Origin of the sequence: Pseudofrankia inefficax (assembly GCF_000166135.1) — a bacterium.
Taxonomy (GTDB): Bacteria; Actinomycetota; Actinomycetes; order Frankiales; family Frankiaceae; genus Pseudofrankia; species Pseudofrankia inefficax.
On record NC_014666.1, the window covers coordinates 919,946 to 1,035,288 of the forward strand.

Annotated in this window: 92 protein-coding genes, 2 tRNA genes and 1 pseudogene (2 of these 95 running past the window's edge); 45 read left to right on the forward strand and 50 right to left on the reverse strand. The window is 73.2% G+C overall.

What is annotated here, in order from left to right:
• Positions 1–939 carry the 3' portion of a TerD family protein gene (locus FRAEUI1C_RS03675; protein ID WP_013421933.1) on the forward strand. 744 nt of this gene lie to the left of the window's left edge, so 939 of the gene's 1,683 nt are visible here — the last part of the coding sequence; its start codon lies beyond the left edge, outside the window; its stop codon occupies positions 937–939.
• A gap of 290 nt (positions 940–1,229) precedes the next feature.
• Entirely contained in the window at positions 1,230–2,096 is an 867-nt protein-coding gene (locus FRAEUI1C_RS03680) for a PHP domain-containing protein (protein ID WP_013421934.1), read from the forward strand.
• Between the two features lie 123 nt (positions 2,097–2,219).
• Here FRAEUI1C_RS03680 and FRAEUI1C_RS03685 read toward each other — a convergent pair whose 3' ends face one another.
• Positions 2,220–3,419: an acyl-CoA dehydrogenase family protein gene (locus FRAEUI1C_RS03685; RefSeq protein ID WP_013421935.1), complete on the reverse strand. Its 1,200-nt coding sequence runs from the start codon at positions 3,417–3,419 to the stop codon at positions 2,220–2,222.
• An 89-nt stretch (positions 3,420–3,508) separates the two neighbouring features.
• Positions 3,509–4,459 carry an HpcH/HpaI aldolase/citrate lyase family protein gene (locus FRAEUI1C_RS03690; protein WP_013421936.1) on the reverse strand — a complete coding sequence of 317 codons (951 nt, stop codon included), beginning with the start codon at positions 4,457–4,459 and terminating at the stop codon, positions 3,509–3,511.
• 294 nt (positions 4,460–4,753) lie between these two features.
• On the opposite strand from FRAEUI1C_RS03690, the gene FRAEUI1C_RS03695 reads away from it, so the two are divergent.
• Positions 4,754–6,199: a magnesium transporter MgtE N-terminal domain-containing protein gene (locus FRAEUI1C_RS03695; protein WP_013421937.1), complete on the forward strand. Its 1,446-nt coding sequence runs from the start codon at positions 4,754–4,756 to the stop codon at positions 6,197–6,199.
• A 71-nt stretch (positions 6,200–6,270) separates the two neighbouring features.
• On the opposite strand, the gene FRAEUI1C_RS03700 is transcribed toward FRAEUI1C_RS03695, so the two are convergent.
• Complete coding sequence (locus tag FRAEUI1C_RS03700) at positions 6,271–6,573, reverse strand: chorismate mutase (RefSeq protein ID WP_013421938.1); 303 nt, start codon at positions 6,571–6,573, stop codon at positions 6,271–6,273.
• A gap of 451 nt (positions 6,574–7,024) precedes the next feature.
• Here FRAEUI1C_RS03700 and FRAEUI1C_RS03705 point away from each other — a divergent pair, with 451 nt between their 5' ends.
• From FRAEUI1C_RS03705 to FRAEUI1C_RS03715, 3 genes are all read left to right on the forward strand, one after another.
• A complete protein-coding gene (locus FRAEUI1C_RS03705) occupies positions 7,025–7,891 on the forward strand; it encodes a RecB family exonuclease (protein ID WP_013421939.1) in 867 nt (288 codons plus the stop codon).
• A gap of 48 nt (positions 7,892–7,939) precedes the next feature.
• The gene (locus FRAEUI1C_RS03710; RefSeq protein WP_013421940.1) at positions 7,940–9,154 is read left to right on the forward strand and encodes an aminotransferase class I/II-fold pyridoxal phosphate-dependent enzyme; all 1,215 of its coding nucleotides are present in this window, start codon (positions 7,940–7,942) and stop codon (positions 9,152–9,154) included.
• Between the two features lie 575 nt (positions 9,155–9,729).
• Entirely contained in the window at positions 9,730–11,094 is a 1,365-nt protein-coding gene (locus tag FRAEUI1C_RS03715) for a right-handed parallel beta-helix repeat-containing protein (protein ID WP_013421941.1), read from the forward strand.
• Positions 11,095–11,197: 103 nt separating this feature from the next.
• On the opposite strand, the gene FRAEUI1C_RS35905 is transcribed toward FRAEUI1C_RS03715, so the two are convergent.
• The gene (locus tag FRAEUI1C_RS35905) at positions 11,198–12,010 is read right to left on the reverse strand and encodes a hypothetical protein (protein WP_157734801.1); all 813 of its coding nucleotides are present in this window, start codon (positions 12,008–12,010) and stop codon (positions 11,198–11,200) included.
• Positions 12,011–12,277: 267 nt separating this feature from the next.
• Between FRAEUI1C_RS35905 and FRAEUI1C_RS03725 the strand changes: the two genes are divergently transcribed.
• The gene (locus FRAEUI1C_RS03725; protein ID WP_013421943.1) at positions 12,278–13,369 is read left to right on the forward strand and encodes a ParA family protein; all 1,092 of its coding nucleotides are present in this window, start codon (positions 12,278–12,280) and stop codon (positions 13,367–13,369) included.
• Between the two features lie 263 nt (positions 13,370–13,632).
• Entirely contained in the window at positions 13,633–14,019 is a 387-nt protein-coding gene (locus FRAEUI1C_RS40730) for a hypothetical protein (protein WP_232425287.1), read from the forward strand.
• Positions 14,020–14,082: 63 nt separating this feature from the next.
• Here FRAEUI1C_RS40730 and FRAEUI1C_RS03735 read toward each other — a convergent pair whose 3' ends face one another.
• Positions 14,083–15,714 carry a DEAD/DEAH box helicase gene (locus tag FRAEUI1C_RS03735; RefSeq protein ID WP_013421945.1) on the reverse strand — a complete coding sequence of 544 codons (1,632 nt, stop codon included), beginning with the start codon at positions 15,712–15,714 and terminating at the stop codon, positions 14,083–14,085.
• 511 nt (positions 15,715–16,225) lie between these two features.
• Between FRAEUI1C_RS03735 and FRAEUI1C_RS03745 the strand changes: the two genes are divergently transcribed.
• Positions 16,226–16,981 carry a ferritin-like fold-containing protein gene (locus FRAEUI1C_RS03745; RefSeq protein WP_438270014.1) on the forward strand — a complete coding sequence of 252 codons (756 nt, stop codon included), beginning with the start codon at positions 16,226–16,228 and terminating at the stop codon, positions 16,979–16,981.
• A gap of 119 nt (positions 16,982–17,100) precedes the next feature.
• Here FRAEUI1C_RS03745 and FRAEUI1C_RS03750 read toward each other — a convergent pair whose 3' ends face one another.
• The 4 genes from FRAEUI1C_RS03750 to ligD all read right to left on the reverse strand — a co-directional run bounded on the left by FRAEUI1C_RS03750 (position 17,101) and on the right by ligD (position 19,729).
• The gene (locus FRAEUI1C_RS03750) at positions 17,101–17,328 is read right to left on the reverse strand and encodes a DUF3107 domain-containing protein (RefSeq protein ID WP_013421947.1); all 228 of its coding nucleotides are present in this window, start codon (positions 17,326–17,328) and stop codon (positions 17,101–17,103) included.
• A gap of 234 nt (positions 17,329–17,562) precedes the next feature.
• Positions 17,563–18,186, reverse strand: a complete 624-nt coding sequence (locus tag FRAEUI1C_RS03755; RefSeq protein ID WP_013421948.1) for a TetR/AcrR family transcriptional regulator — start codon at positions 18,184–18,186, stop codon at positions 17,563–17,565.
• Positions 18,187–18,341: 155 nt separating this feature from the next.
• Positions 18,342–18,542 (reverse strand): hypothetical protein, encoded by a 201-nt coding sequence (locus tag FRAEUI1C_RS03760; RefSeq protein ID WP_013421949.1) that lies wholly within the window; start codon positions 18,540–18,542, stop codon positions 18,342–18,344.
• A gap of 146 nt (positions 18,543–18,688) precedes the next feature.
• Positions 18,689–19,729, reverse strand: coding sequence for a non-homologous end-joining DNA ligase (ligD, locus tag FRAEUI1C_RS03765; RefSeq protein WP_013421950.1), 1,041 nt, complete (start codon positions 19,727–19,729; stop codon positions 18,689–18,691).
• A gap of 266 nt (positions 19,730–19,995) precedes the next feature.
• On the opposite strand from ligD, the gene ku reads away from it, so the two are divergent.
• From ku to FRAEUI1C_RS03780, 3 genes are all read left to right on the forward strand, one after another.
• Positions 19,996–21,054 carry a non-homologous end joining protein Ku gene (gene ku, locus FRAEUI1C_RS03770; RefSeq protein ID WP_013421951.1) on the forward strand — a complete coding sequence of 353 codons (1,059 nt, stop codon included), beginning with the start codon at positions 19,996–19,998 and terminating at the stop codon, positions 21,052–21,054.
• 414 nt (positions 21,055–21,468) lie between these two features.
• The gene (gene moeZ / locus FRAEUI1C_RS03775) at positions 21,469–22,644 is read left to right on the forward strand and encodes an adenylyltransferase/sulfurtransferase MoeZ (protein ID WP_013421952.1); all 1,176 of its coding nucleotides are present in this window, start codon (positions 21,469–21,471) and stop codon (positions 22,642–22,644) included.
• 318 nt (positions 22,645–22,962) lie between these two features.
• The gene (locus FRAEUI1C_RS03780) at positions 22,963–23,340 is read left to right on the forward strand and encodes an MGMT family protein (protein WP_232425288.1); all 378 of its coding nucleotides are present in this window, start codon (positions 22,963–22,965) and stop codon (positions 23,338–23,340) included.
• Between the two features lie 544 nt (positions 23,341–23,884).
• Here the strand turns inward: FRAEUI1C_RS03780 and FRAEUI1C_RS03785 are convergent.
• The gene (locus FRAEUI1C_RS03785; protein WP_013421954.1) at positions 23,885–24,634 is read right to left on the reverse strand and encodes an SDR family NAD(P)-dependent oxidoreductase; all 750 of its coding nucleotides are present in this window, start codon (positions 24,632–24,634) and stop codon (positions 23,885–23,887) included.
• 123 nt (positions 24,635–24,757) lie between these two features.
• Between FRAEUI1C_RS03785 and FRAEUI1C_RS03790 the strand changes: the two genes are divergently transcribed.
• Entirely contained in the window at positions 24,758–28,180 is a 3,423-nt protein-coding gene (locus FRAEUI1C_RS03790; protein WP_013421955.1) for an ATP-dependent helicase, read from the forward strand.
• Complete coding sequence (locus FRAEUI1C_RS03795) at positions 28,177–31,908, forward strand: ATP-dependent helicase (RefSeq protein ID WP_013421956.1); 3,732 nt, start codon at positions 28,177–28,179, stop codon at positions 31,906–31,908. Before FRAEUI1C_RS03790 ends, FRAEUI1C_RS03795 begins: the two co-directional genes overlap by 4 nt.
• On the opposite strand, the gene FRAEUI1C_RS03800 is transcribed toward FRAEUI1C_RS03795, so the two are convergent.
• Positions 31,905–32,681 carry an endonuclease/exonuclease/phosphatase family protein gene (locus tag FRAEUI1C_RS03800; protein ID WP_013421957.1) on the reverse strand — a complete coding sequence of 259 codons (777 nt, stop codon included), beginning with the start codon at positions 32,679–32,681 and terminating at the stop codon, positions 31,905–31,907. The genes FRAEUI1C_RS03795 and FRAEUI1C_RS03800 overlap by 4 nt on opposite strands.
• A gap of 59 nt (positions 32,682–32,740) precedes the next feature.
• On the opposite strand from FRAEUI1C_RS03800, the gene FRAEUI1C_RS03805 reads away from it, so the two are divergent.
• Positions 32,741–33,949, forward strand: a complete 1,209-nt coding sequence (locus tag FRAEUI1C_RS03805; protein ID WP_013421958.1) for a PucR-like N-terminal domain-containing protein — start codon at positions 32,741–32,743, stop codon at positions 33,947–33,949.
• A 34-nt stretch (positions 33,950–33,983) separates the two neighbouring features.
• Here FRAEUI1C_RS03805 and FRAEUI1C_RS03810 read toward each other — a convergent pair whose 3' ends face one another.
• Positions 33,984–34,973: a nucleoside hydrolase gene (locus tag FRAEUI1C_RS03810; RefSeq protein ID WP_013421959.1), complete on the reverse strand. Its 990-nt coding sequence runs from the start codon at positions 34,971–34,973 to the stop codon at positions 33,984–33,986.
• A gap of 144 nt (positions 34,974–35,117) precedes the next feature.
• Between FRAEUI1C_RS03810 and FRAEUI1C_RS03815 the strand changes: the two genes are divergently transcribed.
• Positions 35,118–36,419: a M16 family metallopeptidase gene (locus tag FRAEUI1C_RS03815; RefSeq protein ID WP_013421960.1), complete on the forward strand. Its 1,302-nt coding sequence runs from the start codon at positions 35,118–35,120 to the stop codon at positions 36,417–36,419.
• 70 nt (positions 36,420–36,489) lie between these two features.
• Positions 36,490–37,827: a M16 family metallopeptidase gene (locus FRAEUI1C_RS03820; protein ID WP_013421961.1), complete on the forward strand. Its 1,338-nt coding sequence runs from the start codon at positions 36,490–36,492 to the stop codon at positions 37,825–37,827.
• A 60-nt stretch (positions 37,828–37,887) separates the two neighbouring features.
• Here FRAEUI1C_RS03820 and FRAEUI1C_RS40735 read toward each other — a convergent pair whose 3' ends face one another.
• The gene (locus FRAEUI1C_RS40735; RefSeq protein WP_013421962.1) at positions 37,888–39,192 is read right to left on the reverse strand and encodes an ANTAR domain-containing protein; all 1,305 of its coding nucleotides are present in this window, start codon (positions 39,190–39,192) and stop codon (positions 37,888–37,890) included.
• Positions 39,193–39,380: 188 nt separating this feature from the next.
• Positions 39,381–39,623 (reverse strand): annotated as a pseudogene (locus FRAEUI1C_RS03830) (mycoredoxin); the annotation flags it as partial.
• 181 nt (positions 39,624–39,804) lie between these two features.
• Here FRAEUI1C_RS03830 and FRAEUI1C_RS03835 point away from each other — a divergent pair.
• From FRAEUI1C_RS03835 to FRAEUI1C_RS03850, 4 genes are all read left to right on the forward strand, one after another.
• Positions 39,805–42,006, forward strand: coding sequence for an ATP-dependent DNA helicase UvrD2 (locus tag FRAEUI1C_RS03835; RefSeq protein WP_013421964.1), 2,202 nt, complete (start codon positions 39,805–39,807; stop codon positions 42,004–42,006).
• Between the two features lie 289 nt (positions 42,007–42,295).
• On the forward strand, positions 42,296–42,778 hold the full coding sequence (locus FRAEUI1C_RS03840; RefSeq protein ID WP_013421965.1) for a hypothetical protein: 483 nt from the start codon (positions 42,296–42,298) through the stop codon (positions 42,776–42,778).
• 129 nt (positions 42,779–42,907) lie between these two features.
• Positions 42,908–43,183: a WhiB family transcriptional regulator gene (locus tag FRAEUI1C_RS03845; protein WP_013421966.1), complete on the forward strand. Its 276-nt coding sequence runs from the start codon at positions 42,908–42,910 to the stop codon at positions 43,181–43,183.
• A gap of 319 nt (positions 43,184–43,502) precedes the next feature.
• Complete coding sequence (locus tag FRAEUI1C_RS03850) at positions 43,503–45,140, forward strand: alkaline phosphatase family protein (RefSeq protein WP_013421967.1); 1,638 nt, start codon at positions 43,503–43,505, stop codon at positions 45,138–45,140.
• Positions 45,141–45,160: 20 nt separating this feature from the next.
• Here FRAEUI1C_RS03850 and FRAEUI1C_RS03855 read toward each other — a convergent pair whose 3' ends face one another.
• The 4 genes from FRAEUI1C_RS03855 to FRAEUI1C_RS03865 all read right to left on the reverse strand — a co-directional run bounded on the left by FRAEUI1C_RS03855 (position 45,161) and on the right by FRAEUI1C_RS03865 (position 50,479).
• Positions 45,161–46,792, reverse strand: a complete 1,632-nt coding sequence (locus FRAEUI1C_RS03855; RefSeq protein ID WP_013421968.1) for an ABC1 kinase family protein — start codon at positions 46,790–46,792, stop codon at positions 45,161–45,163.
• A gap of 74 nt (positions 46,793–46,866) precedes the next feature.
• A complete protein-coding gene (locus FRAEUI1C_RS03860; protein ID WP_013421969.1) occupies positions 46,867–48,081 on the reverse strand; it encodes a ThiF family adenylyltransferase in 1,215 nt (404 codons plus the stop codon).
• A 234-nt stretch (positions 48,082–48,315) separates the two neighbouring features.
• A complete protein-coding gene (locus FRAEUI1C_RS40070) occupies positions 48,316–48,477 on the reverse strand; it encodes a DUF5679 domain-containing protein (protein ID WP_013421970.1) in 162 nt (53 codons plus the stop codon).
• A gap of 640 nt (positions 48,478–49,117) precedes the next feature.
• Positions 49,118–50,479 (reverse strand): zinc-dependent metalloprotease, encoded by a 1,362-nt coding sequence (locus tag FRAEUI1C_RS03865; protein WP_013421971.1) that lies wholly within the window; start codon positions 50,477–50,479, stop codon positions 49,118–49,120.
• A gap of 158 nt (positions 50,480–50,637) precedes the next feature.
• Between FRAEUI1C_RS03865 and FRAEUI1C_RS03870 the strand changes: the two genes are divergently transcribed.
• The 3 genes from FRAEUI1C_RS03870 (at position 50,638) to FRAEUI1C_RS03880 (ending at position 52,951) form a co-directional block, all read left to right on the forward strand.
• A complete protein-coding gene (locus FRAEUI1C_RS03870; RefSeq protein WP_013421972.1) occupies positions 50,638–51,183 on the forward strand; it encodes a molybdenum cofactor biosynthesis protein MoaE in 546 nt (181 codons plus the stop codon).
• A gap of 101 nt (positions 51,184–51,284) precedes the next feature.
• Entirely contained in the window at positions 51,285–51,830 is a 546-nt protein-coding gene (locus FRAEUI1C_RS03875) for a hypothetical protein (protein ID WP_157734804.1), read from the forward strand.
• An 80-nt stretch (positions 51,831–51,910) separates the two neighbouring features.
• A complete protein-coding gene (locus FRAEUI1C_RS03880) occupies positions 51,911–52,951 on the forward strand; it encodes a YlbL family protein (protein ID WP_013421974.1) in 1,041 nt (346 codons plus the stop codon).
• 4 nt (positions 52,952–52,955) lie between these two features.
• Here the strand turns inward: FRAEUI1C_RS03880 and FRAEUI1C_RS03885 are convergent, their stop codons facing one another.
• Complete coding sequence (locus tag FRAEUI1C_RS03885; protein WP_013421975.1) at positions 52,956–53,465, reverse strand: PPA1309 family protein; 510 nt, start codon at positions 53,463–53,465, stop codon at positions 52,956–52,958.
• A 262-nt stretch (positions 53,466–53,727) separates the two neighbouring features.
• Here FRAEUI1C_RS03885 and FRAEUI1C_RS03890 point away from each other — a divergent pair, with 262 nt between their 5' ends.
• Positions 53,728–56,751: a UPF0182 family protein gene (locus FRAEUI1C_RS03890; RefSeq protein ID WP_041258819.1), complete on the forward strand. Its 3,024-nt coding sequence runs from the start codon at positions 53,728–53,730 to the stop codon at positions 56,749–56,751.
• Positions 56,752–56,840: 89 nt separating this feature from the next.
• A tRNA-Met gene (locus FRAEUI1C_RS03895) sits at positions 56,841–56,917 on the forward strand.
• 74 nt (positions 56,918–56,991) lie between these two features.
• Here the strand turns inward: FRAEUI1C_RS03895 and FRAEUI1C_RS03900 are convergent.
• On the reverse strand, positions 56,992–58,992 hold the full coding sequence (locus FRAEUI1C_RS03900) for a primary-amine oxidase (protein WP_013421977.1): 2,001 nt from the start codon (positions 58,990–58,992) through the stop codon (positions 56,992–56,994).
• A gap of 192 nt (positions 58,993–59,184) precedes the next feature.
• Between FRAEUI1C_RS03900 and FRAEUI1C_RS03905 the strand changes: the two genes are divergently transcribed.
• Positions 59,185–59,261 (forward strand) — tRNA-Met (locus FRAEUI1C_RS03905).
• Between the two features lie 68 nt (positions 59,262–59,329).
• Here the strand turns inward: FRAEUI1C_RS03905 and FRAEUI1C_RS03910 are convergent.
• Positions 59,330–59,929: a TetR/AcrR family transcriptional regulator gene (locus FRAEUI1C_RS03910; protein WP_013421978.1), complete on the reverse strand. Its 600-nt coding sequence runs from the start codon at positions 59,927–59,929 to the stop codon at positions 59,330–59,332.
• A 93-nt stretch (positions 59,930–60,022) separates the two neighbouring features.
• On the opposite strand from FRAEUI1C_RS03910, the gene FRAEUI1C_RS03915 reads away from it, so the two are divergent.
• The gene (locus FRAEUI1C_RS03915; RefSeq protein WP_013421979.1) at positions 60,023–60,346 is read left to right on the forward strand and encodes a DMT family transporter; all 324 of its coding nucleotides are present in this window, start codon (positions 60,023–60,025) and stop codon (positions 60,344–60,346) included.
• A gap of 61 nt (positions 60,347–60,407) precedes the next feature.
• Here FRAEUI1C_RS03915 and FRAEUI1C_RS03920 read toward each other — a convergent pair whose 3' ends face one another.
• The gene (locus FRAEUI1C_RS03920) at positions 60,408–61,823 is read right to left on the reverse strand and encodes an aspartate aminotransferase family protein (RefSeq protein WP_013421980.1); all 1,416 of its coding nucleotides are present in this window, start codon (positions 61,821–61,823) and stop codon (positions 60,408–60,410) included.
• A 240-nt stretch (positions 61,824–62,063) separates the two neighbouring features.
• On the opposite strand from FRAEUI1C_RS03920, the gene FRAEUI1C_RS03925 reads away from it, so the two are divergent.
• A complete protein-coding gene (locus tag FRAEUI1C_RS03925; RefSeq protein WP_013421981.1) occupies positions 62,064–62,552 on the forward strand; it encodes an Lrp/AsnC family transcriptional regulator in 489 nt (162 codons plus the stop codon).
• A gap of 339 nt (positions 62,553–62,891) precedes the next feature.
• Complete coding sequence (locus FRAEUI1C_RS03930) at positions 62,892–63,167, forward strand: hypothetical protein (protein ID WP_013421982.1); 276 nt, start codon at positions 62,892–62,894, stop codon at positions 63,165–63,167.
• 414 nt (positions 63,168–63,581) lie between these two features.
• Here FRAEUI1C_RS03930 and FRAEUI1C_RS03935 read toward each other — a convergent pair whose 3' ends face one another.
• Positions 63,582–64,958 (reverse strand): NAD(P)/FAD-dependent oxidoreductase, encoded by a 1,377-nt coding sequence (locus FRAEUI1C_RS03935; RefSeq protein WP_013421983.1) that lies wholly within the window; start codon positions 64,956–64,958, stop codon positions 63,582–63,584.
• Positions 64,959–65,388: 430 nt separating this feature from the next.
• Here FRAEUI1C_RS03935 and FRAEUI1C_RS03940 point away from each other — a divergent pair, with 430 nt between their 5' ends.
• The 3 genes from FRAEUI1C_RS03940 to FRAEUI1C_RS03950 all read left to right on the forward strand — a co-directional run bounded on the left by FRAEUI1C_RS03940 (position 65,389) and on the right by FRAEUI1C_RS03950 (position 68,790).
• Positions 65,389–66,819, forward strand: a complete 1,431-nt coding sequence (locus FRAEUI1C_RS03940) for a gamma-aminobutyraldehyde dehydrogenase (RefSeq protein WP_013421984.1) — start codon at positions 65,389–65,391, stop codon at positions 66,817–66,819.
• A gap of 116 nt (positions 66,820–66,935) precedes the next feature.
• The gene (locus tag FRAEUI1C_RS03945; protein ID WP_013421985.1) at positions 66,936–68,186 is read left to right on the forward strand and encodes an alpha/beta fold hydrolase; all 1,251 of its coding nucleotides are present in this window, start codon (positions 66,936–66,938) and stop codon (positions 68,184–68,186) included.
• Positions 68,187–68,646: 460 nt separating this feature from the next.
• The gene (locus FRAEUI1C_RS03950) at positions 68,647–68,790 is read left to right on the forward strand and encodes a hypothetical protein (protein ID WP_013421986.1); all 144 of its coding nucleotides are present in this window, start codon (positions 68,647–68,649) and stop codon (positions 68,788–68,790) included.
• A 316-nt stretch (positions 68,791–69,106) separates the two neighbouring features.
• On the opposite strand, the gene FRAEUI1C_RS03955 is transcribed toward FRAEUI1C_RS03950, so the two are convergent.
• The 5 genes from FRAEUI1C_RS03955 to FRAEUI1C_RS03975 form a co-directional block, all read right to left on the reverse strand.
• A complete protein-coding gene (locus FRAEUI1C_RS03955) occupies positions 69,107–69,832 on the reverse strand; it encodes a glycerophosphodiester phosphodiesterase (RefSeq protein ID WP_013421987.1) in 726 nt (241 codons plus the stop codon).
• Positions 69,833–69,846: 14 nt separating this feature from the next.
• Entirely contained in the window at positions 69,847–70,713 is an 867-nt protein-coding gene (gene hisN, locus FRAEUI1C_RS03960; protein WP_013421988.1) for a histidinol-phosphatase, read from the reverse strand.
• Between the two features lie 83 nt (positions 70,714–70,796).
• Positions 70,797–71,879: a ribosome small subunit-dependent GTPase A gene (gene rsgA / locus FRAEUI1C_RS03965; RefSeq protein WP_013421989.1), complete on the reverse strand. Its 1,083-nt coding sequence runs from the start codon at positions 71,877–71,879 to the stop codon at positions 70,797–70,799.
• 84 nt (positions 71,880–71,963) lie between these two features.
• On the reverse strand, positions 71,964–73,280 hold the full coding sequence (gene aroA, locus FRAEUI1C_RS03970) for a 3-phosphoshikimate 1-carboxyvinyltransferase (protein ID WP_013421990.1): 1,317 nt from the start codon (positions 73,278–73,280) through the stop codon (positions 71,964–71,966).
• An 18-nt stretch (positions 73,281–73,298) separates the two neighbouring features.
• The gene (locus FRAEUI1C_RS03975) at positions 73,299–74,147 is read right to left on the reverse strand and encodes a methyltransferase domain-containing protein (RefSeq protein ID WP_013421991.1); all 849 of its coding nucleotides are present in this window, start codon (positions 74,145–74,147) and stop codon (positions 73,299–73,301) included.
• A gap of 324 nt (positions 74,148–74,471) precedes the next feature.
• On the opposite strand from FRAEUI1C_RS03975, the gene FRAEUI1C_RS03980 reads away from it, so the two are divergent.
• The 3 genes from FRAEUI1C_RS03980 to rsrA all read left to right on the forward strand — a co-directional run bounded on the left by FRAEUI1C_RS03980 (position 74,472) and on the right by rsrA (position 76,527).
• Positions 74,472–75,191, forward strand: coding sequence for an alpha/beta hydrolase family protein (locus tag FRAEUI1C_RS03980; RefSeq protein WP_157734805.1), 720 nt, complete (start codon positions 74,472–74,474; stop codon positions 75,189–75,191).
• 431 nt (positions 75,192–75,622) lie between these two features.
• A complete protein-coding gene (locus FRAEUI1C_RS03985; RefSeq protein ID WP_041260097.1) occupies positions 75,623–76,234 on the forward strand; it encodes a sigma-70 family RNA polymerase sigma factor in 612 nt (203 codons plus the stop codon).
• A complete protein-coding gene (rsrA, locus tag FRAEUI1C_RS03990) occupies positions 76,231–76,527 on the forward strand; it encodes a mycothiol system anti-sigma-R factor (RefSeq protein ID WP_013421994.1) in 297 nt (98 codons plus the stop codon). The genes FRAEUI1C_RS03985 and rsrA overlap by 4 nt, the downstream gene beginning before the upstream one ends.
• 201 nt (positions 76,528–76,728) lie before the next feature.
• Here the strand turns inward: rsrA and FRAEUI1C_RS42135 are convergent, their stop codons facing one another.
• Positions 76,729–76,803 (reverse strand): 50S ribosomal protein bL37, encoded by a 75-nt coding sequence (locus FRAEUI1C_RS42135; protein ID WP_374113482.1) that lies wholly within the window; start codon positions 76,801–76,803, stop codon positions 76,729–76,731.
• Positions 76,784–77,557 (reverse strand): DUF5317 family protein, encoded by a 774-nt coding sequence (locus tag FRAEUI1C_RS03995; RefSeq protein WP_013421995.1) that lies wholly within the window; start codon positions 77,555–77,557, stop codon positions 76,784–76,786. The genes FRAEUI1C_RS42135 and FRAEUI1C_RS03995 overlap by 20 nt, the downstream gene beginning before the upstream one ends.
• Positions 77,558–78,803: 1,246 nt before the next feature.
• Here FRAEUI1C_RS03995 and FRAEUI1C_RS04005 point away from each other — a divergent pair.
• The gene (locus FRAEUI1C_RS04005) at positions 78,804–79,031 is read left to right on the forward strand and encodes a biotin/lipoyl-binding carrier protein (RefSeq protein ID WP_041258822.1); all 228 of its coding nucleotides are present in this window, start codon (positions 78,804–78,806) and stop codon (positions 79,029–79,031) included.
• Positions 79,032–79,384: 353 nt separating this feature from the next.
• On the opposite strand, the gene bsaP is transcribed toward FRAEUI1C_RS04005, so the two are convergent.
• The 4 genes from bsaP to FRAEUI1C_RS04025 all read right to left on the reverse strand — a co-directional run bounded on the left by bsaP (position 79,385) and on the right by FRAEUI1C_RS04025 (position 82,792).
• Positions 79,385–79,621 (reverse strand): biotin synthase auxiliary protein BsaP, encoded by a 237-nt coding sequence (gene bsaP / locus FRAEUI1C_RS04010; RefSeq protein WP_013421998.1) that lies wholly within the window; start codon positions 79,619–79,621, stop codon positions 79,385–79,387.
• A gap of 17 nt (positions 79,622–79,638) precedes the next feature.
• Entirely contained in the window at positions 79,639–80,697 is a 1,059-nt protein-coding gene (bioB, locus tag FRAEUI1C_RS04015; protein WP_013421999.1) for a biotin synthase BioB, read from the reverse strand.
• Between the two features lie 176 nt (positions 80,698–80,873).
• A complete protein-coding gene (gene bioD / locus FRAEUI1C_RS04020) occupies positions 80,874–81,614 on the reverse strand; it encodes a dethiobiotin synthase (protein ID WP_013422000.1) in 741 nt (246 codons plus the stop codon).
• Complete coding sequence (locus FRAEUI1C_RS04025; protein WP_013422001.1) at positions 81,611–82,792, reverse strand: 8-amino-7-oxononanoate synthase; 1,182 nt, start codon at positions 82,790–82,792, stop codon at positions 81,611–81,613. The genes bioD and FRAEUI1C_RS04025 overlap by 4 nt, the downstream gene beginning before the upstream one ends.
• 374 nt (positions 82,793–83,166) lie before the next feature.
• Here FRAEUI1C_RS04025 and FRAEUI1C_RS04030 point away from each other — a divergent pair, with 374 nt between their 5' ends.
• Positions 83,167–84,624: a sensor histidine kinase gene (locus FRAEUI1C_RS04030; RefSeq protein WP_013422002.1), complete on the forward strand. Its 1,458-nt coding sequence runs from the start codon at positions 83,167–83,169 to the stop codon at positions 84,622–84,624.
• 592 nt (positions 84,625–85,216) lie between these two features.
• On the opposite strand, the gene FRAEUI1C_RS04040 is transcribed toward FRAEUI1C_RS04030, so the two are convergent.
• Positions 85,217–85,462 (reverse strand): WhiB family transcriptional regulator, encoded by a 246-nt coding sequence (locus tag FRAEUI1C_RS04040; protein ID WP_013422003.1) that lies wholly within the window; start codon positions 85,460–85,462, stop codon positions 85,217–85,219.
• Between the two features lie 766 nt (positions 85,463–86,228).
• Here FRAEUI1C_RS04040 and FRAEUI1C_RS04045 point away from each other — a divergent pair.
• Complete coding sequence (locus FRAEUI1C_RS04045; RefSeq protein ID WP_013422004.1) at positions 86,229–86,969, forward strand: glycerophosphodiester phosphodiesterase; 741 nt, start codon at positions 86,229–86,231, stop codon at positions 86,967–86,969.
• A gap of 112 nt (positions 86,970–87,081) precedes the next feature.
• Here the strand turns inward: FRAEUI1C_RS04045 and FRAEUI1C_RS04050 are convergent, their stop codons facing one another.
• On the reverse strand, positions 87,082–88,056 hold the full coding sequence (locus tag FRAEUI1C_RS04050) for a diacylglycerol/lipid kinase family protein (RefSeq protein WP_013422005.1): 975 nt from the start codon (positions 88,054–88,056) through the stop codon (positions 87,082–87,084).
• 197 nt (positions 88,057–88,253) lie between these two features.
• Here FRAEUI1C_RS04050 and FRAEUI1C_RS04055 point away from each other — a divergent pair, with 197 nt between their 5' ends.
• Positions 88,254–88,772 carry a hypothetical protein gene (locus tag FRAEUI1C_RS04055; RefSeq protein ID WP_013422006.1) on the forward strand — a complete coding sequence of 173 codons (519 nt, stop codon included), beginning with the start codon at positions 88,254–88,256 and terminating at the stop codon, positions 88,770–88,772.
• A gap of 163 nt (positions 88,773–88,935) precedes the next feature.
• Here the strand turns inward: FRAEUI1C_RS04055 and FRAEUI1C_RS38055 are convergent, their stop codons facing one another.
• From FRAEUI1C_RS38055 to sodN, 4 genes are all read right to left on the reverse strand, one after another.
• Positions 88,936–90,117, reverse strand: a complete 1,182-nt coding sequence (locus FRAEUI1C_RS38055) for an RNA polymerase sigma factor SigF (protein WP_013422007.1) — start codon at positions 90,115–90,117, stop codon at positions 88,936–88,938.
• Complete coding sequence (locus FRAEUI1C_RS04065) at positions 90,114–90,641, reverse strand: ATP-binding protein (RefSeq protein ID WP_013422008.1); 528 nt, start codon at positions 90,639–90,641, stop codon at positions 90,114–90,116. The genes FRAEUI1C_RS38055 and FRAEUI1C_RS04065 overlap by 4 nt, the downstream gene beginning before the upstream one ends.
• A gap of 503 nt (positions 90,642–91,144) precedes the next feature.
• On the reverse strand, positions 91,145–91,675 hold the full coding sequence (locus FRAEUI1C_RS04070; RefSeq protein ID WP_013422009.1) for a GNAT family N-acetyltransferase: 531 nt from the start codon (positions 91,673–91,675) through the stop codon (positions 91,145–91,147).
• A gap of 80 nt (positions 91,676–91,755) precedes the next feature.
• Positions 91,756–92,154 (reverse strand): superoxide dismutase, Ni, encoded by a 399-nt coding sequence (gene sodN, locus FRAEUI1C_RS04075; protein ID WP_013422010.1) that lies wholly within the window; start codon positions 92,152–92,154, stop codon positions 91,756–91,758.
• Positions 92,155–92,347: 193 nt separating this feature from the next.
• Here sodN and FRAEUI1C_RS04080 point away from each other — a divergent pair, with 193 nt between their 5' ends.
• Positions 92,348–92,656 carry a S24/S26 family peptidase gene (locus FRAEUI1C_RS04080; RefSeq protein ID WP_269724407.1) on the forward strand — a complete coding sequence of 103 codons (309 nt, stop codon included), beginning with the start codon at positions 92,348–92,350 and terminating at the stop codon, positions 92,654–92,656.
• Here FRAEUI1C_RS04080 and FRAEUI1C_RS04085 read toward each other — a convergent pair.
• The 4 genes from FRAEUI1C_RS04085 to FRAEUI1C_RS04100 form a co-directional block, all read right to left on the reverse strand.
• A complete protein-coding gene (locus FRAEUI1C_RS04085; RefSeq protein ID WP_013422012.1) occupies positions 92,617–93,234 on the reverse strand; it encodes a dTDP-4-dehydrorhamnose 3,5-epimerase family protein in 618 nt (205 codons plus the stop codon). The two genes, FRAEUI1C_RS04080 and FRAEUI1C_RS04085, sit on opposite strands and share 40 nt — an antisense overlap.
• A gap of 90 nt (positions 93,235–93,324) precedes the next feature.
• The gene (locus FRAEUI1C_RS04090; protein ID WP_041260102.1) at positions 93,325–94,077 is read right to left on the reverse strand and encodes an amino acid ABC transporter ATP-binding protein; all 753 of its coding nucleotides are present in this window, start codon (positions 94,075–94,077) and stop codon (positions 93,325–93,327) included.
• Positions 94,078–94,166: 89 nt separating this feature from the next.
• Positions 94,167–95,135: an amino acid ABC transporter permease gene (locus FRAEUI1C_RS04095; RefSeq protein ID WP_232425291.1), complete on the reverse strand. Its 969-nt coding sequence runs from the start codon at positions 95,133–95,135 to the stop codon at positions 94,167–94,169.
• 4 nt (positions 95,136–95,139) lie between these two features.
• The gene (locus FRAEUI1C_RS04100; RefSeq protein WP_013422015.1) at positions 95,140–96,075 is read right to left on the reverse strand and encodes an ABC transporter substrate-binding protein; all 936 of its coding nucleotides are present in this window, start codon (positions 96,073–96,075) and stop codon (positions 95,140–95,142) included.
• A 719-nt stretch (positions 96,076–96,794) separates the two neighbouring features.
• Between FRAEUI1C_RS04100 and FRAEUI1C_RS04105 the strand changes: the two genes are divergently transcribed.
• Positions 96,795–98,033, forward strand: a complete 1,239-nt coding sequence (locus tag FRAEUI1C_RS04105; protein ID WP_013422016.1) for an NAD(P)-dependent malic enzyme — start codon at positions 96,795–96,797, stop codon at positions 98,031–98,033.
• A 138-nt stretch (positions 98,034–98,171) separates the two neighbouring features.
• Here FRAEUI1C_RS04105 and FRAEUI1C_RS04110 read toward each other — a convergent pair whose 3' ends face one another.
• The gene (locus FRAEUI1C_RS04110) at positions 98,172–98,477 is read right to left on the reverse strand and encodes a hypothetical protein (RefSeq protein ID WP_157734807.1); all 306 of its coding nucleotides are present in this window, start codon (positions 98,475–98,477) and stop codon (positions 98,172–98,174) included.
• Positions 98,478–98,712: 235 nt separating this feature from the next.
• Here FRAEUI1C_RS04110 and FRAEUI1C_RS04115 point away from each other — a divergent pair, with 235 nt between their 5' ends.
• Positions 98,713–99,687 carry a zinc-binding dehydrogenase gene (locus FRAEUI1C_RS04115; RefSeq protein ID WP_041258833.1) on the forward strand — a complete coding sequence of 325 codons (975 nt, stop codon included), beginning with the start codon at positions 98,713–98,715 and terminating at the stop codon, positions 99,685–99,687.
• 440 nt (positions 99,688–100,127) lie between these two features.
• Here the strand turns inward: FRAEUI1C_RS04115 and FRAEUI1C_RS39300 are convergent, their stop codons facing one another.
• The 3 genes from FRAEUI1C_RS39300 to FRAEUI1C_RS04125 form a co-directional block, all read right to left on the reverse strand.
• On the reverse strand, positions 100,128–100,325 hold the full coding sequence (locus FRAEUI1C_RS39300) for a hypothetical protein (RefSeq protein ID WP_157734808.1): 198 nt from the start codon (positions 100,323–100,325) through the stop codon (positions 100,128–100,130).
• Positions 100,326–100,378: 53 nt separating this feature from the next.
• Positions 100,379–100,558, reverse strand: a complete 180-nt coding sequence (locus tag FRAEUI1C_RS04120) for a DUF6104 family protein (RefSeq protein ID WP_013422020.1) — start codon at positions 100,556–100,558, stop codon at positions 100,379–100,381.
• Between the two features lie 133 nt (positions 100,559–100,691).
• On the reverse strand, positions 100,692–104,429 hold the full coding sequence (locus tag FRAEUI1C_RS04125; RefSeq protein WP_013422021.1) for a multifunctional oxoglutarate decarboxylase/oxoglutarate dehydrogenase thiamine pyrophosphate-binding subunit/dihydrolipoyllysine-residue succinyltransferase subunit: 3,738 nt from the start codon (positions 104,427–104,429) through the stop codon (positions 100,692–100,694).
• Between the two features lie 477 nt (positions 104,430–104,906).
• Between FRAEUI1C_RS04125 and FRAEUI1C_RS04130 the strand changes: the two genes are divergently transcribed.
• Positions 104,907–107,198 (forward strand): hydantoinase/oxoprolinase family protein, encoded by a 2,292-nt coding sequence (locus tag FRAEUI1C_RS04130; protein ID WP_013422022.1) that lies wholly within the window; start codon positions 104,907–104,909, stop codon positions 107,196–107,198.
• A 232-nt stretch (positions 107,199–107,430) separates the two neighbouring features.
• Here FRAEUI1C_RS04130 and FRAEUI1C_RS04135 read toward each other — a convergent pair whose 3' ends face one another.
• Positions 107,431–108,381, reverse strand: coding sequence for a thiamine-phosphate kinase (locus tag FRAEUI1C_RS04135; RefSeq protein WP_013422023.1), 951 nt, complete (start codon positions 108,379–108,381; stop codon positions 107,431–107,433).
• Between the two features lie 815 nt (positions 108,382–109,196).
• Between FRAEUI1C_RS04135 and FRAEUI1C_RS04140 the strand changes: the two genes are divergently transcribed.
• Positions 109,197–110,864 (forward strand): acetamidase/formamidase family protein, encoded by a 1,668-nt coding sequence (locus FRAEUI1C_RS04140; RefSeq protein ID WP_013422024.1) that lies wholly within the window; start codon positions 109,197–109,199, stop codon positions 110,862–110,864.
• Positions 110,865–110,930: 66 nt separating this feature from the next.
• Here the strand turns inward: FRAEUI1C_RS04140 and FRAEUI1C_RS04145 are convergent, their stop codons facing one another.
• Positions 110,931–115,343 carry the 3' portion of a PDDEXK-like endonuclease domain-containing protein gene (locus FRAEUI1C_RS04145; protein ID WP_013422025.1) on the reverse strand. The gene runs 732 nt beyond the window's last position, so the window shows 4,413 of its 5,145 coding nt (coding positions 733–5,145); its start codon lies off the right edge, out of view; it ends in the stop codon at positions 110,931–110,933.

Genomic DNA, 115,343 nt, shown 5'->3' on the forward strand with positions numbered 1-115,343 from the left:
CAGCCGCCTGCGTCGCCGCAGTGGGGTCCCCCGCCGACCGCCCAGCCGCAGTACGGGCAGCAGCCGCCGCGGGCGCCGCAGCCGCCGCCGGGGGGTCAGCCGCAGCCGCAGGGCCCGCCGCAGTGGGGCCCGCCGCCCGGCCAGCCGGGCCAGTGGGGCGCACCGCCCCCGCCCGGGGCGCAGCCGGGCCAGTGGGCCGGCCAGTCGGGGCAGCAGTGGGCGCCTCCCGCCGGGGCGCCGGTGAACCCGGCCTGGGGCGCGCCGCAGCCCGGGCAGCCGGGGGGACCGCCCGCCGGCGGTCAGTGGGGCCCGCCGCCCGGTCAGCCGCCCATGGACAAGGCCTGGGGACCGCCGGCCGCCGGGGTCAACCTCGACAAGGGGCGCGTGTCGCTGCGCAAGGGCGAGGCTGTCTCGCTGGTCAAGACCGGCGCTCCGCCGCTGACCCGGGTCCGGATGGCGCTTGGCTGGGATCCGGCCGCGCAGGGCAAGGACATCGACCTGGACGCGTCCTGCATCCTCTACGACGCGCACGGCAAGGACGTCGACCGCGTCTGGTTCATGTCCAAGAAGGGCGCGAAGGGCGCCGTGCGGCACTCCGGTGACAACCTCACCGGGGCGGGCGAGGGCGACGACGAGACGATCTTCGTCGACCTCGGGGCGCTGCCGCCGACGGTGATCGCGCTGGTCTTCACCGTGAACAGCTTCGCGGGCCAGCCGTTCACCGACGTCCGGCGGGCCTACTGCCGGCTGATCGACGACCTGACCAGCCAGGAGCTGGTCCGGTTCGACCTGTCGGACTCCAAGCGGTCCACCGGCCTGGTGATGTGCAAGGTCCAGCGGGTGCCGAACACGCCGGTGTGGTCGATGACCGCGATCGGCGAGTTCCACGACGGCAAGACGGTCCGCGCCATGATCGAACCGGCCCGCCGGTATCTCTGAGCCGCCCTTCGACCACGCCGCCTCAACGCGGCGGCGCCTCTGATCGCTGGACCCGTCCAGCGGAGGCGTGATCGCCGTCTCGGCCCTGGCGTGGTCGCGATGGCGGCCGAGGCACGACCGCCCCAGGGCCAAAACGGCGATCACGACGGGACGGCTGACCTCGCCGGCCCCGGTCGGGGCTGGGGCCGGCGGGCGCGGGCCGGTGGGAACAGGGGCCGCGGCCGTGACGCTGGTGGCAGAGCAAGCCGCCGCTGCGCGAGGCCGCGGGGCAGGAGTTCCGGGAGGCCGCGTTGGCGGGCATCGACCTGCACACCCACTCCACCGCGTCCGACGGGCTGTTGGCGCCCGCGGCGCTCGTGGCCGCGGCGGCCGGTGCCGGGGTCGGCGTTCTCGCGCTGACCGACCACGACACGACCGCGGGGGTCGCCGAGGCCGAGGCCGCGCTGCGGCCCGGGATGACCCTGATACCGGGCGCGGAGATCTCGTGCGAGGTGCGGGTCGACGACGGCCGGGTGATCAGCCTGCACGTGCTCGCGTACCTGTTCGACCCCGCGGAGCCGGAGTTCGTCGCGATGCGGCGGCGGGTGCGGGAAAGTCGGGATTCCCGGGCCCGGCGGATGGTGGAGCTGATGGTCGCCGACGGGCTGCCCGTGAGCTGGGAACAGGTCCAGGCCCGGGCGCGGGGAACGGTCGGGCGGCCGCACGTCGCCGGCGCGCTGCTCGAGGCGGGGCTGATCTCCGACCTCGACGAGGCGTTCGGGCCGAAGTGGATCGGCAGCCGGGGCCCCTACCACGCGCGCAAGGACCAGCCGGACGTCGCCGAGGCGCTTCGGTTGATCCATGGCGCCGGCGGGGTGAGCGTCTTCGCGCACCCCTACGCGGCCGCCCGGGGCCCGATCATCGGGCCGGACACGATCGAGTACATGGCGTCGCTGGGCCTCGGCGGCGTGGAGGTCGACCACCCCGACCACGAACCGGCGGCACGGGATCGACTGCGGGACCTCGCGGCCAGCCTCGGCCTGCTGACGACCGGTTCGAGCGACTTCCACGGCACCCGCGAAGGGCCGGGCCGCGGCCTCGGCGCCCACAGCACCGGCCCCGACGTACTCGCCGAGATCATCGACCGCGCCTCCGGTGACACTCCGCGCTCGGCCTGACCGGCGGCGATTGGCCGTGAGCCATACCTGGTGGTCGGCGAGGCGCAGGGCCTTGTCACCGCCAGGTATGAGTCAGGCGAGGTGCCCGCAGGGTGGGAGGTTCCCGCTGGGCGGAGCGTCCCGCTACTGGGCCAGCTTGTAGTCGCGCAGGAGCGCCCGGCTGATGATGCGCTTCTGGACCTCGGAGGTGCCCTCGCCGATCAGCATGAAGGGCGCCTCGCGGAACAGCCGCTCGATCTCGTACTCCTTCGAGTAGCCGTAGCCGCCGTGGATCCGGAACGCCTCGGTGGTGACCTCGTAGCAGTACTCGCTGGCCAGGAACTTCGCCATGCCGGCCTCGACGTCGTTGCGCTCGCCGCGGTCCTTCTTGCGGGCGGCGTTCACCATCATCAGGTGGCCGGCCTCGATCTTCGTCGCCATCTCGGCGAGCTTGAAGGCGATGGCCTGGTGGTCGGCGATCGGGTGGCCGAAGGTCTTGCGCTGCTGCGCGTAGGCGATGGCCAGCTCGAACGCGCGGATCATGATCCCGCAGGCCCGGGCGGCGACGTTGACGCGGCCGACCTCGACGCCGTCCATCATCTGGTAGAAGCCCTTGCCGGTCTTCTCCGGGCCGCCGAGGATCGCGCTGGCCGGCACCCGGTGGTTGTCGAGGACCATCTCGGTGGTCTCGACGCCCTTGTAGCCCATCTTCTCGAGTTTGCCGGGAATGGTCAGGCCGCCCGTGGTGCCGAAACCTGGCTCCTTCTCCAGCAGGAACGTCGTCATGTTCCGGTAGACCGAGTCTGCGCCCTCGTCGGTCTTCACCAGAGTGGCGACGACCCCGGACTGGGCGCCGTTCGTCAGCCACATCTTCTGGCCGTTGATGACGTAGTCCTCGCCGTCCCGGGCGGCCCGGGTCGTGATCGCCGAGACGTCCGAGCCGCAGCCGGGCTCGCTCATCGAGAACGCGCCGCGGACCTCGCCGGTGGCCATCTTCGGCAGCAGCCGGGCCTTCTGTTCGTCAGAGCCGTGCTGGAGCAGCAGGTACGCGACGATGAAGTGCGTGTTGATGACGCCGGAGACGCTCATCCAGCCGCGGGCGATCTCCTCGACCACCAGCGCGTAGGTGAGCAGGGACTCACCGAGGCCGCCGTACTCCTCCGGGATCGTGATCCCGAAGAGGCCCATCTCCTTCATCTGCTCGACGATCTCGGCCGGGTACTCGTCCTTGTGCTCGAGTTCCGTGGCGTGCGGCAGAATCTCCTTGTCCACAAAGGTGCGGACCGCCGCGAGTATGTCGGCCTGAATCTCCGTGAGACCGTCGGTCTGCGCGATCCTGCCCATTTCCTGTGGATCCTTTCCTGGTTCTGCGGCGAGGGCTCGGCTGTGGTCAGGGTGGCGCCCGCCGCGGGTCGCGGGCGGGCGCGTCACCGTTACTGGGCCGGCGGCTCGAACTTCTTGGTGCGCTGCATGCCCGCGGCGCGGCCCTTGCCGGCGATGACCTGAGCCATCTTCGCGCTGGCCTCGTCGATCATCTCGTCGCCGAGCATGACGGCGCCGCGGTGGCCACCGGCCTCCGAGGTGTGCCAGGCGTACGCGTCGAGGATCAGTTCGGCGTGGTCGTAGTCCTCCTGGCGGGGCCGGTAGACCTCGTTCGCCGCGTCGATCTGGCCGGGGTGCAGCACCCACTTGCCGTCGTAGCCGAGCGCGGCGGACTTCTTCGCCACCGACCGGAACGCGTCCACGTCACGGATCTGGAGGAACGGCCCGTCGATGGCCTGCACGCCGCGGGCGCGGGCCGCCTCGACAATCTTGAAGAGCGGGTAGTGGAACGGGTCGCCCGGATAGTCAGGGTTCAGCGCACCCACGACGAGGGACGGCATGTTCATGGACGCCATGAAGTCGGCCGGACCGAAGATGATGGTCTCGATGCGGTCGCTCGCGAATGCGATGTCCTTGACGTTGGACAGGCCGAGCGCGTTCTCGATCTGCGCCTCGATGCCGATACGGCCGACCTCGAACCCCATCACCTGCTCGATCTGGCTGAGCAGCAGGTCCAGCCACTGCACCTGAGCGGCGGTCTGCACCTTCGGCAGCATGATGCAGTCGAGGTTCTGCCCGGCACCCTCGACGACGGTGATGACGTCGCGGTAGGTCCACTTCGTGGTCAGGTCATTGACCCGGACAACTCGGGTCTTGCCGGTCCAGTCGCCCTCGTTCAGCGCGGCCACGACATTGCCGCGGGCCGCCTCCTTCGCGCCCGGAGCAACGGAGTCCTCCAGGTCACAAAAGATCTGGTCCGCGGGCAGGCCCTGAGCCTTGCCGAGCATCTTGGTCGACGAGCCAGGAACCGCTAGGCAGGAGCGGCGGGGACGTAGCGACATGATCGAGATAGTAGCCGCAGCCCGGTGCCGGCGCCCGAGAACGAAGCCGTTGTGGATCATGTTCGAGTGTGGGTTGCCTCACCGCGTTATTCCGCCCACGAAGTAGCCGGTGCTTTCTGGCAATTGGACTGGGCGGTCCGTCCAAAGATGGCGACGGCCGAGGCTTCGTCGGTCGTCCGACCCGGGCTCGCCGGCCGACCGGCGGGGACGGCCGCGGCGGGCCGCGCGATCGCTCCCGCCTTGGCGCCGTCAAATGGGGGCGCGGTAGCTTTGCGCTGTGAGCAGCGAGGCACCGTGACGGCGACCGGGGCACAGCGCACGCCGGCGCCGGTCCGGGTCTACTGCCGGCGGCTGCACGGGCTGCTGGTGCTTGACCCCAACGGCGACCAGGTCGGCCGCGTCCGTGATGTGGTCGTCACGCTACGCCCTGGCCACGCCGCGCCCCGCGTACTCGGCCTGGCCGTGGACGTGCAGCATCGGCCGATCTTCGTGGCGATGGGCCGGGTGACCGGTGTCGAGTCCGGAGCCGTGATCCTGTCGTCGGCGCGGCTGAGCTGGCGGCGGTTCGCCCAGCGCGCCGGCGAGACCCTCGTCCTCGGCGAGCTGCTCGACCGCCGGGTCACCGAGGTCTCCAGCGGCAAGGAGGTCACGGTCGTCGACGCGGCGATCGCGCCGATCCGCAGCGGCGAGTGGATCCTCGATCAGGTGGCCGTCCGGGTCGGCCGCGGCCGGCGCGGCGACATGCGCACCGTCGGCTGGGACGAGGTCAGCGGGTTCTCGCTGCAGGAGGACGGCCAGGGCGCGGCGAACCTGCTCGCCGCGTTCGAGAAGCTGCGCCCGGCCGACCTCGCGTCGATGCTGCACGACCTGTCCCACAAACGGCGGGCGGAGGTCGCGGCGGCACTGGACGACGAGCGGCTCGCCGACGTCCTGGAGGAGTTGCCCGAGGACGAGCAGGTCGAACTGCTCGGCGGGCTGGCCGAGGACCGGGCCGCCGACGTGCTGGAGGCGATGGGCCCGGACGACGCCGCCGACCTGCTCGGCGAGCTGCCCGCCGAGGACGCCGAGCGGCTGCTGCGCCTGATGGATCCGGAGGAGGCAGGGCCGGTCCGCCAGCTCCTGCGCTACGCCGACGACACCGCGGGCGGCCTGATGACCAGCGAGCCGGTGATCCTCGCGCCGAACGCCAGCGTCGCCGAGGCGCTCGCCCGGGTGCGCGCGCCGGAGCTCTCCCCGGCCCTCGCCGCCCAGGTCTACGTGGTCCGGCCGCCGTATGAGACGCCGACCGGGCGCTACCTGGGGCTGGCCCACTTCCAGCGGCTGCTGCGCGAGCCCCCGGCGACGCTGATCGGCGCGGTGATCGACGCGGACGTCCGGCCACTGCGGCCGGACACCCACCTCGCCGAGGTCACCCGGCACCTGGCGTCCTACAACCTGGTCGCGGCGCCCGTGCTCGACGACGCCGGCCGGCTGGTCGGTGTCGTCACCGTCGACGACGTCCTCGACCACCTCCTCCCGCCGGACTGGCGGGAGCGGCAGCTCGACGACGACGTCGAGCACCGCGCGGCCGAGGAGGCCACGACCCTCGACGACGACTTCGACGACTTCGGCCGGAGCGACGATCCGGAGCGGGACAGGGCCCAGCTCGCGGGGGACCCGCCGCCGGACGAGCCGGGCCCGGACGGGCCCGGCGTCGAGCGTGCGGATCTCGAACCGGAGGACGGGGACCCGGGCCGCTAGCCGGCGCGGACCGTCCCGCTCCGCCGGCTCCAGCCGTCAGCCGAAGCAGGCCGTCAGCTGGCGCGGAGGGGTCAGGTCAGCGAGCCGCGGCAGAGGGTGAGGATCGCCAGCGCGATCTCGACACCGCGCGGGCCGAGCTCGTCCGCCCAGGCGGCGATGATCTCGTTCTCCCTGGAGTGCTGGACGCGTGGGCCGCCGTCGGTGGTCCGATGCGTCTGGATCTGCCGGGAGATGTCCCGGCGGACCGCGACGAGGCCGCGCAGCTGGACGTCGAGGTCGTCGATCAGGCGGCGGCCCTCGTCGATCGAGGCGATCGTCGGCGCGACCGGCGCGGGTGATCCGTCCGTGACGGCGTCGTTGAGGCCTGCGTCCATCGTGTTGCTCACGGGAGCACCTTTCGGGTGGAGGCTCGGCGCAGCCCAGGCGCGATGAGGCCCGGGCGTTCCGGGCCTTCGGTCTGGGGCGTTGTGCCGCGAGATCAGCGGCACAGTGGGGACCGAGCCCGGCCCCCATAAAAGGAGTGCAGCGACATACGGAGCGGCGCGTGTACGACCACGGCTTCGCTGCGCTCCATGCGTCGGAGCATGCCAGGCTGCGCCGGGATCGTCCAGTTGCGGTACGTGACTTCGAGCCGGCGAAGCGGGCGCCTGGCCGACGGGCCGACCCGGTTCGTGCTGCGTGGCCAGCGGTCCGGTGACGCGGCAGCAGCCGGTTGTGACGTGGGACGAACCGGAACTGTCGGTGGCGGGTGCGAGGATCTTCGTGTGCCTCGGCTCGTGGCCGAGCGTTCCGCCCCACCCCGCCCCTGAGCCGGAGGAGTCGACCATGGCGCAGCTCGTACTCGACGAGATGCCACGCCGGTTGTTCACCTGTACCCCGACCCGGCTGGCCTCGTTCGAGGACTGCCCGCGCCGCTACCGGATGACCTACGTCGACCGGCCGGCGCCACCCAAGGGCCCGCCGTGGGCGCACACCTCGCTGGGGACCAGCGCGCACAACGCGCTGCGGCTCTGGTGGGACGAGCCCGCGCGGCGTCGCACGCCGGAGCGGGCCGCCGCGCTGGTCCGCTCCGGCTGGGTCGCGGAGGGCTGGCGGGACGACCAGCAGTCCGCCGACGCCCGGGACCGGGTCGCCGCGATGTGCGAGCGCTACACCGCCGGTCTCGACCCGACGGACGAGCCGCGGGCGGTCGAGCGCCAGGTGGCGACCCGCACCGACCTGCTCGCGCTGCACGGCCGGGTCGACCGGCTGGACGAGCGGGACGGCGAGCTGGTCGTCGTCGACTACAAGACCGGCCGGCGGGCGCCGCAGGACGGCGACGCCCGCACGTCGCCCGCGCTGGCGCTCTACGCGTTCGCGGCCGAGCGGATGCTGCGCCAGCGCTGCCGACGGGTCGAGCTGCACCATCTGCCGAGCGGTCGGATCGTCGAGGCCGAGCACACCGACGAGAGCCTGGCCCGCCACCTGCGCCGGGCCGAGTCCATCGCGACCGACGCCGTCGCGGCGACCGAGCGGCTGGCCGCGGGGCAGCCGGCCGACGTCGCGTTCCCGCCGCGCCCGGGCCCCCTCTGCTCCTGGTGCGACTATCGCCGCCACTGCCCCGAGGGACGGGCCGCCGGCCCCGAGCTGGCTCCCTGGGCCGGCGTCGAGTACCTGGCCGAGCAGGAGCCGGCGGCGAGCCAGGGGACATGACCACCAGGCCGGTGGGAAACGCTGCATGATGGGGCCGTGGCCTCGCAGATGCTGCCCTCGCTCGCCGGCTCCAGGCCCGGGACCGGTCAGGTTCCCGGCCCCGCCCGGTTGTCGGCGAAGGCGTCGACGTTCACCGAGTCGGTCATCCGGGACATGACCCGGCTGGCGGTCGCGCACGACGCCGTCAACCTGGCCCAGGGCTTCCCGGACTTCTCCTGCCCGGTTGAGCTCAAGGACGCCGCCAAGGCGGCGATCGACGCCGACGTCAACCAGTACGCGATCACCTGGGGCGCGCCCGCCTTCCGCGCAGCCATCGCGGCGAAGGTGGCCGGCGCCTACCCGGGCTGGACGGTCGACCCGGACACCGAGATCTGCGTGACGTGCGGCGCCACCGAGGCCATGATCGCGACCATGCTCGGCCTGGTCGACCCGGGCGAGGAGGTGATCTTCTTCGAGCCGTTCTACGAGAACTACGGCCCGGACGCGATCCTCTCCGGCGCGACGCCCCGGCTGGTGAAGCTGCGCGCTCCCGACTGGAGCTTCGACGAGGCCGAGCTGCGCGCCGCCTTCACCGACCGGACCCGCGCGATCGTCATCAACACCCCGCACAACCCGACCGGCAAGATGTTCGGCCGCGCCGAGCTCGACCTCATCGCGGAGCTCTGCCAGCGATACGACGCCCTGGTCGTCACCGACGAGATCTACGAGCACATCCAGTATCTCGGCCCCGGCGGGCACATCCCGCCGGCCACGGTCCCCGGCCTGGAAGATCGCACGGTCACCGTCAACGCGCTGTCGAAGACCTACGCCGTCACCGGCTGGCGGGTCGGCTGGACGATCGCCCCGGCGGCGCTGACGGAGGGCATCCGCAAGACCCACGACTTCCTGACCGTCGGCGCCGCGGCTCCGCTGCAGGCCGCCGGCATCGCCGCGATGGGCCTGCCCGCCGCGTACTACGCCGAGCTTGCCGAGTCCTATCAGGCCCGCCGGGATCTGCTCTGCGCCGCGCTGGCCGACGTCGGCTTCGGGGTCAGCCGGCCCGACGGCGCCTACTACGTCATGTGCGACACCCGGGCGCTCGACCCGGCCGGCGACGACGTCGCCTTCGCTCGCCACCTGGTCGCCGACATCGGCGTCGCGTGCGTCCCGGGCTCGTCGTTCTTCGCCGACCCTGCCGACGGCCGGCACATCATCCGGTTCGCCTTCCCCAAGCGTGAGGCGACCCTGCTGGAGGCCGCCGCCCGCCTGCGCACGCTGTCCTGACCGCGCCCGGCCTCGGCACCTCGGATCCCGCCGGGCCGACCTTCGCGGTGACGGCCTAGATCGCTTGGCGGGCTCTGGCCGCCGGTTCGGTCGGGTGAGGCCTGGAACCGGCGCGAGTGCGGCTGAGTCATACCCGATGGTCGGGACGGGCGAGAATCCGTGGCCACCAGGTATGACTGCATACTGCGAGGCGTCGCATTGTCTGGCCTGATTCCACCGGAGCCAGCTCGATCGACGCTCCTGCCGACAGCAGGACCCGGGCGGTCCTGGACATTCGGGGACGATACAAGGCCGCGGTGGGAATCCGGCTGTTCGGCGATGCGAACTGGGTCCTTGTTCCGCCGCTATCCGTATGACGCTCCGGGGTCCCGGAGGATTGCCGCCACGAAATAGCCCGATGTTATCTTGACGACCCCGGCGAGCTTGAAAGCCAAGGCAAGACCTGTCGCGGTATCCGCGGCACGGGAACATGCCCATCCGACAGCCGAGGAGAACGCTGGCCCGGCCATGCCGTTTCTGGGCGGTCGTGCGTCAGATCGTCGAACCCTCGCGGCAGCTGACTTTGGATCTCAAGAATGCCTCTCTCGAATTCTTCCTCGGCCTTCCCCGAGGCCAGTCCCGACACCCCCGAGGCGAGCTCTCGCACTCTCGCCCGCGCGCGTGCGACGCCGCGTGTCGCCTCGCCCGCGGACCGCCGCCCTGGAAAGTCCCCGCGATCGTGGCGACGGGGGCAGTGGCTGCTCGCGCTGTCCGGCGTCGCGCTGGCCACGGCGATGCTGCCGACCGGTGGCGCCAGCGCCGCCACCAGCACCGCCACCCCGGCCCACCACTCGGGGATACTGCGCGGCGGCACGACGAACCTGAACAACACCAATGCCTATCCGAACAAACCGATCATCCCGGGCCCGGCCAAAATCCCGGCCGGCGGCGTGCCGGTCCCGGCGGGCGCCAACATCCAGTCCTACATCGACAGCCACCCGGCCGGAACCCAGTTCAACCTCGCCGCCGGCACCTACAAGGGCCCCGGCGTCCTGCTGCCCAAGGCCGGCGACAAGTTCTACGGCGTCAAGGCCGGGCCCGGGGGGACCCTGCTGTCCGGCCTCGGCATCCACCGGCCGAACGGCAGCGCGACCAACGTCGAGGTCCACAACATCTCCATAACGGGCTACTCCGACGGTGGGAAGAACGGCGCGATCGACTCCGACATTCACGAGTCCGACCCCGCCTCCGGTTGGGTGATCAGCAACTCGGAGATCTACGGGAACTATCTGGGTGCGTCCGTCGGGTCCAACTCGCTGGTCGAGAACAACACCTTCCATGACAACTCCTGCAAGGGTGCCGCCGGCGGCATGACCGGCACCATCTGGCGCTACAACCAGTTCATCCACAACAATCTGCCCGGAGTCAGCGACCCCAGCGGTGACTGCGCCGGAATCAAGGTCACGGTCGAGACGAACAACCAGTTCATCGGGAACCTGATCTCGGACAGCGGCCATCCGGCCGGCGGCTGGATGGATGTGTCCTGCCACGGCAACACCTTCACCGACAATATTTCCTACAACAACAACGGCTCCGGCTTCACGGACGAGACCGGCTACAACAACACCTTCACCAACAACATCGCCGCCGGCAATGGCATCAACACCCCCGACCCCTGGCGGCGCACCGGCATCGTCTTCCAGTCCGCCGCGGGCGACACCGCGACCGGGAACTATGCGTGGCGGAACAACGGCCCCGGCATCACGATCTTCGAGCAGGACCGCCACGACGCCCCCGGCCAGGCGCGCAACTCCAACAACACCGTCCAGGGCAACTACCTCGACATCGCGCCGGCCGTCATCAAGGTGAACATCGACGCCCCGCAGCACGTGGGCACCAACCCGCTCAGCCACGGCAACGGCATCCAGGTCCCGCAGATCGTCGCCGGGCCTCAGATGTGATCCGATGGCCGGCGCCGAGCCGCCCCGCGGTCCCGGCGCCGGCCACCAGCCGGCAAGCGCCAGTGGGCAAGCCCCGGCCGGCGAGCGTCGTCAGCGGGTTTCGTCAGTGTGCCGCGGGCGTCGCGGGTTCGGCGGCCGGCAGAGGCAGGGGATAGCCGGCCGCCGCGGCCCGGGCCCGACCGGCCCGCAGTTCACGGTCCAGCGCGCGCAGATAGCCGGCGGTACCGCGGCGCAGGCCGGTCCGGCGCAGGCCGGGACGGTCGAGCATCGCTGGACCGGCGGGCAGCCGGTAGCGGCCGCGGAGGTATTCGCCGACCCAGCCCGCCTGCGCCTTCGTCACGGCCAGGTCGCGCTCGCCGTCCGGGCGGACGACCTGCCCGCTGTCGGGAACGCCCAGCAGGAAGACGCCGCCGGCGACCGGGTGGAAGACGCCGCCGTACCAGGGCGCGGCCGTGAGCACGCCGGCGGCCACCGCGAGGTCGCGCGCGGTGACGACGAGGGCGTCCCAACGCCCGGCCGGCCGGCCAGCGATGCTGATCGCGAAACCGCCGTCCGGGCCGGTCCCGGTCTCGGCGCCGGAGCGGGTCACAGCAAGCACCGGGTCCCCGCCGGCCGCGGAACCCGCACCGACCGTGAGGCCCGCACCGACCGTGAGGCCCCCGCCGACCGTGGGGTCCCCGCCGACCGGGGGACCCCCGCCACCCGCCAGGCCCTCAGCCACGTCGACCGGATCGGTCGTACCGGCCTGAAAGATCCAACGATCCGCGAGGGCGTGCGCGGCGAGGAGCTCGACGGCGGGCCGGGTCAGCCGGCCGCCGACCCCGGTCGCGTCCAGCCCGGCGTCGACGAGCGTGACGAGCGCGGTCGCGCCGGCCAGGTCAGGACCGAGCACGGCCACGTGGGGAAGCTGAGGCACGCCGCAGAACTGTAGGCGCCCACGGGTCTGACCCGTCGGGCGGGACGCCAGGAAGGCCCGACGCCCGGCCACCGACGGCCACCCGACCACGTCGCTGGCGCCACCCGACCACGCCTGGTCGCCACCCGCGCGACCCCGGCCGTGGCCCGCCCGGTGCCGCCGCGGCGGCGACTCAGGTGGCTACGAGCAGGACTTAAGTAGGCTGCGCGACACTCGCGGGACCGGAAAGGTTGTGACCACACGGTTACGCTTGACACACTCTCCGCTGTGGCCCGCGTTCTCGCTGTCGCGAATCAGAAGGGTGGCGTCGCCAAGACGACCTCCGTGTCGAGCCTCGGCGCCGCCCTCACCGAGCTCGGCCAGCGGGTCCTGCTGGTCGACCTGGACCCGCAGGCCTGTCTGACGTTCTCGCTTGGCCTCGACCCGGACGCCCTCGAGCTGTCCGTGCACGACGTGCTGCTCGGGCGGCTGTCCGCGGGGCTCGTCGTGCTGCGCACGGCTGACGGGTCCGATCTGCTGCCGGCGACGATCGAGCTGGCCGGCTGCGAGGCGGTGCTGCTGTCGCGGACCGGCCGGGAGCACGTGCTGCGGCTCGCGCTCGCCGAGATCGTCGACGACTACGACTTCGTCCTGGTGGACTGCCCGCCGTCGCTCGGCGTGCTCACCATCAACGGCCTGACGGCCGCCGACGAGGTCGTCATCCCGCTGCAGTGCGAGACGCTGTCGCACCGGGGCGTCGGCCAGTTGCTGGACACCGTGCACGACGTCCGGCGCCTGACCAACCCCCGGCTGCGGGTGCGTGGCGTGCTGCCGACCCTCTTCGACGGCCGGACGGCGCACAGCCGCGCGGTGCTCGCCGACGTGGCCGCCCGCTACCAGATCCGGGTCCTGGAGCCGCCGGTCGCCCGCTCCGTGCGGTTCGCCGAGGCTCCGGGCATCGGTCGCTCGATCCTGACGACCGCTGCCCGTTCGAAGGGCGCGCACGCCTACCGGGAGCACGCCAGGGCGATCGCGGGCCTCGGCCCGACCGCGCTGTCTGGCGCCGCCGCGCCGGCGCTGCTGGCGGGCCGCCGTTCCCGGGCCCGGCTGATCGGCGAGGGCGAACTCGTCGGACCTGGCCGCGCGGGTGAACGTCTCGTCGCGGCCGGCCTTGACGACCTCGCGCTGGATGACGTCGGCCTTGATGAGGTCGTGCTCGACGAAGGAGATCTCGCCGACGACCTGGACGACGGCCTGGTCGTCGACGACCTCGTGGACGGCGGGCTGGCGGTCGACCGTGGTGGGGCCACCGGGGTCGCCACCGGATCCGCGAAGGCGATCCGGCAGGTCCGGGCCGCGCTGTCGCGCTCGGGCCGATGAGCGCCCGCCTGCCTGGCCCCCCGGCCGCGCGAGCCAGGCCGGCCCCGGCCGCGAAGAAGCCGAAGACCGCGACAGTGGCGCCCGCGAAACCGAAGACCGCCACGGCAACGGCCGAGCGGCCGAAGGCGCCCACCGTGCCGCCCGCGAAGCCGAGGGACGCCGCGGCAACGGCCGCGCGGCCGCAGGCCCCCGCGGCGCCGACAGCGAGGCCCGATGCCGTCGGGGTGGCGCCGGCAAGGCCCACGGCCGTCCCAGCGGCGTCGGTGGCCGCACAGCGGGACGGCGGGGCGAGCCGGCGGGAGCGGGCCGCGGCGGCCGGCTTCGACCGGCTGCGGCCCCGGGCCGGGCGCCCGGCCGGCGCCGGGACCGGCTCGACGACGCACCGGCCGGGCGCGATCGGCCGGGACATGCACGGCAAGCGTGCCCTCTACAGCGGTGAGCGCCCGCCCGACCCGCGCACCAACGGCGTGACGGTGCACTGCTCGCGCTGCGCCCAGGCCACGACCGTCGGCGCCAAGCGAGCCCTGCTGCTGCTCGCGCCCAGCCTTCACCTACCGGTGATCCGGCCCCGCTACCCGTCCCTGCTGCGCTGCCCGGCCTGCCACCGGATCTCCTGGGTCCGCCTCGCGCTCACCGGCGCGGGCGCCTGAACGCACGAACGCCGCCGCCTGGCCCCGATGAGACGGGGAACCTGGCAGCGGCGTTCGGTCGGGTCAGGCGGACTCGGCGTGCTCCGCGTCGTCGTCCGCCTCGATCAGGTCGAGTCCCTCGACGGCGGCCCCGGCGCGGGAGCGCCCCCGGCCACCACGGCGGCGCCGGCGACGGCGTGCGGGCGTACCGTCCGCGTCCAGCTCCTGGTCGGGCAGGTCGGCCACGTCGATGCCGTCCACGGCGCCGTCCAGGGCGGTGGTGGCCACCGTGTCGAGCGCCGTGACGTCGCCGGTCTCGAGCGCGAGCTCGCTGGTCTCGCTCTCGCTTGCCTCCTCGGCGAGCCCGGCCGCCGCCGCGGCGGCACCGGCTCCCCGGGTACGGCGCCGGCTCCTGCTGCGGGCGGCCGTGGCGCGGGCCGCGGGCCGGTCGGCATCGCGTTCCGGCGCCGCGGCAGCGGTCCCGCGGCCACGCCGGGCCCGGTTCCCGCCGCCCAGGTCCTCGATCTCCTCGGCCGCGAGCCCCGCCCGGGTGCGCGCGGCGCGCGGCAGTACACCGGTGGACCCGCTCGGGATGCCCAGCGCCTCGAACAGGTGCGGGGACGTGGAGTACGTCTCCAGCGGCTCGTCGAACGGCAGCGCCAGCGCCCGGTTCACCAGCTGCCAGCGGGCCAGGTCGTCCCAGTCGACGAAGGTGACCGCGACGCCGCTGCCGCCGGCCCGGCCGGTCCGGCCGATCCGGTGCAGGTAGACGCTCTCGTCCTCCGGGCACTGGTAGTTGATGACGTGCGTGACGCCACCGACGTCGATGCCCCGCGCCGCGACGTCCGTCGCGACCAGCACGTCGACCTTGCCCGCGCGGAACGCGCGCAGCGCCTGCTCGCGCTGGCCCTGACCGAGGTCACCGTGCACCGGCGCGGCCGCGAAGCCACGACGGGCCAGGTCCTCGGCCACCTTGTCGGCGGTGCGGCGGGTCCGGACGAAGACGATCGACAGGCTGCGTCCCTCGGCCTGCAGGACCCGGGACAGCACCTCCATCTTGTCCATCGCGTGCGCACGGAAGACGTGCTGGCTGGTGGTCGGGACGGTGCGGCCCTCGTCGGGCTGCTCGGCCGTCACGTGCACCGGCCGGATCATGAACCGGCGGGCGAGCGCGATGACCGGCCCGGGCATCGTCGCGGAGAACAACATGGTCTGGCGACCGGCCGGCAGCAGGGCGACGATGCGCTCCACGTCCGGCAGGAAGCCGAGGTCGAGCATCTCGTCGGCCTCGTCGAGCACCAGGGTGGCGACATTGCCCAGGTTCAGCGTGCGCTGGCGGGCGAGGTCGAGCAGGCGGCCCGGAGTGCCGACGACGACATCGACGCCGGACTTCAGCGCGCTGGTCTGCGGCTCGTAGGCCCGGCCGCCGTAGACGGACAGGACGCGGATGCGTCGGCCCTTGCCGGCCCGGTCGAGGTCGTTGGTGACCTGGACGCACAGCTCGCGGGTGGGAACGACGATCAGGGCCTGCGGACGACCGTCCGCGCCCTCGTCGGGGCCGAGGACCTTCTGGATGACGGGAATGCCGAAGCCCAGGGTCTTGCCGGTGCCGGTGCGCGCCTGGCCGATGATGTCGGTGCCGGCCAGCGCGAGGGGGAGCGTCAGCTCCTGGATGGCGAAGGGATGAACGATGCCCGCCGCGGCGAGCGTGTCCACCGTCTCCTTGCGGACCCCGAGGTCGGCGAAGGTGAGCTTGGGCTCGGCCGGCCCGGCCTGCTGGGGCGGGGTCGGCGCGGCGGTGGTGTCGGTGGTACCGGTGTCGGTGTCAGTGGTGGTCAGGGAAGTGGCTGTGACGGACAGCGGATCGCTCCTGGTCTGCTCCTGAGCGGTGTCCGACGTTGAGGCGCCGCTCGCTATGTGCCAGACAGCGCCAGCGACCCAGTCGGTGACGGGGGACCAGCGGCTCGAACCCGGCAGCTTGGCCCAGCGGCCCTCCGAACGGGGCGACGCGAGTGCCTTAGGCGGCCAGCTGGCCTGTGATGACCAGCGGCTACGACAAGGATAACCTGTGTGACCGCTTGGTGGGCGCGCTCGGCGACGATCGTGGCCTGTCGGACGTTGGCCAGACTGGAGCCCGATCTGTCGGCTGGCCCGAGCGGGCCACCGGAGTTCGTGAGGGCCAGTGGGTCGAGCCCGACCACGCGTACACCGATCCACCACCTGGGAGATGAAACACGTGACGGACAGCACAGTGCTTCCGGGGGCCCAGGTCGCTGGTGGTGGCCCTGACCCGGCGGCGCAGGTCGCTGACGTCGATGCCACGCAGCGGCAGGCGGGTCTCGAGGGTGCCGACCAGGCCGTCGTCGACCTGCTGGGGCTCATCGCCTACGGCGAGCTGACCGCGTTCGAGCGGCTGGCGACCGACGCCCGGATGGCGCCGACCCTGACGGACAAGATCGCGCTGGCCGCGATGGCGGCCGCGGAGTTCGCGCACTTCGAGGCGATCAGCCGGGCGCTGGCCGGCCGGGGCATCGACCCGGAGGCCGCGATGGCGCCGTTCATCGGCCCGCTGACCGCCTTCCACGGGGGCACCGCGCCGGCGGACTGGCTGGAGAGCCTGGTCAAGGCCTATGTCGGCGACAGCATCGCCGCCGACTTCTACCGCGCGATCGCCCATCGGCTCGACGATGACGCCCGTGCGCTCGTCCTCGACGTGCTCGCGGACACCGGGCACGCGGCGTTCGTCGTCGACCGGGTGCGCGCGGCGATCGTGGCGAATCCTGTGGTGGCCGGGCGCCTCGCGCTGTGGGCGCGCCGGCTCGTGGGGGAGGCGCTCAACCAGGCGAAGCAGGTCGCGGTCGAGCGGGACGCGCTCACCGGCCTGCTCGTCGGCGTCGGCGACCTGGAGGCCGTCGCCGCTATCTTCGACAGCATCATGAAGGCCCACACCGACCGCATGGCCGCCCTGGGCCTGTCTGCCTGACGCGAGTTGATCGGCGGTTCGGCCCTCCGGTGGTCGTTGTCGGGGCCTGCTGACAACCACCGGAGGGCCAAAACAGCGATCAGTACGTCCGGGCGCGCTCCCGGGGTCGGGCTTTTTGGTTAGGACGCGCCGAAGCCGACGCGGCGGGACTCCGCTTCCGCGATCTCGACGTAGGCCAGCTTCGCGACCGGTACGACCACGCGGCGGCCCTTCTCGTCGAGCAGCGAGAGCAGCCCGTTGTCCGCGGCGAGGGCGGCGGCGACCGCCTCGGCGACCTGGTCCGGCGTCTGAGCGCTTTCGAGCACCAGCTCTCGGCCGACGTTCTGCACGCCGATCTTGACCTCCACCGGGATGACCTCGCCTTCGTTAGCACCGCGGGAGGGTGTCCCCCCGGGACGGGCCTGGTCCGACGGCGTGACGGCCGACGGACGTTCACAGGTAACACCGACGATCACAGGACACACTATGGCCCCGAAGCCGTGTGTGACCGGGCTGGGTCGCCGTGTTCGCCGCTGGCAGAGCGGTCGGGCCGCGTCGTGGCCCGAGGACAGGTGGCGGCCGGCCCGGTCGCCTGGCGTGCGTCAGGCCCGGGGGTAGCCGCCGATGCCGTGCCAGGCCAGCTCGCTCATCGTCTCGATCGCTCGTTCGGAGGAGACGGTCCCGCCCCGGACCAGCCACCACCGCGAGCAGGTCTCGGCGAGCCCGACCAGGCCGACGGCCAGCAGGTCGGCCTCGTCCTGGGTGAGACCGGTGTCCGAGGCGATGGTCGCGGCGATCGCCCGGACGCACTGGGCGAACGCGTCCTCGATCCGCTTCCGGACGGCCGGCTCGCTGCGCAGGTCGCTCTCCAGCACCAGCTGGTGGGCGCCGCTGGGGTCGTTCACGAAGTCGAAGTACGCGCGGATCGACCGCTCGACCCGCAGGTGGTTGTCCGCGGTCGAGTCGAGCGCCTCGCGGACGCTGGTGACCAGCTTCGCCGCGTGCTCGTCGACCAACGCCAGGTAGAGCTCGAGCTTTCCGGGAAAGTGCTGGTACAGCACCGGTTTGCTGACGCCGGCCCGTTCCGCGATCTCGTCCATCGCGGCGGCGTGGTAACCCTGCGCCACGAATACCTCGCGGGCGGCTCCGAGCAGCTGGAAGCGCCGGGCCGTGCGGGGGAGCCTGGGCGTTCTGCCTGGGCGTGGCGCGGCCGGATCGGCGGTCACCAGCGCACCTCCTGTTGCTCGATCCCGACAACACTACAGACCCGGGTGCTGCGTGCGGCCCCCAGAGCCGGGGGTGCGAGGCCTGCAACAGGTTATCGGCGGAACCGGCCAGGCCGCCGGTTCCGCCGAATCCATGTCCATTCGAGCTGGATCGCCTAGCGGTAGGCGTCCTCGTCGTCCTGGACCTCGACGGCCTGCTCGACGGCGTCGTACTCGTCGGCCTCCGAACCGTCATGAACGTGCGTCGGCCGCGGCAGGTCGTCGGGAACCACCTGGCGGGCCTGGTCGACGGCGTCCGCGGCAGGGACGTCGACGGGAACCTGCATCTCGGTCGGGAGCTCGGTCGGTGCGGTCATGAGGCCCTCCCCGTCGTGACGGGATCTCTCGCCGGCTGGTGTCGCGATCATCGAGCTGCCGAAGCACGGCATACCCACGCGGAACCTCGGCATACCCAGGTCACGTTCGGCCTGAACGTGCCGTTTCACCGGGACGAGGCTGACGATCAGGGCGCCGCCGACAGCGGCCCGAGCAGCGGGGTGAAAAGGTCGCCGTGGGCGGCGACCCGGTCGAGCACCTGGGTCGCGGTGAAGACGAGGTCCGCGGGCTCGCGCGCCGCGGCGACCTCGTCCCAGGTGACCGGCGTCGAGACGGTCGGCGCCGCCCGGGCCCGCAGCGAGTACACGGAGACCGTCGTCTTCGCCGGGTTGTTCTGCGACCAGTCCAGCAGCACCCGCCCTGGGCGCAGGTCCTTGCGCATGTTGGACACGACGAGGTCCGGGTGGTCCCGGGCCAGCTTCTCGGCGACGACGTGCATCTCGTCGCGCACCTTCATGCTCTCGCGCCCGTCGTCGACCCTGCCGTAGACCTGGAGCCCCTTCGAGCCGCTGGTCTTGACGCACAGCGGCTCGGGCAGGACGTCGCGCAGCAGCAGCGCGACCCGGGCGCAGTCCAGCACGGTCGTCCCCGGGCCGGGGTCGAGGTCGGCGACCACGAGGTCCGGTAGCCGGGTGGAGACCCGCCACATCGGGGTGTGCATCTCGATCGCGGCCAGATTCGCCAGCCAGACCAGCGTCGGGCGTTCCTCGGCGACCAGGTAGTCGATCGTTCCCCGGTTCTTGCTGGAGCCGGGGGACGGCAGCGTCGCGGTGCGCACCCACTCCGGACGGTGTGACGGGGCGTTCTTGCTGAAGAAGCCCGCGGCGCCGACTCCCTCGGGGAAGCGGACGACGGTCAGGGGACGGTCGGTCAGGTGCGGCAGCAGGACCGAGGCGATCTCGGTGTAGTAGTGGATCACCTCGGCCTTGGTGGTGCCGGCCTCCGGGTAGAGCACCTTGTCGAGGTTGGTGACCTTGAGCCGGCGCCCGTCCACCTCGACGGCTCCCGCCGCGGACTTCTTAGCCGCACCCCCGCCGGCAGTCGCCGCGCCCCCGCCGGCCGTCGCGGTGCCGCCGGCTCCCTTGGGGTCGCTCGCGGACTCGTCCTTGGTCCCGCGTGCGGACTTGTCGCTTGGTCCCGGTCCGCTCGCGCGGCTTGCCTCGCCCATCCGCGCCTCCCGCGTACTGACCTCGCGTGGTGGTTGGTTGTGACGGCCAGCTGGCGGTTCCCACGTTCCCACGTCGGACCGGCCCGATCCACGGTCTGCCTCGCGATCCTTCGGGGCGTCCCGACGAATGGTCTACGCAGCGGCGATGAGTGGGACGGGTTGGCTGCGTCTACCCAAACAACCAATTCTCGTCCCTCTTCGCCGGTCAGGCGGACAGGACGCGCCGGGTGGCTCACGATGGGGTTGGAGCGACGTTAGGGGCGAACATGCGTTCGATCTGGAAGGGTGTGATCAGCTTCGGGCTCGTCTCGATCCCCGTGAAGCTGTACTCGGCCACGGAGGAGCGGGATGTCGCCTTTCACCAGGTCAGACGTTCCGACGGGTCCCGGATTCGCTACAAGCGGGTCGCGGCGGCCGACGGCGATGAGGTGCCGTACTCCGAGATCGCCAAGGGCTACGAGCTGCCGGACGGCGAGACGGTGGTGCTCACCGACGAGGACTTCGCGAACCTCCCGCTGTCGACGTCGCGGGCGATCGACGTGCTGGAGTTCGTGCCCCTGGACCAGGTCGACCCGATCTACTTCGCGAAGAGCTACTACCTGGAGCCGGACAAGACCGGCGCCAAGCCGTATGTCCTGCTGCGGGACGCGCTGGAGTCCTCCGGCCGGGTCGCGCTCGTGAAGATCGCGCTGCGCCAGCGCGAGCAGCTCGCGACGTTGCGGGTGCGTGACGGCGTCTTCGTGCTGGAGACCATGCTGTGGCCGGACGAGGTCCGCGCTCCCGACTTCGGGTTCCTCGACGAGGAGATCAAGGTCCGGCCGCAGGAGCTGGCGATGGCCAGCTCGCTGATCGAGACGCTGGCCGGCGACTTCGACCCGACGCGGTTCACCGACGAGTACCGCGCCGCGCTCACCGAGATGATCGACGCCAAGATCGCCGGCCGGGAGATCGTGACGGCCCCGGCGGCGGAGGCGGCCGAGCCCGCCGGTGACCTGATGGCCGCGCTGCGCGCCAGCATCGAGGCGGCCAGGGCCGGGCGCCCAGGCGGCGCCGCCGCGGACGAGGCGGAGCCGACCGAGCCCGCGCAGGCGAAGAAGCGAGCGTCGCGGGCCCGGGCCGACCAGCCTGACGACGAGGGCCCGGCCGAGGACGCAGAGACGGACGCCGAGACCACGTCGGCGGCGGGGAAGGCGAAGCCCGGCGGCAGGAAGTCCCCACCGAAGAGCGCGCCCGCCAAGATCGCGCCGAAGACGGCCGCGAACGGCGCCAAGGCCCCCGCCTCGGCCAAGACGGCCGCCAAGACCCCGACCCGTCGCTCCGCCTGACCTCGGCTGCAGCCGCCTCCGGTCTGATCTCCAGCGGTCGTCGGTGAGCTAGTCCGCTGGCCCGGCCGGCCCGGCTGGCCCACGACCGACCACCCCGGCGAGATCGCCGGCCGGGCCAGTCCGGCAAGATTGCCGTTTCAGCCCTCTCGTGGTTGCGAATCGTCCGCTCGGACGACCACGCCAGGGCGCAAACGGCAATCTTGCCCGCTGCGCGCTCCGGCCCACCCGGCGGTCGGGAACATGTGACCGGCGGTGGGCGCTGCACCGGAGTGGATCGCCGGGCCCACGGGGTCGGCGGCCCGTTGCCCAGCGGTTTTGCCGGCCCGTGATCTCAGGACGGGCCAGCGGCCGTCAGACGTATGGCATCGTCGTGGGGACGCCTCAGCCGGCGATGCCGAACCGCAAGGAGCACGCGTGTCCCTTCCGCCTCTGGTGGCACCCGCCGACGGGCTATCCGTCGACGAGGTCCGCCGTTACTCCCGGCACCTCATCATTCCGGATGTCGCGATGGACGGGCAGAAGCGCCTGAAGAACGCCAAGGTGCTGGCGGTCGGCGCGGGCGGCCTGGGATCTCCGACGCTCATGTACCTGGCCGCCGCCGGCGTCGGCACGCTCGGCATCGTCGAGTTCGACACGGTCGACGAGTCCAACCTCCAGCGCCAGATCATCCACGGCCAGTCCGACGTCGGCCGGTCCAAGGCCGAGTCCGCGCGGGACTCCGTCCTGGAGATCAACCCGTACGTCAACGTCGTGCTGCACGAGACCCGCCTCGACGTCGACAACGTCATGGAGATCTTCAGCCAGTACGACCTGATCGTCGACGGCACCGACAACTTCGCGACGCGTTACCTGGTCAATGACGCGGCGGTGCTGCTTGGCAAGCCCTACGTCTGGGGCTCGATCTACCGCTTCGACGGCCAGGCCAGCGTCTTCTGGGCGGATCACGGGCCGTGCTACCGCTGCCTGTACCCGGAGCCGCCCCCGCCGGGCATGGTGCCGTCCTGCGCCGAGGGCGGCGTGCTCGGCGTGCTGTGCGCGTCGATCGGCTCGATCCAGGTTACGGAGGCCATCAAGCTGCTGACGGGCATCGGCGACCCGCTGGTCGGGCGGCTCATGGTCTACGACGCCCTGGAGATGAGCTACCGCACGATCAAGGTCCGCAAGGACCCTGAGTGCCCGCTCTGCGGCAAGAACCCGTCGATCACCTCACTGCTCGAGGACTACGAGGCGTTCTGCGGCGTCGTCTCCGAGGAGGCGCAGCTGGCCGCGGCGGGCTCGACCATCACGGCCGGTGAGCTCAAGGACTGGATCGACGAGGGCACCGCGATCGAGCTGATCGACGTGCGTGAGCCCGCGGAGTGGGAGATCGTCCGGATTCCGGGCGCCAGGCTGATCCCGAAGGGGGATCTGCCGGCCCATCTCTCCGAGCTGCCGCAGGACAAGCGGGTCGTCGTCTACTGCAAGTCGGGCGTCCGGTCGGCGGATGCGCTGGCCACCCTGAAGAACGCCGGCTTCTCGTCGGCCGTGCACGTTCAGGGCGGCGTCACCGCGTGGGCGACCCAGGTCGACAAGTCCCTCCCCGTCTACTGACCCCGCGTTTCCGAAAGGGGCCCCGGCATCTCGCCGGGGCTCCTTTCGCGTCTCCAGCCCCCTCGGCCCTGTCCCGGCGCGACCCCACACAGCGGTTCGCCCCGCCGGACGGGGCCTTCGTCCGGGGCGTGGGCCGGGCTCGGAGCGGGCGTTCGCCTAGGTGGGTGATGGCGCGTTCGGGAGCTGTCGGACGTCGCTGGCATGCTGACCGGTATGAGCGAGCGCCGGGCAGATCGGCCTGAACGGGACCGGCACCGGTCGGACACGTACCGGTCGAGCGAGCCCGCGCCGGACCGGCGCCGGTCGGAACTGGCCGCGGTGAGAGCGCCTGCGAGCGTGTCGGCCGGGCTGGGCACCCGGGTGCGGGTGCACGAGGGCGGCCGGCCGGGGGAGTACGCGGTGGCGGTGCTCGACACGGTCGCGCGGATCCCGCCCGGCAAGGTGATGACCTACGGCGATGTGGCCGAGTACGTCGGCGGCGGTACCGGCCGCCACGTCGGCGCGGTGCTCGCCAGGTTCGGCTACCAGGAGGACGTTCCCTGGCACCGCGTCATCCGGTCCACGGGCGAGCCGAATCCCACCTCTCCCACCGAAGCGCTCGCACTGCTGACCGCGGACGGCACCCCGCTGCGCCCCAACGGCGAACGCGTCGACCTCCAGGCGGCCCGTTGGGACGGCATGTCCACCAGCGAATGAGCGCCAGGCTGAGTCCTACGTGGTGGTCGGACTCGGTCGGGCTTCGCGGCCATTAGGTAGGACTCGATCCAATGCCCCCTCCGGCAAGACTCGCCCGTTCCGGCCTCCCCTTGTCGGGAGGCCTGGCGGTTGCCCGGGTCCTACGCGGTGTGGCCCATCTCGCCCGCGGTCGGGCGGCAGGTAGGAATGGAGCCTGATCCGGGCCTTCTCCCGAAACGGGCGCTGGGCGGTTCGGGGTCCGCCGCGCCTCCCGCCGATCTGCAGGTCGGACGGGGGTCCGGTTTCCATACCCGGTCGCGGATCTTCGGGGGAATCTGGCCGGCCCAGGAGGCAAGATCGCGAACCTGGTATGGATAAAAGGCGCATAGCGGGCGTGGGGCGACCGTTTCGATACCAGACTGGCGATCACCGCGGGTGAGCACGCCACCCAGGGCCGATGATCGCTGGTTTGGTATGGAAATCGGTGTGGAGCCGATCCGCGAGTAGCCCGACCGCATGCGTGCCGCGCAATCGAAGGCCTGTCGTGGATGGGAGCCGGCCGGGATCAGCGGGCGGTGTAGCCGCCGTCGGCGAGGTAGACGCTGCCGGTCACGACCGAGGAACGGTCGGAGAGCAGGAACAGGACGACCTCGGCGACCTCGTCCACCGTGGCGAACCGCGCCATCGGGGCGAGCAGGGCCGCGCCGCGCATCTTGCGGCCTTCGCCCTGGCTGAGCATGGCCGTGTCGACGAAGCTGGGCGCCACAGCGTTGATCCGGACATTGCGGGTCGCGTACTCCAGGGCGGCGGTCTTGGTCAGCCCGATGACGCCGTGCTTGGCCGCGACGTAGGCCGCGGTGTCGGCGAAACCGACCAGACCGAGCACGGAGGCCATGTTCACGATCGAGCCGCCACCGGCCGCGAGCATCGCCGGGAGCTCGGCCCGCATGCAGTAGAAGACGCCGTTGAGGTTGGTCTCGACGACGCGGCGCCAGTCGTCGACGGGAATCTTCTCGATCGGGTGGCGGGGCAGCGAGATCCCGGCGTTGTTCACGGCCAGGTCCAGCTTCCCGAACGTCCGGACGGCCGCCGCGACGACGTCCGTGGCGGCGTCCGGGTCGGTCACGTCCAGCCCGAGCGCCAGCACCGGCGTGCCCGAGCTCGCGAGCTCGTCGGCCACGGCCTTGGCGGCGGCCTCGTCGACATCGGTGACGACCACGCGTGCGCCGGCCGCGGCCAGCTTGCGGGCGCACGCAGCGCCGATGCCGCCGCCCGCTCCGGTCACCAGTACGACCTTGTCCGCGCACTCTTCCATGCGCAGCAGACTCCCACAGTCACCCGTTGCGATGTCCGGTCGGCCGTGCCACCTGCCCCGCCGCCCGACCTCGGCGGCCGAGGCGGTCGGAAAACTGTCGGTGGCCCGTGGTCTCCTTGATTCGTGACCAGCTCGCCCAGCGCCGTCCAGCCGGCCCGGCCCGTCGTCCTGACGCGGCCGGTCGCCGGCGCGCGGGCGCCGCGCTACCGGCTCGACCGGTCCGCGCCGGCCCGCTGGCCAGGGCGTCCGGCGGCCCTGGACGACGCGCAGCGAGCGGTCGTGGAGCACCGGGGCGGGCCGCTGCTGGTGCTCGCCGGACCGGGCACGGGCAAGACCACGACGCTGGTGGAGGCGGTCGCCCGCCGCGTCGAGGCCGGGCAGGAGCTCGGGTCGATCCTCGTGCTCACGTTCAGCAGGCGGGCGGCGCGGGAGCTGTCCGAGCGGATCACGGCCCGGGTCGGTGCCGCGTTCGGTGGCCCGGTGGCTTGGACGTTCCACTCCTGGTGTTACGCCCAGCTTCGGGCCTATCCGATGGCGGGCGACCCGGCGCCCCGGCTGCTGACCGGGCCGGAGCGGTTCACCCGGCTGCGCGAGCTGATCGACGGCTCCCGCGAGCTCGGGCGGCCGGGCTGGCCCGCGCCGCTGGAGGTCTGCCTGCGGACCCGGGGGTTCGCCGAGGAGGTGGAGGCGCTGCTGGCCCGGGTCCGCGAGGTCGGGCTCGACCCGGCGAGCCTCGAGGAGCTGGCCGCCCGCGCGCGCCGGCCTGACTGGGCCGCGCTCGCGCGGTTCTACACGGACTACCTGGACAACCTCGGCTACGACGGCGCGCTGGACTACCCGGAGCTGGGCCACCGGGCGGCGCGCCTGGTCGAGGACCCGGAACGCGGTCAGCCGATTCGGGACCGGTACCGGGCGGTCTTCGTCGACGAGTACCAGGACACCGACCCGGCGCAGGAGCGGCTGCTCGCGGCGCTGACTGCCGGCGGCGGCGACCTGGTCGCCTTCGGTGACCCGGATCAGTCGATCTACGCGTTCCGCGGTGCGCGAGTGCGCGGCCTGCTCGACTTCCCCGCCAGGTTCCGCCGGGCCGACCGGTCACCCGCCGACGTGCTGGCGCTGGGGGTGTCGAGGCGGATGTCCCCGCCGGTGCTGGCCGCGAGCCGGGAGGTCGCCAGCCGGCTGCCGGTCTCCGGGCTGCCCGTGTGGGCTCTGCGGGCGCATCGTCGGCTCGCTCCGGCGGAACCCGACCACGCCGGCGAGGTCGAGGCGCTGTCGTTCCCGTCGGAGGGCGCCGAGACGGAGGCGATCGCCGACCTGCTGCGCCGCGAGCACCTCACCCGGGCGGTGCCCTGGCACGAGATGGCAGTGCTGACCCGCTCGGCCGAGGCACTGCCCGCGGTCGCGCGGGCCCTCACCGCGGCCGGCGTGCCGGTCGACCTCGCCGGCGACGAGCCTCCGCTGGCCGAGCGGCCGGCCGCCGCGTTGCTGCTCACCGCGCTGCGCTGCGCCGACGACCCGGGTTCGCTGACCACGGCGGACGCCCGCTCGCTGCTGCTCTCCCCGCTCGGCGGCGCGGATCCGGCCGGCCTGCGTGCCCTCGGCCGCGCGCTGCGCGACCATGCCCGTTCCGCGCCCGGCGAAGCGGTCGCCGCCGCGGACGGCGCCGACTCCGACCAGGCTCCCGGTTCGTCGGTGGGCTGGCCGGCGGGGCTGGTGTCGTCGGCTGAGCTGATCCGGGACCTGGTCGCCGATCCGGGGTCGCTGCCAGGCCCGGTGCCCGCCGAGCTGGCCCGGCCGGCCGTCCAGGTGGGGAGCCTGCTGGCCCTGGTCGGGCGGCGGCTGCGGGCCGGCGTGACCCCGCAGGACGCGCTCTGGGCGCTGTGGGAGGGCACCGCCTGGCCGGCGCGGCTTCGCCGGGTGTCGGCGAGTGGCTACGGGGCCGCCCGGCGCGCCGCCGAGGCCGACCTGGACGCCGTCGTCGCCCTGTTCGACGCCGCCGGCCGGCTCGGCGAGCGGCGCGGGCCCGGCGGCGGCGCCCAAGGGCTGATCGCGGACCTGACCAGCCAGGACTTCGCCGCCGACGACCGGGCCGGCGCCGAGGTCCGCCCGGACGCGGTGCGGCTGCTCACCGCGCACCGCGCCAAGGGCCTCGAATGGGACGTCGTGGTGATCCGCGGCGTCCAGGACGGCGCCTGGCCGGACCTGCGCGCGCAGCATTCCCTGCTGGGCACCGAGCAGCTCGACGCACCCCAGCGCGGGGGTCTGCGCCCACCGGAGACCCCACGCGACCGTTGGGCCGAGGAACGCCGGCTGTTCTACGTCGCGGTGACGCGGGCTCGCCACCGGCTGGTCGTCACCGCCGTCGACGCGGTCGGCGCGGACGGCGCGCGGCGCAGCGAGCTCCTCGCCGAGCTTGGTGTCCGGATCACGTCCGGCGCGTCCTGGACGCCACGGCCGTTGACCCTGCCCAGCCTGGTCGCCACGCTGCGCCGGCTCGCCGCCGACCCCGGGGCGACCCCCGCGCTGCGCCAGGCCGCCCGCCGCCGGCTGGCGACGCTCGCGGCCGTCACCGACCATGCGGATCGGCCACTCGTCCTCTCGGCGCATCCCGACCGGTGGTGGGGTGCCCGCGACGAGACCGCCTCCGACGTGCCGGTGGCCGCGCCGACCGCGCCGATCCCGCTGTCCGGGTCGTCGCTGTCGAGCCTGCGGGACTGCTCGCTGCGCTGGTTCCTGGAGCACGAGGCGCACGCCGGCCAGCCGGCCACGACCGCGCAGAGCTTCGGCCGGGTCGTCCACGCGCTCGCCGACGAGGTCACCGCGGGGCGCACTCCCGCCGACCTCGCGGCCCTGGACGCCCGGCTGGACCTGGTCTGGCGGCAGCTCGCCTTCGAGGCGCAGTGGCGTTCGGACCAGGAGCGGACCGCCGCCCGCCAGGCGCTCGCCCGGTTCCTCGACTGGCACGCTGCCGAGCGTGGCCGGGCCGTATTGGGCTCCGAGGCGCGGTTCGGCATCGATCTGACCGTCGACGGCCGTCCGGTCCGGCTGCGTGGCTCGATGGACCGGATCGAGCTTGACGACGGCGGCCAGGTGCACGTGGTCGACTTCAAGACGGGCCGGTCCGCCGTCAGCCCCCGGGAGATCGCCGAGCACGTCCAGCTCGGCACCTATCAGCTCGCGGTGCGAGAAGGCGCCGTCGACGACCGGGTCACCACGCGGGACGCTCCCAGTCCCGAGACGACGCCTCAGCCTGAGGAGGCCGGCGAGTCCGCTGTTCCCGGCGGGGCCGAACTGGTCTACCTGCGCCGGGAGGCCAACGAGGACAGAGCCGGCCCCGGCGCGCCGGGCGGCCCGACCGGTCTGCCCCAGGTCCAGCGCCAGGACGCGTTGCCACCCGGCCGGTCCTGGATCGACGAGCTGGTCGGCGACGCGGTGCGCACGATCACCACCGAGGCGTTCGTCCCGACACCCGGACCGGGCTGCGACTACTGCTCCTTCCGGCGCGCCTGCCCGGCGTTCGTCGAGGGCCGGCAGGTGGTCACATGACCGAGCAGCCCCACGTCGGGGTGCGGCCGGTGCCGCCGGACCCGGCCAGGCCGGGACTGCCCGGCGGCGCCCGCCCGCTCGCACTCCTGGGCCGGTCGGCGCGTGCGCAGGAGACCGGCCTGCCCGTGCAGCTGACCCTGACCGGCGAGGCGGAACCGCTCGACCCGGGGCCGGCCGCCGGCGACGGAGACGCGCTGCCGGTGGACGTCGCCCCCCGGCCCCGCCTCACCCGCGAGGGGCTGCGCGATCTGCTCGGCGTCCCGTACACCGAGGAGCAGCTCGCGGCGATCTGTGCGCCGGCCGATCCGGGAGTCATCGTCGCGGGTGCGGGCTCAGGCAAGACCTCGGTGATGGCGGCCCGCGTGGTGTGGCTGGTCGGGCACGAGCAGGTGCCGGCCGAGTCGATCCTCGGCCTGACCTTCACCCGCAAGGCCGCCGCCGAGCTGAACGAGCGGATCGGCGCGGCGCTGGCGAGGCTGCGCCGCTCGGGCGCAGACCTGCCCGTCACGGCGCCGGACCTGTACGGCGCGCCGGACCTGTACAGCGAGCCAGGCCTGGCAGGTGGGCCAGGCCTGGCAGGTGGGCCGGGCCTGGCAGGTGGGCCTGGCAGCGAGGGCGTGCCCGACCTGGGCGGCCTGCCCGACCGGGGCGGCGCGGTGACTCCGGTGGGCGGCGGGTACGCGGACGCCGTGGGCGAGCCGGCCGTCTCGACCTACAACTCCTTCGCCAGCCGGCTCGTCGCCGACCACGCCCTGCGCCTGGGCCTGGAGCCCGACTGCGCGCTACTGCCGGCCGCCGCCCGCTACCAGCTCGCCGCGAACGTCGCCCGTGGCTACCCCGGGCGGATCGAGGCGTTCACGGGCTCGCTGGCGGCGCTCGTCTCGGCCGTCGTCGCGCTCGACGGCCAGTGCGGGGAGCACCTCGTAGACCCGGCCGAGCTGATCGCGTTCGACCGGCGCTGGCTGGCCGACGTGCTGGCCGCGCTCGACGAGGCGGCGGCCCGGCCGAGGACGGCGACCCTGACCGCCGACCTGCGCCGGCTGGCCCGCACGGCCCGGCGGCGGATCGAGCTGGCCGGCCTGGTCGTCGAGTACCGCGAGGCGCGGCGCCGACGCGAGCTGCTCGACTACGGCGACCAGATCCGGCTCGCCGCCGAGCTGGCCGAGCGGGTGCCCGAGGTCGGGGACCTGCTGCGCCGCCAGTTCCAGGTCGTGCTGCTGGACGAGTATCAGGACACCTCGGTGGCCCAGCGCAGGCTGCTCGCCGGCCTGTTCGGCGGCGGCCACCCCGTCACGGCCGTCGGCGACCCGGCGCAGGCCATCTACGGCTGGCGGGGTGCCTCGGTGGGCAACCTCAGGCGCTTCCCCGAGCACTTCCGCCGCCTGGGCGGCGATCCGGCCCAGGTCCACCAGCTGACCGTCAACCAGCGCAGCGGCGGACGGCTGCTCACCCTCGCCAACGCCGTGGCCGCGGGCCTGCCCGTCGACGCCCGCAGCGTCACGCTGCGCCCGCGCCCGGCCGTCGCCCTGGCCGGCGAGACGATCGTCGCCCTGCACACCAGCTGGGCCGAGGAGGCCGCCTGGCTCGCCGGGCAGCTGGCGGCGAGGCTGCGCGCCGCGTCGCCGGGCGACCCGCGGGAGCCAGGGCCCAGCTGCGCGGTGCTGGCCAGATCCTGGGCCGACGTCCCCGCGCTGGTCGACGCGCTCGGCGCCGCCGGACTGCCGGTGGAGGTGCTCGGCCTCGGCGGCCTGCTGACCAAGCCCGAGATCGCCGACATCCGGGCCATGCTGGAGGTGCTGGACGATCCGACCGCGAATCCGGCCATGACGCGGCTGCTCAGTGGGCCGCGGCTGCGGCTTGGCCCGCGTGACCTAGCCGCGCTCGGTCGGCGCGCGGCCGAGCTGGCCCGGTCGGGACTGCCCGGCAGGCCGCGGGCGGTGACGGCGCCGGCCGATCCGTTGGCCGAGGCGGTCGCCGACGTAGACCCGAGCGACGTGGTCTCGCTCGCCGACGCCCTGGCCGAGCCCGGTGACGAGGTCTCCGCCGAGGCGACGCGACGGCTGAGAGCCTTCGCCGACGAGCTGGCCGAGCTGCGCGGGCACCTCGGCGCCGGCCTGGTCGAGCTGGTCCATCGGGTGGTCGAGACGACCGGCCTCGACGTCGAGCTGGAGCTGGCGGCGCCCCGGGGCGGCCGGGGCCGCGAGAACCTCGCGGCGTTCCTGCGGGTCGCGGCCGACTTCGAGCGGTCCGCCGCCGGCTTCGACGACGCGAGCGGCCGGGCGTCGCTGACCTCGTTCCTCGGCTTCCTGAGCGCCGGCGAACGGTACGAACGGGGCCTCGACGCGGACGTCCCCGGCACCGGCCGGGCCGTGCAGGTACTCACCATGCACGGCTCGAAGGGCCTGGAATGGGACGTCGTCGCCGTCCCGAACATCAGCCGGACCGCCTTCCCCGACGTGCAACCCGGTGACCGGTGGATCACCACGCCGGAGATCCTCCCGACGCCGCTGCGCGGGGACGCCGCCGAACTACCGGTGTTCGAGGTCGCCGCCGACCGGGCCGCCTTCGACCGGTTCGCCGGGGAGTGCCGGGAGCAGGCCGAGCAGGAGGAACGCCGGCTCGCCTATGTCGCGTTCACCCGGGCCCGCTGGACGCTGGTCGCCAGCGGCCACTGGTGGGGCCCGACGCAGAAGATGCCCCGCGGACCGTCGCCCTTCCTGCTCGAGCTCGCCGAGCACGCGGCCGGCGACGGCAACGGGCGGGTGGACCACTGGGCGGACACCCCACTGGCCAAGACCAACCCGTCGCTGGAGACCCCGCCGGTCTTCACCTGGCCCGCCCCGCTGAACCCCGTCGAGCACGCGGCCCGCCGGGACGCGGCCGACGCCGTCCGCGGCCTGCTGGCGAGCGCCCCGGCCGCGGCCCGCACCGCCGCCGCGAGGGCAGCCGGTGCCCCCCCGGCCGGCGGTGCAGGTATCACCGCCGGTGACGTCGACGGCGCGTCCGAGGAGCCGTCGGCCCGGGACGACCGGGCGGGGATGACGGCGCAGGAGCGCGCGCTGCTCGCCGAGCTGGACCAGGAGACCCGGCTGCTGCTGGACGAGCAGCTGACAGCTCGCGCCCCCGCCCGGCTGGTGGCGCTGCCCACCGGCCTGACGGCCACCCAGGTGATGAAGCTGCGCGCGGACCCGGACGGCCTGGCCCGCGAGCTGGTCCGCCCGATGCCGCGCCGGCCCGTCCCGGCCGCGAGCCGGGGCATCCGCTTCCACGCCTGGGTCGAGGAGGTCTTCGAACGTCGCCCCCTGCTGGATCACGAGGACCTGCCCGGCGCCGAGGACGACTACCTCGACGACGCCGAGCTGCGGGCCCTCAAGGACGCCTTCCTGGCCGGCCCCTACGGCGCCCGGCGGCCCTACGCCGTCGAGGCGCCCTTCGAGCTGCCCCTCGGCGGCCGGGTCGTGCGGGGCCGGATCGACGCCGTCTACGACCTCGGCGCCGGCCGCTACGAGGTGGTCGACTGGAAGACCGGCAGCACCCCGGCCGATCCGGTCCAGCTCGCCCTCTACCGCCTCGCCTGGTCGCGCCTGCGCGCGATCCCGCCGCGGGAGGTCGACGCGGCGTTCTACTACGTCCTGACCAGCCGGGTGGTCCGTCCCGAGCTGTTGACCGAGGGCCAGCTCGTCGAGCTGCTCGGCGGCGGTGGCGCCGAAGCGGGCCCGGCTCGCTAGGCGAGGTCCACCAGCAGCGCCCGGTGGTCGGAGACCGGCGTGTGACGGACCCCCGCGGCCACGACCGGCGGGACCGGGCCGTGCGCGAGAACGTGGTCGAACTGGATCCGGGGTGCGTGCGCCGGATAGGTCGGGGCGGCGGCCAGCCGGCGCCATCCGGTCAGGGCCCGGGGGAGCGGGCCGGGCAGGTTCAGGTCGCCGAGGATGACCGCGGGTGAGCCGTGCCGGCCCAGGACGCGGACCAGACGGCGTAGCTGGCGGGCGTTCCACCCCGGAACGAAGGACAGGTGCGTGGCGGCGACGGTCAGCGGGCCGGCGGGCGTCGCCAGCTCGGCGATGATCGCGGCCCGGGGCTCGTCGTCGAGCAGGATCAGCCGTGGCCGCCCGTCCGGGCCCGGCACGGCGACCGGCGCGCGCACCGGCGCCCGCCCGAGCTCCACCACCCGCCAACCGAGCACCGGCAGGCGGCTGACCAGCGCGACGCCGTAGGCCCCTTCGCCGTCCCGGCGCGGCCCGGCCGCGGGCCGCCAGGACTCCCCGGGCGTGCCGTAGACCGTCGCGGCGAAGCGTCGTCCCCCCGGTTCGACCCCGAGCGCCTCGGCGGCCAGCGCGCACAGGTCGGCCCCGCCGGACCGGGGCTGGTCGACGTCGACCTCCTGCAGCGCCAGCACGTCGCAGTCCAGCGAGGCGACGGCAGAGCGGAGCCGGGCCGGGTCGACGGTGGCGTCGGTCATCGACCGGCCGTGCATCAGGTTGAACGTCCCGAGCCGCATGAGCCGCGACCGTACCCGATCAGCCCGGGAGCGCCCGGCCGGGTGGCTACTGTGGCGGTGTGGATGCCGCTGTTCCGCCAGGACAGTTTCCGGCCGGTCTGGGGACCCTGCTGAGCTCGGAACTGGCCTCGGTGGGTGAGGACATCATCGACGCGATCGCCGCCGAGGTGCCGGCCTATGCCCGGCCGCTGGAGGGGCGGTTCGGGCTGGGGGTACGGGCCGGGGTCGCCGAGGCGCTGCGCCGCTTCCTGTCGATCGTCGACGGCGGGCCCGGTGACGCGGCGGACGTGGCGGCCAGCCGGGAGATCTACGTCCGGCTCGGGCACGGCGAGTTCCACTCCGGCCGGTCGCTGGACAACCTGCTCGCCGCCTACCGGATCGGCACCCGGGTCGCCTGGCGGCGGTTCGCCGAGGCGGCTCGGCTGCGCGGTGGGCTGGACGCCGTCGGCCTGGTGTCCCTGGGCGAGACGCTGTTCGGCTATATCGACAGCGTCTGCGCCGCGTCGGCCGAGGGCTACGCGCTGGCCCAGTCGGCGGACGCCGGCGCCCGGGACCGGCTGTGGGACCGGATCGGCGATCTGCTGCTGTCCGGCGCGGACCCGGCGACCGTCGAGGACGTCGCCCAGGCCGGCTCGCTGCGCCTTCCGGAGACCGTCGCGGCGGTGCTGATCCCCGCGCGGGCCGGGTCAGGCGGCCGCCGGCAGCTTGGCCTGCCGACCGGCTGCCCGAGCACGACACACGGCGCCGACCTGTGGCTGTTCGTCGCCGGCGACGACGTGCGCGGGCCACGGCTCGCCGGCCAGCTCGCCGGCCAGTCGGCCGTCGTCGGCCCGACGGTGGCCTGGGCGCACGCGGCGGCGAGCGCCGAACGGGTCCGCTGCGCCCACGCCGCGCGCGCGGAGGGGCTGCTTCCCACGGATCCGCGCGACGGCCCGCTCTTCACCGACGACCACCTGGCCGTGCTGCTGCTGAGCCGCGACCCGGACCTGCTCGCCGACCTGACCCGCAGCCGGCTCGCGCCGCTGGATCGCCTGCCGGAGCGCAGTCGGCGCCGGCTGGCCGTCACCCTGCTGTACTGGCTCGCGCTGCAGGGCCAGCGTGGGCTGATCGCCCAGCGTCTGCACATCCATCCGCAGACGGTCCGGTACCGCGTCCTGCAGTTGCGCGAGCTGTTCGGCGACGCTCTCGACGACCCGGACGCACGCTTCGAGCTGGAGCTGGTCCTGCGGGCCGGCGCGGCGAAGGCCTCGAACGGGGACGAGGAGTGACTCCGCGCCGGGCCCGTGGGCGCGACGGCCGGGCCTACTCGCCCGCGAGCTGGCGGATGGCCGCGCGGAAGTAGTCGACGTCGACCGTCAGGCCGACCGCGACCGCGGCGCCGGTGCCCCCGGCGTTCCCGTCGGGCCCGCTCCCGGCGGGCGTCGGACGTGGCGGCGGCGAGAACCGGCGCCAGGCCAGCTGGCGCAGGTCGACGACGGTCTGGCCCCAGGCCGCGCTGCCACCGGTGTCGACCTCGACGGGCAGCACCTCCACCCCGAGGACGTCCGGCCGGACGGCCGCCATCGCGGCCAGCAGGTCGTGGCACGGCGTCTCGCCCTCGGCGCACAGCGTGCCGGCGTTGCGGCGGTAGAACGACAGCGGGCCGTAGAGAAAGGCGGCGGCCGCGGTCTGCCGGCGGGCGAGTGAGTCGAACTCGGTCTCGCGCAGCGTCGCCCGATGGGTCACGTTGAGGCCGACCATCACGGGCGGGGTCGCCCATTCGGCGGCCAACGAGGTCGCGGCGGCCAGCGGGTCGTTCGCGACGTTGGCCTCGGCGCTCGGCCGGGCGTTGCCCTCCGCGCGGGCACTGCCACCCATCAAGGTCAGGCGGCTCGACCTGGCGGCTCCCGCGTCGGCCCGGACGGCCGCCGCGAGGTTCGTCATCGGGCCCAGCGTCAGCACCGACGCGCCTCGGCGCATCTCCCGGACCAGCACCTCGACGGCCGGGGTGTCCGCGTCGGCCCCGCGGCGCGGGTCGGGGAGGCCGACGTCGCCCAGCCCGTCCTCGCCGTGAATGAAGGTTGGCCGGGGGATGTGCGGCGCCGGGTCGGTCGGATCGGACCCGATATGGACCGGCACGTCCGGCCGACCGGCCGCCTCAAGGATGATCCGCAGATTGCGCGCGGCCTGCCGGACCTCGACGTTCCCGCCGACCGCCGTGACGGCGGCGATCTCGACGTCCGGTCGTCCGCACAGCCACACGATCGCCGCGGCGTCGTCGATCCCGCCGTCACTGTCAACGACCAGCCTCATCCGGCTCACCCCTCCCGCCATCCGTCCTGAGTCTGGCGGGGCCACACCGCAGGCCGCTAACCGGTGCCTTCGGACCCCCTCGGCGCAGTAGCGTGGCCAGATGTGTCCTCACGTACCGGCACCGGCCCGACGGCGTCAGCCACGATGACCTCTTCTTTGCCCTCGCCCGCGTACCCGCTGGAGAAGTCCCGGCTCGACAACGGGCTGCGGGTCGTGCTCGCTCCGGACTCGACGGCGCCGGTGGTGGCCGTCGCGGTCCACTACGACGTCGGTTTCCGGTCGGAGCCCGAGGGCCGCACCGGCTTCGCGCACCTGTTCGAACACATGATGTTCCAGGGCAGCGAGCATGTCGGGAAGGCCGAGCATCCGAAGTACGTGCAGGCGGCCGGCGGCATTTTTAACGGTTCGACGCACCCGGACCACACGGACTACTACGAGCTGCTTCCGGCCGGCGCTCTCGAACTGGCGCTGTTCCTCGAAGCCGACCGGATGCGCGCGCCGAAGATCACCCGGGAGAACCTGGACAACCAGATCGCGGTCGTTCAGGAAGAAATCCGGGTAAACGTGATGAATCGCCCTTATGGCGGCTTCCCGTGGATCAGCCTGCCGCCGGTCGCGTTCGACACTTTCCCCAACGCGCACAACGGCTACGGCGACTTCAGCGAGCTTGAGGCGTCCAGCCTCGACGACGCCGAGGACTTCTTCGACAAGTTCTACGCGCCGGGCAACGCCGTCCTCACGGTCGCCGGTGACTTCGCGGTCGCCGAGGTGGCGAAGCTCGTCGAGCGGTACTTCGGCGACATCGCGGCCCGCGCGGTCCCCGAGCGGCGCAGCTTCACCGAGCCGGTCCGGGCCGAGGAACGGCGCAGCCAGTTCGTCGACAAGCTCGCGCCCCGACCGGCGCTCGCGATCGGCTACCGGACGCCGGACCCGGACACCGACCTCACCGCCTTCCTCGCCCACTACCTGCTCACCGACGTGCTGACCAGCGGTGACGCCAGCCGCCTGGAGCGGCGCCTGGTGCAGCACGACCGGTCGGTCATCGGGATCAGCAGCTACGTCGGCACCTTCGGCGACCCGTTCGACCAGCGTGACCCGCTGCTGCTGACGATCGAGGCCCGCCACCCCGCGGAGTCCTCGGCCGACACGATCCTGGGCGCGATCGACGAGGAGCTCGACAAGATCGCTACCGATGGGCTCGACGCGGGTGAGCTGGCGCGCGTGCGGGCCCGGGTGGCCTCCGGCCTGCTGCGGGAGGCTGACGACGCGCTCGGGCGGGCACTGGCCTTCGGCGCGTTCGAGCTGCATCGCGGCCGCCCGGAGACGCTCAACGAGCTGCCCGCCCTGCTGTCCGAGGTGACCGCGGACGCGGTCGCCGCGGCGGCCGCCGGGCTGCGCGCGCAGGGTCGTTCGGTGCTGGAGCTGCAGGCGGGAGCGACGGCGTGACGGGCCACCAGCGCGGCCAGGACCAGGACCGGCCGACGGCGGGGGCCATGACGACAGGGCGGGGAAGCCGATGACGACGACGACCGAGCGGCCGAGCGTCATCCCGGCCGTCCGCCCGACCCTGCCGGCCGAGCTGCCGACGGTGGTGGAGCGGACGCTGCCCAACGGGCTGCGGGTCCTGGTGGTCGCGCGCACCAGCGTGCCGCTGGTCGAGCTACGGCTGCGGATCCCGTTCGCCGGCCTGGGCGCCGACCACGCCGCCCGCGCCGAGCTGCTCACCGAGACGATCTTCACCGGGACCGCCGGGCGGGACCGGGTCGAGATCGCCACCGCCGTGCAGGCACTGGGTGGTGCGCTGTCGGTCGGCGTCGACGCCGACCGGCTGGCGATCGTCGGCTCGGCGCTGGCCACGAACCTGAACCCGCTGCTGGGCATCCTCGCCGAGGTGCTCACGGAGCCGACCTACCCGGACGACGAGTTCGTCGGCGAGCGCGACCGGGTGGTCGAGGACGCCACGATGGCGCTCAGCCAGCCGGCGGTGATCGCCCGGGAGGCGCTGCTCGGCCGGATGTTCCCCGGGCACCCCTACGGCACCGCGATCGTCGGGCCCACGGTGCTCGCCGGCGTCGAGGTCGGCGCGGTCCGGGACCTGCACGCCACCCGGATCTCGCCGCGCGGCGCGATCCTCACGCTGGTCGGCGACGTCGAGCCGGAGGCGGCGCTGGACGCCGTCGGCGCGGCGCTCGGCGGCTGGACCGGTGGTGAGCCCGAGAAGATGCCGACCGTGCCGACGCTGGCCGCCGGCCCCATCATCATCGTCAACCGGCCCGGCGCGGTGCAGACCAACATCCGGCTCGGGGGAGTCGCCCTCGACCGGACCGCGCCCGGTTACCCCGCGCAACGGCTGGCGAACACCATCTTCGGCGGCTACTTCAGCTCCCGGCTGGTGGACAACATCCGCGAGGACAAGGGCTACACCTACTCGCCGCGCAGCTCGGTCGACCACTACCTCGCCGGCTCCCGGTTCACCGTCGCCGCCGACGTGGCGACCGACGTGACCGGCCCGGCCATGGTCGAGATCCTCTACGAGCTCGGCCGGCTGGCGGTGCTCGCGCCGTCGGCCGACGAGCTCGAGGCCGCGCGGCAGTACTCGGTCGGGACGATGGCGCTCGGCAGCGCGACGGCCGCCGGCCTCGCCTCGACCCTGTCGGGGCTCGCCGGTGCCGGCATCGGGGTCGAGTACCTGCGCGACCACCCGGCGGCGCTGACGAAGGTCACCGCCGAGGAGGTGCTCGCCGTCTCGGCCGGTCTGCTCGCGCCGACGAGGCTGGTCACCGTCCTCGTCGGTGACGCCGAGAAGATCACCAGCGCGGTCGCGGCCCTCGGCGCGGTCACCGCGGCCGACTGACCGAGCGCGGGCATCCGACGCCCAGGCCTTCCCCGCGGGCGACCACGGGGATGGCCTGGGTCAGTGCTGGCTCGGGGTGGTCCGTGGCGGCATCGACCGCGGGCTCGGACCGCCTGGGCCGGGCCCGCCGGCGGAGGCGGGCCCTGGGCGGCCGCCCAGCTCACCGGGCAGGGTGATCCGCGGGTCGCTGACCGAGTCCACGACCTGGCGGGCCAGGTCGTGGACCCGCCGTCCCATGCCGCGTGCCGTGCGCCGCAGTCGCTCGAAGGCGTCCCGCGGCTTGATGTGGTGGCGTTCGGCCAGCACGCCGATGGCCTGCTCCACGATGACCCGGGACGCGAGGGCGTGCTCCAGCTGCACCACGGACAGCCGTAGCTTCTCGATCTCGCCGAGCTCGCGGTCGGCGCGACGAGGGCGGCCGGGCGGGTTCAGGTCCTCCGCCAGCAGGTCGGCGAGCACCATCGCGGAGATCAGGTCCCCGACCGGCCGGACGTCCGTGCCCGGCCCCTCCACGATCCAGCCCGCGCTGGTGCGGCGCAGCCGCAGTTCGGCGCCGGGCCCGGGCGCCGGGGCCGGCGGTGCGGCCGGCGGCTGCGCGGGCCGGGCGGGTGTCGTTCGCGGTGGCGGGCTTGGCCGAGGTCCCGGCCTGGGTGGCGGGGCCGGCCGAGGCGCCCGCCCCGCCCCAACGTGCAGGGGCGAGCCCACGGCGGTCGGCGCGGGAGGCGAGCCAGCGGCGCCGGGCGGGGGTGGCGGTGGCGAGCCGGCGGCCCCCGGTGGGACCGCGACGGGGGATTCGCGCCCGGGTCCGGGCGGCGGCGCGGGGGTGGTGCTGGTGGGTGGCATCGGCATCGGTCCCGTCGACGCGGGCGGCGTCGGCGCCGCCGGCGGTGTCCTAGCCGGGAGCGCCAGATCGGCCGGCGTCGGCGCCGGGCCGGGGGCCAGGCCAGTGGGCGCTTCCGACGCTTTCGCTTCCGGCGCCGCCGCGGCCGGCTCGGGGACGGCGCCGGACGGCCAGGCCGCGCCCAGCCCGTCGGCGATGCCGCGCAGCAACGGCAGCGCGGTGGGCGCGATGTCGACGCCACCCCGGTCCAGCCCGACCAGAAGGCCGGCGAGCTCCCCCGCGTCCGTCAGCACCGGGACGACGACATGGCTGCGCACCCCGAGGCGCTCGTGCTCGTCCGTGTCCACCAGGCTCGCCTCGGCCGCCGCGCCGGTGCCGATGGCCGGGGCACCGTCGAGGACGCGGGCGACCAGGCTCGCCGCGCGTGGAACCTGCGTGCCCGGTTCAAGGCCGGGCAGCGTCCCAGCGACCTGCAGGTAGGTGGCCGTCGTCGCGGAAATCTCCACGAACGCGGTCGCCTCCATGTGGTGGAGGGCCTGCGCGGCCCGCGCTGCAGCGTCCACTGTGCTGCGCGCCTGTCCTGAGGGTGGTGACGACACAGGCCGAACTCTCCCACAAACTTCACGGGCAGTGACGGACACCGTCCCATGAGCCGGCCGTGTATGCGTCCGGAGGGCGTCGAGCGCCGATTTCTCGTTGCTCTGCGTATCCGTTATGCGGCAGAAGTGACTTTCTCGGTGACCTGACGGATGGAGGGATTCGTCATCACCGTCCCATCCGGGAAGACCACTGTGGGTACGGTCGCGTTGCCGTTGTTCGCTTCGCGGACAAGTTGCTCCGCCGTCGGGTCGGACTCGATGTCGATGACCTGATAGCCGATGCCTGCGTCGTCCAGCTGCCGCTTTAGCCGCTTGCAGTAGCCGCACCAGCTGGTGCTGTACATCGTGAGCACTGTCGTCCTCTCGCCGTCCGCGAAGGCAACACCGTACGCCGCGCACTACGCCCCGCCCGCCGGCTATTGCCGGCCGGCGCCGCGGCCCGGTGCCCTGACCGCCCGGGAACGGGCAGCCCGTCAGCCCAAACCCGTTCCCGGGCCCGCAGCTTCCCGTCAGTGGCGGTGACTACCGTGTGAACGCATGTCCGGTGAGCTGTCTGCCTCGTCCCGCCCCAGCCCCCAGGCCCCGGCGCCGAGGCCGGCCGACGGCGGCGCGGCGGGGGAGCCCGACGGCTGGGGGCTGGACCCGGAGCAGCGGGCCGCGGTGTTCGCCCCGGTGGGGCCGGTGTGCATTCTCGCCGGCGCCGGCACCGGCAAGACCAGGACCATCACGCGCCGGATCGCGCACCTGACCGGCCAGGGCGTGCCCGGCGGCCAGGTCCTCGCCGTCACCTTCACCACCCGGGCCGCCGGCGAGCTGCGGGCCCGGCTGCGTGGCATGGACGTCGAGGGCGTGCAGGCGAGAACGTTCCACGCCGCCGCGCTGCGCCAGCTGTCCTACTTCTGGCCCAAGGTCGCCGGCACCGCTCTCCCGTCGCTCGTCGACAGCCGGATTCCCCTGATCGCGAAGGCGGCCGGTGGGCGCCGGCTGGACCGCTCCGAGCTGCGCGACCTCGCCTCCGAGGTCGAGTGGGCCAAGGCCACCCTGGTGACCCCCGAGGACTACCCGGTCGCCGCCGAGAAGGCCGGCCGCGACACCGTCTGGCCGCCGGACGCCGTGGCCGGGCTCTACGCCGGCTACGAGAAGGCGAAACGCGCGGCGGGGGTGCTCGACTTCGACGACCTGCTGCTGCTGACCGCCGCCGTCATCGAGGAGCACTCCTGGGTCGCCACCGAGCTGCGCACCCAGTACCGCCACTTCGTCGTCGACGAGTACCAGGACGTCAACCCGTTGCAGCAGCGGGTGCTGGACGCCTGGCTCGGCGACCGGGACAGCCTGTGCGTCGTCGGCGACCCGAACCAGACCATCTATTCGTTCAGCGGTGCCTCGCCGCGCTACCTGGTCGAGTTCCCGCGCCGTTTTCCGGAGGCGACGGTCGTCTCGCTGGTCCGGGACTACCGCTCCACGCCCCAGGTGGTCGCGCTCGCCAACGCCCTGCTCGACGGCGCCGGCACCGCGGAGCCGCCGACCGGCGGACTCGGCGCTCAGGCCGCCCCCCGCGGACTCGCCGAGGTGCCCGCCCGACGGCCGGCGCTGGTCGCGATGCGTCCCCCGGGCCCCGAGCCGACGCTGCTGGAGTGCGCGGACGAGGCGGCCGAGGCGAAGGCGGTGGTCGCCCGGATCGGCGCGCTGATCGCCCTCGGCGTGCCGGCGAGCGAGATAGCCGTGCTCTACCGGATCAACGCGGCTTCCGAGGCCTATGAAGAGGCCATCGGCGCAGCCGGCCTGCCATACCTGGTGAAAGGCGGAGACCGGTTCTTCGACCGGCCCGAGGTCCGGGACGCCATCCGGCTGCTGCGGGCCGCGGTGCGCTCGGCCGAGGCCGACCGTCCCGCCGGGCTCGCCGACGTGGTCGCCGACGTGCTGCGCGCGGGTGGCTGGCGGGCCACGGCGCCGAGCGTCGGCGCCGAGCGGGAGCGTTGGGAGAACCTGGCCGCGCTGCACCGGCTCGCCGTCGCGCTCGCCGCGGCCGAGCCCGAGGCCGGCCTGGAGCGCTTCGTCGCCGAGCTCGCCGACCGGGCCGCCCACCAGCACGTGCCCACCGTCGAGGGCGTCACGCTGGCGTCCCTGCACGCGGCGAAGGGCCTCGAGTGGGACGCCGTGTTCCTGGTCGGTCTCGCCGACGGGATGGTGCCGCTCGTGCATGCCCAGAGCGACGAGGAGATCGAGGAGGAGCGCCGGCTGCTCTACGTCGGGATCACCAGGGCGCGGGCGCACCTGACGCTGTCGTGGGCGCTGGCCCGGACCGAGGGCGGCCGGCCCCGGCGGCGGTCCCGGTTCCTCGACGGGTTGCGCCCCACCCGGGCGCGGTCGACGCCGGCCCGGGCCGCGCGGGACGAGCGCGGCGAGCGAGGTGGCGACACCCGGGCCCGGGTCAGGGCCGCGGTGCGCTGCCGGGTGTGCGGGCAGGCGCTCAGCGGGGCCGCGGCGCGCACCGGCCGGTGCGAGACCTGCCCGAGCCGGGTCGACCGGGCGCTGCTGAACCGGCTGCGGGCCTGGCGGGCGGCGAAGGCGGAGGAACTGCGTCAGCCGGCGTTCGTCATCCTGACCGACGCGACGCTGGAGGCGATCGCCGAGAGCCGGCCCGCCAGCCCCGCCGATCTCGTCGCCCTGCCCGGCATCGGCCAGGTGAAGCTCGACCGCTACGGCGCCGAGGTGCTCGCCCTGGTAGCCGGGGTCTAGGCACCTCGGTGACGCCGCGCAGGTGTCTGCTCGCGGATCGTCGATCACCGAGGTTCCACGGCGGGGTCTGATCGCGAGTCGTGTCGGCCGCGCGACTCGAAAAATAAGTTGTCGCGATGCGGGTGGCCCCCTACCGTTACCCGTGAACGCCGCAGCGGGTGACGCTGAGCGCTGGGACTGGACGATCGTGGTCCGATTGTCCAGAGCGCGCGTCCCGGCTCCGGGTCGAAGGAAGAGCTGACTGATGTCGGCCGCGGAAGCGGTCCGGCCACGCGAAAGGAGAGGCCCCGTGCTGAACATGCCTATGGCTGTCTCCGGCGTCGGCTGTGACCACGACGGCAAAGCCCTCATGCGACTGGGCGGTCTGCTGACCGGGCCCACGACTGGGCTGCTCGGTGCCGACCGGGTGCCCGCCCCGCTCGCCATGACCGCTGGTTCCGACTCCACGCTCGCCGGTTGGCGGGACGAGCCGGGCCTGGAGGTCAGCCCGTGGGCCGTCGGCGCCGCTGAGACCTCGGCCGAAGACTTCATGCACCCCGCGATGGCGGACCTGCCGGCGGCGGACGCGTGGACGGGCGAGGACCGGCGTGCCGCCGTGTCGGCCCGCGAGCTCGCGGCCATGCCGGCCATCGCTCGGGCAGCGCGCCTGTGGGGGAGCGCAGCCCTCATCGCGCAGGACACGTATGCCGCCCACCAGACGGCCAAGCCCGCCCACATCGACCAGGCCAAGGCGTCCTTCCGACGCAACGTACGCAGCAGGGGTCCGTCCTAGACGGATCGCCGGCCCAACGCCGGCACCAGGCCCGAAACCCAAGGCCGCGGACCCCAGCTGGGGACCGCGGCCTTTGTGTTTTGCCCTTCTGACCGCACCGAAGAAATTCCCGTGTCGGAGGTGACACCGGTGTTCGACCCCTCGATCATGGCCCGGATCGAGCTGGAGCGTATTTCGCTGCCCTGCTGGGACGCTGATCCCGATCTCTTCTTCGCTGAGTCCCCGACGGATGTCGAGACCGCGAAGGCCATCTGCGTCGACTGCCCCGTCCGGCTGGCCTGCCTGTCGACCGCGCTCGACCGGCACGAGCCGTGGGGCGTGTGGGGCGGTGAGCTCGTGGTCACCGGAGTGGTGGTCCCGCGCAAGCGCCCCCGTGGCCGCCCCCGCAAGGTGGTTGCCGCCTGAGTGCCAGCCCATCCCTACGGACTCCATCCCTACTGATCCAGTTCCTTCGAGCCGCCCGATCGGGCATTCACCAGCTGGCCGTCGGCCACCCCAGTCCGGGGCGGCCGGCGGCCAGCGCCGTCTCCGCCGGATTGGCCCTGACCCCGTGCGACCGGGTGAGCCCGGGCAGGGTGGTTCGGTGGCCGCGCCACCCGGTGACCGCGGCGAGGACGTGCCACAAACGGACGGTTCGCGCGGCCCCAGTTGTTCGGTGTTTCGCCCTTTGCGGGCGATGGTCAGGTCGCCTGTTGGTGCAGTGGGTAACGGTAGTGTTTCGCTCGTGCCAAGCAGCGAGCGGACCTACGCCGTCCGGACCGGTGCCGTCCAGCCCAGCGCGGCGCCCAGCCCGTCCGATGGGCTCGGGCTGTCCCATACGCCCAGCCCGTCCCGCGCGCTCGGCCTGGCTGGTTCGGACCGCGCCGCGCTCGCGGCGGCGGTCGCCACGCTGACCGCCCCCGGCCTGGCCCACGTCGTCGACCTGGTCGCCTGGGTGGCGGACGGCTGGCTGAACGTCGCGAACGCCGCCGGTTCCGCCCGACTGCCGGTGACGGCCCCCGCGGGCGCCTGGCAGGTGCTGGCCGGGCGCAACCCGGTCGAGCGGCAGGACCCGATGCACGGCGTCCCGCGCGCGTCGGCCCTCGCCGACCCGTCGCCGCCGAACGAGCGCAACTCCTACCCGCTGGCCGGCCCGCGGCTGCTGTCGGTGTTCGCCGACCCGACCCGCTCGCCCGACCTGGTCGTCGTCCACACCGCCGGCCACTACTGGCCCGACCGGGGCGGCCACCGCGGCGAGCACGGCTCGCTGGACGCCGGGCAGTCCCGCGCGCCACTCCTGCTGTCCGGTGCCGGCGTGCGTGCCCGCGGCCTGCTGGCCCGGCACGCCCGGGTCATCGACCTCGCCCCGACGCTCGCCGCGCTCGCCGGCGCCCCGATGCCGGACGTCGAGGGAACGTCCCTCGCCGAACTGCTGGAGGCGGATCTGGCGGCCTCGCCGCCGCGCCACGTGGTCGGGCTGCTCTGGGACGGCACCAACTGCAACGACCTGCTTGAGCTGGTCCGCGAGGGCAAGCTGCCCAACGTCGCCCGGCTGCTCGGGCGTGGCTGCGCGCTGACCGGCGGCGCCATCGCCGAGTTCCCCAGCGTCACACTGACCAACCACACCTCGGCGCTGACCGGCGTCGGGCCCGGCCGGCACGGCATCCTGAACAACGTCTACTTCGACCGGGCCGCCGGCGAGCAGGTCGTCACCAACGAGGTGCGGGTCTGGCACAAGGCCTGCGACCACCTTCGGCCCGGGGTCCGGACCGTGTTCGAGGCGATCGGGGCCGCCAGGCCCGGCGTGATGACCGCCTGCGTCAACGAGCCGATCGACCGCGGCGCGACCTACTCGACCTTCGAGCTGGTCCGCGCGATGGAGAGCCTCGACGGCCCCGGTGGCATCGCCGACCATCTGCCGTCCGACGACAACGACCCGCACACCAGCCACGACTGGACCGCCGCGGATTCGGACTACGCCTGGTCGAGCCGGGTCGACGCGCTCGGGCTGCGCCAGATGCTGGACCTGTGGGCGAACGGCGAGCCGCCCGCCTTCACCTGGTGGAACACCACCGCGACGGACACCGGCCACCACGGGGGCGGGCCCTACTCGCCGCAGTCGCGGGCGTCGATGCTGGACGCGGACCGACGCCTCGGCGCCTTCCTGGACCTGGTCGAGGCCCGCGGGCTGACGGAGCAGACGACGGTGGTGCTGACGGCCGACCACGGCAGCGAGGCGGCCCGGCCGAACTGTCTCGGCGACTGGGACGAGGCCCTGCGCGCCGCCGGCATCGACTTCAGGGACGAGGGCTACGGCTTCCTCTACCTGGGGGACCTGGGCGGTCAGCTGCCGCCCGAGCCACGCCGCTCGACCGAGGGCTGAGGGGCCCGTCCTGTCGGCCGTCAGGCGTCGCGGCCGCGGGCTGTCTCGGGAGGCTCGGGCTCTCGCTGGCGTGGCGCCTTGGCGGTCCGGCTGGCCCGCCGAGGCCGGGGCGGGCTGAACAGCGAAGGACCCTGCTCGGGCAACTCGGCGCCGGCGACCGTGCCCGGCGCCGCCAGGGGGAGCTTGCGGCCCGGCCGGTTCGCCCGGGCCGCGTGCCGAGCGTTGGCCGAGCCCGGCGGCGCGAAGCCGGGCTGCCACCGTTCCATCTCCTGGCGCAGCCCGGCCGTCGCCTCCAGCTGGCACAGCAGGCCGATCCCGCTCATCGTGACCCGGTGGATCAGCAGGTACGACGCCGGCAGGTTGAGCTGACGGGAGACCTGGGCGGCCGGGGAACGCCAGTCGGCGAGCCGCATCGCCTGCTCGCGCAGCCAGGCTCGGGAGAAGGTGAACTCCTCCACGGCGAGGGCGTCGAGCAGCGGGCCGAGGCTGGCGAGGAACTCGTGCGCGTCGATGGTCGCGTTCGGTGGGATGAAGCCCTCGCGGCGCAGCCCGTCGAGTACCGCGGCGGTCGTCTCGTCGTCGGCGGACGACTCCGCCTCGGCGGGGGAGCCGGCGCGGTTCGCGCCATCGGCACGGTCCGCGCCATCGGCACGGTCCTCTGCGGCGACCGCGGCGCGGTGGGCGTCCAGGGCGAGCCTGGTCAGCCGGCCGATCACCTCGGGCATCCCGTCCGGCAGCTGCTTGACCGCGCCGAAGTCCAGCACGCCGAGCCGGCCGTCGGCCAGTAGCCGGAAGTTGCCCGGGTGCGGGTCGGCGTGCAGCAGCCCGGCCCGCGCCGGGCCAGACCACAGGAAGCGGCACAGCAGCGCCCCGGCCCGGTCACGCCGGTCCTGCTCACCATGGGCGATGACGTCGGCCAACGGGGTGCCGTCGAGCCACTCGCTGACCAGGATGTGGTCGCCGGCGGCGACCGGCCACGGGATGGCGATGTCGGGGTCGCCCCGGAAGGCCTCGGCGAAGGCCTGCTGCCAACGGCCCTCCAACCGGTAGTCCAGCTCCTCGGCGACGCGCGCGCGCAGCTCCTCGATCAGCGGCTTCACGTCCAGGCCGGGGGCGAGTACACCGAACAGCCGGGCGACCCGCCCGAGCTGGGTGAGGTCCGACAGCAGCGCCGGCCCGGCCCCCGGGTACTGCACCTTGACGGCGACGTCGCGTCCGTCGGACCAGACGGCCCGGTGCACCTGGCCGATGCTGGCCGCGGCGACCGGGCTGTCGTCGAACGAGCGGAACAGCGTGCGCCAGTCCGGGCCGAGCTCGGCGGCCAGCACCTTGTGGATGGTCGCCGCCGGCAGTGGCGGCGCCGCCTCCTGCAGCTTCGTCAGCGCGGCCCGGTAGGGGCCGGCGACCTCGTCGGGCAGGGCCGCCTCGAAGACGGACAGCGCTTGGCCGAGCTTCATCGCTCCGCCCTTGAGCTCGCCGAGGACGCGGAAGACCTGCTCGGCCGTGCGTCGCTGGACCTCGGTCGCCACGGCCTCGGCCGGCCGGCCGCCAAGCCGGCGGCCGACGCCGAGCGTGGCCCGGCCGGCGTAGCCGATGGGCAGGGTGGCGAGCCGGGCGGTGCGGACCACGGCGCGGCGCGGTATGTCGGACACCGCTCTATCGTCGCTGCCGGCGGCCGAATCCGCGCGAGCTCGGCCGGAACGGTCATCCCGGAGAGTGCGATTGGTCACTCGGTGGTCGCGGAGGCGGGCGGCGCGGTGGCGCTGCGCGCTGCCCGGCAGGGGCAGTCCGGATGCAGGGGCCAGGTGCGCCGACGGATCCGCCAGTCCGGGGTGGCGATCTCCAATGTGCCGTCGGCGGTGGCCGGAACAGGCCGACCGACGGCCTCACCGGAACCTGGAGCCGCCGCCCCCGGCCCGGCGAAACGCCCCGCTATGGCCGGGCCGGCGTCGAGGAAGGCGAGCGCCTGGGCGGCGGCCAGCGCGCCGACCAGGGTGGCAAGTGTCACCTCACAGGCGTCCGGCCCCGGCTCGGCGCGCCGGGCCAGCTGGAGCGCGAGCAGCGGCCAGGCCGCGTCGGCCGCGAACCGGTGCAGATGTTGGCAGTGCAGGCACGCCGTCAGCCCCGGCACGACGAGGGGGCCGACCACGCCGGTCGTCTCCCGGACGCCGGCCAGCAGGTGCGGGACCGCTCGGCGCTCCAGCCCCAGCGACTCGTCCGGCCGCAGCACGGGCAGTCCGACCGGCGCGAGCACGAGCAGGTCCGGCCGGAAGGGCGCGGCCGCTCCCGTCAGCACCGACGGGCGGGCCACCCGGGCGAGCGCGGCCATCGTCGCGACCGCGCGCGGCCGGCCGACGTCGTCGAGACCGAGGCCGCCGGGCGCGACGTCGGCCGGGCCCGTGAGGCCCGCGTCGTCGACGACGACGTGACCGACGCCGGCGGCCGCGAGCAGGGTGGCGACCTGGGCGCCGACCCGGCCCGCGCCCTGGACGCTGACCCTGGCGAGCCGGCGGCGGGCGAGCACCCGGCGGGCACCGTTCGGGTCGGCGGTGGCCAGTGAGAGGGCGGCCAGGTCGGGCCGCAGCCGGTCTCGTTCGGTGGCGCTCAGCGGCGGGAGCGCGGCCTCCCGCGCGCCGGTGCGGTCCGCGCCGGTGAGATCACGGCCGGGCCCGCCTGGGGCTTCGAGTCCGTCGGGACCGTCCGCCGTGGCGTCGTCGAGCAGGCCCGCCTCGCCGAGCAGGTGGACCAGGGCGACGGTGGCGGGGTCCTCGTCCTGGGCGAGCCGGGCGTGGGTACGGGAGCCGTCCAGCGCCGCCAACGCGGTGGCGTGCGCGGGCGTCACCTCCGGGAGCACGAGCGCGCGGGACGGGTCGACCCCGAGCTGCAGGGTCGACCCGTCCCGCCACAGGCGGCGCAGGCCGGGCTTGAGTACCGGGCGCACGGGCACCTCCTCGCCCGACCGGCGCCGCCCGGTCCATGGCCGGGCAGGCCCAGCGGGACCGCCGACGGGGACCGGCGACGGCCGGCGACCCGGGCGGGTCGCCGGCCGTGCGCGGCTGGGAGCCGCACGTTCGCACACGGCGCCAGCCCTGGCACCTGGCGTGGCCACGGTGCCGCGCGGCGGCCACTTGACACCCGTCCGGCCTGGCCCGCTGCCCCCGCCGCGGTGCCGGAATCAGGCCTTGCCGAGAATCCGGTTGATCGTCGAGCCGCAGACCGGGCAGGTGCCCCGGGCCATCCGGCGGCCGGACTCGCTGATCCGGACTTCGCCCTCGTAGTTGCGCTTCTCCTTGCACTTCACGCAGTAGCCCTCGTAGCTGGCGAGGCTGTCGGCCACGCGGTCTCCCTTCCCAGGTCCGCACCCGGCCGCATCGGCGGGTGCGGACGCCCAAGTGATGCTCTGGACAGATGCTCGAGACGGTCGTGCCCCAGGCCGTGGTGCGCTTGCCGCCAGGCCGGTTGATGAGCGTCGGCCGGCGGCCGGGCCGGGCGGGCTCCCGGTCAGCTGGCCGGGCCGTCTCCAGCGACGCGGGCCGAGGTCGGCCACGCGCGCGCCGCCCCGAATCCGGAACCCGTCAGCGCGGGTCGGTGTCGGTGCGGCTGCGGAATTGATCCTGCCCAGCCGGGGTTTGGCGGCGGTCGGCGGGCCAGCCCGGGGGGTCTCGGTCAACCGTGTGTTCGGACGGCGGTGACCGCCCGGCGCGTGCGCCTAGGGTGCGCTGTTCCCTCGCGGCGCTCGGGCCGCGGCCACCGCGACGGCGGAGATCGAGGGTGCGCCGACCACGCAGCGCGTGAAAGGGAAACCCCCGGTAGATCCGACCTCTCCCAGCTTCCCCTTCCGAGAGAGATCGACTACCGGGGGTTTCTCGATGGTGACGCTAAGGCGATGAGGCCGTGACGTCAACGTCCCGAAAGCCCGCCTGAAACCGGGTGCCCGACCAGTTGAAGCTGGTTGGCGCCCGTTGACCCCCAGGTGTCTACTCGGCGGACCGGGGGCCCTGCTCCTCCGGAGGTGCCTCGCCGAGCTTCTCGATCTCCGCGATCGGGTCGAGGGTGCTCGCCGACGATCCGGAGACGAAGCCATCCGGGTCGCTCAGGTCGTCAGCCGACGGAAGCAGGTCCGGGTGGCCCCAGACGGCGTCCCGCCCGTCGGCGCCGCGCGCGGCCCGCAGGGCCTCCCAGAGCGCCGCGGCCTCGCGCAGCCGGCGTGGCCGCAGCGAGAGACCGACCAGCGTGGCGAAGGTCTGCTCCGCCGGGCCGCCCTCGGCCCGCCGGCGGCGGACCATCTCGCGCAGCCGGGGCGCGGACGGCAGGTGCTCGGCGGCCGCGGTGTCCGTCACGTGGTCGATCCAGCCCTCGACGAGCGCGAGGGCGACCTCCAGCCGCCCGAGGGCGGCCTCCTGCTCCGGGGTGGTCGCATCGGCGAAGACGTCCTCGCCGAGCGCCTCCGAGAGCTTCTCCGGATCGGTCAGCATGCTCGGGTCGACCATCCGCATCATCTGGCCGAGTGCCTCCTGGTCGACCGTGATGCCGCGGGCGTACTCCTCGACGGTGCCGAGCAGGTGCGCGCGCAGCCACGAGACGTGGGCGAACAGCCGGGTCGCGGCCGCCTCCCGCAGCGCCAGGTAGATGCGGATCTCCTCGGCGTCGACGCCGAGCCCCTCGCCGAAGGCGGCGACGTTCGCCGGCAGCAGCGCCGCCGTCCCGGCCGGCGCCAGCGGCAGGCCGATCTCGGTGGACGAGACGACCTCCCCGGCCAGCGTGCCGATCGCCTGGCCGACCTGGGCGCCGAACAGCATCCCGCCGACCCGGTTCATCATCTCGACGACCGGGCCGCCGGCCGCCATCAGCGCGCCGAGGTCCAGGCCCGGCGGCAGCCCGGCCGCGAGCTCCGGCGGCAGCCCGCCCGCGTCGCCCAGCTGCGCCAGCCCACCGGACAGGCCGGTCCGCATCGCCTCGACGACCCTGGCCGCGACCGGGTCGCACAGCTTCTGCCAGATCGGCAACGTGGCCTCGATCCAGCGTGCCCGCGTCCAGGCCTGCGCCCGCGCGCCGCCGGCCGGCAGCGTGGTGACCGGGTCGATCCAGACGTCCGCGATCCGCAGCGCGCCGGCGACGGCCTCCTCGTCAGCCGAGGTGAGCTTCGGGTCGTCGGCGCCGACGGACCGCACCGCGATCTGTTTGGCGAGCTCCCAGTTGACCGGGCCGCCCTGCCAGGACAACAGCTTTTCCAGCTCAGCGAAGAACGGCGCGGCGCCGCCAAACGGGCCGAACGGCCCTTGGCCGCCGTCGCCGCCCCCGCCGCCGGGGGTGAAGCCGAACGGAAACTGGCTACTCATCAGACCCGGAACCTCGCTACACGCTGTGCGATCTACAGGCTGTGATCTACAGGCTGTGCTGACTACGAACTGTCTTGACAACGAACGGCTGCCCGGACATGTGTCCACGGTAGTCCGATCAGAAGCGGACGGCCCGGCGCGGCGGATACCGTCAGTAGATGGACCTCTCCCTGGCGGCCCCGGTGGCGCGCGCGGACCGCCGGCCGCTCGTCGTGGCAGCCCTGCGGGACGCGCCGCTGTCGGTGGATGAATGCCTTGCTGCGGTCGCGCTGCCCGAGGCAGGCGGAACCGCCCTGTTCATCGGGACTGTCCGGGACCATGACGGCGGGAAGTCCGTGGTGGAGCTGGAGTACTCGGCCCATCCGTCGGCCGAGCAGACGATGGCGGCCGTCGCCCGCGAGGTCGCGGACGGCCTTGTTCCCGAGACCGCGGCGTGGGCCGGCTCGCCCGCCCAGCCACACCGCCACGAGGGCGCCCACGCCCACGGGGCCGCCCCGCTCGGACTGTTGGCCGTGGCAGTGCACCACCGCACCGGATTGCTCACGATCGGGGACATCGCGGTCGTCGCCGCGGCGTCCGCCGCGCACCGGGCTGAGGCGTTCGTGGCCTGTCGGCAGCTCATCGACCAGATCAAGACACGGGTACCGATCTGGAAGCGGCAGATGTTCGCCGACGGCACGTCGGAATGGGTAGGCGCCTGCTGACGGGGCACTTAGGATGCAGGTGGGGCTAGGACAGAGATCCCCGTCTTTCCTACTCCCGGATCGATGGCGAGGCCGCCATGTGGGTGTTGCTCATTCCGGTCGTGACGTTGCTGGTGGCGCTGCTGTGGGGCGCGTCGCGCGGCCGTCCGAGGCGCGCCCGGGAAGCCGCGACGATCGAGGGCTACCGCCGGATGGTCACGGCGCTCGAACGCCCGGTCGGTACCCCCGGTGACGCACCGGACGCGGCCAGGCCCGCCGACGCCCCGCGGGACGCGGGCGAGGACCCGGACAACCGACACCTGCGGGTTCCAGACGTGCTGCGCGGTCTGCGCCGGTCTCCGAAGCAGCCGCGGCAGCAGACCGGCCAGGCATCGGCCCGTCCGGCACCGGCCCGCGCGGCCGAGAGCCTGGACGTGGACCTGCTGGCGGACGGCGACCCCGTGTACCCAACGGACCGGGACACCCCGTTGACCGCTGTCCCCGCGGCGGCGTCCGTCCCGCCGTCAACCCCGGTCACACAGCCGGACGCGGTCATCCCGGCCACCCGCGCGGTCGTCGACGCCCCGGTCGCGGACGAGCCCGAGCGGCCTGCCACCGCGGCACGTGAGGTGTCGGCCGCGGCCGAGGCGCCCGCCGACAGCGGCTGAGCGCCGACCGGTCGTCGGGCCCTTCGCCGAGAAGCGACCGGAATCGGTAGCGAGCCGGTGCCGTACATAGGATGCGGGGCATGGCGCGCCGGACTCAGACCCTGCTCGTCGCGGCCGTGCTCGCGCTGGTGCTGGGGATCGCGGGGCTGTGGCTTCCGGTGCCCTTCGTCACGCTCGCGCCCGGGCCGGTCACCGACACCCTTGGCAGCGTCAAGGGCGTGTCGTTGATCGACGTGGAGGGCCGCGCGACCTACCCGACGAGCGGCCGCCTCGAGCTCACCACGGTCGAGGAGACGCCCCGGCTGAACCTGCTCGGCGCGCTGGAGGACTGGCTCGACGGCGACCGCGCGGTCGTCCCGCGTGAGCTGATCGAGCCGCCCGGCGCCAGCCAGGCGGAGATCCAGCAGGAGAACACCCAGGCGATGCTGGACTCGCAGACCGAGGCCACCGTCGCCGCGCTCACCCAGCTCGGGATCAAACCGACCGGTACCGCCGTCGTCGTGTACGCGATCCCGTCCGGGTCACCGGCCGCCGGCAAGCTGAACTCCGGTGACGTGATCACCGAGGTCGACGGGGTGGCCGTGCACTCCCAGGACGAACTCAAGACCCAGATCGCCAAGGTCAAACCGGGCGAGGACGTGAAGATCGGCTATCAGCGCGGCTCCGGCGCGACCGCGCTCACCGCCGTCACGACGAAGCCGTCCCCGGATGACGCGACCAAGCCGATCATCGGCATCACGACGACCGAGCGGCAGCTCTACCCGTTCACGGTCCGCATCCGCCTCTCGGACGTCGGCGGCCCGAGCGCCGGGCTCATGTTCGCCCTCGGCATCGTCGACAAGCTCACCCCCGGGCAGCTCACCGGCGGCCGGACCATCGCCGGCACCGGCACCATCGACCAGACCGGCAAGGTCGGCCCGATCGGCGGCATCCAGCAGAAGATCCTCGGAGCCCGCGGCTCCGGCGCCTCGGTGTTCCTGGTCCCGTCCGGCAACTGCGCCGACGCCAAGCGGATGGCCCCGCGCGGCCTCACCCTGATCAAGGTGGACACCCTGTCCGGCGCCCTCGACGCCGTCAAGAAGCTCGGCACCCCCCAGCAGGCCTCGATCCCAGCTTGTTAGCGCCTTACAGGAACGTGGCGAAGAGGCCGTCGACGAGGGCGTCGGCTACGTCGGGGTCTACGACCACTTCGGTGGCGTCGACGCGGCGGCGCAGGCAGGACGAGTAGGCGCCCGAACGGGTCACCGCGACGGCGACCCGGACGTCCTGGCGCTCCGGATGGGTGGTCGCCCAGACGTCGATCTCGTAGTCCTCGTACGGGATCTCCTCCTCGGCGCTCGGCGGCAGCAACACCAGTTCGGTGACCAGCACGCAGCCCTCCACCTCGGCCGGCCAGCCAATCGTGGAGAGCACCTGCTCCAGCGGCCCCTCGGGCAGGTCCTCCTGCTCGATCGGGGTCAGCGGCCGGGAGGCCGCGTCGCCGAGATGCTCGGACAGGCTGGGGTCATAGGCGAGCAGGTCCGTGGTGTGCGCGAGCGCGTAGAGCCGGCGTGGCTGGTTCCAGCCGGCCGCGGCGACATATTCCTCGAGCTCGAGCACGACCTCGGTCAGCTCCGGGAGTTTGGGGCTCGTCACGGGCCTCATCCTCTCTGATCGCCCCAGACGGCTCACCGGGCGCCCCGGCTGCTGGCGTAGGTTGCCCTTAGCGGGCCAAAGCCGCACCGCCCGTAGAGACCTGGGTGAGGCGGGCGTGGGCCCGGACACTGGGATCGCCGGACACAAGGGATCACCGAACGCACGGGGGGCACAGCGGGCATCAGCCCGCCAGCCCACAGCCGCACGGAGGAAGCACGTGTCAGCAGAGCCGTCCGCGCGAGGAGCCTCGGCACCGGGGGGAATGGCCCGTCGGCTGATCGTGGGGCGCCTTCGCGTGATCGTGCCGCTGCTCGTGCTGGTGGCCGTGGTGGTCCTGTTCGTCGTGCTGACCCCCATCTACACGGATCTGTTGTTCTACCGGTCGGTGAACTTCAGCAAGGTGTTCACCACCGTCCTGTGGACCCGGGTGCTGCTGTTCGTGCTGTTCGGCGTGGTGATGGCCGTCGTGATCGGCACGAACCTGGTGCTCGCGTACCGGCTACGGCCCCCGTTGCGGCCGCTCTCGGTGGAGCAGCAGAACCTTGAGCGCTACCGGACGGCACTGGAGCCGTACCTGCTCGCGGTGCTGTTCGGGGTGACCGCGCTGTTCGGCCTGGCCGCTGGCCTCTCGGCGTCCGGCCGGTGGCGGACGTGGCTGCAGTGGGTCAACGGGCAGAAGTTCGGCGTCAGCGACCCGCAGTTCCACCGGGACGTCAGCTACTACGCGTTCACGTACCCGTTCCAGCGGTTCCTGCTCGGATTCCTGCTCTCGGCCGTGGTGCTCTCGCTGGTGGTCACGACGATCACCCACTACCTGTTCGGCGGCATCCGGATCCAGTCGCCGCGCCACGGTGACGTCCGCATCGAGACCGAACGGGTCAGCCCGGCGGCGAAGGCCCATCTGTCCGTGCTGCTGGGCCTGCTCGCGCTGCTGAAGGCCTGGGCGTACTACCTGGACCGGTTCGGGCTGGTCTTCTCCTCGCGCGGCGTGGTCTCCACCGGCGCCGGCTACACCGACGTGCACGCCGTGCTGCCGGCCAAGCTGATCCTGCTGTTCATCTCGTTGGCCTGCGCCGGCCTGTTCATCTACAACATCTTCCAGCGCGGCTGGACGCTGCCCCTGCTCGGCGCAGGCATCCTGGTGCTGTCCGCCGTGGTGATCGGCGGGATCTACCCGGCGATCGTCCAGCAGCTGCAGGTGAAGCCGAACGAGGCGTCGCGGGAGTCGCCCTACATCGCGCGCAACATCGCGGCGACCAGGGACGCCTACGGCATCTCCAGCGTCATGCCGCAGAACTATCCGGTGGCGACCCAGCTGAGCGCGACGGCGGTCCAGAACGACGTCGGCACCGTGTCCAACGTGCGGCTGCTCGACCCGAACAAGCTGTCCAAGACGTTCAAGCAGCTTCAGCAGTTCAAGGGCTACTACGGCTTCCCGGACACCCTGGACATCGACCGGTACACCGTCGGCTCCACCACCCAGGACTACGTCGTCTCGGTGCGCGAGCTGGACCAGAGCGGACTGGCTCCGACGCAGAAGAACTGGATCAACGAGCACCTCACCTACACCCACGGCAAGGGCTTCGTCGCGGCTCCGGCGAACAAGGTCGAAGGCGGCAAGCCGGACTTCGAGGTCGGGAACCTGCCTCAGCTGGGCCCGTTCGACATCACCGAGAACCAGGTCTACTTCGGGGAGATGTCACCGAACTACTCGATCGTCGGCACGAAGCAGCAGGAGATCGACGGGCCCGGCGCCGCGCAGGGCAGCACCACGACCACCAGCTACACGGGCGACGGCGGCGTCTCGATCGGCTCCTGGTTCAACCGCGCGGTCTTCGCGGCCCGGTTCGGCGAGAAGAACATCCTGTTCTCGTCGGACATCACCCCGCAGTCGCGGATCCTGTACGAACGCAACCCACGCGACCGGGTCGCCAAGGTCGCGCCGTGGCTCACCCTCGACGGGGACCCGTACCCGGCGGTGGTCAACGGGCGGATCACCTGGATCCTCGACGGCTACACCACCTCCGACGGCTACCCGTACTCCGAGCGCAACGCGCTCGGTCAGGTCACCGCCGACGCGGTCACCGGGCAGAACCGCGTGAAACAGGGCACGAACGACGTCAACTACATCCGCAACTCGGTGAAGGCGACCGTCGACGCGTATGACGGAACCGTCACCCTCTACGCGTTCGACGAGTCCGATCCCGTACTGCGGACCTGGATGCGGGCGTTCCCGGGCACGGTCAAGCCGGCCAAGGACATTCCGGCCGAGCTGCGGGCACATTTCCGCTACCCCGAGGACCTGTTCAAGGCCCAGCGGGACGTGCTCGCCGACTATCACGTGACCGACCCGGCGGCGTTCTACTCGCAGGAGGACTTCTGGGACGTCTCTCCGGCTCCGGACGACCAGAACACCGATCAGCCGCCGTTCTACGTCTACAGCCAGCTTCCCGGCCACAAGACGCCGTCGTTCAACCTGACGTCTCCGCTGATCTCACGAAGATCCTCCAAGCTCGCCGCGTACGTCGCCGTCTCGAGCGATCCGAACGACTACGGCAAGTTCACCGTGCTGCGGCTGCCCCAGGGCGTCACGATCAGCGGCCCCTCGCAGATGCAGAACCAGATCGAGACGAACAGTGAGGCCGCGTCGAAGCTCACGCTCTGGCGCGGCGGCCTGTCGAACACCACGATCCAGACGATCGAGGGGAACCTGCTGACCCTGCCGGTCGCCGGTGGACTGGTGTACATCGAGCCGTACTACGTGCAGGCCAGGGGGTCGGCCGGGTATCCGACGCTGCAGGGGGTCGCCGTGGCCTTCGGTGACAAGATCGCGTTGGAGGACTCGCTCGAACAGGCGCTGGACGTCGTGTTCGGTCCGGGGGCGGGTAAGCCGGCGGCCGCCGCCGGGAGTGGGACCGGGGCCGCGGGGGCTGATACGAGCGGCACGCAGCCGCCAGGCGGCTCGGCGAGCCCGAGCCCGTCGCTCACCCCAGCGCCGGGGGAGACGCTGAGCCCCGACCTCCTGGCGGCGATCGGCGCGGCCCAGGCCGCCAACAAGGCCGGCCAGCAGGCTCTCGCGAAGAACCCGCCGGACTGGTCCGCCTTCGGGGCCGCGCAGAGCGACCTGGCCAAGGCGCTGGCCAGCATCTCGGCGCTGAGCGGATCGAGCACGCCCAGCCCCAGCGCGACGCCAGCACCGTCCGCGGCGCCCTACGGCACCGCGTCGCCATCCGCGACCGCGGTGCCGCCCACCACGGCCAGTCCCACGACCGGTCCGTCGGGCTAGCCCTCGTCAGGTGACGGCCACGTAACGGTCGGCTCACCGCCCGCGTTTTGACACCTCCCCAACCGCGTCTGATACGGTGTCCTTACCGACGCGGGGTGGAGCAGCTCGGTAGCTCGCTGGGCTCATAACCCAGAGGTCACAGGTTCAAATCCTGTCCCCGCTACCACTTGGCGAATGGCCGGTTCCTTCGGGAACCGGCCATTCGCATTTCTGCGTCCTGAATCGTCGCGGTGTCGCTCCTTAGTGGCAGGCGCACTGCCCGTCGGCGCAGTGGGAGCAGCCGCCGGTGCCGGCGGGGTGGCCGACCTGCTTCTCCGGCGGGAGGTCGAGCATCGGATTGCCGTCGAAGAAGCCGAACGGCTTGAGATGAAAGCCGACCCTGGTCACGGGCATGACCGGCCAGTCCTCCGGCCGTACGACATGGTGGGCGCCGGCCGTGTACCAGAGCACGACGTCGGTGTCGGTCAACGGCCGGTCGGCCTCGACATACCGGCTCACGCCGTCGCCGCTGACGTTCTGGGCGACGTAGTCACCGGCGGCGTACCGCTGGGCCGGGTCGTACGCGGTGACCCACAGCTGCTTGGTGGCGAACCCGCCGCGCCGCGACTGCTGGGAGCCGTCGACCCACAGCGGCGCCGTGTACGCCCCGGGCTCCAGCTTGTACGCCGTCGGGGCGCCCAGCAGGGAGGTCCGGTCGGCGCTGGTGATCAGCCATGAGCGGCCGTTGAGGGGGTTGCCGTCCCGGCCGCCCGCCGCCTCCGACGTGATCGCGGTCCGGACGGTCCGCCAGGCGTTCCCGTGCGGGTTCGCGGGGCCCATCGGGCCGGCCGAGCGGGAGTCGACCTCGAAGACGCTGTTCCGGTCGCCGTCGACGCGCATGTCGAGCCGGATGCTGAAGTAGTGCTCGTGGTTGGGCGCGTAGAGCCCCGGCGCGATCAGCGTGCCGTGCTCGGGGTCCGAGCCCGGCTCACAGGCACCGGTCGACAGGACGCCCGTGAGCTTGATCTCCAGCTCGATCGAGCCGTCCAGGTAGAGGTTCCAGTAGAAGCCGTACTCGTAGTTCCCCACCGTGGCGAAGAACGAGATGACGAGCCGGCGGTTGCGGCGCACCTCGCCGCGCAGGGTCCGGAAGTCGGTGTGCTTCCAGCCGACGGAGGCGTCCTCCTCGTGCATGCAGATCGCGTTCGGGATCGTCGTCGGGCCGCCGTCCTGGTCGTTCACCACGCCGTCGAAGTAGAAGATCTCGCCGAGGCAGTCGCAGCCGAGGGTGAGCGAGTTGGCCAACCAGCCGAGGCCGTACTCGCCCATGTCGAAGACGTTCTTGTTCCAGTGCGTCGGTCCCGGGTCGCCGTACGGCACGTACATCTCGGCGACCGACGCCCGGTAGAGGACCGGGCGGGTGACCCCGGCCTCGACGTAGCCGACGTCGTGCAGCACCAGGCCCTCGCGCGGCGTGAACCCGATCCGCAGCCGCCAGTTGGCCCACTCGACGTGGTGCCCGCTGACGGTGAAGCTCGGGCCGTCCGGCTGTGTGATCACTATTGGCCGCAGCGGTTCGCGCAGCCGGGTGAAGCCGGTTACGTTGCCCGGCTCGACCAGGAGGTCGGGCTCGTAGTTGCCGGCGAGCGGGGGCAGCGGGACGACGCCGTGGTCGATGACGTCGATGACCTCCATGGCGTCGAGGTCGACGACCGCGATCAGCCCCTCGACCGGACGGGCGTACCCGTTGTCATGCGGCGAGGTGCGCACGAACGTGAGCGGGCGCAGGATCCGGCGCAGCGCTGGATCGTCCTCGGGCCCGGTGTGGCCGGCCGCCCACGGGTCGACCATGCAGAGGCCGAAGTCGCTGACCCCGCGCCGGCGCATCGCCGCCTGCCAGCGCGGGTCGGCCCGCACGATCTCCTCGCACGCCATGAACTCCGCGGCCGTGGTCGGGGCCTGCAGGCCCTCGGCGACCCGCCACGAGACGACCAGGCCCCGGGTGAGCGAGACGACCGCCTCATAGGTGCTGCGCGTCTTCGGGTTGCGCAGCAGCAGCGCTACCTGTCGGTCCCACGGGGTTCCGGGCACCCAGGCGACGACGTCCGCCTTCGGCGGCTCGGCCAGCTCGATGAAGACAAACCGCGAGCCTTCGACGAAGACCTCGGACGCGGTCAGGATCGCGGAGGCCGCGGCCACCTCGTCGGCGTCGAGTGGCTCGAGCGGATGGCCCGAGATCGCGACCGTGTCGGTGCTGGTCATGGGGTCGGGTCCCTTCGGACGGGTGGCCCACGCTAGGACACGCCTGTTTGCCGGCGGCACTCGTCGCGTTTCGAGCAGGGAAAACAGGTCCGGCCGCGGAGCGTCCGGCATCGAGGCCGGCGTCGCCAGAAGTCCCGGGCGATGATCAAGGTTGACAGCCTGATCCATCGGGTACAGTGACACCAACACCGACGCGGGGTGGAGCAGCTCGGTAGCTCGCTGGGCTCATAACCCAGAGGTCACAGGTTCAAATCCTGTCCCCGCTACCATCTGATCAAGGGCGTCCGTCTCATCGAGGCGGGCGCCCTTGGTCTTGCGCGGCCTTGATCCGTGCGCGCTAGCTGACCGACGTCGGCGCCTCCGGGCGGCCGAGGGCCGCCGGGTCCCAGCCGGCGGCAATCGCCTGGGCGGCGGCCGCGAGGTCGTCGACGCCCATGGCAAGCTCGTCGGGCCGGTCGGTGCTCAGGTCGAGGTGGAACCCGTACAGGCTGGAGTCGACAAGCCGGACCACTCGGGCGACCCGCTCCGGGGGCGCTCCACAGCGGACCAGGTAGTCCTCCAGAGCCCGCACCCACCGGTCGTTCGCCTCGCACACGATGGCGGCGAAGCGTTCCTGACCGATCAGCCCGGTCGCCGCCGCCTGGACGTAGATGTCCGTGGCGCGGTGGAGCGGGTCGGTCTGCAGGGCCGCCCACAGGGCATTGACCCCCTGACGCACCCCATCCGTCCCGGGAAGCGCGTCGACCGCGGCGATCGCCCGGTCCTCCGCGCGGGTGACGACAGCCGCGACGAGCTCGTCGCGGCTGTTGAAGTGGTAGATGAGCATCCGGTCGCTGGTGCCGATCGCCGCGGCGACCGGGCGCAGCGTCAGACCGATGAGGCCATGTTCGAAGACATGGTCGGTGACCTGGTCGAGCAGGTCCTCTCGTCGCCCCATGAAGCCCACATCGTAGGCGGGTCGCCTCCGCGACTCTGAATGTAGCGACCGCTACGCTACGCTTGTAGCGATCGCTACGTTCGGAGGAACGTCATGTACGCAGCCTTTGCCCTGCTCATCGCGGCGATTGGCAGCGAGGTCACCGCCACCGCGCTGCTTCCGCGTGCGGAAGGTTTCAAGGACCCGTGGTGGTCCGCCGTCGTGCTGCTCGGCTACGGCCTGTCGATCTGGCTGCTGGCCCGCGTGGTCCGAACCCTGTCGGTGTCCGTGACCTACGCGATCTGGGCGGGGGTCGGCACCGCGGCCGTCGCCGTGGTCGGGGTCTTCTTTCTCGGCGAGTCGATGGGCTGGATCAAGACCATCTCGCTCGCCCTGATCATCGCCGGCGTCATCGGCCTGAACCTGGTAGCCGAATAGGCGAGACGTACGTGGTCCGGTGCGGGCAGAGGCGCGCGACCGCCGTCTCTGCCCGCTCGCCTCAGTTGGTCAGGTCCTTGGCCATGGCGTCGAGGCTTTCCAGGTAACGGTCGACGTCGGCGTCGGTGTGCTGGACGGAGAGGGTCCACTCCTCCTCGCGGCCGGGGGCCATCAGGACGCCCCGGTTGGCGTTGTACAGCCAGGCGAGCTCGGGCAACTCGGCGTTCTGGTGCTCCATGAACGAGGTGTAGTCCCGGATCGGCGCGTCGGTGAAGTGCACACAGCCCTTGGACGAGATGCCGACCGTGTAGCCCGCGATCCCATAGCGGCCAAGGATCTCGTCGCAGCCGGCGATCAGACGGTCGTTGAGTCGATCCAGGTGGACATACGCCTCGGGAGTGAGCACCTCGGCCAGGCTGGCGCGGGCCGCGGCCATCGACAGCGGGTTGCCGTTGTAGGTGCCGACCTGCTTCACCTTGTCGGAGGCGACCACTTCCATGATCTCGTCGGTGGCCCCGATCGCGCCCGACGGCAGGCCGCCGCCGAGCGCCTTGGCCAGCGTCACCATGTCGGGGGTGACGCCGAACCGCTCGGTCGCGCCGCCGGCGGCGACACACAGGCCGGTCTTCACCTCGTCGAAGATCAGGACGATCCCGTGCCGACGCGTGATCTCCCGGACGGCCTCCAGGTAGCCCGGCTCCGGCAGGATCACGCCGAGGTTCATCATGGCGGCTTCCATGATCACGCAGGCCGGCTTGCGGCCCTCGGCGATCAGGCGCTCGATCCGGGCCTCCATCGCGGGCGCGTCGTTGAACGGCACCGGGACGGTCAGGTCGATGACGGCCTGGGGGATGCCGGCGCCGTAGCCGAGGGAGTTCATGTTGTCGGCCGGGCCGATGTCCGAGTACGGCGCGCCGATCGAGACCATCACGTAGTCGTGGTGGCCGTGGTACGAGCCGAAGATCTTGACGATGGTGTCCCGGCCTGTGACGCCGCGGGCGATCCGGATCGCGTCCATCGTCGCCTCGGAGCCCGAGTTGACGTAGCGCCACTGCGGCAGCCCGAACCGGCGGGCCAACTCCTCGCTGACGACGACCGAGTCCTCGGTCGGCATCGCGAAATGGGTTCCCAGCCCGACCCGCTCGGTGACGGCCCGGATGATCGCCGGATGGGCGTGACCCTGCACCATCGAGCCGAAGCCGTTGTGGAAGTCGGAGTACTCGTTGCCGTCCACGTCCCAGACCCGGGCCCCCTTGCCGTGGGTCAGGTAGATCGGCCACGGGTCGCGCGACTGGTAGGAGGACGGCACCCCGCCGGTCATCGTGCGCAGCGCGCGCTCGTGCAGCGCGCCGGAGCCGGGCGTGGCCGCGGCCAGGCGCGCCTCCTCCCGCTCGGCCAGCCCGGAGGCCCGCCCGGCGAGCGCCGCCTCGACCGTCGTGGATTCGGTTGCAGCCGTGGTCGTATCAGCCGTGGTCACGGTAGCCCTCCAAGGCGCACGTCGAGCGGTCTCAACGCTGAAAGCGTAGCCGATCGGTCGCCTGTACGAGGGAATCCGCAGGAAGAACCCGATATGACTGCCGCATCATGGCAGTCACGGCAAGGTCATACGATTGCAACCGCCATCGCGCCGCGGGTCACCGTCTCAGGACGTTCCGACGCCGACGGCCACAGTGCGGGGGCCGGCCGGCGGTCGGACGCGCGGGCGAGGAGGAAGCCGGTGCAGACACGTAAGGCGCCAGGTGGTCGCGCGTCGGCCGAACCGCTGTTGGATGACGTCAACAAGGCGATCATCGAACAGCTCCAGCAGGACGGCCGGCGGTCCTACGCCGCGATGGCCGCGGCGGTTGGCCTGTCCGAGGCCGCGGTACGCCAGCGGGTGCAGCGCCTCCTGGACGCCGGCATCATGCAGATCGTCGCGGTCACCGACCCGTTGCGGGTCGGGTTCAAGCGCCAGGCGATGATCGGCGTCCGCGTGACGGGCGATACCCGCGTCGTCGCCGACGCGCTCGCCGGCCTGCCGGAGGTCGACTACGTCGTCATCACGGCCGGGTCGTTCGACCTGCTGCTGGAGATCGTCGCCGAGGATGACGAGCACCTGATCTCGCTGGTCAACGACCACATTCGCGCGCTGCCACAGGTCCGCGAGACCGAGACCTTCGTCTACCTCCGCCTGGTCAAGCAGACCTACACCTGGGGCGTTCGCTGATCGGACGCCCGGAGGGCGTCTGATCAACGAACGCCTGTCGGGCGCTGAGCGCCCTCCCAACGTCTGTTGTCAGCTGGCGTGGATGTTCGTGGTCGGCCTCCGGCGGTGGCCGGGTTCTTGGGTCGCGTGGGCGGGGCCAGGTTCCGGGCGTCTGGTCGCGTCGGATCAGGGGCACTGAAGATCGCTGTTTCGGCCCTCCGGTGGTTCGATTTGGGGACGCATCGGGAGATGGTTCACGTGAAACAACTGATGCACAACCAGTGGATCGGGTTGGGAGTCCGACTGGGGTAGGGCGGCCGGACCAGGCCTGGCTCGCCCCAGGGATGGATAGGACGGCCCATGGCACTGGTCGAGCGCGATCCGTCGGACAGGACACTCGTCACCCACCTCGGCGGGGCCGAGATCACCGTCAGACCGGAGGCGTCGTCCGGCGCCGGGAACGCGCCGGTCGTGTTGCTTCGGCTGGTGTCGCCGATGTTCGACTCGTTCGCCGTCGCCTACCTCGGGCCGGTCGAGGCGACGGCCCTCGCACGCGCCCTGCTCGCCGCCGCCGAGGCCGCCGACGGCCGCCCAGGCACCACTGTCCACGGCTGGCGGAACCGGCCGCTGCACTGATCCCACCCGTAGCCACCCGGAGCGCCGGTTTCCATACCCAACTGGCGATCACAGGCTAGTTGACCTGTCGCAGGACGCCTTGATCGCGAACCAGGTATGGAAACTGGCGCCTGGTGGCCGATTTGCTCCTTTTATCCATACGTGGTTCGCGATCATGATGAGCCACTGGCTCGGCGCCGCCTGAAGATCCGCGTCTGGGTATGGAATCCGTCGCCGCCCGGCTGTGGCGAAGATCGACGGGGGCCCCAGCCGCGCCCGCGGGCCCGCCAGCTCCCAGCCGAGCCCAGCCGGCCGAGCCCAGCCGAACCCGGCCGCCCGGCCGCCCGGGCGGCCGGGCCGAATACGGCCGGGCGACCTGGTGGGGCTAGCCGGCCGGGGCCGAGCCCAGCTCTCCTCGGTCGGGGCGAGCTGGGCTCAGTGGCCGGTGAGCAGCTCCAGGGCCTTGCCGAGGTGGGACGGGCGGCCTGTGCGGTTCTCGCGGGCGTCGGTCGCGGCGGCGCCGATGCGGCCCGCGTTGATGCCCAGCCAGCGCAGCGGTTCCGGCTCCCACTGCCGTGGGGCGCGGTTCACCCAGGGCAGCTTCGTGTTCGGGGTCTCGTGCCCGGCGACCAGCTCGGCCAGGGTTCTGCCGGCCAGCGCCGCCGCGGCGACGCCGTCGCCGACGTAGCCGCCGCCACTGCCCAGGCCCGTCGCCGGGTCGAACCGCACGGTCGGGGTCCAGTCGCGCGGCACCCCGAGCGGGCCGCCCCAGCGGTGGGTGATCTCGGCGCGCGCGGCGGCGGGGAACAGCGTGCCCAGCGTGTGGCGCAGGTGCTCGAAGACGGTGTCCTCGCGGTCGTACGCCGGCCTGATCCGGGAGCCGAGGTGGTAGGGCGCGCCCCGGCCGCCGAGCACGATGCGCCCATCGGCGGTGCGCTGGGCGTAGATGATCAGATGCCGGTTGTCGTTGAGGGTGAACCGCTCGCGCCAGCCGATCTCGTCCCAGACGGCGGCCGGCAGCGGCTCGGTCGCGATGATCAGTGAGTAGAGCGGAACGATCTCGCGGGAGTAACCGGGCAGCCGAGGCGTCCAGGCCTCCGTCGCCCGGATCACCGCGTCAGCGCGGACCGAGCCGCCCGCGAGGTCGACCCGTCCGGCCGAGATCCGGCGCGCGGCGGACTGCTCGTAGATCGTGACACCGCGCCGCTCGGCCGCCTCGGCGAGCCCGCGCACCAGCTTGGCGGGGGACAGCGCGGCACAGTCCGGGTCGAAGGTGCCGCCGAGCGCGCCGGCGACCCGCACCCGGGCGGCGACGGCGTCCGCGTCCAGCCAGTCGTCACCGGCGGTGGTGCGTAGCCGGGAGGCCTGCGCAGGCGTGGTCGCGAGGCACAGGTAGCCCGCCTTGGCGAAGTCGCAGTCGATGCCCTCCGCGGCGGCGATGGCGCCGACCTCGTCGATGGTCGCCGCGAGCGCCGGCCGCATCGCCTCCGCCAGCGACTCGACCGGGAACAGCGCCGAGCACCAGCCCCCGTTGCGGCCGGAGGCGCCGAATCCGGCCACCTCGCGCTCGACCACCACGATCCGCTTGTCCGGCGCGAGCCCGGCCAGGTGGTAGGCCGTCCACAACCCGGTGAAGCCGGCGCCGACGATGCACACGTCCGCGGTCACCGTGCCGCTCAGCGCCGGGCGTGCCGTCACCGGGGCAGCGAGCTGGTCGGTCCAGAGCGAGGCCACGAGGCCCGCCGAGGGAGGCGTCTTGCGGCCGGGCAGCAGCCCGGCCGTGCGGCGGAGGAACCGGCTCGCGTCAGCCACCGTGGCTGCCTACCCTTCGTAGCGATACAGCACCGGATCTCGTCCAGCCTGTCGCCGAACGGGGTGCGTCATCTGTGCCTGATTCTCGTCGTCGCCTCTCCCGGCCCGGGGGCTGGGCTGTCGTCGGGCGGCGCTCGACCGACCGGTCCGTCCGGCAGCCGGCGGCCCGGCGGGGTGCGTACCCGGAGATCTCTCTGCCGAGATCCCTCCACAAGCACGGTATCCGTGCTTTAGTCTGCCCTAAACCGCCGACTTCGACCGTACTACCCCGGTTCGGAGACGGCATCCGTATGTCCAGTGCGGATCCGGCGTGTTTCCTGAACCGACATGTGACGGGTGCGCCGGGCAAGCGTGGGAACGTCGTCACGAACATCGCGGCGGGCAGCACAACAGGCGTGGTCAGCAGGACGTCGGGGACTGGAGAGGTCGGATGGGCGAGGTTCTGAGCAACTTCATCGGCGGCGAGTACGTGCCGACGGCCGACGGCCGGACGATGCCGATCGTCGACCCGTCGACCGGCGAGCAGTACGCCGAGGCACCGCTGTCGGGCGCCGCCGACGTGGACAAGGCCATGGCCGCCGCGGCGAAGGCGTTCGAGGGCTGGCGGGACGCGACGCCCAGCGAGCGGTCCCGGGCGCTGCTGAAGCTCGCCGACGCGATCGAGGAGCGCGCCGACGACCTCGTCGCGGCCGAGGTGCGCAACACGGGCAAGCCGGTCGGGCTCACGCTCAGTGAGGAGATCCCGCCGTCGGCCGACCAGGTCCGGTTCTTCGCGGGCGCGGCCCGGCTGCTGGAGGGCCGGTCGGCCGGGGAGTACATGCACGGGCACACGAGCTACGTGCGGCGCGAGCCGATCGGCGTGTGCGGCCAGGTGACCCCGTGGAACTACCCGTTCATGATGGCGATCTGGAAGATCGCTCCGGCGATCGCCGCCGGGAACGCCGTGGTGATCAAGCCGTCGGACACGACCCCGGCGAGCACCCTGCTGCTGGCCGAGATCGCGGCCGAGTTCCTGCCGCCCGGCGTGCTCAACGTCGTCTGTGGCGACCGGGACAGCGGCCGCGCGGTGGTGGCGCACAAGACGCCCGCGATGGTCTCGGTGACCGGCAGCGTCCGGGCCGGCATGGAGGTCGCCAAGGCGGCCGCCGACGACCTCAAGAAGGTCCACCTGGAGCTGGGCGGCAAGGCGCCGGTCGTCGTGTTCGACGACGTCGACGCGGCGAAGGTCGCCGAGGGCATCGCTGGCGCCGGCTACTTCAACGCCGGCCAGGACTGCACGGCCGCGACCCGCGTGCTGGCCGCGCCCGGCATCTACGCCGACCTGGTCGCCGCTCTCGGCGACGCGGCCCGGGCCACCAAGGTGGGCCCGCCGTCGGACGAGGACGCCGCGTTCGGCCCGCTCAACAGCGCGAACCAGCTCGCCCGGGTGTCCGGGATGGTCGGGCGCACGCCCGAGCACGCCCAGGTCGTCACGGGGGGTGTGGCGCTGGACGGGCCCGGGTACTTCTACCCACCCACGGTCATCGCCGGCGTCCGGCAGGACGACGAGCTCGCCCAGTCGGAGATCTTCGGCCCGGTGGTGACCGTGCAGCAGTTCTCGGATGAGGACGAGGCGGTGCGATGGGCCAACGGCGTCGAGTACGGGCTGGCGTCCAGCGTCTGGACGACCGACCACGGCCGGGCGATGCGGGTCGCCCGACGACTCGACTTCGGCGCGGTCTGGGTGAACACCCATATTCCGATCGTGGCCGAGATGCCACATGGTGGTTTCAAGAAGAGTGGATACGGCAAAGATCTGTCGATCTACGGTCTTGAGGACTACACACGTATTAAGCACGTGATGCACAACTTCGAGTTCTGAGCCTCGCGGCGGCCTGGTCTGGCTGAGCCCCGCGGGCGACGCGGCCGGCGAAGGGCGGCGCGACGGGTCATCCTTCGCGCCGCCGCCCCTCTCCGGGCGAAAGGCGAGTGGTCGCTATGCGGACGGCGGGCGGGGACGACGGGACCGGGACGGGCGGGGCGTCGCGGCTGGTCGCGGACGCGAGTGGCGGCGGGTCTGACGAGGCCGGCGGCCGGCGGGACGCGGCCGTCCGCGCGCCTGCCGCCAAGGCGGGCGGTGCCACGCGAACGGGCGGCGCCACGAGCCGCAAGGACACACTTTCGCCCCGGTTCCTCACCGTGCACGGCCATCGACGGGCCTACCTGCGGGCCGGTCGTGGGTCGCCGGTGCTTCTCATCCACGGCATCGGGGACAGTTCGGCGACGTGGCTCCCGGTACTGCCCGGACTCGCCCGCCGGCACACCGTCATCGCCCCGGACCTGCTGGGCCACGGCCTGTCCGACAAACCGCGGGCCGACTATTCGGTCGGCGGGTTCGCCTGCGGGATGCGCGACCTGTTGACGGTCCTCGGCATCGAGCGGGTCACCGTGGTGGGTCACTCGCTCGGCGGCGGGGTGGCGATGCAGTTCGCCTACCAGTTCCCGGAGCGGTGCGAGCGGCTGGTACTGGTCGGCACCGGCGGGGTCGGGCCGCAGGTCAGCCCGTTGCTGCGGCTGGCCGCCTCGCCCGGTGGTGAGGCGCTCCTGTCGTTGCTGCGGCTGCCGCCGGCTCGGCTCGCCGGCCACGGGGTGATCAGCGCCCTCGGCCTGTTGGGCACCGACCTCGGCCGCGACTCGGACGAGGTGGCCCGGGTGTTCGGCGGGCTCGCGACGGGGCAGTCGCGGGCCGCGTTCCTGCGAACGCTGCGCTCCGCCGTGGACGCCCGGGGCCAGGCGATCACGATGCTGGACCGCTGCTATCTGGCCCAGGGCATGCCGACGCTGATCATGTGGGGAGCGCATGACGCGGTCATCCCGGTCGAGCACGCCCGGATTGCCCACGAGGCGATGCCCGGCAGCCGCCTGGAGATCTTCCCGGACGCCGGCCATTTCCCGCATCACACCGATCCGGACCGTTTTCAGGCCGTCCTAGCCGATTTCTTCGCCACCACGCGACCGGGCAGTCACACCGTTCGAGAGTGGCGCGCGCTGCTGCGGTCGCGCGCCCTGCCGCCGGACGCGCCGGCCGAGGAGGCATCCCGGCCGGTCTCGGCGCCACGTGCCCGCCATGGCGATGCGGAGGGTCGGACGGGCCGCGCCGGACCCGCGGGCCGCCCTGGACGCCTCGCCGACGCCGACCGGGATGCCGGCCGGAGCGACCCGGCCGCGCGCCTTTTCAAAGCCGGCTGACCGAGACGCGGATATCGTGAACGAACCGTGGATGATCTACCGTGCGGCCGATCGCCAGGAGAAGATCGCGTGAAGATCGGGCAGGGTCGTGACAAGCGGCACGGGTATGTTCCACATTTAGTCCCGAGGAAGCGCTACCGTAGAGTTAGCGGCGTCGGTCACTCGCATGTCGTGGGGCACCAGCTCGTTGGGTACCAGCTCGTTGGACTCCAGCTTGCAGGGCACCAGTTCGTTGGACCCAGCTCGCGGCGCAACAGTTCGCGGCGAATGCGACCTTCGTTGGTGACGGCTGCAGACACGGACGGGCCACCTTGTTCGACGTTGGTCCGCCGGGCCCCGCAATGTCTGCCCTGGGGGGAGACCCCCGGACGCCCCGATGGAACTATTCGGAGGTCGATCCTTGGCACGCCGTGCACGTCTTAGCTGGCCCGAGGAACGTCGTGACTCGAGCGAGGTTGTGGTGACCCGGTTCGACCCGGGCCGCGGCTGGACCCTTGACCAGGCCCGTGACCTGGTACGTCAGGGTTACTCGGTAGATAACGTCGCACAGCGGACGGGCTTTCCGGCGCAGATGTTGAAAGTCGCCGTCGCCGACGAGGGCTGAACCGCTCACCGATTCGGTGACCGTCGCCCGCGCGCGGGCGGCTCCCCGGCTGGGCGTCAGGCGGAGGAGTGTGAGATCTGGTCACCCGCCTGAGGTTGGCGGGTGACCGGGGCCGCTCGCGATCTCGCGTCCGCTTCGCCGACGCGCCGATCGGAAGACCGCTGGAAATTGCGCCGCCCGGTAGGGGACTGATGTCGGACGGCGATCGACATGCGATTCCGGATGCCACCGGCCCGCCCGCCGTTGTTCCTATTACTGACCGGCGGGAGACGGACAATCCACCGGTACGCAATGTGTGGCGGTGTTCGGGCGCCGATCAGACGGCGCTGTTCGTCGTCGCCGCGACGAGTCGGTCGACATGGTCGCTGTAGACCGCATCCAGGCCGTAACCGAGCAGCCGTCGTAGCGTCGCGGATCGCTGGGCATCCCAGCCGAATGCCAGCAGACCGTGATCGTGTAGTACGCCCACCATCGGCGCTGTCGGCGCGACCCAGTCTCTTGACCGCAGATTCAGCGCGTTCGCCCCGGCTTCGACCAATGAGCGCGCATACGGCCCAATCCCGCCGTCCGCCCGGATGTCCCGGACCGAGGTCGAGTTGACCAGACGGACGTCCGGGTCGAGCTCCCGCCAGGCGCGCAGGCATCCGCGCGGCCCGCAGATCCACAGCCGGCGCACCGCGTCCGTGCCGCCGGCCGCCCTGGCCTCCGTGATCACCGCGGCCACGGCGGCGTCGGCCGTCTCACCGGCCGGGGTCTTCACGTCGAGGCTGAACTCGAAGCCGGTGCCCAGCCGCTGGTAGAAGGCGGCCAGCGTCGGCAGCCAGCCGGGCAGCGCTCCGGACGTCAATCCCGGCACCGGCGCCCGCATCCTGGCCGGACCGAGTTCCTGGTCGTGGTGCAGGACAGGCACGCCGTCGGCGGTGAGCCAGACGTCCGACTCCAGCCCGGAGGCGCCGTGGGCGAGCGCTCGCTCGAACGCGGCGAGGGTGTTCTCCCGCTGGTACCAGGCCGGCGCTCCCCGGTGCGCGAACCCGATGGCCACCGCGGCCGGCCCCGTTACTCGGTCTTGAACGAGGCGAGCGCGGTGTCGTGCAGCAGGCCGTTCGAGCTGAGCACCGTGCCGTGACCGGCGCCGCGCACCCCGCGCAGGTCGGTGAACCGGCCCCCGGCCTCCTCGACGATGATCTGTAGCGCCGCCAGGTCCCACAGCGACACCACCGACTCGGCAGCGACGTCGACGGCGCCCTCGGCGACCATCATGTGGGACCAGAAGTCGCCGTACGCCCGGGTCCGCCAGACCTGGGCGGCCAGGTGCAGCAGCTCGGGCAGGCGGTCGCGCTCGGTCCAGCTCTCGATCGACGCGAACGACAGGAAGGCGTCCTCCAGCCGTCCGACCGAGGAGACCCGCAGCGCCCGGGTATCGCCCGTGGCGGTGCGGGTGAAGGCGCCGCCGCCCTTGGCCGCCCACCAGCGCCGGCCCATCGCCGGGGCGCTCGCGACGCCGGCGACGATCTCGCCGTCGACCTCCAGCCCCAGCAGGGTTCCCCAGACCGGGACGCCGCGAACGAAGTTCTTGGTGCCGTCGACCGGGTCGAGGATCCAGCGCCGCTTCGCGTCGCCAGCGCCCGCGAGGCCCTCCTCCTCACCGAGGACGGCGTCGGCCGGGCGGACCGCGGTCAGCCGCTCCCGGATCATCGACTCCACCGCGGTGTCCGCGTCCGACACGGGGGTGTTGTCCGGCTTCGACTCGACCCGCAGGTCCACCGCCTGGAAGCGGGCCAGCGTGATCTTGTCGGCTGCGTCGGCGAGGCTGAGCGCGAGGGCGAGGTCGTCCGCCGGTGTCGGCCAACTCTCGCCGGTGGGCTCACCCACGGCGCCCGTCGAGGAGGCGGAGACGACCGCCGCTGTGTCAGACAGCTTCACGCCTAGAGCCTACGGGCCAGCCAGCGCACGAAACGGCTTCTGTGACGGGGCGGACGCCTTTGCCGCCGATCCGCCGGCGCGGATCAGGCCGCCGAGCCGCCACGGGCGGCGAGCAGCCGGCGCAGGCTGGCCAGCCGGGCCGGTTCCGCCCGTCCGTCGCGGACCGCCTCGTCGAGGCCGCAGTCCGCCAGGCCCTCGGCGTGCGTGCACCCGGGCGGGCAGTCGGCCGCGGCCTCCGCCAGTTCGGCGAACGCGGCGAGCACCCTGGCCAGGCTGACCGCCCCCAGCCCGAACGAGCGCACGCCCGGGGTGTCCACCACCCAGCCGCCGCCCGGCACCGGCAGCGCCACCGCGGCCGACGAGGTATGCCGGCCGCGGCCGGTGACCGCGTTGACCGCGCCGATCTCCTGGGCCGCGTCCGGGACCAGCCGGTTGACCAGCGTCGACTTGCCGACGCCGCTGTGCCCGAACATCACGCTCACCCGGCCGGTGATCAGCTCGCGCAGCTCGGCGGGATCGACGTCCGGCCGGCTTGTGACGATCATCACTCCGAGTGGCCGGTACAGCTCGCGCAGCGCGCCGTCGTCGGCGAGGTCGGCCTTGGTCAGGCACAGCACCGGCTCCAGCCCGCCGTCATAGGCGGCGACCAGGCACCGGTCGATCAGCCCGGTCCGTGGCGGCGGGTCGGCGAGCGCGGCGACGATGACGAGCCGGTCGGCGTTCGCGACGATCGGCCGCTCGGACGGGTCGGTGTCGTCCGCGGTGCGTCGCAGCACGCTGGTGCGCTCGGCCCGCCGGACGATCCGGGCGAGCGCGCCAGGACGGCCGGACGTGTCGCCCACCAGCGAGACCCGGTCGCCGACCACGACCGGGACCCGGCGCACGGCGCCGCCGCGGATCGCCTCGATCAGCGCGCCCGCCTGGTCCCGGGCCGCGCGGGCCCGTTCGTCCCTGGCCCGCTCGGGGCCCGGGTGCACGGCCCGGCCGTCGGCCGCGGTGCGCCGGCAGGTGTAGCGGCCGCGGTCGACCGCGACGACGACGCCGTCCACCGCGTCGGCGTGCTCGGGCCGCTCGCGGGTGCGCGGCCGGGAGCCCTTGCCCGGCCGGGCCCGGACGTCGTCCTCGTCCAGCTCGCGGCGCCCGGAGTCGCGCCGGACACCGGTCACCGCCGGTCACCGCTCATGGTCGCCCGCCGGTCATGGGGTCGCCCGCCGGTCAGGTCTCGGTCGCCGATCACCGCTGTGTGCCGCTCATGCAGCCAGCATCGCCGCCCACATCGCTGGAAACTCGGGCACCGTCTTCCCGGTCGTCGCGATGTCGTCGACGGTGATCCCGGGCACCCGCAGCCCGACCACCGCGTAGGTCATCGCCAGTCGGTGGTCGGCGAGCGGGTCGAGCCGAGCGCCGCGCAGCGGTGCCGGCCGGATCGCCAGGCCGTCCTCGGTGACCGAGATGTCCGCGCCGAGCCGGCCGAGCTGATCGGCGAGCGCCCCGAGACGGTCGGTCTCCTGCAGCCGCAGGTGCGCGATGCCCCGCAGCCGGGACGGCGAGTCCGCGAGCACCGCGAGCGCCGTCAGCACCGGGGCGGCCTCGCCGACGTCACCGAGGTCGGCGTCCAGACCGTGCAGCCCGTCCCCGCCACGCACCCGCAGGCCCTCGGGAGTCAGCTCCGTGTGCGCGCCCATCGCCTCCAGCAGCCCGGGCAGCATCCGACCGGGCTGGGTGGTCACCGCGGGCCAGTCCGGGATCGTCACCTCGCCGCCGGTGGCGACCGCGGCGGCGAGGAACGGCGCCGCGCTGTTGAGGTCCGGCTCGATCGCGCGGTCGTAGGCCCGCAGCGGGCCGGGCGTGACCCGCCAGGTCGGCGGCTTGCCCGTCGGGTCCGCGGGATCGCCGGGCTCGGTCTCGACGGTCGCGCCGGCCGCGCGCAGGTCGGTGACCGTCATGTCCAGATACGGCCCGGACGGCAGCCGGCCGCCGACGTGGCTGACCTCGACGCCCTGGTCGTAGCCGGGCGCGGCCAGCAGCAGGCCCGAGATCAGCTGGCTGGAGTCGGACGCGTCGACGGTCACCGCGCCACCGGTGATCCCGCCGCGGCCGCGCACGACCAGCGGCATGGTGTCGCCGTCGACGACGGCGCCCAGGGCGCGCAACGCGTCGAGCAGCGGGGTCAGCGGCCGGTGGCGCATCCGCGGGTCGCCGTCGAACGTCACGTCGCCGTCGGTCAGCGCGGCCAGCGCCGGGGTGAACCGGGCGACGGTGCCCGCGTTGCCGCAGTCGATCGCGGTCGGCGTCCCGTCCCGGCGGCCCAGCCCGCCGCGGACCACCCACGCGGACTCGTCCTGGTCGATCCCGACGCCGAGCGCGCGCAGCGCCCCGGCCATCAGGACGGTGTCCCGCGAGCGCAGCGCGCCGCGCAGCCGGGAGACGCCGTCCGCCGCGGCGGCGAGGACGAGGGCGCGGTTCGTGCCGGACTTGGAGCCGGGTACCCGCACCACAGCCCGCACGGGGCCGTGGGCCGTCGGTGCCGGCCAGGGGTCGGCGGGGACGCGCGTCGCTGTCGTCACGCCCCCTATTTTGCCCGGCTAGCCGGGGCGGCGAGCCGAGGCGATGAGGTGGATGCCGATGGACTCGCCCTCGCGCTCGGCGGCGAGCTCGACCTCGGTCCGGACGAGGGTGGGGAATGACGACATGTCGGCGGCCAGTGCGCGCTTGACGGCCTCCGCCGACAGCACGCTGCGCGGCCTGACCCAGTCGACCTCGAGGCCCGCGCTGGTCAGCACGGCCTTGAGCTCCTCGGGCCAGAAGCACCGGGTGATCGTCCCGTCCTCGGCCGGGACCAGCACGACGTCCGCCCGCGGCACGTCGGACAGCTCGGCCCACCGGTGCTGCTCGGCCAGCCGGGCGAGCCCGAGCAGCAGCGAGTCGACGCACAGCAGCAGCTGGCCGCCCGGGCGCAGCAGCCGGTAGATCTCCTCGAGGGTGGCCTCGGTGGCCAGGCAGAACGACAGCGCCCGGCCCTCGGCGAGGACGGCGTCGAAGGAGCCGGGAGCGAACCAGTCGAGACTGCGGGCGTCGCCGGCCACCCGCAGCAGGGCCCCCGGCGCCAGCCGGGAGTCGGGATGCTCGGCCGCGCGCCGCACGTCGGCCGCGGCCCGGGCCGGGGCGGGCTGCCGCGGGTCGCCGACAACCCGGATCACCCGGTGCCCGGCGGCCGCCATCTGGTGGGCGAACCTGTCTCGTTGGCCGGACACGTCGAGGACCCGGGAGGGCACGGGCGGCAGCCACTGCCTCAGCTGAACCGAGGCGACCTCGTCGTAGAACGACCAGTAGGGATCGTCGCTGCCCGCGGGAGCCTCACAGACGACCGTGGGCGCGGCGGGGCGTCGCTCCGAAACCACAAGTTCCGGCTCGGCGCCGGGACCAGACAGCATGAACCATTCCTACCCTTCGAAGGGCCGCGATGCGAGGCATGTCACACACCAGAGCCGGAAGTCTCCGACGACCACGGACTTGCGATCACCTGTGCCCCGGCGACCCGGACCGCGTCCGGCGGCACCGCCGTCGCGGATCGGCCGGCGTGTCGCCGTTCGTCGATCCACGCCACGTCGTCCCGCGCCACGCCGTCCCTGCCCGCCCGCATGCCCTCTCCCACTGACCACATGTCCGTTCCCGCTCCGCGCCCGGCGGACATCGCCCCGACGGGCCGCGCCGAGGTCCCTGTGACCTCGCAGGCCGCTGTGCGCGGCACTACCGCTATGACCACCAAGACCCCGCCCGAAACCGTCCTATCTGTCGACGGCGGGGCGCTGTTCGTGGTTCCCGGCGTCGAGCGCCCTGTCACCGCAGGCAGCGAGGCCAGCGGCCGCAGCCTTTCCGCCGAAGCCGTCGATGGCCCACCGGTGGTGGTGCTGCTGCACGGCGCGGGCTCCGGAACCCAGACCCCCGTGCTGCTGCGGCTGGCCGAGCGGCTCGGCGACGCAGGCGTCACCGTCGCCCGCCTCGAGATGCCCTACCGGGTGGCCGGCCGCAAGGCCCCGGACCGGGCCGCGCGCCTGGACTCCGTCCTGACGGCCGCCGTCGAGGCGCTGGGCCGTCCGTCGCGGCTCGCCCTGGCCGGGGCCTCGATGGGCTCCAGGGTGGCGGTACGGACCGCTCGCCAGGTCGGGGCGCGGGGGGTCGTGGCTCTCGGCTTCCCGCTGAACCCGCCCGGCGACCGGCCTTCGCGCCAGGACGAGCTTTCTGGGGCGGGGGTGCCGGTCCTGGTCCTGCAGGGGGAGCGGGACTCGTTCGGCCGGCCGCGGGCCGATCCGGCGCGTGAGATCCAGGTGGTCGTGATCGCGCGGGCCGACCACTCGTTCAAGGTCCGGGTCCGCGACGGCCGGCCGGCCACCGAGGTCGTCGACGAGGCTGCCGGCCTGGCATCCGACTGGCTGGCCCGCCGCGTCCACGGGCATCCGGACGGCGCCCGCGGGTGATCGCGCCGGCCGGGAATCCACCGGCGGCCCAGACGGTTGGCGAGTGTGCAAGCAGAGGTCACGGAGGTCCGACATTGACGCCTGAGAGCCAGTTGTTCCGGCAGGTAGCCGCGCCGGTGGCGGTGGGCGGTTTCGTCCCGCGGCCGGTCATCGGGGGCGCTTCGCCGTCAGGCGCACTCCCGGTTGGCGGGGTATCGTCCCCGAAGAAGGCCGGTGAGAGCCGCTCGGCGCAGCCGCTCGCGCGATGGGAAGACGTAACGGGCCAGAACGCCCCGACGGGGCCGGAGCATCTGGCGGCCGAGGACATCGCGACGGTGACGGCGGCGAGCGGTCCGTGGGCCGCTCCGACCGTTGACGCGAAGTCAGCCGTCCAGCGGCCCGCGACGCAGGTCCGGGGGGTCGTTCCTCCCGGCTCTCCGAGCGGTGAGGGAGTGATCCTGGTCGACGAGACCACCGAGGCGCGGGGCGCGCGATTCGAGCGCGACGCCCTTCCGTACCTCGACCAGCTGTACGCGGCCGCGCTGCGGATGACGCGCAACCCGGCCGACGCCGAGGATCTCGTCCAGGAGACCTTCGTGAAGGCGTTCGCGGCGTTCCACCAGTTCCAGGAGGGCACCAACCTCAAGGCCTGGCTGTACCGCATCCTCACGAACACCTTCATCAACAGCTACCGGAAGCGGCAGCGCCAGCCGCTGCAGAGCCCGACCGAGCAGGTCGAGGACTGGCAGCTGGCCGAGGCGGAGTCGCACACGTCGACCGGTCTGAAGAGCGCCGAGGCCGAGGCGCTGGAGCATCTGCCTGACAGCGACATCAAGGACGCACTGCAGGCGTTGCCCGAGGACTTCCGCATGGCCGTCTATCTGGCCGATGTAGAGGGTTTCGCCTACAAGGAGATCGCTGAGATCATGGGCACCCCCATCGGCACGGTGATGTCCCGGTTGCATCGGGGTCGGCGCGGTCTGCGCAACTCGCTGGAGGAGTACGCCAGGGAGCGCGGGCTGGTTCCCGCCGGCTCCACCGGGAGCGAGGGCGGTGCTTCGTGAGCTGCGGCGAACCGCACGAGATCGACTGTCGCAAGGTTCTCGACGCGGTGTTCCTGTATCTCGACAACGAGTGCGACGGCAGTCAGCAGAACCTGATCCGGGCTCATCTCGACGAGTGCTCGCCGTGCCTGCGCGAGTTCGGCGTCGAGCAGGAGGTGAAGCTGCTCGTGGCGCGCAAGTGCGGCGGCGAGCGCGCTCCTGACTCGCTACGGGTCAGTCTGATGGCCCGCCTGCGCGCGGTCCGGGCCGAGGCGAGGACGGACGCCGGCGCCCCGGAGATCCACGCCGAGTAGACCGAGTGACGACGAACGCCCCGCGGCTCAAGCCGGCGGGGCGTTCGTCGTTCCGACGCGACTCAGCCATGATCCCGACCCTGGACCGGGCCAGTCCCAGACTTACAGGTACCGGAGACTGAGGTTGGGGAGGGCGCTCTAGGCGCCCGACCCAGGCGGAGCGGGCGAAGGGCCCTCAGGGCCCGGTTCCGCCCGATCGCCTCAGGCGTTCGGGCGCTTGCCGTGGTTGGCCTTGTTCTTCGCGCGGGCGCGCCGCTTACGCTTCTTCTTCGCCATGCCGCGATCTCCTTTCTCGGTCGTCGCCGCCATGCCGCTCGTCGCTGACATCAGCGGCCATCGTGCCACGCCGAGGCGTGGGAGTGACGCCCGCCGCCGGCCCGGCCGGCAGCGCGGCGACCGGCCGGCGACCCGCGGCCGAGCCGGCACCCGGGTCGGCGTCGGCGTCTCCCGCGGCCTGCGCCTGGCGGTGGCCGCGGCGGCGGTCGCGGGCCTCCCTACGGGCCCGCAGGGTCCGGCTCGCCCGCACCGGCGCGAGCCCGGCGAAGAGTCCGATCCCGGACGCGATCAGCACATCGCCGGCGCTGAGGGCCGCGGGCGCTCCCCAGAACGGAAACGCGATCACGTCCCCCAGGTAGCGCAGCCGGGTGTCATGGTCCGCGAGCACGTAGTGGTCCGACCGGGCCACGTCGGCCCGGTCGATCCCAGCCGAGCTGATCGCCGACGTCGAGACCGGCATGCGACCGTGGTTCGCGCCGATGACGGCCGCGTTCAGCGCGAGACCGATGAAGAGCAGGAGCAGCCCGGGAATCCGCCGATTGGCCGCGGAGAGAATCGCGGCGAGCACGGCCGCCGCCAGCCAGCCGACGGTCTGGAGCCGGGGCGCGACCACGGCGACCACGAGCGCGAGGACGATCACGGCGGCCAACCAGCCGAGCCGTACCCGGACCCGCCCGAGCGCGTCCAGGGTCCCCCCGCGCAGCCGGGCGATCAGGAGACCGACCAGCAGGGCAAGGACGAGGAGAACGAACACACCCGTAGTCTCCTAGCCCGTCCCCTTCTACCCCGCATCGACTGGCCGTCATCGCAGGTATTTGTCGGTTTTTCCCGCCCCCGCCCCCCGCCCGCGCTCGGCCTCGGCCTCGGCCCCGGGCAGGACCGGCCCCGGCTCGGCGTGGCCCGGCTCGGGCTCAGCCCGGTCCAAGGCCCGGCCGGTTCGGCCTCGGCTTGGCTCGGTCTGGCTCGGCCTCGGCGTGGCTCAGCCTCGACCCCGGTCGGTCCGGGGGCTGGCCTTGGTCTGACTCGACCTCGACCCGGGTCCCGGCCTCGGCCTCCGGCGGGTCCGTCCTGGACTCGGCTCGATCGGACTCGGCCTCGACCCGCTCCTGCCTCGGTCCCGGCCGGCGGAGCCTGGCACGGCCGGGGGCCTGGCCGCGGCGCGGCCGGCGGGGCCTGCTCGCATCGCGGCGGGCCGGGACGCGGTGGCCTCAGCTTCACCGGGGCCGTGCCTGGTCAGGTTCGCGATCGCGTGCGGTAGCCGGGTTGTCTGGGAGTCGGAGTGTGGTCGGTGGTCGTCCGGGCGCCGTGTCAATTCTGGGCGGTCGCCCTCCGTGGCCGCCGTTTCCCCTGCGCAATTGGCGATCATCGCGCCCTGGCGCCGGCCCAGTTCTTCATGATCGTCGGTTGGGCAGGGGGAATCGTCGTTCGGTGCCCCGGTTTGTCGCATTTATCTCTGCGCAACTGGCGATCATCGTCGTGATCCACCGCCGGATCGTTCGAAGATCGCCAGATGGGTGGGCGGTTCGGCGGCTCGAACCGTCGCTCGCCTGAAGGACAAACCGTCCATCGCTTGAGCGATCGCCAGGGCGCCCCATCGCCCGCCGCGTTCCGCGGTGCGGGTGATCTCTGTGTTCCGCGGTGCGGGTGATCTCCGCGTTCCGCGGTGCGGGTGATCTCCGCGTTCCGCGGTGCGGGGCGCGCGGTGCGTATGGCGTTACGAGGGCGTGTCCGCCGATCGACGGGGATGGGGCTGATCTGACACACCGGCGCCACGGTCGGATCGGCGTGGGCGAGGCGGTCTACGCTGGCAAGCGGATCGGCAGGGGTCCGGGGCTTCGCGGGACCGCCCTGGCCGATCTGACCACGCTGATCCGGGTGACGCCGATCTGGGCGAAGGTCTGCCGGGTGATCTCGCCCGTCAGGCCCGGACGGGCCGGTCGAAAACCCGAGCGCCCCGACCCGTGCGCGTCCCGCGCACCCGTGCCCCGGAAGGGATGACCATGGCCGAGGAAGTCCGCGCCGAGATGGTGGCGAACGTCTGGAAGGTTGTCGTCGGAGTGGGCGACGCCGTCGCGGCCGGGGACGCGCTGGTGATCCTCGACTCGATGAAGATGGAGATCCCGGTCATCAGCGAGGACGGCGGCACCGTTGCTCAGATCGCCGTTCAGGAGGGCGACGTCGTCCAGGACGGTGACCTCATCGCAGTAGTCGAACCCATGCCCGTCTAAGGGTCGCCGACTCAATGGCCCCAGCCCAACGGGTGGGGGCTGGGTCGCGCGTCTGGGAGCCGGGTCCCGGTGCCCGGAAGCCCGTCGGTCCTGCGCCATGATCGCGGCCGGCGGCCACGGGGTAGGAGTGCCGCCGCCCGCGCTGGCTCAGCGCTGCGAGGGCGCGGCACCTCATGCGCCACGGCCTGCGCCCCCAGAGCGCCGGGCCCCGGGCCCGAGCGCCGGCCTGCGGCCAGAACCTCCCGCGGACCGGCCCGCGGCGCCCGCGGCCCGGAGTCTGAGCCCCGGCGCCCGCGGCCGGACCACGCGGCCCGAACCCCGCGGCCCGAACCCCGCGGTCCGGCGTCAGCGGGTCAGTTGGGCGAGGTGCTGACGCCGTGTTCGGCGCAGCGGGCGGTCCAGCCGGTGGGGACGACCTGGACCACGAGACGGCGCCGGCAGGTGGGGCAGTAACGCGGTGGTTCCAGGGCGCGGGCCGCGTCGCAGCGCTCGTGTGTGCCCGTTCCGGCTGGCTCGCCGCAGCGGTCGCAGTAGGGCGCGGACACCAGCGGCGTGGCGCTCGATGCCAGGGTGTCGTGCTCGGCGGTCACCTGTGCTCGTCCCGGGCCTAGAGCGTCGCCTGCAGCGACTTGATCGGCATCGACAGCCGGTCGAGCATGGCCAGGTCGGTGGTGGGGGACTGGCCCAGTGTGGTCAGGTAGTTGCCGACGATCACCGCGTTGATGCCGCCCAGCATGCCGTCCTCGGTGAGATCGCCCAGCGTGATCTCCCGGCCGCCCGCGTAGCGCAGGATGGTGCGCGGCATCGCGAGCCGGTAGGCGGCGATCGCCCGCAGGGCGTCCTTGGCTCCGACCACCGGCAGGTCACCGAACGGGGTGCCCGGCCGCGGGTTGAGGAAGTTCAGCGGTACCTCGTCCGGCTCCAGCACGGCGAGCTGCGCCGCGAGCTCGGCCCGCTGCGCGAGAGTCTCGCCGACGCCCAGGATCGCGCCGCAGCACAGCTCCATGCCGGCCGCGCGGACCATCTGGCAGGTGTCGAGGCGCTCCTCCCAGCTGTGAGTCGTCACGACGTTCGGGAAGTGCGAACGGGCCGTCTCCAGGTTGTGGTTGTACCGGTGCACGCCCATGGCGACCAGCTCGTCGACCTGGTCCTGCGTCAGCATGCCCAGGGAGCAGGCCACGTTGATGTCGACGGCGGCCCGGATCGCCGCGACGCCCTCGCGGACCTGGGCCATCAGCCGGGCGTCCGGTCCGCGCACGGCCGCGACGATGCAGAACTCGGTCGCGCCGGTGGCGGCCGTCGCCTTCGCGGCCTCGACCAGGCTCGGCACGTCCAGCCAGGCGGAGCGGACCGGCGAGTCGAACTTGCCGGACTGCGAGCAGAAGTGGCAGTCCTCGGGGCAGCCGCCGGTCTTCAGGCTGACGATGCCCTCGACCTCGACCTCCGGCCCGCACCAGCGGGTGCGCACCTCGTGCGCGAGCGCGAGCAGTTCCGGCACCGCCTCGTCGGGCAGCTCCAGCACGGCCAGCACCTGCGCCTCGTCGAGCCCGCGGCCCTCGACCAGAACCTGCGCGCGGGCGGTGGCGAGCAGCGCCGTCACGTCCGCCGGTAGCTCGGTCGCCGGCTGCTGGGCCGTCGGGCTGACGGTGGTCACAGGAGGGGTCACAGGTTCACTCCAGCCGCCGGAACCGGCATTGGGTCAGTGGACATCGGGACAGTGTGTGCGGCGGGACGGGCGTCGGCGGGTCAGGCGAGCGCGGCTGGCGTAACGCCAGGCCCGCTCATTGTCCGACCCGGCGTGGCCGTGGCGCGCGTTCCTTGGACGTGGTCTCTCGCACTCGCCTAGGGAAGATGGTCGCCGCGGAAGGCGGCCGGGTCGAAGGTGCCGCCCAGCGAGGACGCGAGTGACCGGCGGGCCAGTGTCCGGAAGGCCGCCTGGTCCAGCAGGCCCGAGCCCTCCGGGAGCGCCCCGGCCAGGGGCCGGCCGGCGACCCTCTCCAGATCGGCGAGGTTCGCGCGTTCCGCGAGCTCGGGCCGCCGCGGCCAGCTGCCGATCACCACGCCGGCCAGCTCCAGGCCACGGCGCTCCAGTGCCTCGAGGGTGAGTGCCGTGTCGCTCAGGGTGCCCAGGGCCGGCCTCGTCACGACCAGCACCGGCGCCTTCAGTACCTGGGCCAGGTCGGCCAGCGTCCGCCCGTCCTCGTCGTAGCGCACCAGCAGCCCGCCAGCGCCCTCGACGAGGACGAGCCGGTGCTCGGTCGACAGCTTGGCGACGGTGTCGGCGACGCCCGCGAGGTCGACGGCCGGGAGGCCGCGCAGGCGGGCGGCCGTCGCCGGGGCCAACGGGTCGGGGTAACGGGCCAGCTCGTGGACGTCGGTGAGCCCGGTCAGTTCCCGGACCAGGTCGGCGTCACCCGGCTCACCCGGCGCGACGCCGGTCTGGGCCGGCTTGACCACCGCGACCGAGCCGCCGGGCTCGCCGGCGGTCAACGGTCCGCGATCGAGCGCGAGTGCCGCCACGGCGGCCGTGGTGACGGTCTTGCCGACCCCGGTGCCGGTGCCGGTGACGACGAGGACGCTCATGACCGCCCGGCGGGCGTGCCCGCCGGCTGGGCCGCCCGCGCGGCGGCCAGCGCCGTGGCGAACAACGCGATGTCGTCGTCGGTCAGGTCGGCCCGCGCGGACAGCCGTAGCCGGCTCGTGCCCGGCGGGACCGTCGGCGGCCGGAAGCAGCCGACGGCGACACCGTGCTCCCGGCAGGTCTGCGCGGCCGCGACCGCGCGTTCCGGCTCGCCGAGCACCACCGAGACGACGGCCGCCGCGGGGGCCGGCGCCTCGGCGAGCCGGGCCAGCTCGCCGGCCCGGGCCCGGGACCGGGCTGCCAGTGCCGGAGTCGCGGCCAGCAGCCGCAGCGCGCCGAGCGCCGCGCCCGCGGCGGCCGGCGCCAGCCCGGTGTCGAAGATGAACGTGCGCGCCGTGTCGATCAGGTGATCACGGACCTCGACCGGCCCGAGGACGGCGCCGCCCTGGCTGCCCAGCGACTTCGACAGGGTGACGGTCGCCACGACGTCGGGTGCGCCGGCCAGCCCGGCGGCCGCGACCGCGCCCTCGCCGCGCGCGCCGACGACGCCGAGCGCGTGCGCCTCGTCGACCAGCAGCACCGCGCCATGGCGGCGGGTGACCGCGTGCAGCTCCGCCAGCGGAGCCAGATCGCCATCGGCGGAGAAGACCGAGTCGGTCACCATCACCGCCCGCCGGTAGGAGCGCCCGGCCAGCGCGCTCTCGACGGCGGCGACGTCGAGATGTGGCACGATCGCGACCTCGGCGCGGGAGAGCCGGCAGGCGTCGACGATCGAGGCGTGGTTGTGCTCGTCGGACACCACGAGGTCGCCGGCCGAGACCAATGCCGTGAGCGCCCCCAGGTTCGCCGCGTAGCCGGAGGCGAAGACGAGGCCGGCGGCGAAGCCGGTGTGTGCGGCCAGCGCGGTCTCCAGCTCGGCGTGCAGCTCGGTCGTGCCGCTCACCAGCCGGCTGCCGGTCGAGCCGGCGCCCCAGGCCCGCAGCGCGGCCACCCCGGCCTCGATGACGTCAGGGTGGCGGGACAGGCCCAGGTAGTCGTTGCCGGCCAGGTCGAGGCGGATCAGGTCATCCACCGCGGGCCGGGGCCGTACCGACCGGCGCAGGCCCGCGGTGCGTCTGGCCTGGGCGTTGACGTCCAGCCAGGCCAGTGGGGCGGGCGGCGCGCTCAGTCGTTCGTGCACGGTCACGTCCGCGACTGTATGTCGGCTTCGGTGGGCCTCGGGTAGCGCGCCGGGCACAGAACGGCGGGGCCTTCGCTGTGCGGGACAGCCGTTGCCGCCGATCCCACCGCGCGCTGGAGCCCGGCCCGCCGCGGTCGGATTCGTCCTGGTCAGCCACCGGGCCAGGCCGATCGACCGCGTTCGGCCGAGTCACGCGGCACGCGCGGTCGCGCCGATGCCTGGTTGGCCCGGACTGGGCTGGCGGGGGCGCTCACCCCGTTCGACCAGCGGCGGCGACGGGCCGCGGCGGGCCGGCGCGGAGATCACCGGGGGCCTTGGTTGTTCAAGAGGCGGGTTCTTCTGGCAGTCTTCCGGCCGTGGGAACCCTCGCTGACATGCTGCACGCGAGCACCGACCTCCTTGACGAGGACATCGACCACCTGCACGCGCTGGTCGCGGACTGGGCGCTGCTGGCCGACCTGTCGTTCGCGGACCTCCTGCTCCTGGTTCCCAGCAGGACCTCCAGTGCACGGGCCGGCCGGGGCGGCCAGACCGAGTTCCTCGTCGTCGCGCAGGTGCGCCCGACCACGGGCCCGACCGCGTACCACAACGACGAGGTCGGCAGCGTCGTGATCAACCGTTGGGTGGTGCGCAACGCCTGGCGGGAGCACCGGATCGCCCGCGAGGGCGAGCCCGAGTGGGACGGCGGCGTGCCGGTCAGGACCGAGGCGATCCCGGTTCGCCACGGCGACAAGGTGATCGCGGTGCTGGCCCGGGACACCAACCTGGCCACCACCCGGACCCCGAGCGCGCTGGAGTCGGCCTACCTGCAGGGCGCGAACAACCTGGCGCTGATGGTGGCCGAGGGCCTGTTCCCGTTCCGGGGCAGCCCGGCCGAGCTGCCCGAGTCACCCCGGGTCGGCGACGGCATGATGCGCCTGGACGGGGCGGGGAAGGTCATCTTCGCCAGCCCCAACGCCCTGTCGGCCTACCGCAGGCTCGGCTACACGGGCAACGTCACCGGCGAGGACCTGCGCTCGGTGCACCGGGCGCTGAACCTGCCGGCCACCACCCCGGCCGTGTGGCACGCGATCGGCCGCCGTCGCCCGGTGGAGGTCGAGTTGGCCGTCGCCAGCACCGTCGTGCTGCTGCGCGCGATCCCGCTTTTCCCTGGCCAGACCCGCGAGGTCCTGGTCCTGGTGCGTGATGTCTCCGAGCTGCGCCGCCGCGAGGCCCAGCTGCTGAGCAAGGACGCGACGATCCGGGAGATCCACCACCGGGTCAAGAACAACCTGCAGACGGTGGCGGCCCTGCTGCGGCTGCAGATGCGCCGGACCAAGGTGGACGAGGCCAGGGACGCCCTCGGCGAGTCGGTGCGCCGGGTGACGTCGATCGCCCTGGTACACGAGACGCTGTCCCAGACGCTGGGCGAGTCGGTCCCGTTCGACGAGATCGCCGACCAGATCACGTCGGTCACCGTCGACCTGGCGACCACCGGGGCGCGGGCGACGACGCGCCGGGTCGGCTCGTTCGGGATGCTGTCCGGCGCGCTGGCCACGCCGTTGGCCCTTGTGCTCTCCGAACTTTTGCAGAATGCTGTCGAACATGCGTTCGATGGATCGGCGGGCTCGATCGAGGTCCGAGTGCGTCGGACGGCCAGCCGCCTCGATGTCGTCGTCGCCGACGACGGTGCCGGCCTGCCGGACGACTTCCAGCTGGAGCACTCGCCGCGCCTGGGCCTGCAGATCGTGCGTCAGCTCGTGCTCGGCGAGATGCAGGGGACGATCCGGCTGCAGGCCGGCGCCGGCCGTGGGACCGAGGCCTTGCTCTCGATCCCACTTTCTTCAATTTGAGTGTTTGGGGCTTGCGGGGCCGGGTATCCCTCCGCACGTGGAGTCTGTCGTCGATGAGCGCGCATCGAGCGCTCACGTTGCGTCAGGCTCTTCGCCGTTCCGAGTGACTGTGGGTGCCCCGCCGGTTCGGCGCCGCGCCGGGCTGGCGGCGTCAGTTTTGCCGGCCGACCCGACCTCGGAAAACGCATCGGCCGCTCCATCCGTGGCGCGCCGCGCGAAGACGGCGGCCGTGCGGACAGAACGGCCGAGAGTGCCGGCGTCCGAGACGCACCGAGTGGATGCGCAGCGTGACATGGGCACGGATGCAACTACCGCTGTGCCGCACACTTCCTCGGCCAGCGCTTCTTGCTGCTCTTTGTGGCCGGGCTTGGGAAAGCTCGGCGTTGTCGGATACCGGCCCATGGGCCCGTCGGCCGTGGATGTCTCGGCCGCCCGGGGAGGGGTGCGCCCTCGGGCCTCGTTCGTTGTCTCGTCGCTGGCAGGTGGCCAGCGGCTGATGGCCGATTCCTCAGACTTCCCGGACCGCCAACCTGCCCGACCGGCTACGCCGATCTGGCAGGAACCCTTCCGCCGATCCGGTGGGAACCCTGACTCAGGCGGTGCGGACTCGCAGCACCTGCCGCTTGAGGGAACGTCGCTCGTCTTCGCTCAGGCCACCCCACACGCCGGCGTCCTGACCGGTTTCGAGCGCCCAGTTCAGGCAGTCGGAGGTCACAGAGCAACGTCGGCAGACGGCTTTGGCCTCTTCGATCTGACGCTCTGCGGGTCCGGTGGTCCCGATCGGGAAGAAAAGCTCGGGGTCCTCGTCACGGCAGAGCGCTCTGTGGCGCCAGTCCATGCGTCCTACTCCCTCTGTCGTTGCGGGCGACACTGCACATGAGACGGCTGGCCGGCCCCCCGGGTTGTGCCACGACCTGACGGTCTCGTGCAGAGGTTCTCTCTCTGCCCGCGGCGACTGACTCGGGTGTCGGCTAGCCGACGGTGTGCCTGACGACACTGTGTAACTAACGATCATGTGCACGCGTACGCCCGGGTGTATGTGGTCATCCACCTCGGACATTCGCCACCCTCCCACCGGAACGGGCAGGGGCGCAAGAACCTGCAAGCGCCTTCACACCATCTCTGGCCTGCACTTGTCCGCTAGGGACACGGCGGACCACGACCGGAGGCGGTCGGGATGACTAGGAACGGCCATCTCGATGCCCTGTTGGCTATGGGCTGTTGGCTCCATCGGTTGGGTGTTGTCGGGATAGTCCAAGTAGGCCATGCAGGATCATACGACAGGGCTCATGCCAACTAGGCATGGTCGGGACAGTTTTAGCTGGGCCGGTCTGAGCGCGGCCTCGGGCGGGGCGCTGCGGCCCACGGTCGGCCGGACGGCGGCTTGACGGCGATCGTCCGCACCTACTTGTTACACACTTCTTACCTCCCTCCCCTCGCGGCGTGTCGGGCGGGTGAGGCCGGCCGCCGCGGCTGGGGCGGGCCCGGCGGCGGAGGGCCGGGTGTGGGACCGATCCCGTCGAATCGTCCGCGCGGCAAAGCTGGCGCTCGCGGTGCAGGATGGCCTCGGGGGTCGTGGTCCGGTGATCGGTGGGGGAGGCTCCGTGGAGGTACTGGGGCATCGCGGCAGCCGGAGTCCCGGCCCGGAGAACACGGTCGCGGCCGTCGACGCGGCCTTAGCTGCCGGCGCGGACGGGGTCGAGATCGACGTCCGGCGCAGCGCCGACGGGGAGCTCGTGGTGGTTCACGACGCGCGGCTGCCCCGGCTGGGCGGGCGGGCTGTCCTGCGGCGTTCCACGGCCGAGCTGGCGGCCAGGGGAGTGCCGACGCTGCACGAGGTCCTGGACGTCTGGGCCGGGCGCGGCCGGATCATCATCGAGATCAAGAACCAGCCCGGCCAGCCGGACTTCGACGCACCCCGGGAGCAGACCGCGCAGGTGCTCATCGAGCTGCTGCGCGCCCGCGGCCTGACCGGCGCCGACAGCGGCGTCACCGTGTCGTCGTTCGACTGGTTCGCCATCGAGCGGGTGCGCGCGGCGGACCTCGGGGTGGCGACCGGATTCCTGACCATGCCCCGGATGGCGGTGAGCGGCGGCCTCGCCTACGTCCGCTCGGCCGGCCACCGCGAGCTGCACGCCCACACGTCCGCGGTGTTGGCCGCCCCGCACGCGGCCGAACTCGCCCACCGGGCCGGCGTCCGCCTGGTCACCTGGACTGTCACCAGCGACCGCGCCGCGCTGCGCCTACGCGACGCCGGCGTCGACGCGGTGATCTGCGACGACCCCGCGGACGTCGTCCGCGCCCTGAGCACTACCCCTCGCCCACTCACAACCAAACCCAGCTAACCCACCGAGGGCGCTCAGCGCCCGAAGCAGGCGGAGCCGGGGTTCCTGACGGATCGACGGAGTCGATCTGGGAGGTCTGCAGAGGCGCGGAGCGCCGTTTCTGGCCGCCGCCCTAGGCGATGACGCGCAGGGCGGCGGGGTGGGAGGTAAGGGTGACCTCGGCGTGCTGGCCGAGGTACTCGCCATCCATCTGGAACGGGGCCTCGGGGGCGGCGCGCAGCCGTACGACGTCGAGGTCGTGCTCCAGGACGACGTTGCGCCCGTGCGGCCCCCGGTCGCCCGTCAGCATCTGGCCGGTGATCCGCAGCAGGCTCGACAGGTGAAGCCGGCGCAGCGCCAGCAGATCGAGGCCGGTGTCGAACGACGCCTCCGGGCAGGCCCGCACCGGGCGGTCGCCCAGGTAGGTCCAGGGCACGGTGTTGCAGACGACGACGACGTCGACCTCGCGGTCCGCGCCGGCCGCCGAGTCGTCGTCCGCGGGCGCGGCGGCGGCCCGGTCGGGCTCCAGGTCCAGGGTGATGCGCGGGTGGCCGCGGCCGGCGCCGGCGCTGTAACGGGCCACCCCGCTGCGCAGGAACAGCCCGGCGCTGTTGCCCCGGCCGCCGGAGCGCTTGCGCTCGACCCGGCCGACGACCTCCGCGTCCAGGCCCATGCCGGCGCAGAAGGTGAACCAGCGGGACTGGTCGGCCCAGCGGGCGTGGCCGAGCCCGACCCGGCGGCTCCTGCCCTCGCGCAGGTGGGCGAGCAGCTCCCCGGTCGCCTCGACGGGGGAGGCCGAATATCCCAGCGCCCTGGCGAAGACATTGGTGCTGCCGCCGGGGACGACCGCGAGGGCCGGGGCATCCGGGTTCGGGCCGTCGCGCAGCAGGCCGTTGGCGACCTCGTTGACCGTTCCGTCGCCGCCGAGCGTGATGACGACGTCGATGCCGGTTTCGGTGGCGCGCTGGGCGAGCTCAGCCGCGTGCCCGCGTCCCTTGGTGATGACTGTTTCCACCGCGAGATCGGCCGACAGGGCGGTGACCAGGACGTCCCGGACCCGTTCCGTGGTCGTCGTCGCGGCGGGATTGACGACCAGGAGCCCTCGCATGACCACCACGGTAGTACCGCGTCGCTTTCCGATGCTCGTATGCGGAATGTCTCACAATGTCGGCCGCGTAACAGAATGTCGCGAACTCGCCTGTCGGACTTGACGCCATCTGCCTGCGGCTTACTGGTCAACTTCCCGAAACTGACGGTTTGACTCCTGTAGGCCCGAAGTCCGGCCCGAGCCGTAGGGTCATCGGCATGGGAAGTGCCGAGACGCCGGGCGCCGGGGGCCGGGATGCCGGGTCGAGCGAGCGGGCCGAGGCGAGCACCGACGACGGACCGGGTTCGGCCGCGGCGACGCCGTCCGACCCGCTGTCCGCGGTCAGGGCGACCTTCGCCGCGTTCGCCGGGGCGCCCCGCGCGCTCGCGGGGGCGGCGTTCCTGGTCGCCGTGCAGGGCCTGCTGCTCGTCGGGCTCGGGGTCTGGCAGGTGGTCCGAGGCTTCGGCCACCACATCGACAACCTGGGCCGCGCCGAGTTCGGCGGTGTGCTCTGCCTGGTCTGCGGCGTGGTCGTCGTCGGGCTGGCCCGCGCTCAGGTGGTCAGGCGGGCCACCTCGAAGACACCGATCGTCGTGATCGAGCTGCTGTGCCTCCCGGTCGGCTGGGCCATGCTCCAGAACGGCCTGCTCGGCTACGGCCTCCCCCTGCTGGTGGTGGCGGTAGCCACGCTCGCCCTGCTGGCCCTGGCGGCCTCCCGCACGCCCCCAGTTGAATAGCCGACCAAAGTCACCGGGAAACGGGAAGCAACGCCAGGTCCCGACCCTGGACCGGTGCTGCCTCTGGATTCCGCCTGAGCTGAGGTTCACGTAGGGGAGGGCGCCCAGCGCCCGGACCAGGCAGAGCGGCCAGAGGCGCGGAGCGCCGTCGCTGGCCGCTGCCCTAGTTGTCCTCCAGCAGGCCCCGGCGCAGCTGGGCCAGCGTGCGGGCGAGCAGGCGTGAGACGTGCATCTGGGAGATGCCGAGCTCGATCGCGATCTGGGACTGGGTCATGTTCCCGAAGAAGCGCAGCAGCAGGATGCGCTTCTCGCGCGGCGGGAGCTTCTCCAGCAGCGGCTTGAGCGACTCCCGGTACTCGACGCCCTCCAGCGACTCGTCCTGGACGCCCAGGGTGTCGGCGACGGCCGGCGACTCGTCGTCACCCGAGTCGGGCGCGTCCAACGAGACGGCCGAGTAGGCGTTCGCGGACTCCAGGCCTTCGAGAACCTCTTCCTCGGTCATCTCGAGGTGAGCGGCGATCTCGGCGACCGTGGGCGAACGGCCCAGCTTCTGGGACAGCTCCGAGGTCGCCTTCGTCAGCGAGAGCTTCAGCTCCTGCAGCCGGCGCGGAACCCGGATGGCCCAGCCCTTGTCGCGGAAGTGGCGCTTGATCTCGCCGACGATCGTCGGGGTGGCGTAGGTGGAGAACTCGACGCCGCGCTCCGGGTCGAACCGGTCGACGGACTTGATCAGGCCGATGGTGGCCACCTGCACGAGGTCGTCCAGCGGCTCGCCCCGGTTGCGGAACCTGCGGGCGAGGTACTCGACCAGCGGCAGGTGCATGCGGACCAGCTGGTCGCGGATGGCGGCGCGCTCGGCGTCACCCTCCGGGAGCTCCACCAGCCGGGCGAACAGCGCGCGCGCATGGGCCCGGTCCGGTGACGAGGCCCGGTCGGACGGGCGCGGTTCCGCGCGCTCGCCGGCGTCGGACGCGGTCGCGTCCGCCTGCGGCGCCGTCGCGGTGTCGTCGTTCGTAGCGGCCTCGTTCACAGCACCCGCCCGCTCGCCATCCGTGAGGTCGGTGCCTTCGGGCTCGGTGTCGTCGGCGACCGCGGTCCGCGCCGACTGGCCTGGGTCGGTCGCCGTCGCGTCGGACGGGCCCGTGCCACTCGCGGCCGGGCTCTGGCCGCCGGCCGGGGCGCCCGCCTTCGTGTCGGAGCGTGACGCCGGCCTGGCCGGAACCGACCGGCGGGCGCCCGCGCCCTCGGGCGTGTCGGGGACGGCCTCGTCCGGACCGCCGGAGCGCTGGTTCAGGCTGGAGAACCGGTCTCTCGGGGTGGTCGGGGTACGGCCTGCCGAGGTCATGAGGTCCCCACGGCGCCGAGCTTCGCGCCCAGCTCGCTCGGCTCGGCGCTGCGGCTGCGGACGTGGCCGGCCGGCGGCTCGCCCAGGTCCGCCCGGTCGCCGCGTCGTTTGGCCAGCTCGATGGTGACGCGGTGGCCGGGGCCGGTGGAGCTGGAGACCTCGCCGGCGAGGGCGCTGAGGACGGTCCAGGCGAAGGTGTCCTTCGACGGCGGCTCGCCGTCGAGGCTGTCGACCGAGACCGTGACCCGCATCAGGCCGGGGGACAGGCTGAAGACGCACTCCAGCGCGGAGCCGGGAACCGCGGAGACCAGCAGCAGCGCGGACGCCTCGTCCACGGCGATCCGCAGGTCCTCGATGTCCTCGAGGGTGAAGTCGAGGCGGGCGGCGAGCGAGGCCGTCGCGGTACGCAGAACGGTCAGGTAGGCACCGGCGGCCGGAATTGTGAGCTGCACGACGTCGCGCAGGCCGCCACCGTGGACGCCGCTGGAGTTGCCCGTGCCATCGGCTGAAGGCGTCGGATCCACGTTCTACCCCCAGTGCTGCGTCGTTCCGGTGGCGAGATCTCGCCGCCGGCGGTGAGTTCGAGTTGTCGTCCCCCGGATGGGCACGTACCTAACGCCTACATCATCCGGCCCCGCGGCCGGCTCGTCGCGGCGGGCGTCCAGCGGTCCACGTACAGCCACCGGGCGGCCAACCGACGGCCGTGCGTGCATGGCGGGCCGCTGCGTCGCGGCGCTGGTCTCGTCGGGTTCCTGGGTCGCTGGGCGGCCGAGCGGGCGCTCGACCTCGGGTCCGGGAGCAGGGGCCCAGCTGGTCCGCGGGGACAGTCGCTGGGGAACCGACTCCCCCGTCGCTATGGCACGGACCGTTTCGTCGGCCGCCGGCCCAGGGCCGGCTGCCAGGGCGCACCCCGCCGCGCGACATCCTCGTGCGGTGGCCGGTGGGGCGCCCGCTGTACCCACGGTACCCACGCGGAGCGGGGTGGCGCAGGTCGGCCGATCAAACGCCGTGGGCACGTTGTTGTCGGCTAAGTGGGGATCCGGCGATCTGTGGCCGGGTCGGCGTCGGTCGCCGCGAGCGCGGCGATACCGTCCGCGCCCAGCCGCCACGTCGTCCAGCCCTCCATGGGCGCCGCGCCCAACGTGCGGTAGAACGCCTGCGCCGGCGTGTTCCAGTCCAGCACGTCCCACTCGAGCCGCTGGTGGCCGCGGTCGCGCGCGATCGCGGCGAGCCGGGCCAGCAGCGCCCGGCCATGCCCGCCGCGGCGGTGCTCCGGCGCGACGAACAGGTCGACGAGAAACGACCCGGTCCGCCCGGTCCAGGTCGAGAACGTCTCGTGCCAGATCGCGAACCCGACGACCAGGCCCGCGGGCTCCGGCTGGTCCGCGTCGTCCGCGACGGCCACCAGGGCGCCGGCGGACGGTCGCGCGCCGAACAGCGCCTCGGTGAGGTCCGGCTCGGTCATCTTCACCGCGTCCGGCTCGCGTTCGTACTCCGCGAGTGCCTGGACGAGCCGAAGCACCGTCGCGACGTCACCCGGCTGGGCTGGGCGGATCATGGTCGTCTCCTGGGGCTGGCGGGGAAAACGACGTCCCCGGGCGCCTGGGGCACCCGGGGACGTCGGCAGAGCAGGCGAGATCAGGCAGCGGCCTTGGTCTCCCAGAAGACCTTGGCGATCTCGTCGATCTTGTCGATCAGCTTCTGGCCGTCGGCCGGGTCGACCGAGCCCTTGGCGCCCGCCGCGCCGGCGGCCTTGGTGGCCTGCCAGAACAGGTCGTGCAGCTCCGGGTACTTCTCCAGGTGGTTCGGCTTGAAGTAGTCGGTCCACAGCACCCACAGGTGGTGCTTGACCAGGTCGGCCCGCTCCTCCTTGATGGAGAGCGCACGCGCCCGGAAGACCGGGTCCTCGTTGCCCTGGTACTTCTCCTGGATCGCCTTGACCGACTGGGCCTCGATCCGGGCCTGCGCCGGGTCGTAGACGCCGCAGGGGAGGTCGCAGTGCGCGCTCACCTGGGTCTTGGGATGCAGCAGGCTCATGCCGCCGTCCTTCCTCGCACGATCGTCGCGTCGGGGGCACGGGCGGTGCGCGAACCGAGCGCGCCTGCGCGGGCCGATCCGTGCTTCGCGCGCCTGGCCTCCCGCGCGGGTCGCGCGCGGCGGCTGGCGTGCGGGGGCGCCGGCCCGTGTCCCCACCTTCTGGCAACCTACCTCTGTGCGGCCTTGCATTCCCGTGCGGGCGGTCTCCGTCCGCGGTGCGTCGATGGTCCCGACCTTGCGCGACGGCGACGCCTGCCTGGTCTGGTGGGGCCGGGCGCCGCGGCCCGGTGACGTGGTCGTCGCCCGGCTTCCCGACGGCCGCGGGCTCGGCGTGAAGCGCGCGGAGTTCGCCGACCCGGACGGCAGCTGGTGGCTGCGCTCCGACAACGTCGGCGTCGGCACGGACAGCGCCGCCTTCGGCATGGTCCCTGGTCAGGACGTGCTGGGCCGCGTGCTGGTGCGTTACTGGCCGAAGCCGGCCTGGCTGCGCAGGTCGGCGTAGAACGCCTGGCAGGCGGCGTACGACGGCAGCAGCCCGGCGGCCTCGGCCTCCTTGAGGGTGGGGGCGACGGCGTCCTTGTCCGACAGCAGCGGGGTCAGGTCCGCCGGCCAGGGCAGCCCGAGGTCGGGGTCGAGCGGGTTGATGCCGCGCTCCCGACCGGGGGTGTATGGCGTTGAACACAGGTAGGAGACCTGCGCGCCGTCGGTCAGCGCGATGAACGCGTGCCCGAGGCCTTCCGCGAGGTAGATCCCCTTGCGGTCGACGTCATCGAGCTGGACGGCGGCCCACTGGCCGAACGTCGGCGAGCCGACCCGGATGTCGATCACACAGTCCAGCACCCGGCCGGACACACAGGTGACGTATTTCGCCTGGCTCGGTGGCACGTCTGCGTAGTGCACCCCGCGCAGCGTCCCCGCCCTGCTGATGCTGTGGTTGCCCTGGGCCAGCCCCAGCGGGTGGCCCAGGGCCTTCTCCAGCGCGTCGGCGCGGAACCACTCGAGGAAGGTGCCGCGGCTGTCGGTGTGCTGTCGTGGGGTGAAGACCCACGCGTCCGGTACGGACAGTTCGGTGACGTCCACGCTTGCGGACCGTACCGGTTCGCCCGACCGGCCGTACGCCCAGGCCTCCCGGCGATCCGTGGGCGCCGCCGTGGCTCAGAACACCCTGGCTCAGAGCACCTTGGACAGGAAGGACTTCGTCCGGTCATGCCGGGGGTTGACGAGGACCTGGTCGGGTGGTCCGGTCTCGACCACGACGCCGCCGTCCATGAACACGACGGTGTCGGCCGCCTCGCGGGCGAAGCCCATCTCGTGGGTGACGACGACCATCGTCATGCCCTCCGTGGCGAGCTGCCGCATGATCGCCAGCACCTCGCCGACGAGCTCCGGGTCCAGCGCGGACGTGGGCTCGTCGAACAGCATCAGCTTGGGCCGCATCGCGAGCGCCCGGGCGATCGCCACCCGCTGCTGCTGGCCGCCGGACAGCTGGGACGGGTAGGCCTCGCAGCGGTGGCCCAGGCCGACCCGGTCCAACAGGGCGCGGGCGCGTTCCTCGACCTCCGAGCGCTTCTCGCGGCGCACCCGCAGCGGCGCCTCCATGATGTTCTCGAGCGCCGTCTTGTGCGCGAACAGGTTGAACCGCTGGAAGACCATGCCGATCTCGGCCCGCCGCTTGGAGACCTCGCGCTCGCGCAGCTCGTGCAGCTTCCCGCCGTGCTCCCGGTAGCCGACCAGGTCGCCGTCGATCCACAGCCGGCCGGCGTCGATCTTCTCCAGGTGGTTCATGCAGCGCAGCACCGTGGTCTTGCCGGAGCCGGACGGCCCGATCAGGCAGAGCACCTCGCCGGGGTCGACCCGCAGGCTCACCCCGCGCAGCACGTGGTTGCGCCCGAACGACCGGTGGACGTCCTCGGCGAGCACCATCGGGGTGATCCCGGCAGGCATCGTTCCCGCCGTCTCGCTCCCGGCCATCGTGGTCCCGGCGGTTGTGGTCCCGGCGGTTGTCTGGTCGGTCATGCCATCCCCCCGCTCCCGTCGCGACTGCCGTACGTGACGCTGACCAGGGCCGCCTGGCGCCGCACGGCCGGGTCGTAGCGGCGTTCCAGGAAGTACTGGCCGACGCTCAGGACGGAGGTCAGCACGAGGTACCAGATCGCGGCCACGATCAGCAGCGGGATCGTCTGGTAGTTGCGCGCGTAGATCAGCTGGACCGAGTAGGTCAGCTCGATGACCGCGATGATGCTGACCAGTGAGCTGGTCTTGAGCATGGAGATCGTCTCGTTGCCGGTCGGCGGGATGATGACCTTCATCGCCTGCGGCAGCACGATCCGGCGCATGGTCAGGCCGCGGCCCATCCCGAGCGCCTGCGCGGCCTCGATCTGTCCCTCATCGACCGCCGAGATGCCGGCCCGTACGACCTCGGCCATGTAGGCCGCCTCGTTCAGCCCGAGGCCGAGGATGCCGGCCACGATCAGCGGTATCAGCTTGTTCGAGTCAGCCGAGGCGAACTCGGGCCCGAACGGGATCCCGACCGCGATCCGTGGGTAAAGAGCGCCGATCGTGCCCCAGAAGATCAGCTGAAGGAGCACCGGGGTGCCGCGGAAGAACCACGTGTACACCCATGAGACGCCGCTCAGCAGCGGGTTCGGCGACTGGCGCATGATCGCGAGCAGGACGCCGCCGACGATGCCGATGAGCATCGCGAAGAAGGTCAGGTAGACGGTCGCCCACAGGCCGCGCAGCACCGGCTCGGTGAACAGGTACTTCCAGACGATGTCCCACCGGAACCGGTGATTGGTGACCAGGCCGTGGGCGCCCATGGCGACCAGCAGCAGGACGACGGCGGCCGTGACCCAACGACCCGGGTAACGAACGGGGACCGCCTTGATGGGGGTGGCGGACGTCGTCGGCGGGGCGCCGTCCGCGGGCGCGGCGGCTGCCGCCGCGTCGGGGACCGGGGTCCCCGACGCGGCGCCCGTCACGTTGTCAGCTGGTAGCGCCATTGATCTGCGGGCTGGTGATGGCCCCGTCCTCGACGCCCCACTTGGTGAGGATCTGCTTGTAGGTGCCGTCGGCGATGAGCGCCTTCAGCGCGGTCAGCAGCGGCTGGGCCAGGCCCGAGTTCTTGGGGACCGCGATGCCGTAGGGCGCGGTGCCGTACGGGGTGCCGACCAGCTTCAGCTTGCCGTCGGAGAGCTTCACCTGGTAATCGGCGACCGGGGAGTCGGCCATCGAGACCTGCGCGCGGCCCGAGGTCAGCGCGAGGTTCGCGCCGTTCTGGTCCGGGAACTGGCTGACGGTCACGCCCGGCTTGCCAGCGGTCTTGCAGGTGCCGTCCTGCGCCGTGGCGTCGTCGGCCTGGGTGGTGCCCTTCTCGACGGCGACGGTCAGGCCGCACAGGTCATCGAGGGTCTTCACGGAGGCCGGCTTGTCGGCACTGGTGAAGAACGAGGTGCCGGCCGAGAAGTAGGTGACGAAGTCGACCTTGGCCTCGCGCTCCTTGGTGTCCGTGAACGACGAGATGCCGATGTTGTACTTGCCGGCGTCGAGGGCCGGGATGATGTCGTCGAAGCCGACGTTCTTGACGTCGACCTTGGTGCCGAGCGCGGTGCCGAGCGCCTTGATCAGGTCCGCGTCCATGCCGATGACGGTCTTGCCGTCGGTGTCGAAGAACTCGTTCGGCGCGTAGGAGGCGTCCGCGGCGGCGGTGAGCGTCTTGCCGGCGAGAGCGGCCGGCAGCGTGGCCACGGCCGAGGTGGCCGCACTCGGCGTGCTGTCGGCCGAGGAGCCGCCGCTGCTGCCGCCACAGGCGGCCAGCACGGCCGCCAGGCTCGCCACAGCGGTCGCGGCGAGCGTCCTGCGCACGGCGCGACGGCCGACGGCCAGGCCGCCGTCCAGGCTCCGGTGTTCTCGACTGCGCATGCCGATCCTCTCCAGATTTCAACCGATACCCGACGGACGGCCCCACCGCGCCGGTCCAGACGGGCCGTCCGTGGCGGGGGCGGCTCGCGGACCGTGAGGTCCCCGGCCGCCGGCCGGGTGGTTCGGCTGGCTCGGTTGGCGCTCGGCTCGCGCCCTCCCCGTCCGGGCGTGCGGCCCGCGCTCGCGCGGTCCTGCCAGGCCGTTTCTGGGTCGGGCAGGCGACAACGGCGGCGCACGTCCTGGGCAATCACCCAAGCCTGGTGGCGTGTCAGTGGTGCTACAGGGATGCTTCGTTCACGTTTCAAGACATTTCTCTTGCATGTCGTTGAGGTAAGCGTCCGCTGCGATCGGGCGATCGAAGCTGCCGGGCCGGTCGCCAAGGAAGGCCCACGACGTGCAATATTTGAACGGTGCCCCGGGCGACCCCCGGTCCCACCACCGCCTCCTCACGCCGGAGGCGGCGGCTCCCGCTGCTCGCCGACCATCGGTCGGCTCCCCGGAAGCCGCGATGTCCGTCCGGAGGGATGCCGCCGGAACCCCGGAGTCGGGCCCAGCCCGACCACCCTGGGCGACCCCCGGAAGGACCGCACGAGCATCCGCCCTGACAGCCGATGGGCGAGCTCAGCACTTCCTGGACCTCCACCAGCAGTAGCCCCGACGCCGCGCCGAGCACGAGAACCACGCCAGGCGACAGGGCGCCCGTAAACAGGAGCACTTCCGTGACAGCGACCGCAGACCACCAGACCTTCGACCAGATCTCCTCCTCCGTCGCCAGCGCCCCCGTCGCCGTCAGCCCGCGGGTGTCCGACGACGACCCGGTCTTCACGCTGCACCGTGGCGGCAAGATCGCTCTTGAGGTGACCTCCCCGCTGGAGAACGCCGACGACCTCTCGATGGCCTACACCCCGGGAGTCGCCCGGGTGTGCCTGGCGATCGAGGAGACCCCGGCGCTGGCGGAGGACTACACCTGGCGCGGCAACCTGGTCGCCGTCGTCACGGACGGGACCGCCGTGCTCGGGCTCGGCGACATCGGCCCGGCCGCCTCCCTGCCCGTCATGGAGGGCAAGGCCGCGCTGTTCAAGCACTTCGCCGGGGTCGACTCGGTGCCGATCGCCCTGAACACCAAGGACGTCGACGAGATCGTCAACACGGTCGCCGCGATCGCCCCGAGCTTCGGCGGGATCAACCTGGAGGACATCTCCGCGCCGCGCTGCTTCGAGGTCGAGCGCCGCCTGCAGGAGCGTCTGGACATCCCGGTCTTCCACGACGACCAGCACGGCACCGCGATCGTCGCGCTCGCCGCGCTGGAGAACGCGGCCCGGCTGACCGGTCGGCGCCTCGAGGACCTGCGGGCCGTCGTCTCGGGCGCCGGTGCCTCCGGCATTGCCGTGACGAAGATCATTCTCGCGGCCGGCATCGGTGACATCGCCGTCGGCGACCGCAAGGGCATGATCCACTCCGGCCGGACCGACCTGACCCCGGTCAAGGCCGAGATCGCCGCACTGACCAACAAGGCGGGGCTGTCCGGCTCGATCGAGGCGGCGCTCGCCGGGGCCGACGTCTTCATCGGGCTGTCCTCGGGCACCGTGTCCGAGGAGGCGGTCGCGACCATGGCGCCGAACTCGATCATCTTCGCCATGGCCAACCCCGACCCGGAGGTCCACCCCGAGGTCGCCCGCCGGCACGCCGCCATCGTCGCCACCGGGCGCAGTGACTTCCCGAACCAGATCAACAACGTGCTCGCCTTCCCCGGCGTCTTCCGCGGGGCGCTCGACGTGCGGGCGAGCCGGGTCACCGAGGGCATGAAGCTCGCGGCGGCGAAGGCGCTGGCCGACGTGATCGCGGACGAGCTCGCGCCCGACCACATCATCCCGAGCCCGTTCGACCGTCGGGTCGCCCCGGCCGTCGCCGCCGCGGTCGCCGCCGCGGCCAAGGCCGACGGGGTCGCCCGCCGCTAGGACTGTTCGATCGACGCACTGAGGCCCGGCTCCATCTCCTGGAGCCGGGCCTCACGTCTCTGGCCCGCCAGCCGGCTCGGGCACCGAGGCAAGTCCCGCGGATCTCGCGCCTTTTGCGGGTTCCTGGGCGCGCCGCGCTCAGAGCCGGCCGCAGGCGCTGCAGGGGGCCTTGGCGGCTACGTCCTCGACCAGGCGCAGCGCGCCGCAGCCGGCGTAGGAGCAGGCGACGAAGTCGCCGTGCGGGACGACGAACACGGGCAGGCCGTCGTCGGAGAAGATGCGTGGCTCGGGCGTGGGCGCGTCGGCGGGTTGCCGGCGCCGCCAGCGGGGACGGCGCGCGTGCCGGCCAGCCGGCACCGGGGGTGCCGCCGAGGGGCCGGTCGCGGGCGGCACCGCCCTGGCGGCGGACAGTCCGGTCGGGGGCGACGTCGGTTCAGGAGCCACCACGGTCAAGAGTCCAGCACATCCAGCGCCGGGCCGCGACCGGCGCCCCCCAAGAACCCGCGGGCCGCAGTGGCCGCACCGTGGGCGCGCCGCGGGGCCGTTCGTCTCTGACTGTGGTCCAGGTCTGACTGTGGTCCAGGCCGGCCATGCCTCCTGGCGTCCGCCCGGACATGGCGGGTCCAGGCCGCGAGCACTGAGGTGGCATCGGGTGGGCGTCAGCCATAGGGTTTTGTCCGTGCTTGCCGCCGCCGCAGTGTCCATCAACCCCGACGACCCGCTGGCCGGCCTGGCCGTGGGGGAGCAGCCGGAGCCCGCCGCCCGGGACGGCTGGACGACGGTCTCGGTCCGGGCCGCGGCGCTCAACCACCACGACCTGTTCAGCCTGCGCGGGGTGGGCCTGCCGGCCGGGCGGCTGCCGATGATCCTCGGCTGCGACGCAGCGGGCGTCACCGCGGACGGGACCGAGGTCATCCTGCACGCCGTGATCGGCGACCCGGCCGCCGGCGGAGGCGACGAGACGCTGGACCCCAAGCGGTCCCTGCTTTCCGAGCTGCACCCCGGCACGCTCGCCGAGCAGGTCGCCGTCCCGGCCCGCAACCTGGTGCCCAAGCCGGCGTCGCTGTCCTGGGAGGAGGCGGCCTGCCTGCCGACGGCCTGGCTGACCGCCTACCGGATGGTCTTCACCAAGGCCGGCCTGCCCGCCGACGGCGGCGGCAAGGTGCTCATCCAGGGCGCCGGCGGCGGGGTGGCCACCGCCGCGATCCTGCTGGCCAAGGCGGCCGGCCACACCGTCTTCGTCACGTCCCGCGACGAGGCGAAGCGCAAGCGCGCCCTCGACCTCGGTGCCGAGGCCGCCCTCGAGACGGGTGCCCGGGTGCCCGCCCGCGTCGACGCCGTCATCGAGACGGTCGGTGCCGCCACCTGGGGCCACTCACTGAAGTCGCTGCGTCCCGGCGGCACGGTCGTCTGCTCGGGCGCGACCAGCGGTCCGAACCCGCCGGCCGACCTCACCCGGATCTTCTTCCTGCAGCTCAACGTGCTGGGCTCGACGATGGGCACCCGCGACGAGCTGGCCGCCCTGGTCGCGTTCCTCGACCGCACCGGCGTCCGCCCGCTGATCGACGACGTCCGCCCGCTCGCCGACGCCCGCGCCTCCTTCGAGCGCATGTCCCAGGGCGAGCTCTACGGCAAGCTGGTACTCACGGTCTGAGTATCCATTCGAACCCGTTTGGTGAGACCGCGATCCAGCTGTAGCTTTTGCTCCCTTGACAGGTGTTGACCTGTCGAAAGTGGCGCCGGGTGCACCCGTCGTATGGCGGGACCCCGGCGTTCGCGTGTGCGGGAGTCAGCCCGGAGGCAGGCGCGTGTTGCCGTCTGCGGCCTTGCGGTCACGTCTCCAGTCTGACGAACTGGATGCTAATGATCTCTTGGCCCTCGTGCTGCGTCACGGTGTACCAAATTGTCACGCCGTCTGATGGCAGACGAAGCTCGTAGGAGCCAGGCAAAGGCTCATCATGGGGAAACGGGTCCGCGAGCGTCGGCACGGGCTCCTCCAACAGGTGGAAGACTGTCCGCTGGACTACCCGCCGGGATGGCTGCGGGAGAGCTTCGATGTCCTGCCAGGATGATCCTGGAAAGCGTACGAGGCGATCACTCACTGATACCCCACGCCTCGGCTAGCTCATCGCGGGAGAAGGTGGGTGCATCATCGCGTGGCCCGCGATCGGCCATGATCCGTGCCCTGGCAATGGATCGCCCAACTTCAAGCCGCAGCCGCCTCACTTCGGCTTTCAGGGATTCCAGCTCTGCTCGAGGGATGCTCACCATTTCAGATGCGTCGACGCTCATGTGCGGCTCCTCGGCTCGGCGTCTACCAGTCTAGCCAGCTTGTAGATCACGAGTCAGAGGTCGGGGTCGTCGTCGGGGCGGGCTAGCCAGGTGGCGAGGGACTCGATCACGGACTCGTGCTCGGGGTGCAGGTCGACGAAGGTGCGCAGCGAGTCGGCGAGCCATTCGAGGGTGACGGTCTCCTCGCCGCGGCGGGCGGCCAGTTCCTCGATGCCCCGGTCAGTGAAGTACATCTGCGCTCCCTGCCCAGATCGCCGTCTGCGGGGGGTTGCCTTGATCGCCGTTTTGGCCCTCGCGTGGTTGCGAGCGAGTCGCCGGAGCAACCATCAGAGGGCCAAAACGGCGATCAAGAAGCTGCGTAGGTGGCTAGGCGGCGAAGGCGGCCTCGATGAGGGCCTTCTGCTCCTTCTCGTGGACCTTGGACGAGCCGGAGGCCGGGGCCGCGGACGCCTTGCGGGAGACGCGGCGCAGCCGCAGCCCGGCCGGGAGGTGCTCGGGCAGGTGCAGGGCCACGTGCGGGTAGGCCCCCTGGTTCGCCGGCTCCTCCTGGACCCAGACCACGTCGGTCGCGTTCGGGTAGCGGCGCAGCGCCTCGGCGACCTCGGCGCCCGGGGTCGGGTAGAGCTGCTCGACCCGCAGCAGCGCGAACTGGCCCTTGTCGTCCCGGTGGGCCCGCGCCTCGGCCAGGTCCCAGTGGACCTTGCCGGCCGACAGCAGCACCCGGCGGACGGCCGACGGGTCGGTGATGGTCGCGTCGTCGATGACGGGCTGCCAGCTGCCGGCCGTCAGCTCCTGCACGCTGGCCGCCGCGGCCTTCAGCCGCAGCATCGACTTCGGCGTGAAGACGACCAGCGGCCGGCGGACCGGCGACAGGGTGTGGCGGCGCAGCAGGTGGAAGTAGCTGGCCGGCGACGACGGCGCGGACACCGTCATGTTGTCGTCCGCGCACAGCAGCAGGAAGCGCTCCATCCGGGCGGAGGAGTGGTCCGGCCCCTGGCCCTCGTAGCCGTGCGGCAGCAGCAGCGTCAGCGCGTTGCGCTGGCCCCACTTGGCCTCGCCGGCCGAGAGGAACTCGTCGATGATCGACTGGGCGCCGTTGGCGAAGTCGCCGAACTGCGCCTCCCACAGGACCAGCATGTCCAGCCGGGCGACCGAGTAGCCGTACTCGAAGCCCATGGCCGCGTACTCGGACAGCAGCGAGTCGTAGGCGTAGAACGTGCCGACCTGGCCACCGTCCGCGCGGCGCAGGCTGCGCAGCGGGGCGTAGTCCTCGCCGGTGTAGCGGTCGACGACGACGGCGTGGCGCTGGCCGAACGTGCCGCGCCGGCTGTCCTGGCCGGTCAGGCGGACCGAGCGGCCGTCGAGCAGCAGCGAGCCGAAGGCGATCGTCTCGGCGCAGGCCCAGTCGATCGAGCCGTTCTCGATCATCTGCGCCCGGCGCTCCAGCTGCGGGCGCAGGCGCGGGTGAACCGTGAAGTCGGCCGGCAGGTTCACCTGGGTGTCGATGACCTGCTTGACGACCTCCAGCGGGACCGCCGTCGAGACCGCGGCCGCGGCGGCAGCGTCCTCGGCGGTGGTGACGATCCGCGGCTGTGGGGTGGGCTTGTCGCCGGTCGTGTCGCGGGTCTCGGCGAAGGCCTTCTCCAGCTCCAGGCGGTAGGTCTTCATCGCCTCCTCGGCCTGGTCGCGGGTGATGTCACCGCGGCCGATGAGGGCCTCCGTGTAGAGCTTGCGGACCGAGCGCTTCGCGGCGATCTCGTCGTACATGAGCGGCTGGGTGAACGACGGCTCGTCCATCTCGTTGTGGCCGCGGCGCCGGTAGCAGATCATGTCGATCACGACGTCCTTGTGGAACGCCTCGCGGTAGTCGAACGCGAGCGCGGCCACCCGGACACACGCCTCGGGGTCGTCGCCGTTGACGTGGAAGATCGGCGCCTGGACCATCCGGGCGACGTCGGTCGCGTACACCGACGAGCGGCTCTCGGTGGGCGACGTGGTGAACCCGACCTGGTTGTTGATCACCAGGTGGACCGTGCCGCCCGTGCGGTAGCCGCGCAGCTGGGAGAGGTTCAGCGTCTCGGCGACCACGCCCTGGCCGGCGAACGCCGCGTCACCGTGGACGAGGACCGGCAGGACCGTGAAGCCCTCGATGCCCTTGTTCAGGATGTCCTGCTTGGCGCGCACGACGCCCTCCAGGACCGGGTCGACGGCCTCCAGGTGCGAGGGGTTCGCGACGACCGAGACCGGGATCTGCTTGCCCTCCCGGCACTGGTAGTGGCCCTCGGCGCCCAGGTGGTACTTCACGTCGCCCGAGCCATGCGCGGTCTGCGGGTCGAGATGGCCCTCGAACTCGGCGAAGATCTGCCGGTAGGACTTGCCGACGATGTTCGCCAGCACGTTCAGCCGGCCGCGGTGCGCCATGCCGATGACGACCTCGTCCATGCCGGCGCCCGACGCCCGCGAGAGCACCTCGTCCAGCAGCGGGATCGCCGACTCGGCGCCCTCCAGCGAGAACCGGCGCTGGCCGACGTACTTGGTCTGCAGGAAGGACTCGAACGCCTCGGCGGCGCCCAGGCGCTCCAGCACGTGCAGCTGCTCGGCCGGGTCGGGCCGCTCGGCGGAGCGCTCGACGCGGGCCTGGATCCACTTGCGCTCTTCCGGCTCCTGGATGTGCATGTACTCGATGCCGACCCGGCGGCAGTACGAGTCGCGCAGCACGCCCATGACGTCGCGCAGGCTCATCATCCGGTGCGCGGCGAACCCGGCGACCGGGAACTCCCGGTCCAGGTCCCACAGGGTCAGGCCGTGACTGCGGATGTCCAGGTCGGGGTGGCTGCGGATGGTGAACTCGAGCGGGTTCGTGTCCGCCATCAGGTGGCCGCGGACGCGGAACGCGTGGATCAGCTCCTGCACCCGGGCCGAGTGGTCGAGGTCGCCCTCGTGGCTGGTCGGGATGTCGGTGATCCAGCGGACCGGCTCGTACGGGACCCGCAGGGAGCGGAAGATCTCGTCGTAGAACTCGTCCTCGCCCAGCAGCAGCTGGTGGATCCGGCGCAGGTACTCACCCGACTGGGCGCCCTGGATGATCCGGTGGTCGTAGGTGCTGGTCAGCGTGGTGACCTTGGAGATCGCCATCCGGGCCAGCGTCTCGGTGGAGGCGCCGGCGAACTCGGCCGGGTACTCCATCGCGCCGACGCCGATGATCGTGCCCTGGCCCTCCATCAGGCGCGGCACGGAGTGCACGGTGCCGATGCCGCCCGGGTTGGTCAGGCTGATCGTGACGCCGGAGAAGTCGTCGGCGGTGAGCTTGCCCGTCCGGGCCCGGCGGACGATGTCCTCGTAGGTGCCCCAGAACTGGGCGAAGTCCATCGTCTCGGCGGCCTTGACCGCGGCGACGACGAGCTGGCGGCCCTTGCCGGTGACCAGGTCGATCGCCAGGCCCAGGTTGACGTGCTCCGGCTGGACCAGCGCCGGCTTGCCGCCGACGGTCGCGAACGAGTTGTTCATCTCCGGGAAGGCCTCGAGCGCCTTCACCATCGCGTACCCGATGAGGTGGGTGAACGAGATCTTGCCGCCGCGCGAGCGGGCCAGGTGACGGTTGATGACGATCCGGTTGTCGATCATCAGCTTGGCCGGGACGGCGCGCACCGAGGTCGCCGTCGGCACGTGCAGCGACGTCTCCATGTTGGTGACGACCCGGGCGGAGGCGCCGCGCAGCGTGGTCGTCAGGGTTCCGGCGGCCGCGTCCGGAGCGGCGGGCGCCGCCGGCTTCGCGGCGGGCGGGGCCGGGGCGGCGGCGACGGGGGCCGGGGTGGCGACGGGAGCCGGCGTGACCGGAGCCGGGGCGGCCGCGGCGGCCACGGGCGGGGCGCTGGCCGCGGCCTCGGCGGGCGTCGGGGACACGGTTCCGACGGCCGCGCGCGCGCTTTCCGGGTCCGTGTGGTCGGTCGCCGTAGGTGCGCCCGGATGGTAATCGGACAGGAACTCACGCCATTCGGGTGACACACTCTCTGGATCCGCCAGGTACTGCTGGTAGATCTCGAAGACCAGCCACTCGTTGGTTCCGAAGTCGGGTCCTGACGCGGGTACCGTCGGTGCTGTCACGGGGCCAATCGCCTCTATCCACGGTCTGACTTCACTAGCTTTTGCAAGATCAGAATGGTGCCTTCACGGGCCGAAAGGCGACCTTCGAAAGGCCCTTCGGTTCGCCTGTCCAGGCTACTCGCCGGGGTCGAACGCCCCCACGCGGCCCATTGCGGCATATCAGTATGCGGCCGGGGGCCCGACCCTCAACCCGGCCATTCGGGGTCTTCGTGGTGGCCAGACGTGGTCGGGTGACTCCCTTGTGGCATCCCGCGCCGGGTGCCTCGGCGCGCGGCGGCCCGCGCGCCTCCTCGCCGCGCTTTGTCGTCGCCATCCGTGGCGACGCGGCTACTCGTGGCTGTCCGATGCTGTGCGGTGTGAGTTTCCCGGCATCGTCGCGGCGGCGGCAACCGCGGCCGCCGCCGTGTCGGGTTGACAGACCCGCTGGTGGCCCGCCGGACCGGCGGACGAACGCGGCGGTATGCGACGCTGCCCGCCATGGCGGCGGACGGGCGGGCGACGACGGACGGGCCGTGGCCCACGAACGGGCAGGCCCCGGGTGGCGGACCGAGCTGGGGCGCACAGTCGCGGGACGGGCGGGCCCCGGGCGGCTACCGGGTGGGCATCGACGTCGGGGGCACCTTCACCGACCTCGCGGCTGTCGGGCCGGACGGCCGGACGATGTACGCGAAGGTGCCCTCGGTCCCGGCGGATCCCTCGGTCGCGGTCCTCGCGGCGCTGTCCCTGGCGTTCGAGCGGCGCTCCGGGCTCACAGACCCCGCCGCGAGGCCGATGACGGAGGCGCCGCCGGCAGGCTGGATCGAGCGGTTCGCGCACGGCACCACCGTCGCCACCAACGCGCTGCTCGAACGGGCCGGCGCGCGGACCGCCCTTGTCACCACGCACGGCTTCCGGGACGTCCTCGAGATCGGCCGGCAGAACCGGCCGTCGCTCTACGACCTGACCAGGGACCGGCCGGCGAGCCTGGTCCCACGCGAGCTGCGGTTCACCGTCCGCGAGCGGTGCGGGCCCGACGGGGTGCTGGAGCCCCTCACCGCCGCCGAGATCGACCGGGTGGTCGAGCGGGTCGCGGGCGTCGAGGGGCTCGCGGCGGTGGCCGTCTGCCTGCTGTTCTCGTTCGCGTGGCCGGAGCACGAGCTGGCCGTCGCCGACGCCCTGCGGGCCCGGCTGCCGGCGGTGACGGTCGTCGCGTCGAGCGAGGTGCTGCCGGCCTTCCGCGAGTACGAACGGTTCGCGACCGCCGCAGCCGACGCGTACCTCACCCCGAAGCTGTCGTCCTACCTGACCCGGCTGCGCGGCCGGCTCGCGGAGGCGGGGATCGGCGAGCCACTGGTCATGCAGTCCTCGGGCGGGGTCGCCGCGCTCGCCGAGGCGGCCGCGCACGCCGCCACCTGCGTGCTGTCCGGGCCGGCCGGCGGCGTGGTCGGAGCGGCCTACGTGGCCGGGCTGTCCGGGGTCCGCGACCTGTTGACGTTCGACATGGGCGGCACGTCGACCGACGTCGCCCCGGTGCTCGACGGGCAGGCGCTGACCACCTCCGAGTCGGTGCTGGCCGGCGTCCCGATCATGCTCCCGACGGTGGACGTGCACAGTGTCAGCGCGGGCGGCGGGTCGATCGCCTGGGTCGACTCCGGCGGCGCCCTGCGGGTCGGGCCGGCGTCGGCGGGGGCTGACCCGGGACCCGCCTGCTACCAGCGCGGCGGGCACGAGGCGACGGTCACCGACGCGGATCTCGTGCTCGGCTACCTCGGCGACGGCGCGAGCCTCGGGGGCGAGGTCACTTTGTCGACGGCCGCCGCGACCGCGGCGCTGGAGCGTCTCGGCGCCCGGCTGGGCCTGTCCGCGCTGGCCGCGGCGGCCGGGGTGGTCGCCGTCGCCGACGCGGAGATGACCAGGGCACTGCGGGTCGTGTCCGTCGAGCGTGGACTGGACCCGCGCGCGCTCGCGCTCGTCGCCTTCGGGGGTGCCGGCGGAACCCATGCCTGCGCGCTGGCCGAGGCGCTGGGGATGACGACCGTGCTGGTGCCGCGGGCCGCCGGGGTGCTCTCGGCCCTGGGCCTCGCCCTCGGCGACGTGCGTCGTGACCACGCCGCTCCGCTGCGTGGCCGCCTCGGGGAGGTCGATCTGGCCGGCGCGTTCGACCGGCTCACCGCGGCGGCGCTCCAGGCCTCCGCGGGCGCTGACGAGGCCGACCAGACGGCGCGGACGCCTCGACGCGGCGGGAGTGCCGGGACCGGGGCGCCCCGTGAGCCCGACGACGAGCTGCGGCTGGATCGTTGGGTGGACTGCCGCTATGTCGGGCAGGCGCACGAGCTGACGGTCTCCGCCGGCCCGACACCCGCCAGGAGCGGGGGCGACGCCGAGCCGGCCGAGGCCGAGCCGGCCGAGGACGTGAACCGGGCGTTGGCGGCGGCCGTGCGGACGGCGTTCGAGGCGGAGCACTCGCGCAGGTACGGGCACCTGGCGCCCGAGCGCGACGTCGAGGTCGTCGCCGTGCGGCTGGTGGCGACCCTGCCCGGGGTGCGGCCCGCGCTGGCCGCCGAGCCAGCCGACCCTGCGGCGCTCCGGTCCCGGCGCGGGGTCTGGCTCGACGGCGCGTGGCACGAGGTCGACGTGGTCGCCCGGTCCGCCCTCGGCGCCGGCGCCGAGCTGCCCGGCCCGGCGGTCGTCGAGTTCGCCGAGGCGACCACGCTCGTCCGCCCCGGCTGGACGGCGCGGGTCGACCCGGTCGGCACGCTGGTCCTCATGCACGGCCGTGACGATGTGTGATCGGATTCGGCAGAGAAAGGACTTTCGCCCCGTCGGTTGTCGCCGGGAACAGTGCGCCTGCCTGCGCCGTTACGATGGGCAAGCCGGTCCGCATCATGGCCCCCGGACCTAATATCTGTCGCTACGAGCGACCTTGCCCCGTGAGGCGACCTGGCGGGCCGGTGTTAAACGATCGAGGATCGCGTCCCCTCCCCGAGGGGGCGCGATCCTCGTTTTCGGGGCCGTCGGGGGATCAGGGCTGGCGGTAGTGGTCCCAGCCCTGGGCGCCCGCGAAGGGCGCGCCGTCCACCAGGACACCGGAACCCTCGGTGACCTCGCCGACGAGATGGGCGCCGGGTGGCAGCGTGACGTCTGGCGGTAGGCAGGCGACGAAGGCGTTGTCGTCACCGCCGGTCAGGACCCACCGCATGGGGTCCGCGTCGAGCGCGGCCGCGGCGGTGCGCAGCGGTTCCGCGACCTCGAAGGCCGCGGCGCGCAGCTCCACCCGAACCCCCGAGGCGGACGCGAGGTGGCCGACGTCGGCCAGCAGCCCGTCGCTGACGTCGCACATCGCGGTCGCGCCGGCCGCGGCCAGCGCCAGCCCCGCCGCGTAGGGCGGCTGGGGGCGCCGGTGCGCGTCCAGCAGCTCCGCCGGCCCGTCCGCGCCCGAGTCGAGCAGTTCCAGGCCCGCCTGGGCCCAGCCGAGCCGGCCCGCCACGGCGACCTGGTCCCCGGGACGCGCCCCGGAGCGGCGCACGGCGGTCGCGCCGCGCAGATCGCCCAGCGCGGTGATCGCCAGCAGCACCCGGTCGGCCGAGCTCACGTCCCCGCCCGCGACGAACGCCCCGATCTCCGCGCACTCGTCGCGCAGCCCGTCGGCGAGCCGCAGTGCCCAGGAGACCGGCAGGTCACCGGGGGCGGCGAGGCCGACGAGCAGCCCGGTCGGCCGGGCGCCCATGGCCACCACGTCGCTGAGGTTCTGCGCCGCCGCCTTGCGGCCGACGTCGTAGCCGGACGAGTAGTCGCGGCGGAAGTGCCGGCCCTCCAGCAGCAGGTCGGTCGTGGCCACGACCCGGCCGTCCGGGGCGGCGAGCAGGGCCGCGTCGTCGCCGGGACCGATCAGCAGCCCGTCATGCGGCGGGAACCTGGCGGTGATCGCTCTGATCAGGCCGAACTCGCCAAGGTCGGCAAGGACCCCAGTCATCGGATGACAGTCATCGGGTGACGGCGGCGAAGCCGGGCGGGCGCACGCCGGAACTCTAACGTCGCGGGTCACCCGCGCGCCGCGTCCCGGCCGGCGCACGGGGAGCGGCGGGCGGCCCGCGGAATGGCCGGCCCGCGGTGCGAGGTCGGGCCGGGCACGGAATGGACGTGGGCGGTTTGGCCGGAATTGCCCGGTGGTCTCGGCGGGACCAGCCGTCCGCGGTGAATGGCGACCAGATGGCGCGGGGCTGGTCTCGCGGGGATTCAGCTGCGCCTTTCAAGAATTCCTGTGGGCGCCGCCCGGGCCGCTGGAGAAATCTCGCGGCGTGGTACCGGAATCGCGGGCCGAAATGTGCTCGTACGCGCTCGGCGTGATGCCCGGACGCGTGCTGACTGTTCCGTTTCGTGAGGGTCGTCGCGGTTCCGGGCTCCGTTGCCTGAGCCGACGGGACCGCCGACGGGCCGCGCACTCCGGCGCGCGGCGCCCGTGGCGGCGGCGACCGGCGCTTCTCGGCACAAGTGCTCATCCACAGTCAACTGTTCCGTTCTGGCGGCAGGTTCGACGTTCATCCGCCTGGACTTCCGGGAATGCCGGCGATAGCAACATCGCTGACATCTCACCGTCATATGGCGCTGGGACTCTGACGCCCGTGCCGCTCGACTTCCCCTGCCGCCCGTGTCACCCGGCGGCGTCGGTCGTGGACGCCTCGGGGCCCAGCCCGTGCCGCCGGAGCCGGCCAGCCCGCCCGTGGGTGGATCCGCGCGCCGCGCCGGTGGTAGGCCGGCGGCCCGGGCGCAGGCGACGGTAGGGCGCCCGTGGCACTGCAGCCAGGGAAGGGGAAGGTCGACGGCAAGCACTACCTGCCTTCGACCCCTGAGACGGTGCGGTGGGGGGAACTGCCCACCGCCCGCACCCGACCCGTCCTCACCGTCGACAGCGGGTCGACCGTCACCATCGACACGGTCAGCCAGGAGGGAATCCTGGAGGACCAGGGCCGTGACCCCGACGCGTTCTTCGGCCGGCACGGCGTCACGTCCTCCGAGGTGCTCGACGACGCGCGGGCCATCGCCGCGTCCGGCATCCCGCACCGCTTCGGGGTCGACGGCCCGCACGTCGTGACCGGTCCGGTGTACGTGCGCGGCGCCGAGCCGGGCGACGTGCTGCGGGTCGAGATCCTTTCGCTGCTGCCGCGGGCCCGGTACGGGATGATCTCCAATCGGCACGGGCAGGGCCTGCTCGCCGGCGAGTTCCCCGAGGGCCCGACGCCGGACCAGGACGCCGACGCGCGCCACTGGCAGGGGTTCCGCACCGTCGGCAGCTTCTGCGCGGTCGAGCGCCGCAGGGGCAAGCTGTTCGGCGTGCTCGACGCGGTGGCCGGCGGCGCCAGGGTCCGCTTCCCACTCAACCCGTTCATCGGGATCATGGCGGTCGCCGTCGATCTCGGCGGTGAGCCGGGCGGCGACGCCGGCGCCGACCAGGAGGCCGGCACCGCGACGGTCCCGTCCACGTCGGTGGGGCTGCACGGCGGTGCCCTGGACTGCCGCGACCTCGGTATGGGCGCCCGCCTCTACCTGCCCGTGCAGGCGCCGGGCGCCCTGTTCGCGGTCGGCGACCCGCACTACGCGGCCGGTGACGGCAAGATCGGGCTGACCGCGCTGGAGGGCCCGCTGCGGGCCACCGTCCGGCTCTCCGCGCTGCGGGAGCCGGCGGCCAGGGCGGCGCTCGGGTCGCTGCGGGAGCCGTTCGTCGAGACGGAGGCGTCCTGGCTCACGCTGGGCCTGGACGTCGACGCCACCGAGGCCATCCGGCGGGCGGCCCGCTCGGCGGTGCTGTTCCTGTCCAGCCGGCTGAGCCTGGACCGGGCCTCGGCGCTGGCCTACCTGTCCGCAGCGGCGGACTTCGGGATCAGCCAGCTCGTCAACGGCGTGCAGACCGCCTACTGCCGGATCCGGCGATCGGACTTCACCGAACCGCCGCCGCCCCGGCCGCGGCTGCCGCGGGCCGCGCTGGGCCGGCTGGTCGGCACCGGCGACGACGTCGCCGGTTATGACGGCGCTGGTTACGACCTTCTTGACGGTTCCGGCCCGGACGGCCTCGGGATCGAGGGTGACGCGGACGACGAGGTGCTCGACCGCGCGGCGCGCGCCCAGGACGACGGCGACGCCCCTCGGGAGGATGACCGGGTCGGCCTGCCGCGGGCGGCCGTCCGCCGGAAGAAGAGCAACGGTCCGGCCCCGCTCGCCGCCGGCGCCGACGAGCGGGGTGGCGGCGCGAGCGATCACCGAGGTGACGCCGGGCCGCGCGGCCAGGACGAGCCGGACGAGCCGGAGCGCCACACGGCCGGCCCGGACGGCGGGTCGGCCGCTCCCGCGCCACGCGTCGCCGACGAGGTTCCCGGCTCGCTGCCTCGGCAGGTCACCTCAGGGGCGTCCCGCCGGCCACTGCGCCGCAGCGAGACGCCGACCCCGCCGGCGACGGGCTGACTCGGGCCGGCTGACCGGGTCGACGTCGGCTGGGCCGCCCGGCTGGGCGGCTGCCGTGGTGGCGCGCTAGCCGAGGTCGTCGTCGAGCCCGTCCTGGTCGGACAGCGCCATGGGCCGCCAACCGGCCGTGGGCGCCGTGGCGACCGGGCCGGAGCCGACGGCCGGCGCGCCGTCCTCCCGCGATGGCGCGGAGCCGTCCACCGGAGTGATGCCCGCGGCGGCGAGGCGGGGCCACAGGCTGGCCAGGGCCGCGACCGGGTCCGACTCGAAGTCGGACTGGCGGACCCGCCAGAACGGCCAGCCGGCCCGGCGCAGCTGGCGCTCCCTGGCGAAGTCGTGCGCGACCTGGGCCGTGGTCTCGACCGCGTCCCCGTCGCACTCGACCGCCAGGCGGGCCCGGCCACCGGCGACCACCAGGTCGATCCGCCGGCCGTTCACCTCCACCTGCGGGGTCACCTGGTAGCCGGCGCTCGTGAGCTCGCGGAACACCCGCTGCTCGAACAGCGAGTCGAACCGAGGGTGCGGGATGTCCGGGGCGACCTCGTCGAGGCGCGGTGGCTCCTCGACCGCCCGCTCGTCGGCCTGGCTGTGCGCCAGCACGAAGGACAGGTAGCTGTGCCGCAGGTCGCCGGGGTCGAGGTCCTCGAGCCCGGCGGAGTGGAAGAGCCAGACCTGGTCGCGAGCGCGCGAGGCGGCGACGTTGAACCGCCGCTGGTACTCCTGGCGGGTCAGCGCGATGGCCGGCGCGCCCGGCGCGACGACCATCGACAGGAACACAACGTCCCGCTCGTCGCCCTGGAAATCCGGCGGGGTGCCGACCCGTAGCCTGCGGCGCAGCTGTTCGGCGGCCGGCAGCCGCGCCCCCAACAGCGCGCGGATCAGCTCGGCCTGGCCGGTGCCCTGCAGGACCACGACACCGAACGAGGCGCCGTCATAGCGCGGGTCGGCCGCGCACTCCAGCACCTGCGCGACCAGCGCCTCGGCCTCGGCCGGGTTGCGCAGCCCGGCGCCCTCGCCCGTCGTGTAGCCGTGCGGGACGTGCCGGGCCCGCAGCGGAGGCAGCCGGTCGGCGCCGAACTGGCGCAGCGGCACCAGCGGCGCGTCCCGGTAGAACATGGCCGACGACCACTCGATGATCTCCGGCATGCAGCGGAAGTGCTCGCGCAGCCGGATGACCTCGCCGAACCGGGTTCGCAGCAGGCTGAACAGGCTGGAGCGCGGGGTGAACGAGACCCGCAGCCAGGCGGGCAGGTCCGGCAGCAGCGCGTCCAGCCGGCGGAAGATCGGGTCCAGCTCGTCGGCGTCGTCGGACGCCCAGCCGGCCGGCGGGCCGGCGTGGTCGAGACCGCCACCGCCGGCCTCCGCGACGAGGGCCCCGCGGCCGAGGGTGACCGGCGGCGTGCACTGCCGGTCGTCGCCGACGATGATCACCCGGGGTGCGAGCCACAGCAGGAACAGGCTGTCCAGGCCGGCCTGGCTGCCCTCGTCGACGATCACGACGTCGAAGCTGTCGCGGACGGCGGGGATCGTGGACAGCACCGCGCCGATCGGCATGACCCACGCGGGAACGGCCGTCTGGGCGATCGCCATCGCCTCCCGGGCAGCCTGCCGGTAGCGCTCCGCGTGCCGCCCGGACCGGCCACCGGCCCCGACGGCGTCGGCGTAGGCACGCAGCGCGGCCGACTCGCGGGTACCCATGCGTTCCAGGCAGTGCTGCCAGGCCTTGGCCCCGGCGAGCTGGGCCGTCGCCGCGGCCACCGCGTCCTCGGCGGCGTCGAGCTGGGCGTCGAGGTCGGGCAGGTCACGGGCCCTGCCCGTCCCGGCCGCGTCCGCGTCGGCGAGCCAGCCGGCGGCCAGGCCCCACGACCAGGCCGCCTCGAAACGGGCGAGCCGGCGCGGCCACGTGGCGTCGCCCGCGGGCGGCGGGGAGTCGGGCTGGGCCGCCGCGGCGACCAGCAGCTCGGCGAGGGCCGGGTGCGCGGCCGTCAGTCGACCGAGCAGGTCCACCCGTCGGGCGGTGGCCCGGCGGGCCGCGGCCGCGTCCAGCAGCCGGCGGCGCGCGACGCGGTAGCCGGCCAGGTCCCGGGCCGCGAGGGTGGCCGCGACCTGGCGCAGCTCGGCCGGGAAGGCCGGCCGCCCGGCGGCGGCCAGCACCTCGGAGCGCAGCCGGTCGATCTCCCCCTGAGCCTGCGTGGCGGCGAGTCGCAGCCGGGCCAGGGCGACGGCGTCGACCAGGTCGTGCAGCGTGTCGGTCGAGCTCAGGTCGACAAGCCCGGCGCCGACGGAAGGCGCGGCGGGATCGGCCTGGCTCGGGCGCGCGGCCTTCTCGGCCTCCAGCGACGCGAGCAGGGTGCGGATCTGGTCGCGAGCCGTGACGACCGTGACGATCGCGCCGAGCGCGTCGTGGGCCTCGGTGAGCCGAGCGAGCCGGGCCTCGGGCGCGGCGGCGTCCCCGGCCGGCCCGTCGAGCGGGGCCCGGGGCTCGAAGCCGACCATGACGCCGGCGAGCGCCCAGGCCCTGGCCACGGCGTCGATAGCGACCTCGGCCCGCAGCCTGGCGAGCACCAGGTCAAGCAGCTCAGCGGTGGTCGGCGCGAGCCCGTCGACCGTCGTCCCGTCGAGCAGGTCGGCGGCGTCCTTCTGCGCCCGGGACCGGAACATCCGGCGCAGGTTGCCGCCGTCGTCCAGATGCCCGCGCAGGGCCTCGCCGACGGCGAGCAGCCGCGCGGCGGGCGTGGCGGTGGGGTCGGCGGGCACCACTCCGGCGGCCGCGGCGGCGGTCACGTCGGCGGGCAGGCTGACGGCGCGCAGCCCGAGCGTCGCGAGCGCCTCGGTCGCCTCGTCGAGCGCGGAGGCGGCCGACGTGACCTTCGCCCAGACGGCGGCGTCGCGGCCGATGAGGGCGTCGTCCAGCGCTCGTGGCAGCCAGGGCGCGTGCCGCGCGGTGCGGCGCGCCCCCTCCAGCGCGCGGGTGACGGTGCCCACCGCGGCCGTGAGCCGGTCCAGGCCGGTCGCGTCAAGGACGCCCAGCGCGGCGGCGGCCGCGCGGACGGCCGATCCCGTCGCGGAGCGGGTGGCCGCTCCCGCCTCCGCCGCCGTGTCCCGCTCGCGTTCCAGCAGCCGTTCGAGGGCCTCGACGCTGGGCAGGGACACCGGGCCGAGGTCGGGATCGCCGGGCTCGACGCTGGTCAGGCCGTCGTCGGGCCAAGCGTCGCCGGGCCAAGCGTCGCCGGGCCAAGCGTCGTCGGGCCGGTCGTCGCCGCCGTACTGGTCGGCGTCGTCCGGACCGCCGGCGCTCAGGGGCCGCCGGCTCGCGGCGCCGGGCCCGTTGGCGGCCCGCAGCAGCGCCCACAGCTCGGTGGCCTCGGCCGCGCTCAACGGGGGCGCGGGTGGGGCGCCGGTCGGGGACTGGGCGGTGCCCGCGCCCCGGTCGCCCGCCATGGCCTCGTCAGGGCCGTCGTCCTTGAGCAGCGGTGCGTCCGTCAGGGGAACCGGGCGCGGCAGCCAGCCGTGCTCGGCCCGCTCCCGCTGGACCCTGGCGGCGATCGCGCCGCGGGTGCCGGACCAGCCGGGGGCGACCTCGCTCGCCGGATGGCCGATCGCCTCGGCGGCTCGCTGGAGCTGGATGGCCGCGGCCAGCTCGTCCCGGCGGGCCACGGCGGCGTCCCTGCGCTTGCGGGCGGCGTCGATGCGGCGGGCCTGGCCGCCGGGGTCGTAGGCCGCCTTCTCGGCGGCCAGGGCGCTGACGCTGACCGTGAGCTCGTCGGTGCCTAGCCCCTCGGTGTCGGTGATCGACACGCACAGGCGCCGCAGCGACTCGGGCAGCTTGTCGCGCAGCACCCGCAGCGCCTGTGCCTTCTGGCTGGTCACCAGGACGCGCTGGCCCTCGGCGAGCAGGGCCGAGACCAGGTTGGCGATCGTGTGGGTCTTGCCGGTGCCCGGCGGCCCCTCGACGACCACGCCGCTGTCGTGGCGCAGCCGGGCCACCACATGCGCCTGCTCGGGGTTCGCCGGCAGCGGGAACAGCGGATCGTCGGACAGCTGGCTGGGGCTCGCGGCGCCCTCGGCGGCCAGCCACGCCAGCCGCTCGTCGGCCTCCAGCGTCTCCACCAGCTGGACGAGGCCCAGCGGCGGGCGGCCGTCCCCGCGCAGCGCGTCGAGCATCTGCTCGTAGTAGGTGAGCAGCGCGGCCTGGCCGCGGGCGCGCAGCACGATCGCCGGGGCGAGGTCGATCCGCGGCCGGTCGGTCGGCGGCCCGGACGGCTGCCAGGACGAGTGGTAGCCGTCGTGGCCGACGTCGAGCGCGACCGTCAGCCAGTCCCGCAGCAGCCGTTCGTCGTCCCCGCCCAACGGGGCCGCCGGCCGGGCCCGCAGCCGCTCGTGCAGCGCGTTGGTGCGCTCCTCGTGGAAGACGGCGAGGCCGTCGAGCAGCGGGCCGTCCTCCAGCCGGGTCGCGACCCCGTCCGGGACGCGCAGCCG

Bases quoted from the DNA above. Each gene is read 5' to 3' on its own strand.
- FRAEUI1C_RS40735 (WP_013421962.1), bottom strand. From the start codon at position 39,192: ATGGAGGCGACCGCGTTCGTGGAGATTTCCGCGACGACGGCCACCTAC.
- FRAEUI1C_RS03915 (WP_013421979.1), top strand. From the start codon at position 60,023: ATGTACGCAGCCTTTGCCCTGCTCATCGCGGCGATTGGCAGCGAGGTC.
- FRAEUI1C_RS04135 (WP_013422023.1), bottom strand. From the start codon at position 108,381: ATGACTGGGGTCCTTGCCGACCTTGGCGAGTTCGGCCTGATCAGAGCG.
- FRAEUI1C_RS04030 (WP_013422002.1), top strand. From the start codon at position 83,167: ATGCTGCACGCGAGCACCGACCTCCTTGACGAGGACATCGACCACCTG.
- FRAEUI1C_RS03760 (WP_013421949.1), bottom strand. From the start codon at position 18,542: ATGACCGCACCGACCGAGCTCCCGACCGAGATGCAGGTTCCCGTCGAC.
- FRAEUI1C_RS03820 (WP_013421961.1), top strand. From the start codon at position 36,490: ATGACGACGACGACCGAGCGGCCGAGCGTCATCCCGGCCGTCCGCCCG.
- ligD (WP_013421950.1), bottom strand. From the start codon at position 19,729: ATGGGCGAGGCAAGCCGCGCGAGCGGACCGGGACCAAGCGACAAGTCC.
- FRAEUI1C_RS03930 (WP_013421982.1), top strand. From the start codon at position 62,892: ATGGCACTGGTCGAGCGCGATCCGTCGGACAGGACACTCGTCACCCAC.
- FRAEUI1C_RS03890 (WP_041258819.1), top strand. From the start codon at position 53,728: ATGGCCCGTCGGCTGATCGTGGGGCGCCTTCGCGTGATCGTGCCGCTG.
- FRAEUI1C_RS04050 (WP_013422005.1), bottom strand. From the start codon at position 88,056: ATGCGAGGGCTCCTGGTCGTCAATCCCGCCGCGACGACGACCACGGAA.
- FRAEUI1C_RS04005 (WP_041258822.1), top strand. From the start codon at position 78,804: ATGGCCGAGGAAGTCCGCGCCGAGATGGTGGCGAACGTCTGGAAGGTT.
- FRAEUI1C_RS04070 (WP_013422009.1), bottom strand. From the start codon at position 91,675: ATGATCCGCCCAGCCCAGCCGGGTGACGTCGCGACGGTGCTTCGGCTC.
- FRAEUI1C_RS04120 (WP_013422020.1), bottom strand. From the start codon at position 100,558: ATGTACTTCACTGACCGGGGCATCGAGGAACTGGCCGCCCGCCGCGGC.
- FRAEUI1C_RS03815 (WP_013421960.1), top strand. From the start codon at position 35,118: ATGACCTCTTCTTTGCCCTCGCCCGCGTACCCGCTGGAGAAGTCCCGG.
- FRAEUI1C_RS03980 (WP_157734805.1), top strand. From the start codon at position 74,472: ATGACCACCAAGACCCCGCCCGAAACCGTCCTATCTGTCGACGGCGGG.
- sodN (WP_013422010.1), bottom strand. From the start codon at position 92,154: ATGAGCCTGCTGCATCCCAAGACCCAGGTGAGCGCGCACTGCGACCTC.
- FRAEUI1C_RS03795 (WP_013421956.1), top strand. From the start codon at position 28,177: ATGACCGAGCAGCCCCACGTCGGGGTGCGGCCGGTGCCGCCGGACCCG.
- FRAEUI1C_RS03910 (WP_013421978.1), bottom strand. From the start codon at position 59,929: ATGGGGCGACGAGAGGACCTGCTCGACCAGGTCACCGACCATGTCTTC.
- FRAEUI1C_RS04055 (WP_013422006.1), top strand. From the start codon at position 88,254: ATGGGAAGTGCCGAGACGCCGGGCGCCGGGGGCCGGGATGCCGGGTCG.
- FRAEUI1C_RS03710 (WP_013421940.1), top strand. From the start codon at position 7,940: ATGCTGCCCTCGCTCGCCGGCTCCAGGCCCGGGACCGGTCAGGTTCCC.
- FRAEUI1C_RS03745 (WP_438270014.1), top strand. From the start codon at position 16,226: ATGAAACACGTGACGGACAGCACAGTGCTTCCGGGGGCCCAGGTCGCT.
- FRAEUI1C_RS04100 (WP_013422015.1), bottom strand. From the start codon at position 96,075: ATGCGCAGTCGAGAACACCGGAGCCTGGACGGCGGCCTGGCCGTCGGC.
- FRAEUI1C_RS03785 (WP_013421954.1), bottom strand. From the start codon at position 24,634: ATGGAAGAGTGCGCGGACAAGGTCGTACTGGTGACCGGAGCGGGCGGC.
- FRAEUI1C_RS03705 (WP_013421939.1), top strand. From the start codon at position 7,025: ATGGCGCAGCTCGTACTCGACGAGATGCCACGCCGGTTGTTCACCTGT.
- FRAEUI1C_RS03810 (WP_013421959.1), bottom strand. From the start codon at position 34,973: ATGAGGCTGGTCGTTGACAGTGACGGCGGGATCGACGACGCCGCGGCG.
- ku (WP_013421951.1), top strand. From the start codon at position 19,996: ATGCGTTCGATCTGGAAGGGTGTGATCAGCTTCGGGCTCGTCTCGATC.
- FRAEUI1C_RS03870 (WP_013421972.1), top strand. From the start codon at position 50,638: ATGGACCTCTCCCTGGCGGCCCCGGTGGCGCGCGCGGACCGCCGGCCG.
- FRAEUI1C_RS03940 (WP_013421984.1), top strand. From the start codon at position 65,389: ATGGGCGAGGTTCTGAGCAACTTCATCGGCGGCGAGTACGTGCCGACG.
- FRAEUI1C_RS04130 (WP_013422022.1), top strand. From the start codon at position 104,907: ATGGCGGCGGACGGGCGGGCGACGACGGACGGGCCGTGGCCCACGAAC.
- FRAEUI1C_RS03945 (WP_013421985.1), top strand. From the start codon at position 66,936: ATGCGGACGGCGGGCGGGGACGACGGGACCGGGACGGGCGGGGCGTCG.
- FRAEUI1C_RS03800 (WP_013421957.1), bottom strand. From the start codon at position 32,681: ATGCGGCTCGGGACGTTCAACCTGATGCACGGCCGGTCGATGACCGAC.
- FRAEUI1C_RS03700 (WP_013421938.1), bottom strand. From the start codon at position 6,573: ATGGACGCAGGCCTCAACGACGCCGTCACGGACGGATCACCCGCGCCG.
- FRAEUI1C_RS38055 (WP_013422007.1), bottom strand. From the start codon at position 90,117: ATGACCTCGGCAGGCCGTACCCCGACCACCCCGAGAGACCGGTTCTCC.
- FRAEUI1C_RS04040 (WP_013422003.1), bottom strand. From the start codon at position 85,462: ATGGACTGGCGCCACAGAGCGCTCTGCCGTGACGAGGACCCCGAGCTT.
- FRAEUI1C_RS03690 (WP_013421936.1), bottom strand. From the start codon at position 4,459: ATGTCGCTACGTCCCCGCCGCTCCTGCCTAGCGGTTCCTGGCTCGTCG.
- FRAEUI1C_RS03900 (WP_013421977.1), bottom strand. From the start codon at position 58,992: ATGACCAGCACCGACACGGTCGCGATCTCGGGCCATCCGCTCGAGCCA.
- FRAEUI1C_RS03865 (WP_013421971.1), bottom strand. From the start codon at position 50,479: ATGAGTAGCCAGTTTCCGTTCGGCTTCACCCCCGGCGGCGGGGGCGGC.
- FRAEUI1C_RS03880 (WP_013421974.1), top strand. From the start codon at position 51,911: ATGGCGCGCCGGACTCAGACCCTGCTCGTCGCGGCCGTGCTCGCGCTG.
- FRAEUI1C_RS04090 (WP_041260102.1), bottom strand. From the start codon at position 94,077: ATGGTGCTCGCCGAGGACGTCCACCGGTCGTTCGGGCGCAACCACGTG.
- bioD (WP_013422000.1), bottom strand. From the start codon at position 81,614: ATGAGCGTCCTCGTCGTCACCGGCACCGGCACCGGGGTCGGCAAGACC.
- FRAEUI1C_RS03835 (WP_013421964.1), top strand. From the start codon at position 39,805: ATGTCCGGTGAGCTGTCTGCCTCGTCCCGCCCCAGCCCCCAGGCCCCG.
- FRAEUI1C_RS39300 (WP_157734808.1), bottom strand. From the start codon at position 100,325: ATGAGCGTCGACGCATCTGAAATGGTGAGCATCCCTCGAGCAGAGCTG.
- FRAEUI1C_RS03685 (WP_013421935.1), bottom strand. From the start codon at position 3,419: ATGGGCAGGATCGCGCAGACCGACGGTCTCACGGAGATTCAGGCCGAC.
- FRAEUI1C_RS03715 (WP_013421941.1), top strand. From the start codon at position 9,730: ATGCCTCTCTCGAATTCTTCCTCGGCCTTCCCCGAGGCCAGTCCCGAC.
- FRAEUI1C_RS03975 (WP_013421991.1), bottom strand. From the start codon at position 74,147: ATGCTGTCTGGTCCCGGCGCCGAGCCGGAACTTGTGGTTTCGGAGCGA.